The organism is Tropicimonas sp. IMCC6043 (genome assembly GCF_004146235.1).
Lineage (GTDB): Bacteria > Pseudomonadota > Alphaproteobacteria > Rhodobacterales > Rhodobacteraceae > Tropicimonas.
In genome coordinates this window covers 56,162-168,920 of record NZ_SELO01000006.1, presented here as the reverse complement: position 1 = coordinate 168,920, position 112,759 = coordinate 56,162, and the positions used below count along the sequence as shown (strand labels likewise).

At 66.7% G+C, this 112,759-nt stretch carries 106 protein-coding genes and 1 tRNA gene (1 of these 107 only partly in view); 63 read left to right on the top strand and 44 right to left on the bottom strand.

Translation table 11 applies throughout. From position 1 onward, the window contains the following. The first annotated feature begins 56 nt into the window (after positions 1–56). Positions 57–1,229 carry an FAD-dependent oxidoreductase gene (locus tag EU800_RS08985; RefSeq protein WP_129630730.1) on the top strand — a complete coding sequence of 391 codons (1,173 nt, stop codon included), beginning with the start codon at positions 57–59 and terminating at the stop codon, positions 1,227–1,229. Between the two features lie 18 nt (positions 1,230–1,247). Here EU800_RS08985 and EU800_RS08980 read toward each other — a convergent pair whose 3' ends face one another. The 3 genes from EU800_RS08980 to EU800_RS27920 are packed head-to-tail and all read right to left on the bottom strand — an operon-like array spanning position 1,248 to position 3,851. Continuing rightward, a complete protein-coding gene (locus EU800_RS08980) occupies positions 1,248–2,186 on the bottom strand; it encodes a site-specific tyrosine recombinase XerD (protein ID WP_129630728.1) in 939 nt (312 codons plus the stop codon). Next, positions 2,183–3,712, bottom strand: a complete 1,530-nt coding sequence (locus EU800_RS08975; RefSeq protein WP_129630726.1) for a hypothetical protein — start codon at positions 3,710–3,712, stop codon at positions 2,183–2,185. Before EU800_RS08975 ends, EU800_RS08980 begins: the two co-directional genes overlap by 4 nt. 4 nt (positions 3,713–3,716) lie before the next feature. Next, a complete protein-coding gene (locus tag EU800_RS27920) occupies positions 3,717–3,851 on the bottom strand; it encodes a hypothetical protein (protein WP_256369763.1) in 135 nt (44 codons plus the stop codon). Positions 3,852–4,026: 175 nt separating this feature from the next. On the opposite strand from EU800_RS27920, the gene EU800_RS08970 reads away from it, so the two are divergent. The 15 genes from EU800_RS08970 (at position 4,027) to EU800_RS08900 (ending at position 21,312) form a co-directional block, all read left to right on the top strand. Continuing rightward, positions 4,027–4,539, top strand: coding sequence for a shikimate kinase (locus EU800_RS08970; RefSeq protein ID WP_371685606.1), 513 nt, complete (start codon positions 4,027–4,029; stop codon positions 4,537–4,539). Positions 4,540–4,542: 3 nt separating this feature from the next. Further along, positions 4,543–5,658, top strand: coding sequence for a 3-dehydroquinate synthase (gene aroB / locus EU800_RS08965; RefSeq protein WP_129630722.1), 1,116 nt, complete (start codon positions 4,543–4,545; stop codon positions 5,656–5,658). Positions 5,659–6,223: 565 nt separating this feature from the next. After that, a complete protein-coding gene (gene chvE, locus EU800_RS08960) occupies positions 6,224–7,309 on the top strand; it encodes a multiple monosaccharide ABC transporter substrate-binding protein (protein ID WP_129630720.1) in 1,086 nt (361 codons plus the stop codon). Between the two features lie 91 nt (positions 7,310–7,400). Beyond that, positions 7,401–8,927: a multiple monosaccharide ABC transporter ATP-binding protein gene (gene mmsA, locus EU800_RS08955; RefSeq protein WP_129630718.1), complete on the top strand. Its 1,527-nt coding sequence runs from the start codon at positions 7,401–7,403 to the stop codon at positions 8,925–8,927. A 31-nt stretch (positions 8,928–8,958) separates the two neighbouring features. Further along, the gene (gene mmsB / locus EU800_RS08950) at positions 8,959–10,140 is read left to right on the top strand and encodes a multiple monosaccharide ABC transporter permease (RefSeq protein WP_165354603.1); all 1,182 of its coding nucleotides are present in this window, start codon (positions 8,959–8,961) and stop codon (positions 10,138–10,140) included. A 148-nt stretch (positions 10,141–10,288) separates the two neighbouring features. Further along, positions 10,289–10,978 carry an L-ribulose-5-phosphate 4-epimerase gene (locus tag EU800_RS08945; protein ID WP_129630714.1) on the top strand — a complete coding sequence of 230 codons (690 nt, stop codon included), beginning with the start codon at positions 10,289–10,291 and terminating at the stop codon, positions 10,976–10,978. A gap of 49 nt (positions 10,979–11,027) precedes the next feature. Further along, a complete protein-coding gene (araA, locus tag EU800_RS08940) occupies positions 11,028–12,536 on the top strand; it encodes an L-arabinose isomerase (protein ID WP_129630712.1) in 1,509 nt (502 codons plus the stop codon). 235 nt (positions 12,537–12,771) lie between these two features. Continuing rightward, complete coding sequence (locus tag EU800_RS08935) at positions 12,772–13,482, top strand: outer membrane beta-barrel protein (protein WP_129630710.1); 711 nt, start codon at positions 12,772–12,774, stop codon at positions 13,480–13,482. A gap of 4 nt (positions 13,483–13,486) precedes the next feature. Continuing rightward, entirely contained in the window at positions 13,487–14,392 is a 906-nt protein-coding gene (locus EU800_RS08930) for a cytochrome c (RefSeq protein WP_129630708.1), read from the top strand. A gap of 465 nt (positions 14,393–14,857) precedes the next feature. Continuing rightward, positions 14,858–16,228, top strand: coding sequence for a cysteine--tRNA ligase (cysS, locus tag EU800_RS08925; protein WP_129630706.1), 1,371 nt, complete (start codon positions 14,858–14,860; stop codon positions 16,226–16,228). Continuing rightward, complete coding sequence (locus EU800_RS08920; protein WP_129630704.1) at positions 16,225–16,800, top strand: DUF6680 family protein; 576 nt, start codon at positions 16,225–16,227, stop codon at positions 16,798–16,800. The genes cysS and EU800_RS08920 overlap by 4 nt, the downstream gene beginning before the upstream one ends. Further along, positions 16,797–18,428, top strand: a complete 1,632-nt coding sequence (cimA, locus tag EU800_RS08915; RefSeq protein WP_129630702.1) for a citramalate synthase — start codon at positions 16,797–16,799, stop codon at positions 18,426–18,428. The genes EU800_RS08920 and cimA overlap by 4 nt, the downstream gene beginning before the upstream one ends. 3 nt (positions 18,429–18,431) lie before the next feature. Next, positions 18,432–19,151 (top strand): trans-aconitate 2-methyltransferase, encoded by a 720-nt coding sequence (locus EU800_RS08910; protein ID WP_129630700.1) that lies wholly within the window; start codon positions 18,432–18,434, stop codon positions 19,149–19,151. 7 nt (positions 19,152–19,158) lie between these two features. After that, a complete protein-coding gene (locus tag EU800_RS08905; protein ID WP_129630698.1) occupies positions 19,159–19,929 on the top strand; it encodes a squalene/phytoene synthase family protein in 771 nt (256 codons plus the stop codon). An 81-nt stretch (positions 19,930–20,010) separates the two neighbouring features. Further along, positions 20,011–21,312: a DUF3422 family protein gene (locus EU800_RS08900; protein WP_371685603.1), complete on the top strand. Its 1,302-nt coding sequence runs from the start codon at positions 20,011–20,013 to the stop codon at positions 21,310–21,312. Between the two features lie 57 nt (positions 21,313–21,369). On the opposite strand, the gene EU800_RS08895 is transcribed toward EU800_RS08900, so the two are convergent. From EU800_RS08895 to EU800_RS08885, 3 genes are all read right to left on the bottom strand, one after another. Then, entirely contained in the window at positions 21,370–22,074 is a 705-nt protein-coding gene (locus tag EU800_RS08895; protein ID WP_129630696.1) for an outer membrane protein, read from the bottom strand. A gap of 217 nt (positions 22,075–22,291) precedes the next feature. Continuing rightward, positions 22,292–26,011, bottom strand: coding sequence for an efflux RND transporter permease subunit (locus EU800_RS08890; protein ID WP_129630694.1), 3,720 nt, complete (start codon positions 26,009–26,011; stop codon positions 22,292–22,294). 22 nt (positions 26,012–26,033) lie between these two features. Next, positions 26,034–27,290 carry an efflux RND transporter periplasmic adaptor subunit gene (locus EU800_RS08885; protein ID WP_129630692.1) on the bottom strand — a complete coding sequence of 419 codons (1,257 nt, stop codon included), beginning with the start codon at positions 27,288–27,290 and terminating at the stop codon, positions 26,034–26,036. Positions 27,291–27,554: 264 nt separating this feature from the next. Here EU800_RS08885 and EU800_RS08880 point away from each other — a divergent pair, with 264 nt between their 5' ends. The 3 genes from EU800_RS08880 (at position 27,555) to EU800_RS08870 (ending at position 31,140) form a co-directional block, all read left to right on the top strand. Then, entirely contained in the window at positions 27,555–28,220 is a 666-nt protein-coding gene (locus tag EU800_RS08880; protein ID WP_129630690.1) for a hypothetical protein, read from the top strand. A gap of 45 nt (positions 28,221–28,265) precedes the next feature. Continuing rightward, the gene (locus EU800_RS08875; protein WP_242500448.1) at positions 28,266–29,615 is read left to right on the top strand and encodes a PQQ-like beta-propeller repeat protein; all 1,350 of its coding nucleotides are present in this window, start codon (positions 28,266–28,268) and stop codon (positions 29,613–29,615) included. Between the two features lie 103 nt (positions 29,616–29,718). Further along, positions 29,719–31,140, top strand: coding sequence for a homospermidine synthase (locus EU800_RS08870; RefSeq protein ID WP_129630688.1), 1,422 nt, complete (start codon positions 29,719–29,721; stop codon positions 31,138–31,140). A 230-nt stretch (positions 31,141–31,370) separates the two neighbouring features. Here the strand turns inward: EU800_RS08870 and araC are convergent, their stop codons facing one another. Further along, a complete protein-coding gene (araC, locus tag EU800_RS08865) occupies positions 31,371–32,375 on the bottom strand; it encodes an arabinose operon transcriptional regulator AraC (protein WP_129630686.1) in 1,005 nt (334 codons plus the stop codon). A gap of 183 nt (positions 32,376–32,558) precedes the next feature. Here araC and EU800_RS08860 point away from each other — a divergent pair, with 183 nt between their 5' ends. Beyond that, entirely contained in the window at positions 32,559–34,187 is a 1,629-nt protein-coding gene (locus EU800_RS08860) for a ribulokinase (protein WP_129630684.1), read from the top strand. Between the two features lie 261 nt (positions 34,188–34,448). Here the strand turns inward: EU800_RS08860 and EU800_RS08855 are convergent. Beyond that, positions 34,449–34,525 (bottom strand) — tRNA-Ile (locus EU800_RS08855). A gap of 112 nt (positions 34,526–34,637) precedes the next feature. Between EU800_RS08855 and purM the strand changes: the two genes are divergently transcribed. The 3 genes from purM (at position 34,638) to rnd (ending at position 37,515) form a co-directional block, all read left to right on the top strand. Beyond that, entirely contained in the window at positions 34,638–35,684 is a 1,047-nt protein-coding gene (gene purM / locus EU800_RS08850; protein WP_129630682.1) for a phosphoribosylformylglycinamidine cyclo-ligase, read from the top strand. Then, a complete protein-coding gene (purN, locus tag EU800_RS08845) occupies positions 35,681–36,274 on the top strand; it encodes a phosphoribosylglycinamide formyltransferase (protein ID WP_129630680.1) in 594 nt (197 codons plus the stop codon). The genes purM and purN overlap by 4 nt, the downstream gene beginning before the upstream one ends. An 83-nt stretch (positions 36,275–36,357) precedes the next feature. Then, complete coding sequence (rnd, locus tag EU800_RS08840; RefSeq protein ID WP_129630678.1) at positions 36,358–37,515, top strand: ribonuclease D; 1,158 nt, start codon at positions 36,358–36,360, stop codon at positions 37,513–37,515. A 19-nt stretch (positions 37,516–37,534) separates the two neighbouring features. Here the strand turns inward: rnd and EU800_RS08835 are convergent, their stop codons facing one another. After that, positions 37,535–38,014: a hypothetical protein gene (locus EU800_RS08835; RefSeq protein WP_129630676.1), complete on the bottom strand. Its 480-nt coding sequence runs from the start codon at positions 38,012–38,014 to the stop codon at positions 37,535–37,537. Positions 38,015–38,160: 146 nt separating this feature from the next. On the opposite strand from EU800_RS08835, the gene EU800_RS08830 reads away from it, so the two are divergent. Then, the gene (locus EU800_RS08830; protein WP_129630674.1) at positions 38,161–38,586 is read left to right on the top strand and encodes a SufE family protein; all 426 of its coding nucleotides are present in this window, start codon (positions 38,161–38,163) and stop codon (positions 38,584–38,586) included. 57 nt (positions 38,587–38,643) lie between these two features. Here EU800_RS08830 and EU800_RS08825 read toward each other — a convergent pair whose 3' ends face one another. From EU800_RS08825 to EU800_RS08810, 4 genes are all read right to left on the bottom strand, one after another. Continuing rightward, positions 38,644–40,116, bottom strand: coding sequence for a TadE/TadG family type IV pilus assembly protein (locus tag EU800_RS08825; RefSeq protein ID WP_129630671.1), 1,473 nt, complete (start codon positions 40,114–40,116; stop codon positions 38,644–38,646). Then, on the bottom strand, positions 40,116–40,505 hold the full coding sequence (locus tag EU800_RS08820; RefSeq protein WP_129630669.1) for a TadE/TadG family type IV pilus assembly protein: 390 nt from the start codon (positions 40,503–40,505) through the stop codon (positions 40,116–40,118). The genes EU800_RS08825 and EU800_RS08820 overlap by 1 nt, the downstream gene beginning before the upstream one ends. A 183-nt stretch (positions 40,506–40,688) precedes the next feature. Beyond that, positions 40,689–41,291, bottom strand: a complete 603-nt coding sequence (locus EU800_RS08815; protein WP_129630667.1) for a lysozyme inhibitor LprI family protein — start codon at positions 41,289–41,291, stop codon at positions 40,689–40,691. 63 nt (positions 41,292–41,354) lie between these two features. Next, entirely contained in the window at positions 41,355–41,999 is a 645-nt protein-coding gene (locus EU800_RS08810; protein WP_129630826.1) for a DUF1638 domain-containing protein, read from the bottom strand. A 259-nt stretch (positions 42,000–42,258) separates the two neighbouring features. On the opposite strand from EU800_RS08810, the gene yajC reads away from it, so the two are divergent. The 9 genes from yajC to EU800_RS08765 all read left to right on the top strand — a co-directional run bounded on the left by yajC (position 42,259) and on the right by EU800_RS08765 (position 48,824). Further along, positions 42,259–42,588, top strand: a complete 330-nt coding sequence (gene yajC / locus EU800_RS08805; RefSeq protein ID WP_129630665.1) for a preprotein translocase subunit YajC — start codon at positions 42,259–42,261, stop codon at positions 42,586–42,588. A gap of 32 nt (positions 42,589–42,620) precedes the next feature. Next, on the top strand, positions 42,621–44,282 hold the full coding sequence (secD, locus tag EU800_RS08800) for a protein translocase subunit SecD (RefSeq protein WP_129630663.1): 1,662 nt from the start codon (positions 42,621–42,623) through the stop codon (positions 44,280–44,282). Position 44,283: 1 nt separating this feature from the next. After that, entirely contained in the window at positions 44,284–45,252 is a 969-nt protein-coding gene (gene secF, locus EU800_RS08795) for a protein translocase subunit SecF (protein ID WP_129630661.1), read from the top strand. 25 nt (positions 45,253–45,277) lie between these two features. Next, a complete protein-coding gene (locus tag EU800_RS08790; protein ID WP_129630659.1) occupies positions 45,278–45,667 on the top strand; it encodes an Mth938-like domain-containing protein in 390 nt (129 codons plus the stop codon). A gap of 348 nt (positions 45,668–46,015) precedes the next feature. After that, positions 46,016–46,636, top strand: a complete 621-nt coding sequence (gene ccmA, locus EU800_RS08785; RefSeq protein ID WP_129630657.1) for a heme ABC exporter ATP-binding protein CcmA — start codon at positions 46,016–46,018, stop codon at positions 46,634–46,636. Next, the gene (gene ccmB / locus EU800_RS08780; protein ID WP_129630655.1) at positions 46,633–47,289 is read left to right on the top strand and encodes a heme exporter protein CcmB; all 657 of its coding nucleotides are present in this window, start codon (positions 46,633–46,635) and stop codon (positions 47,287–47,289) included. Before ccmA ends, ccmB begins: the two co-directional genes overlap by 4 nt. A 56-nt stretch (positions 47,290–47,345) precedes the next feature. After that, positions 47,346–48,098: a heme ABC transporter permease gene (locus EU800_RS08775; RefSeq protein ID WP_129630824.1), complete on the top strand. Its 753-nt coding sequence runs from the start codon at positions 47,346–47,348 to the stop codon at positions 48,096–48,098. Continuing rightward, a complete protein-coding gene (gene ccmD, locus EU800_RS08770; RefSeq protein ID WP_165354600.1) occupies positions 48,095–48,277 on the top strand; it encodes a heme exporter protein CcmD in 183 nt (60 codons plus the stop codon). The genes EU800_RS08775 and ccmD overlap by 4 nt, the downstream gene beginning before the upstream one ends. Next, the gene (locus tag EU800_RS08765; RefSeq protein ID WP_129630653.1) at positions 48,270–48,824 is read left to right on the top strand and encodes a DsbE family thiol:disulfide interchange protein; all 555 of its coding nucleotides are present in this window, start codon (positions 48,270–48,272) and stop codon (positions 48,822–48,824) included. The genes ccmD and EU800_RS08765 overlap by 8 nt, the downstream gene beginning before the upstream one ends. Before the next feature lie 62 nt (positions 48,825–48,886). Here the strand turns inward: EU800_RS08765 and ilvN are convergent, their stop codons facing one another. The 4 genes from ilvN to EU800_RS08745 all read right to left on the bottom strand — a co-directional run bounded on the left by ilvN (position 48,887) and on the right by EU800_RS08745 (position 53,657). Further along, positions 48,887–49,450 (bottom strand): acetolactate synthase small subunit, encoded by a 564-nt coding sequence (ilvN, locus tag EU800_RS08760; RefSeq protein ID WP_129630651.1) that lies wholly within the window; start codon positions 49,448–49,450, stop codon positions 48,887–48,889. Between the two features lie 264 nt (positions 49,451–49,714). Continuing rightward, the gene (locus tag EU800_RS08755) at positions 49,715–50,644 is read right to left on the bottom strand and encodes a class I fructose-bisphosphate aldolase (RefSeq protein WP_129630649.1); all 930 of its coding nucleotides are present in this window, start codon (positions 50,642–50,644) and stop codon (positions 49,715–49,717) included. 518 nt (positions 50,645–51,162) lie between these two features. After that, positions 51,163–52,902, bottom strand: coding sequence for a hypothetical protein (locus EU800_RS26755; RefSeq protein ID WP_165354599.1), 1,740 nt, complete (start codon positions 52,900–52,902; stop codon positions 51,163–51,165). 200 nt (positions 52,903–53,102) lie between these two features. Further along, positions 53,103–53,657 (bottom strand): YSC84-related protein, encoded by a 555-nt coding sequence (locus tag EU800_RS08745; protein ID WP_165354602.1) that lies wholly within the window; start codon positions 53,655–53,657, stop codon positions 53,103–53,105. A 269-nt stretch (positions 53,658–53,926) separates the two neighbouring features. On the opposite strand from EU800_RS08745, the gene EU800_RS08740 reads away from it, so the two are divergent. Continuing rightward, the gene (locus EU800_RS08740) at positions 53,927–55,102 is read left to right on the top strand and encodes a glycosyltransferase (protein ID WP_129630645.1); all 1,176 of its coding nucleotides are present in this window, start codon (positions 53,927–53,929) and stop codon (positions 55,100–55,102) included. A gap of 98 nt (positions 55,103–55,200) precedes the next feature. Here the strand turns inward: EU800_RS08740 and EU800_RS08735 are convergent, their stop codons facing one another. Then, positions 55,201–55,998: a peptidoglycan recognition family protein gene (locus EU800_RS08735; RefSeq protein ID WP_129630643.1), complete on the bottom strand. Its 798-nt coding sequence runs from the start codon at positions 55,996–55,998 to the stop codon at positions 55,201–55,203. Positions 55,999–56,106: 108 nt separating this feature from the next. Then, complete coding sequence (gene hemB / locus EU800_RS08730) at positions 56,107–57,108, bottom strand: porphobilinogen synthase (RefSeq protein WP_129630641.1); 1,002 nt, start codon at positions 57,106–57,108, stop codon at positions 56,107–56,109. A 219-nt stretch (positions 57,109–57,327) separates the two neighbouring features. On the opposite strand from hemB, the gene EU800_RS08725 reads away from it, so the two are divergent. Then, positions 57,328–57,807 carry a component of SufBCD complex gene (locus EU800_RS08725; RefSeq protein ID WP_129630820.1) on the top strand — a complete coding sequence of 160 codons (480 nt, stop codon included), beginning with the start codon at positions 57,328–57,330 and terminating at the stop codon, positions 57,805–57,807. Positions 57,808–57,891: 84 nt separating this feature from the next. Then, the gene (locus tag EU800_RS08720) at positions 57,892–58,290 is read left to right on the top strand and encodes a PaaI family thioesterase (RefSeq protein ID WP_371685605.1); all 399 of its coding nucleotides are present in this window, start codon (positions 57,892–57,894) and stop codon (positions 58,288–58,290) included. A gap of 69 nt (positions 58,291–58,359) precedes the next feature. On the opposite strand, the gene EU800_RS08715 is transcribed toward EU800_RS08720, so the two are convergent. Then, positions 58,360–59,400, bottom strand: a complete 1,041-nt coding sequence (locus EU800_RS08715; RefSeq protein ID WP_129630637.1) for a YcjF family protein — start codon at positions 59,398–59,400, stop codon at positions 58,360–58,362. A gap of 100 nt (positions 59,401–59,500) precedes the next feature. Beyond that, the gene (locus EU800_RS08710; protein WP_129630635.1) at positions 59,501–60,919 is read right to left on the bottom strand and encodes a YcjX family protein; all 1,419 of its coding nucleotides are present in this window, start codon (positions 60,917–60,919) and stop codon (positions 59,501–59,503) included. Positions 60,920–61,163: 244 nt separating this feature from the next. On the opposite strand from EU800_RS08710, the gene EU800_RS08705 reads away from it, so the two are divergent. Together EU800_RS08705 and EU800_RS08700 are read left to right on the top strand one after the other, a co-directional pair. Beyond that, positions 61,164–62,282 (top strand): NAD(P)/FAD-dependent oxidoreductase, encoded by a 1,119-nt coding sequence (locus EU800_RS08705; protein ID WP_129630633.1) that lies wholly within the window; start codon positions 61,164–61,166, stop codon positions 62,280–62,282. Positions 62,283–62,461: 179 nt separating this feature from the next. Then, positions 62,462–62,884 carry a c-type cytochrome gene (locus EU800_RS08700; protein WP_242500447.1) on the top strand — a complete coding sequence of 141 codons (423 nt, stop codon included), beginning with the start codon at positions 62,462–62,464 and terminating at the stop codon, positions 62,882–62,884. Between the two features lie 122 nt (positions 62,885–63,006). On the opposite strand, the gene EU800_RS08695 is transcribed toward EU800_RS08700, so the two are convergent. Together EU800_RS08695 and EU800_RS08690 are read right to left on the bottom strand one after the other, a co-directional pair. Continuing rightward, a complete protein-coding gene (locus EU800_RS08695; protein ID WP_129630631.1) occupies positions 63,007–64,071 on the bottom strand; it encodes a YeeE/YedE family protein in 1,065 nt (354 codons plus the stop codon). 121 nt (positions 64,072–64,192) lie between these two features. Next, positions 64,193–64,909, bottom strand: a complete 717-nt coding sequence (locus EU800_RS08690) for a dimethylsulfonioproprionate lyase family protein (RefSeq protein WP_129630629.1) — start codon at positions 64,907–64,909, stop codon at positions 64,193–64,195. Positions 64,910–65,288: 379 nt separating this feature from the next. Between EU800_RS08690 and EU800_RS08685 the strand changes: the two genes are divergently transcribed. The 6 genes from EU800_RS08685 (at position 65,289) to fabG (ending at position 70,176) form a co-directional block, all read left to right on the top strand. Next, positions 65,289–66,521: an MFS transporter gene (locus tag EU800_RS08685; protein WP_129630627.1), complete on the top strand. Its 1,233-nt coding sequence runs from the start codon at positions 65,289–65,291 to the stop codon at positions 66,519–66,521. Between the two features lie 148 nt (positions 66,522–66,669). Next, on the top strand, positions 66,670–67,332 hold the full coding sequence (gene msrA / locus EU800_RS08680) for a peptide-methionine (S)-S-oxide reductase MsrA (protein ID WP_129630625.1): 663 nt from the start codon (positions 66,670–66,672) through the stop codon (positions 67,330–67,332). Positions 67,333–67,346: 14 nt separating this feature from the next. Continuing rightward, a complete protein-coding gene (locus EU800_RS08675; RefSeq protein WP_129630623.1) occupies positions 67,347–67,892 on the top strand; it encodes an AAA family ATPase in 546 nt (181 codons plus the stop codon). Between the two features lie 48 nt (positions 67,893–67,940). Next, the gene (locus EU800_RS08670; protein WP_129630621.1) at positions 67,941–68,810 is read left to right on the top strand and encodes a 50S ribosomal protein L11 methyltransferase; all 870 of its coding nucleotides are present in this window, start codon (positions 67,941–67,943) and stop codon (positions 68,808–68,810) included. Between the two features lie 80 nt (positions 68,811–68,890). Beyond that, positions 68,891–69,238: a hypothetical protein gene (locus EU800_RS08665; RefSeq protein ID WP_129630619.1), complete on the top strand. Its 348-nt coding sequence runs from the start codon at positions 68,891–68,893 to the stop codon at positions 69,236–69,238. Positions 69,239–69,438: 200 nt separating this feature from the next. Then, positions 69,439–70,176: a 3-oxoacyl-[acyl-carrier-protein] reductase gene (gene fabG / locus EU800_RS08660; RefSeq protein ID WP_129630617.1), complete on the top strand. Its 738-nt coding sequence runs from the start codon at positions 69,439–69,441 to the stop codon at positions 70,174–70,176. A gap of 153 nt (positions 70,177–70,329) precedes the next feature. Here the strand turns inward: fabG and EU800_RS08655 are convergent, their stop codons facing one another. Continuing rightward, positions 70,330–71,136, bottom strand: coding sequence for an AraC family transcriptional regulator (locus EU800_RS08655; protein WP_129630615.1), 807 nt, complete (start codon positions 71,134–71,136; stop codon positions 70,330–70,332). A 144-nt stretch (positions 71,137–71,280) separates the two neighbouring features. Then, the gene (gene miaA / locus EU800_RS08650; RefSeq protein ID WP_129630613.1) at positions 71,281–72,150 is read right to left on the bottom strand and encodes a tRNA (adenosine(37)-N6)-dimethylallyltransferase MiaA; all 870 of its coding nucleotides are present in this window, start codon (positions 72,148–72,150) and stop codon (positions 71,281–71,283) included. A 73-nt stretch (positions 72,151–72,223) separates the two neighbouring features. On the opposite strand from miaA, the gene pyrH reads away from it, so the two are divergent. The 12 genes from pyrH (at position 72,224) to EU800_RS08595 (ending at position 82,872) form a co-directional block, all read left to right on the top strand. Then, positions 72,224–72,961, top strand: coding sequence for a UMP kinase (gene pyrH / locus EU800_RS08645; RefSeq protein WP_129630816.1), 738 nt, complete (start codon positions 72,224–72,226; stop codon positions 72,959–72,961). A gap of 171 nt (positions 72,962–73,132) precedes the next feature. Next, on the top strand, positions 73,133–73,495 hold the full coding sequence (locus EU800_RS08640; RefSeq protein WP_129630611.1) for a hypothetical protein: 363 nt from the start codon (positions 73,133–73,135) through the stop codon (positions 73,493–73,495). An 81-nt stretch (positions 73,496–73,576) separates the two neighbouring features. Beyond that, complete coding sequence (locus tag EU800_RS08635) at positions 73,577–73,969, top strand: hypothetical protein (protein ID WP_129630609.1); 393 nt, start codon at positions 73,577–73,579, stop codon at positions 73,967–73,969. Between the two features lie 26 nt (positions 73,970–73,995). Next, positions 73,996–74,724 carry a hypothetical protein gene (locus EU800_RS08630; protein ID WP_129630607.1) on the top strand — a complete coding sequence of 243 codons (729 nt, stop codon included), beginning with the start codon at positions 73,996–73,998 and terminating at the stop codon, positions 74,722–74,724. 159 nt (positions 74,725–74,883) lie between these two features. After that, complete coding sequence (gene frr, locus EU800_RS08625) at positions 74,884–75,450, top strand: ribosome recycling factor (protein WP_129630605.1); 567 nt, start codon at positions 74,884–74,886, stop codon at positions 75,448–75,450. A 39-nt stretch (positions 75,451–75,489) separates the two neighbouring features. Continuing rightward, positions 75,490–76,215, top strand: a complete 726-nt coding sequence (uppS, locus tag EU800_RS08620; RefSeq protein ID WP_129630603.1) for a polyprenyl diphosphate synthase — start codon at positions 75,490–75,492, stop codon at positions 76,213–76,215. Between the two features lie 10 nt (positions 76,216–76,225). Next, on the top strand, positions 76,226–77,017 hold the full coding sequence (locus EU800_RS08615; protein WP_129630814.1) for a phosphatidate cytidylyltransferase: 792 nt from the start codon (positions 76,226–76,228) through the stop codon (positions 77,015–77,017). Then, positions 77,014–78,192: a 1-deoxy-D-xylulose-5-phosphate reductoisomerase gene (dxr, locus tag EU800_RS08610; protein ID WP_129630601.1), complete on the top strand. Its 1,179-nt coding sequence runs from the start codon at positions 77,014–77,016 to the stop codon at positions 78,190–78,192. The genes EU800_RS08615 and dxr overlap by 4 nt, the downstream gene beginning before the upstream one ends. 6 nt (positions 78,193–78,198) lie before the next feature. Further along, the gene (rseP, locus tag EU800_RS08605) at positions 78,199–79,536 is read left to right on the top strand and encodes an RIP metalloprotease RseP (protein WP_129630600.1); all 1,338 of its coding nucleotides are present in this window, start codon (positions 78,199–78,201) and stop codon (positions 79,534–79,536) included. 81 nt (positions 79,537–79,617) lie between these two features. Beyond that, complete coding sequence (locus EU800_RS27915) at positions 79,618–79,752, top strand: hypothetical protein (protein WP_256369762.1); 135 nt, start codon at positions 79,618–79,620, stop codon at positions 79,750–79,752. Positions 79,753–79,912: 160 nt separating this feature from the next. Continuing rightward, positions 79,913–82,276 (top strand): outer membrane protein assembly factor BamA, encoded by a 2,364-nt coding sequence (gene bamA, locus EU800_RS08600; protein ID WP_129630599.1) that lies wholly within the window; start codon positions 79,913–79,915, stop codon positions 82,274–82,276. Then, a complete protein-coding gene (locus EU800_RS08595; RefSeq protein WP_129630598.1) occupies positions 82,276–82,872 on the top strand; it encodes an OmpH family outer membrane protein in 597 nt (198 codons plus the stop codon). Before bamA ends, EU800_RS08595 begins: the two co-directional genes overlap by 1 nt. A gap of 72 nt (positions 82,873–82,944) precedes the next feature. On the opposite strand, the gene cobS is transcribed toward EU800_RS08595, so the two are convergent. Beyond that, positions 82,945–83,931, bottom strand: a complete 987-nt coding sequence (gene cobS, locus EU800_RS08590) for a cobaltochelatase subunit CobS (RefSeq protein WP_129630597.1) — start codon at positions 83,929–83,931, stop codon at positions 82,945–82,947. 254 nt (positions 83,932–84,185) lie between these two features. Here cobS and EU800_RS08585 point away from each other — a divergent pair, with 254 nt between their 5' ends. Beyond that, complete coding sequence (locus tag EU800_RS08585; protein WP_129630596.1) at positions 84,186–84,668, top strand: hypothetical protein; 483 nt, start codon at positions 84,186–84,188, stop codon at positions 84,666–84,668. A 26-nt stretch (positions 84,669–84,694) separates the two neighbouring features. Here the strand turns inward: EU800_RS08585 and EU800_RS08580 are convergent, their stop codons facing one another. Next, on the bottom strand, positions 84,695–85,774 hold the full coding sequence (locus EU800_RS08580) for an NAD(P)/FAD-dependent oxidoreductase (RefSeq protein ID WP_129630595.1): 1,080 nt from the start codon (positions 85,772–85,774) through the stop codon (positions 84,695–84,697). A gap of 65 nt (positions 85,775–85,839) precedes the next feature. Further along, positions 85,840–86,973, bottom strand: a complete 1,134-nt coding sequence (gene mnmA / locus EU800_RS08575) for a tRNA 2-thiouridine(34) synthase MnmA (RefSeq protein ID WP_129630594.1) — start codon at positions 86,971–86,973, stop codon at positions 85,840–85,842. Between the two features lie 305 nt (positions 86,974–87,278). Between mnmA and EU800_RS08570 the strand changes: the two genes are divergently transcribed. The 5 genes from EU800_RS08570 to EU800_RS27910 all read left to right on the top strand — a co-directional run bounded on the left by EU800_RS08570 (position 87,279) and on the right by EU800_RS27910 (position 93,120). Continuing rightward, a complete protein-coding gene (locus tag EU800_RS08570) occupies positions 87,279–87,563 on the top strand; it encodes a DUF1153 domain-containing protein (RefSeq protein ID WP_129630593.1) in 285 nt (94 codons plus the stop codon). Positions 87,564–87,689: 126 nt separating this feature from the next. Continuing rightward, a complete protein-coding gene (ctrA, locus tag EU800_RS08565) occupies positions 87,690–88,403 on the top strand; it encodes a response regulator transcription factor CtrA (RefSeq protein WP_129630592.1) in 714 nt (237 codons plus the stop codon). A gap of 207 nt (positions 88,404–88,610) precedes the next feature. Continuing rightward, the gene (ligA, locus tag EU800_RS08560) at positions 88,611–90,797 is read left to right on the top strand and encodes an NAD-dependent DNA ligase LigA (protein ID WP_129630590.1); all 2,187 of its coding nucleotides are present in this window, start codon (positions 88,611–88,613) and stop codon (positions 90,795–90,797) included. After that, positions 90,794–92,884, top strand: a complete 2,091-nt coding sequence (recG, locus tag EU800_RS08555) for an ATP-dependent DNA helicase RecG (protein ID WP_129630588.1) — start codon at positions 90,794–90,796, stop codon at positions 92,882–92,884. Before ligA ends, recG begins: the two co-directional genes overlap by 4 nt. Positions 92,885–92,997: 113 nt before the next feature. Beyond that, the gene (locus tag EU800_RS27910; protein ID WP_256369761.1) at positions 92,998–93,120 is read left to right on the top strand and encodes a hypothetical protein; all 123 of its coding nucleotides are present in this window, start codon (positions 92,998–93,000) and stop codon (positions 93,118–93,120) included. A gap of 249 nt (positions 93,121–93,369) precedes the next feature. Here EU800_RS27910 and EU800_RS08550 read toward each other — a convergent pair whose 3' ends face one another. From EU800_RS08550 to EU800_RS08495, 12 genes are all read right to left on the bottom strand, one after another. After that, a complete protein-coding gene (locus tag EU800_RS08550; RefSeq protein ID WP_129630586.1) occupies positions 93,370–94,212 on the bottom strand; it encodes an SDR family NAD(P)-dependent oxidoreductase in 843 nt (280 codons plus the stop codon). A gap of 69 nt (positions 94,213–94,281) precedes the next feature. Then, the gene (gene galK, locus EU800_RS08545) at positions 94,282–95,388 is read right to left on the bottom strand and encodes a galactokinase (RefSeq protein WP_129630584.1); all 1,107 of its coding nucleotides are present in this window, start codon (positions 95,386–95,388) and stop codon (positions 94,282–94,284) included. Next, on the bottom strand, positions 95,385–96,440 hold the full coding sequence (locus tag EU800_RS08540; protein ID WP_129630582.1) for a UDP-glucose--hexose-1-phosphate uridylyltransferase: 1,056 nt from the start codon (positions 96,438–96,440) through the stop codon (positions 95,385–95,387). Before EU800_RS08540 ends, galK begins: the two co-directional genes overlap by 4 nt. Positions 96,441–96,616: 176 nt before the next feature. After that, positions 96,617–98,830, bottom strand: a complete 2,214-nt coding sequence (locus EU800_RS08535; protein WP_129630580.1) for an NADP-dependent isocitrate dehydrogenase — start codon at positions 98,828–98,830, stop codon at positions 96,617–96,619. Between the two features lie 317 nt (positions 98,831–99,147). Continuing rightward, positions 99,148–101,904, bottom strand: a complete 2,757-nt coding sequence (fdhF, locus tag EU800_RS08530; protein WP_129630578.1) for a formate dehydrogenase subunit alpha — start codon at positions 101,902–101,904, stop codon at positions 99,148–99,150. Next, on the bottom strand, positions 101,904–103,598 hold the full coding sequence (locus EU800_RS08525) for an NAD(P)H-dependent oxidoreductase subunit E (RefSeq protein ID WP_129630576.1): 1,695 nt from the start codon (positions 103,596–103,598) through the stop codon (positions 101,904–101,906). The genes fdhF and EU800_RS08525 overlap by 1 nt, the downstream gene beginning before the upstream one ends. Positions 103,599–103,781: 183 nt before the next feature. Then, positions 103,782–104,033, bottom strand: coding sequence for a DUF1289 domain-containing protein (locus EU800_RS08520; protein WP_129630812.1), 252 nt, complete (start codon positions 104,031–104,033; stop codon positions 103,782–103,784). 70 nt (positions 104,034–104,103) lie between these two features. Beyond that, the gene (gene hemP / locus EU800_RS08515) at positions 104,104–104,271 is read right to left on the bottom strand and encodes a hemin uptake protein HemP (protein WP_129630574.1); all 168 of its coding nucleotides are present in this window, start codon (positions 104,269–104,271) and stop codon (positions 104,104–104,106) included. A gap of 202 nt (positions 104,272–104,473) precedes the next feature. Continuing rightward, the gene (gene dtd, locus EU800_RS08510; protein ID WP_129630572.1) at positions 104,474–104,941 is read right to left on the bottom strand and encodes a D-aminoacyl-tRNA deacylase; all 468 of its coding nucleotides are present in this window, start codon (positions 104,939–104,941) and stop codon (positions 104,474–104,476) included. After that, positions 104,938–105,870 (bottom strand): carbohydrate kinase, encoded by a 933-nt coding sequence (locus tag EU800_RS08505; RefSeq protein ID WP_129630570.1) that lies wholly within the window; start codon positions 105,868–105,870, stop codon positions 104,938–104,940. Before EU800_RS08505 ends, dtd begins: the two co-directional genes overlap by 4 nt. A 109-nt stretch (positions 105,871–105,979) precedes the next feature. Then, positions 105,980–107,239 (bottom strand): DUF2254 domain-containing protein, encoded by a 1,260-nt coding sequence (locus EU800_RS08500; protein WP_165354598.1) that lies wholly within the window; start codon positions 107,237–107,239, stop codon positions 105,980–105,982. Between the two features lie 35 nt (positions 107,240–107,274). Beyond that, complete coding sequence (locus EU800_RS08495; protein WP_371685600.1) at positions 107,275–108,465, bottom strand: TFIIB-type zinc finger domain-containing protein; 1,191 nt, start codon at positions 108,463–108,465, stop codon at positions 107,275–107,277. 258 nt (positions 108,466–108,723) lie between these two features. Here EU800_RS08495 and EU800_RS08490 point away from each other — a divergent pair, with 258 nt between their 5' ends. Then, positions 108,724–109,179, top strand: coding sequence for a nuclear transport factor 2 family protein (locus EU800_RS08490; RefSeq protein WP_242500452.1), 456 nt, complete (start codon positions 108,724–108,726; stop codon positions 109,177–109,179). A 111-nt stretch (positions 109,180–109,290) separates the two neighbouring features. Here the strand turns inward: EU800_RS08490 and EU800_RS08485 are convergent, their stop codons facing one another. The 4 genes from EU800_RS08485 to EU800_RS08470 all read right to left on the bottom strand — a co-directional run. Then, entirely contained in the window at positions 109,291–110,451 is a 1,161-nt protein-coding gene (locus EU800_RS08485) for an SPFH domain-containing protein (RefSeq protein ID WP_129630564.1), read from the bottom strand. Positions 110,452–110,529: 78 nt separating this feature from the next. Next, positions 110,530–111,480, bottom strand: coding sequence for a DUF2927 domain-containing protein (locus EU800_RS08480; protein WP_129630562.1), 951 nt, complete (start codon positions 111,478–111,480; stop codon positions 110,530–110,532). A 2-nt stretch (positions 111,481–111,482) separates the two neighbouring features. Continuing rightward, positions 111,483–112,682: a toxic anion resistance protein gene (locus EU800_RS08475; RefSeq protein ID WP_129630560.1), complete on the bottom strand. Its 1,200-nt coding sequence runs from the start codon at positions 112,680–112,682 to the stop codon at positions 111,483–111,485. 28 nt (positions 112,683–112,710) lie between these two features. Continuing rightward, positions 112,711–112,759, bottom strand: partial view of a 5-bromo-4-chloroindolyl phosphate hydrolysis family protein gene (locus EU800_RS08470; RefSeq protein ID WP_129630558.1) — the 3' end only. 842 nt of this gene lie beyond the right edge of the window; only the last 49 of its 891 coding nucleotides appear in the window; its start codon lies beyond the right edge, outside the window — the gene reads right to left on this strand; its stop codon occupies positions 112,711–112,713.

The following is a 112,759-nucleotide window of genomic DNA, read 5'->3' as shown; positions in this document are numbered from 1 at the left end:
GCGCCGGGATGTTCTCCCGGCGCCTTTCGTTTTGAAGCGTCCATCCGGAGGCTGGCATGAATCTGATCGGTCAGGAAATCACCGTTCTCGGCGCGGGAATCGCCGGGCTCGCCACGGCTCGGGCGCTGGCGATGCGCGGCGCGCAGGTCACCGTCCTCGAACAGGCGCCGGAGATCACCGAGGTGGGGGCGGGGCTCCAGATCTCGCCCAATGCCGGCGTGGTGCTGGAAGCGCTCGGGCTCGGCCGTGCCTTCGAGGCGATCTCGCTGGCCTCGCGGGGTGCGGTGCTGCGGGACTACGCTCGCGGCGCCGAAGTGCTGCGGCTCGACCTTTCTCGATTCGGCCGGTTTGGCCTGGTCCACCGGGCCGACCTTGTAGCGCTGCTCGCCGACGGGGCGCGCGAGCTGGGCGTCGCGATCGAGACCGGTCAGCGGGTCGAGAAGCTGTGCCTCGAAGGCGCGCATCCGGTGCTGGAGATCGCCGGCGGTGGCCGGCGCGAGGTGCCGTTCCTGGTGGCCGCCGACGGGGTTCGCTCGCGGGTGCGCGCGGCGCTGCTGGGAGACGAGGCGCCGGCCTTCACCGGTCACCTGGCTTGGCGCGCGCTGGTGCCTGTCACGCCCGGCGAGGTGCCGCAGGAGGCGCAGGTCTTCATGGGCCCGGGCCGGCATCTCGTGGCCTATCCGCTGCGGGACGGGCGGCTGTTGAACCTCGTCGGCGTCGAGGAAACCGGACACTGGGCCGCCGAGGGCTGGAACCATGCCGGCGATCCGGTGGCGTTTCGCCGGGTCTTCGGCGGTTTCGGCGCGCCGGTGCGCGGCTGGCTCGAACGGGTTGAGGAGGTAATGGTCTGGGGACTCTTCGCCCATGCGGTCGCGCCGCGCTGGAGTGGCGACGGGGTGGTGCTGACGGGCGATGCTGCGCATCCGACATTGCCCTTCCTGGCCCAAGGGGCCTGTATGGCGCTCGAGGATGCCTGGGTGCTGGCCGAAAGCCTTGCCGGGGCGGACAGCCGCGCGGCAGCACTGGCCGAATACGAGCGGCGCCGCGCCCCGCGCTGCCGAAGGATCGTCGACGCCGCGACGGCCAATGCCCGGAACTATCACCTGAGCAGCGCGCCGGTGCGTGGCATTGCGCATCTCGGGCTCCGGATGATCGGACGGGCCGCGCCGGGCCTCATGCCGGACCGGTTCGGCTGGCTCTATGCACATGACGTGACCCGCGCAGGCTGAGCCGGCGCGGCGCTCCCGTCAGGATTTCGCCAGCGGATGATGCTTCAGCACGAGGTCCCGAAGCCGCTCCTCGAGCACATGGGTATAGATCTCGGTGGTCGAGATATCGGCGTGGCCGAGCAGCATCTGGATCGACCTAAGATCCGCTCCGCCGGCCAGCAGATGCGTTGCAAAGGCATGGCGCAGCCGGTGCGGCGTCACCTTTGCCGGGCTGATCCCGGCCGACACGGCGATCTCCTTGATCAGCGCGTGGAAGCGGTGCCGGGTCAGGTGGCCAGCCTTTCCGGTGGAGGGAAAGAGAAAACGGGAGGGCGCCGCGCCCTCGGCACGGGCCGCGTCCTCGCGCGCGTCGCGCTCCGCGAGCCAGTCTGCCAGCGCAAGCCGGGCGGGCGGCGAGAGCGGGACGAGGCGCTCCTTGTCGCCCTTGCCGCGCACCAGCAGCATGCGCGGGTCGCCGCGGGCGGCGGAGACCGGCAACGAGACCAGTTCGCTCACTCGCATTCCGGTGGCGTAGAGGAGCTGCATCAAGCAGCGGTTGCGCAGCCGGTCGGCGGGGTTGCGGCCCTGATCCTCGGCGGCGGCGAGCAGGGCGGTGACGTCCTCCTGGCTCAGCGTCTTTGGCAGCCGGGCCTCCCGCCCCGGACTGCGGATTCGGATCGCCGGGTTGTCACCCCGCCACCCTTCTTCATAGGCGAAGCGGTAGAATTGCCGGATCGAGGAGAGCCGCCGGGCGCGGGTGGTGCGCGCGAGCCCCTGCGCATCGCAGAAGACCAGGTAGCGCTCGATATCCTCGCGGCTGGCCTCGGCGGGGCTTGAGCCTGCACGCGCCAGCCAATCGAGGAAATCCTTCAGGTCGCGACCATAGGCAAGCTGGGTGTTGCGCGCCGCGCCGAGCTCGGCGGCGTGGGCGTCGAGGAAGCCGGAGATCCACATTCCCGGGCTGGCAGGCCCGCTCATGAAGGGCGCTCGAGCAGCAGGATCTGAAGCGCGGCGCGACGGGCGATGTCCTCGAGCCCGAAGGCGCGCAGAAAGGCGATCGCGCCGCCAATATCGGAGGGATCGGCCGCGGCACCCGGCGCGAGCGCGCCGAGCGCCAGCAGCAGCGCCTCGCCGGCGCGGCCCTCCGCCAGCGGGCGGGCGAGCCCGTCGGGCAGGGCAGGGGCGGGGCTGACGAAACCTGCGGAGACCGCCTCCGCGAGCGGCGACGCCGGTGGCGCACCGGGTTCGCCGCGGGCGATGGCGGCGAGAAACGCGGCTTCCGGATCGTCCGGATCGGCGTCGAGCGCGACCGACTCATAGGCATCCGACAGCAAGCCGATCCGGAAGACGAGATCGGCGGGCTCGGCCTCGAGCGTCACCAGCGCGGGGCCGAAGGCACGGGCGAAGGGCAGGGCGAGCCCGGCCGCCCGCATCTGGTCCCAGGCATCAGGCAGATCCTCCGAGATCACCTCGCGATCGCCGATTTCGAGCGCGCGCCCGAGCGCCTGCACCGAAGCGACCCGGTCCCAGACCCCGCCGGAGGCAGCCGGTGCGCGCTCGCCATAGATCGCCACCAGCACGCCGGGCGGGATCGCGCCTGCGCGTGCGAGCCGTTCGGCCGCCTCGACGCGCGGCTTCCAGCCGGCGGTGGGGCGCAGGTCGGAATGCGCGAAGGCGAGCGGCAGCGTCGCCGTGGGCATCGGTGCGCCGATCGCCTCGAGCATCCGGAAGGTGAGCGGGCTCGGCCGCGTCGGGCGGGCGGTGGGCGGCAGGAGTTCCGAGAGTTCGGGGTCGAGAAACTGCGCCAGCAGCGCGTCTTCCTCGGGCGAAAGCTGTCCGAGCGCCTTGGCCGATTCCAGCGTCAGTGCCGCTGCGTTCCAGTCGCCGGTCCTTGCCAGGCAGAAGATGCGCACCGGGAAGGACGGCGCGAGGCCCGGCACCGCGCGCATGTGGGCGCAGGCGGATTGTTCGCGGCCCGTCAGAAGGCCCACGTCGAAGGCGCGGCGGAACAGTTCGGGCGCGTCCGAGGCGGCGCGCTGGAGCAGCGCTTCGGCCTCCTCTACCGCGCCGCGGGCCAGCAGGGCGTCGATCCGCGCCTGAAGCAGCGGCGCGCGCAGGGTCGAGCCCAGGGGCGGGTCGAGTTCGGCCAGCATCACCCGGCGGAACTGGTCCTGCACAGCCGGCAGCGGCTCTGCCGGAAAACCGGCGATGAGCCGGACCAGCGTGTCGAGATCGGAACTGCCCCAGAGATCGGCCGGCAGCCCCGTCACCGAGCGCGCGAGCAAGCCGACGCCATCCGGTGAGGGCATGTCGAGCGGTTGCACCGAGATCGGCTCTGTGACGATTCCCTGCGTCACCGGCGCCTCGCCCGGCGCCAGGGCGGCGGGTTGTGCGAGGCTGTGCGAGAGCCAGTCGATGGCCGAAATCGGGGCCGCCTGCTCGGTCTGGGCAACTGCGCCTGTCGCCGGCAGGACGAGGGCGATGGCGGCGATCAGGGCACGCATCGGCTCACTCCGGGTTGAGGGTGACCGGCTCGACCACGCGACGCTGGTCCGGCGTGAGGTCCGCCAGATAGGCGTATCCCACCAGCCCGATGCCCCCGAGCACCGCGAGATACAGCAGAAGTTTGATAAGTCGCCACATGGCCTGCCCGCCTTCCGTGTCGGCCGGTTTTCCCGAACCTTCTGCAGATTTTATACATGGCATCCCGGGCGAATTCACGCCATTGAGGGACAAATTTTTTTGTCTCGGCGGCGGGCTGCCGGCGACGGCGCGCGTGGAGGGGCGTTTGGCGGGCAGGCTGAAGAAGACGGTGGTGATGGTGGGGATGATGGGCTCCGGCAAGACCGCGGTCGGCACCGCGCTCGCCGGCCGGCTCGGCGTGCCGTTTCGCGACAGCGATGCCGAGATCGAACTCGCTGCGCAGATGACCATCGCCGAGATCTTCGAGCGCGATGGCGAGACCTTCTTCCGGGCCCGCGAGTCCGAGGTGATCTCCCGCCTGATGGACGGTCGCCCTGCGGTTCTGTCGACCGGCGGCGGTGCGTTTCTGGCGGAGCGCAACCGGCAGATGATCCGCGAGCGCGGCGTCTCGGTGCTGCTCGACGCCGATCTCGAGCTGTTGTGGAATCGCGTGCGTCACAAGGACTCGCGACCGCTGTTGCGCACGTCCGATCCGCGTGCGACGCTTGAACGGATCTATGCGGCCCGGGCGCCGATCTATGCCAAGGCCGAGCTCGCCGTGAAGGTGCGCCCCGACTACGCCGTCGCCGATACGGTCGGCAAGGTGATCGAGGCGCTCCGCACCCGGCCCGACGTTCTGGAGGCATGACGCATCATGGAAATCGTGCAGGTTCCGCTGGGCGCGCGCAGCTACGAGATTGGCATCGGCTCAGGGATCCTGACGCGCGCCGGCTACCGGCTGGCGCCGCTGCTGAAGCGTCCGCTGGTGGCGGTGGTGACCGACGAGAAGGTCGCCGCGCTGCATCTGCCGAAACTGCGCGAGGCGCTGGCCGCCGAGGGCATCGAGATGGCCGCGCTGGTTCTGCCGTCGGGCGAGGCGACGAAATCCTGGCCGCATTTCGAGCGCTGCGTGGAATGGCTTCTGGAGCACCGGATCGAACGCTCCGACCTGATCGTCGCCTTCGGCGGCGGGGTGATCGGTGACCTCGTGGGCTTCGCGGCCGCGGTGGTGCGCCGCGGCGTGCGCTTCGTGCAAATCCCGACGACGCTTCTGGCACAGGTCGACAGTTCGGTCGGCGGCAAGACGGCGATCAACTCGACCGCCGGCAAGAACCTGATCGGCGCCTTCTATCAGCCGAGCCTCGTGCTGGCCGATGTCGATCTGCTCGAGACGCTCGACAGGCGCGACTTCCTCGCCGGCTATGGCGAGGTGGTCAAATATGGGCTGCTCGGCGATCTTTCCTTCTTCGAATGGCTCGAGAAGACCGGTCCGGCGCTTGCTGAGGGCAATACCGGGGCGCGGATCGCGGCGGTGAAACTGTCCTGCCGGATGAAGGCCGACATCGTCACCCGCGACGAGACCGAGCAGGGCGACCGCGCGCTTCTGAACCTCGGGCACACCTTCGCGCATGCGCTGGAGGCGGCCACCGGCTATTCCGACCGGCTGCTCCACGGCGAGGCGGTTGCGATCGGCTGTGCGCTGGCGGTCGAGCTCTCGGCCCGGCTGGGCTATTGCTCGCAGGAGGATCCGAGCCGGGTCCGGGCGCATCTGCGGCACATGGGGATGAAGGTCGATCTCGGCGACATCCCGGGCGAGTTGCCCGATGCCGGGGCGCTGCTCCGCCTGATGGAGCAGGACAAGAAGGTCGTCGCCGGTCGGATGCACTACGTTCTGACCCGCGGTATCGGCCGCGCCTTTGTCACGAGCGAGGTGCCGGCCCAGGAGGTGCTTGGGCTTCTGCGCCGGGAACTGGAGCAGACCGGCTGATTCGTCTGCGTGCCGGTCGCGTGGGATGACAGACGCTCCCGCGCTGCGGATCGCACTGATTCCATGTCTTCGACATCCCGGTTCCGGCGACGCGTGAGCTCAACGGCAGGTCAGGCGCGTGCATCGCAGTGCCGCTCGAAGGCCCGTGAAGCGAGGAATCACTGCCGGAAACGGTGCCTTCGTAGCGGTGTGGCACTGGGGCGCGGCAGTCCGGCACGCAGAGAAATGCTTCGAAACCAGGCGCGGCATGAACGAAATGGCAGCGCGATAGTCCATGTATTTGACCGGATGCCGCCTTCCATTTTGCGCGTCCTGTGCGAGAATACCCTTGGAGGACGGAACATATCTGTTTCGGACCCTGCGGTGCAGGGCGCGCGACGGAGGAGGATCAGTCAGGTAATCCGCAAGCTTTTCTCTGCTGGCCCGCTGGGCCGGCCGAGGGTGATGTGCTGCCGACCGCAGCGACGTCGAGGCTCAACGAAGACCTGACTCCAAGCCCGGAGCAATCCCGCATCGCGTCTCATCAATCTTGGCGCAATCCCGCGCCATTACGGGAGGTTACACCATGGGAATCGGAAACTGGGCCTCGACTGTCGCGTCCGGCGCGCTGGCCCTCGCTCTCGGCCTCGGCCTGGCGGCCACGCCGAGCTTTGCGCAGGACAAGGGCTTTGTAGGCATCGCCATGCCGACGAAATCGTCGTCGCGCTGGATCTCGGACGGCGAGAGCATGGTCGAGCAGTTCCAGGCGGCCGGCTACGAGACCGACCTGCAATATGCCGAGGACGACATCGCCAACCAGCTTCAGCAGATCGAGACGATGATGCTGAAGGGCGTGAACGTGCTGGTCATCGCCGCGATCGACGGCACCACGCTTTCGGCCGCGCTCGAGAATGCCGCAGCGTCGGGCATCAAGGTCATCGCCTATGACCGGCTGATCCGCGATTCCGGCAATGTCGACTACTACTCGACCTTCGACAACTTCCAGGTCGGCGTGCTTCAGGCAACCTCGCTGGTCGACGGGCTCCAGGAACGGTTCCCCGACGCGGAGTCGTGGAATGTTGAACTCTTCGGCGGCAGCCCGGACGACAACAACGCCTATTTCTTCTACAACGGCGCGATGTCGGTCCTCCAGCCGCTGATCGACGAAGGCAAGATCAACGTCGTTTCCGGCCAGTTCGGCATGGACACCGTCGGCACCCTCCGCTGGGACGGCGCCGTGGCCCAGGCCCGCATGGACAACCTGCTGTCGGCCAACTACACCGACGCGCAGCTGCACGGCGTTCTCTCGCCCTATGATGGCCTCTCCATCGGCATCCTCTCCTCGGTCAAAGGCGTGGGCTACGGCTCGGGCGATCTGCCGATGCCCATCGTCACCGGCCAGGACGCCGAGATCCAGTCGATCAAGTCGATCATCGCCGGCGAGCAGTATTCCACCGTCTACAAGGACACCCGCGAGCTTGCCCGCGTGACCGTCGGCATGGTGGACGCGCTGCTTCAGGGCAGCGAGCCGGAGATCAACGACACCGAGACCTATGACAACGGCGTCAAGGTCGTGCCCTCCTATCTCCTGAAGCCGGTCCCGGTCGATGCGTCGAACTGGGAAGAGCTGCTGATCGGCTCGGGCTACTACACCATGGACCAGATCAAGTAAGGTCCTCCCCCCCGGGGCGGCGCGCAGGCCGCGCTGCCCCACCCAATCGGGCAATACCAATCAGGACCTCCGCTGGCCGGAGAAGAGAAAAATGAACGCCATCCTGGAAATGCGCAATATCACCAAGACGTTCCCGGGCGTGAAGGCGCTCGACGACGTCAACCTCCGGGTGGAGGAAGGTGAGATTCACGCGCTCGTCGGCGAGAACGGTGCCGGCAAGTCGACGCTGATGAAGGTGTTGAGCGGCGTCTACACCCACAACGAATACGAAGGCGAAATCCTCTATCGCGGAGAGCCGCAGAAATTCTCGCGTATCGCGGACAGCGAGGAGAAGGGGATCATCATCATCCACCAGGAGCTGGCGCTGGTGCCGCTTCTGTCGATCGCCGAGAATATCTTCCTCGGCAACGAGACAGCCAAGAATGGCGTGATCGACTGGCACGAGGCGCATCGCCGGGCCAAAGAGGTACTTGCCAAGGTTGGCCTCTCCGAGCCGACCACGACCAAGATCACCAACCTTGGCACCGGCAAGCAGCAACTGGTCGAGATTGCCAAGGCGCTCTCCAAGCGGGTGGAGCTGCTGATCCTCGACGAACCGACCTCGTCTCTCAACGAGAACGACTCCACGGCGCTGCTGGAACTGCTCCGCGAGTTCAAGAACCAGGGGATCACCTCGATCATCATCTCGCACAAGCTCAACGAGGTCGCCTATGTCGCCGACACGATCACCGTGCTGCGCGACGGCCAGACGGTGAGCAGCTTCCCCTGCGAGCATGGGCCCGAGATCGAGAACCGGATCATCAAGGAGATGGTCGGGCGCGAGCTCACCAACCGCTTCCCGCCACGCACGGCGCATATCGGCGACATGCTGATGGAGGTGAAGGACTGGACCGTCTACCACCCCCTCCATTCCGACCGGAAGGTGATCGACCATGTCGACATCAACGTGCGCGCCGGCGAGATCGTCGGCATCGCCGGGCTGATGGGCGCCGGGCGCACCGAGCTCGCCATGTCGGTCTTCGGTCGCTCCTACGGCCAGAAGATCTCGGGCGAGGTCAGGCTGCGCGGCCAGCCGGTCGATGTCTCCGACATCAACAAGGCCGTGGCGCTCGGCATCGCCTATGTCACCGAGGACCGGAAGGAATACGGCCTCGTTCTCGAGAACACGATCAAGAACAACATCACGCTGGCCAATCTCGAGGGCGTGGCCAAGGGCAACGTGCTCGACGAGAATGCCGAGCGGCGCGTGGGTCGGGAATATATCGAGAAGCTCAACATCCGCTGCTCCTCGATGCTCCAGCAGGTGGTGAACCTGTCGGGCGGCAACCAGCAGAAGGTGGTGCTCGGCAAGTGGCTCTTCGCCAACCCGGACGTGCTGATCCTCGACGAGCCCACCCGCGGCATCGACGTCAACGCCAAGTTCGAGATCTATTCGATCATCAACGAACTGGCGGCGCAGGGAAAGGCGATTGTCTTCATCTCCTCCGAGATGCCGGAGCTCCTGGGCATGTGCGACCGCATCTATGTCATGAACGAGGGCCGTATCGCCGGTGAACTGCCGGGGTCCGAGGCCACACAGGAAAAGATCATGCGAATGATCGTCAAGAACGATGGGTGATACCATGCAACAGGTCACGACCGCCGCCACGATGGACAGCGGCGAGAACAAGAACTCGATCGGCAGCTACATCAAGTCGAACATGCGCGAATACGGCCTGCTGCTAGCGCTGATCGTGGTCATGGTTTCCTTCCAGATCATGACCGACGGCATCCTGATGAAGCCGCTCAACATCACCAATCTGGTGCTGCAGAACAGCTATATCGTGATCATGGCCATCGGCATGCTGCTGGTCATCGTCGCCGGTCATATCGACCTGTCGGTCGGGTCGGTCGTCGGTTTCATCGGCGCGCTCGCCGCCGTGCTCATGGTGACCTATGAGCTGCCGGTTCTCGTCTCCGTCATCATCTGTCTCGTCGCCGGCGTGGTCATCGGTGCGGTCCAGGGCTACTGGGTCGCCTATCACAAGATCCCGGCCTTTATCGTGACGCTGGCCGGCATGCTCGTCTTCCGTGGCCTGACGCTGGCGCTGCTCGCCGGCCAGTCGATCGGCCCCTTCCCGGTGACCTTCCAGCGGCTCTCCTCGGGGTTCATCCCCGACCTTCTGGGCTCCGGCAAGCCGCACATGCTGACACTGGCGCTCGGTGCCGCGATCAGCCTCTTCCTCGTCTACACCAATTTCAGTGCCCGCATGGCGCAGCAGCGGATTGCCAAGGCAGAAGAGCCGGTCTCCGTCTTCGTCCTGCGCAACGGCCTGATCCTCTTCGCGATCAACTACTTCACCTGGCTGATGGCCGGCTACCGGGGGCTCCCCAACGTGCTCATCGTCATGGCCATCCTGATCGCGCTCTATGGCTTCTTCACCTCGAGGACCACGACGGGCCGGCGCATCTACGCGCTTGGCGGCAACGAGAAGGCCGCGCGGCTCTCGGGCGTCAACACGCAGAAGCTGGTGTTCCTTGCCTTCGCCAATATGGGGTTCCTCGCCGCGCTGGCCGGTCTCGTCTTTGCCGCGCGCCTCAACTCCGCGTCGCCGAAAGCCGGCGTCGCCTTCGAGCTTGACGTCATCGCCGCGGTCTTCATTGGCGGCGCCTCGATGTCGGGCGGCGTGGGCACCGTGGTCGGCGCGGTGATCGGCGCCTTCCTGATGGGGGTGATGAACAACGGCATGTCCATCATGTCGGTCGGCATCGACTACCAGCAGGTCATCAAGGGCCTGGTGCTGCTCGCCGCCGTCATCTTCGATGTCTACAACAAGAAGAAGGCCGGCTGACCCTCTTCTTCGAATGCCGCGGGTCCCGACCTCCTCCTTGCCCGCGGACACCCAGGAGCCGGCGACCCTCCCCCTCTCCGGTCGCCGGCTCCGATCCGCCCCGAACCACTGCGGCGACAGCGCCGCCACCGGACAAGGAAATGCAGACATGCTTCCGGAGCTTCGCAAACGGGTCCTCGACGCCAATCTCGAACTCAACCGTCGCGGCGTGGTGATCTATACCTGGGGCAATGTAAGCGGCATCGACCGCGAGAGCGGTCTGGTGGTCATCAAGCCCTCGGGCGTTTCCTATGACGAGATGACCGTCGACGACATGGTCGTCGTCAACCTCGAGAACGAGACCGTCTGGGGCTCGAAAAAGCCCTCCTCCGACACCAGGACCCATACCTGCCTCTACCGCAACTTCCCCGACATCGGCGGCGTGGTGCACACCCACTCGCCCCATGCCGTGGGCTGGGCGCAGGCGCGGATGGAGATCCCCTGCCTCGGCACCACCCAGGCCGATTACTGTTCGGGCCCGATCCCCTGCACCGCGCCACTGACGCCGGAGCAGGTGGCGCGCGATTACGAGGGCGAGACAGGCGAGACCATTGTCCGCACCTTCGAGGGCAGGGACCCGATGGCGCAGCCGATGGTGCTGCTCGCCGGCCACGGCCCCTTTGCCTGGGGCAGGACGCCCGACGATGCGGTGCACAACGCGGTTGTGCTCGAGAAATGCGCCGAGATGGCGACGATCACCCGGATCGCCTGCGGCGGGCTGCCGCCGCTGGAAGACTACGTGCTCGACTACCACTACCAGCGCAAGCACGGCGCGAACGCCTGGTATGGCCAGAAGTGATTGACGGACAGGGCCGTGAACGGGCCCGGGATACGGAAAGGCAAGAAACATGATCGGACTGAAACCGCTGAAGATCTGGTTCATCTGCGGCTCGCAACATCTCTACGGCCCCGAAGCGCTGGCACAGGTCGAGGAGAACGCCCGCAAGGTCGTCGCGGGGCTCGACGGCAGCGGCAAGCTCGTCCTCCCTGTGGAATATGCGGGTCTCGCTAAAACCTCCGACGAGGTCGCCGATCTCTGCCGTCGCGCCTCTGCCGATCCGGAATGCGGCGGTGTCATCCTCTGGATGCACACCTTCTCGCCGGCCAAGATGTGGATCCGCGGCCTGAGCCAGCTCACCAAGCCGGTGCTGCACCTGCACACCCAGTTCTTCGCCGAGCTGCCCTGGGACAGCATCGACATGGACTACATGAACCTGCACCAGGCCGCACATGGAGACCGCGAGGCGGGCTTCATGCAGACGCGCCTGCGGCTCGGCCGCAAGGTGGTGGTCGGCCACTGGTCCGACGAGGAAGTGCAGGCACGGATCGACAGCTGGATGCGCGCCGCCCGCGCCTGGGACGACTGGCAGGGCGCCCGCTTCTGTCGCTTCGGCGACAACATGCGCGACGTGGCGGTGACCGAGGGTGACAAGGTCGGCGCCGAGATGGCCTTTGGTTTCGCGGTGGACGGCTGGGGCGTGGGCGATCTCGTGGCCCGCATGTCGGAATTCTCCGAAGGGGAGGTGGCCGCGCTGGCCGCCGAATACGACGAGCTCTACGAGGTGGTGCCCGCGCTCGGCCCCGGCGGAGAGCGCCGCGCCTCGCTGCTCGACGCCGCGCGCCAGGAACTCGGCATCCGGGCCTTCCTTGAGGCGGGCGGCTACAAGGGCTTCACCCACACCTTCCAAGACCTGCACGGGCTCAACCAGTTGCCCGGCCTCGCGCCGCAGCGGCTGATGGGAATGGGCTACGGCTTCGCCGGCGAGGGCGACTGGAAGACCCCGGCGCTTCTCCGGGCGATGAAGGTGATGGGCGAGGGGCTCTCGGGTGCCTGCTCCTTCATGGAGGATTACACCTACGACCTGGTCCCCGGCGCCGAGCGCGTCCTCGGCGCCCATATGCTCGAGATCTGCCCGACCATCGCGTCCGGAAAGCCACGGCTGGAGATCCACCCGCTCGGCATCGGCGGCAAGGCGGACCCGGTGCGAATGGTGTTCAACGCGGTGAAGGGCCCGGCGGTCAACGCCAGCCTCGTCGATCTCGGCAACCGTTTCCGGCTTGTCGCCAACGCGGTCACCGCGATCGACCATCCCGACCTGCCGAAACTGCCGGTCGCCCGCGCCGTCTGGTCCTGCGCGCCGGACTTCAAGACCGCGGCCCGCGCCTGGATCCTTGCCGGCGGTGCCCACCACACGGCCTACAGCTACGACGTCACGCGCGAGATGCTGGACGACTTCGCCACCATCGCCGGTATCGAGCTGGCCTATATCGGCGCCGGCACGACGATCGACCGCTTCCGTCAGGATCTCAGGATGAACGAGGTCTACTGGCACATCGCCGGCGGGTTCCGGGCCTGAGGCGGGTCTGTCGTCTGACATCTGGGCCGGGCGGCGACGCCCGGCCCTTTTCCGTTCTAGGGTGCGGCCTGGCCGGCCATGCGGAAACTGCATCTCGAATATGTCCATTTGACCGAGGCAATTGATCGCGTGGACGACGGTTGCGTCTGCCGGCGATCTGCTGAGAATCGAAACCGGGAAATCACCGGGACTCAGAGCGGGCCGGCTCGCGTTCGAAAAGGAGCAGGGCAGAAACATGATTGACCGTTCCACAGCCAACCCTCACCGGATGGCCAGGTTCCGCCTTTCGGGCGCCCTTGCCGCCGCCATCCTCGCCGCGTCGCCGGCCTCGGCGGAGCTGGTCCTCTCCTTCTATCTCGGTGCGAACCAGTCGCCGGATTCGACTGTCGACTACAATTTCAACCGCGGCGCGGGCGACCAGTCGACCGATGTGAGCTGGGACGGCGAGGCGTTCAAGATGCCGCCCTATTTCGGCCTCCGGGCGATCTGGTGGCTGGAGGAGCATCCCAACTGGGGCTTCGGCATCGACAACGTCCATGCAAAGGTCGCCGCCGACCCGATGCCCGACGATTTCAAGGTGCTGGAATTCACCGACGGGGTGAACATGATCTCCGGCAACGTCCAGTATCGCTGGCTCAACGAGAGCCGCTTCACCCCCTATGCCGGGCTCGGCCTCGGCATCACCACGCCGCATGTCGAGGTGACGAACAAGGCCGGCGACAGCGAGACCTTCTGGTACCAGTTCGGAGGCGCCTCGGCGCAGGCGCTGCTCGGTCTGGACTACAAGATCAACGAGCACTGGAGCGTCTTCACCGAACTCAAGCTGGCGAAGTTCTGGATCGACGTCGACCTGCAATATGGTGGCGAGCTGCAATCGGGGATTCTGAGCAAGCAGGTCGCGGTCGGCGTGAGCTATTCGTTCGACAAGCTGCCCTGGAAGCGCTGAGCGGATGGGCGCGCGAGAGATCCCGGCGATGCTCTGCCTGCTCGTGCTCGCAGCCTGTGCGCCGACTGTTCCGGGGACGGGGACGGATACCGGGCCGGCGCTTGCGGCGGAGGTGTCGCGCGCCAATGGCCGCGACCTCTTCTGGGCCGGCGGCTGCGCTTCCTGCCATGCCGGCGAGGGTCGGCTCTCGACGGCGGCGCCGCGTCTCGGCGGTGGCAGGCCGATCGTCACCGGCCACGGCATCGTTCACGCGACGAATATCTCGTCCGACCCGGTGGCGGGCATCGGCGCCTGGAGCCTCGAGGATTTCGACCGGGCGATGCGGCAGGGGCTCGCACCGGACGGTCGCGCCTATCTGCCCGCCTTTCCCTATCCCTCCTACGCGCGCATGTCCGAGGCCGACATCGCCGATCTTTACGCCTATCTCTCGACGTTGCCCGGCGTCCCGGATGCCAACATCGCGGACCGGCTGCCCTTTCCGGTGAACCTTCCCGGCGCGGCAGAGGCCTGGCGGGGTCTCTACCTGCGCCCCGGCCCGGTGGTCGACCTGCCCGGTGCGGATGCCGAGGTCGCGCGCGGGCAGTATCTCGTCGAGGGGCCGGGCCATTGCGGTGCCTGCCACACCGCGCGCACGCCGCTCGGCGGTCCGCGCCTCGGCCAGTGGCTGGCGGGGGCGGAGGTTCCCGACGGGTCCGGTTTCGCGGCCAACCTCACGCCGCACGAAGAGGGGCTTGCCGGCTGGAGCGCCGAGGAGATCGTTGACGCCCTGCGGCCCACCCGCGGGTCGTACGAGGGGATGGAGGCGGCGCGCTACGATCTTGCGCAGCTCCCGGAGAGCGACCTTTACGCCATCGCCGCTTATCTCCAGGCGCTGCCGGCGAGGCCGATCCCCGAGTCTGAACTCGAGTGATCCGGACTCTGGTTGACCGGACTGGGCGATGCTTGACGTTGATCCGGATCAGGGCTCCGAGCAAGGAACCGTGGCGCTGTGCAAAACCCGAAGGCCGCCGCGCAATCGACGAGCCGCCCCCACGGCCCGGCGATACGTTGACGCCAGCGCATCGTGCCGTTCATTTTGGGACTCCTCACCATAAAGCGCTCCGACCATCTGTCGGATCACCGCGCCGCGGCCCGTCGATGGCGCAGCTCCGCACCCGGCCCCGGCGGACAAGTGAACAAGCGACCGTCTGGCACAGCGATCAGAAAACGCTTGGCGCGGCGCGGCCGAGGCGCTAGGACGGCGTCATGAAGACCCGCAGCGTCATCATCTGCATCTGCATTATCCGCTGACATCGTCAGGCGGGCAGGTTCCTTCATTCCCTTTCCAGATCGAAGTTGCTAGACCCGCCGGGCGCCGCACCCGAGAGGATTTCTCATGGCCGATATCAGGCTCTGGAACACCAAGACCCGCCGCAAGGAGCGGCTGGATCCGATCGATTCGGGGAACGTGCGGATGTATGTCTGCGGGCCCACGGTCTATGACCGCGCGCATATGGGCAACGCCCGCCCGGTGATCGTCTTCGACACGCTGTTCCGCCTCCTGCGCCATGTCTACGGGGCGGACCACGTCACCTATGTGCGCAACTTCACCGATGTGGACGACAAGATCATCCGCCGCGCCGAGGAGAGCGGGCGGCCGATCGGGGCGATCACCGAGGAGACGATCCGCTGGTATCACGAGGACATGGGCGCGCTGGGGGTGCTGACGCCGACGCATGAACCGCGCGCGACCGCCTTTATCGGCGAGATGATCGCGATGATCGCGGGGCTGGTGGCCGACGGTTTCGCCTACGAAGCCGAGGGCCATGTGCTCTTCGCGGTGGAGAAATACGCCGAATACGGAGCGCTCTCCGGCCGCTCGGTCGAGGACATGATCGCCGGCGCCCGCGTGGAGGTCGCCCCGTACAAGCGCAACCCGATGGACTTCGTGCTCTGGAAGCCGTCGACGGACGACCTTCCTGGCTGGGACAGCCCCTGGGGCCGCGGCCGTCCGGGCTGGCATATCGAGTGCTCGGCGATGTCTCTGGCGCTGCTCGGCGAGAGCTTCGACATCCATGGCGGCGGCAACGACCTGATGTTCCCGCACCACGAGAACGAGATCGCGCAAAGCCGGTGCGCGCATCCGGAGGGCGAGTTTGCCCGGATCTGGATGCACAACGAGATGCTGCAGGTCGAGGGGAAGAAGATGTCGAAAAGCCTCGGCAACTTCTTCACCGTGCATGACGTGCTGGAACAGGGCGTGCCGGGCGAGGTGATCCGGTTCGTGTATCTCTCGACGCATTATCGGAAGCCGATGGACTGGACGGCGGAGAAGGCGCGGCAGGCAGAAAAGACGCTCAGGAAATGGTACGCCCAAGCGGCGCAGGGAGCTGCCGAGGGGAAGCCCTATGTTGGAGTAGTCAACGCCCTGTCAGACGACCTGAACACGGCGAAAGCGATTGCCGAATGCCACCAACTCTCATTGGCCGACGACGTTTCGACACTGCGCTATACTCTTCAACTTCTCGGGTTGATGGAAGACGAAGTGCCTGAATGGGCAAAATCGCCGGACGTGGATCTCTCCGAGCATGAGGCACGGCTAGCTGCAGCGCGCGCTGCGGCGATGGAGAACAAGGATTTCTCCGAGGTCGACCGGCTTAAGGCAGCTTATCTTGCGGCCGGTGTCGAGGTGCGCATGAGCAAGGGGGGGGTTGAGCTTGTTCCCGGCGACGATTTTGACGCGGCGAAGCTGGAGGCGTCAATATGAGCAGCGAGTTCTGGATTACTACTGTTGCGATAGTGTTGGGGCCAATTCTCGCGGTTCTTATATCCCGCCAACTTCAAGTAAGGGACCGTGAACGCGAACGGAAATTATATGTTCTGCGATCACTCTTAAGCACGAGAAAAGCCCAGCTTAGCCAAGACAGAGTAATGGCATTGAATCTGATTGAGATCGAGTTTGCCGGAAAGAAAAAGATCTTGGAAAAGTTCAACGATTTAATGCAGACTTACTCGGATCGGCAGAAGTGGGAAAGTGGGAATGCGAATGTTCTGAATGCGGTGAACGAGGAAGTTGACAGGAAGAGCGTACTCCTTATCGACGAGATAGCACGGGATCTTGGGTATAAGTTCGATCAGATAAAAATCCTTTCGGGCGGCTACTACCCAAAGGGACTTGGAGTCGCGGAAGAGCAACAGCAGATAATCCGCGAGTTTCTTGTTGGGTTGCGTCAAGGGAAGCTCCTTCTTCCTGTTGGCGTTGTTGATTTCGTTCAGACCTCCGGAACGGGGGACAGCAACGGACAAGAAGCCTCCGAAAACGAAGGACCTTCGGCATGAGCAAGGAACGGCTCTACCTGTTCGACACCACCCTGCGCGACGGACAGCAGTCGCAGGGCGTGCAGTTCAGCCTCGAGGACAAGCGGGAGATCGCGGCAGCGCTCGACGGGCTCGGCATCGACTACATCGAGGGCGGCTGGCCCGGCGCCAACCCGACCGACAGCGAGTTCTTCGACAGCCGGCCCGAGTTCCGGCACGCGACCTTCCTCGCCTTCGGGATGACCAAGCGCGTCGGGCGCTCGGCGGCCAATGACGAGGTGCTCGCGGCGGTGATGAATGCCGGCACGGAAGCGGTCTGCCTCGTCGGCAAGAGCCACGATTTCCAAGTCACGACCGCGCTCGGCGTGACGCTCGAGGAGAATGTCGCGGCGATCGCGGATTCGGTGAGCCACATCGTCGGCGAGGGCCGCGAGGCGCTCTATGACGCCGAGCATTTCTTCGATGGCTACAAGGCCAACCCGGACTACGCCATCGCCTGCCTACGGGCCGCGCTCGAGGCTGGCGCGCGCTGGGTGGTGCTCTGCGACACCAATGGCGGCACGCTGCCGGCGGAGATCTACGACATCACCAGCGCGGTGATCGCGGCCGGCATCCCGGGCGAGAAGCTCGGCATCCACACCCATAACGACACCGAGAACGCCGTCGCCGGCTCTCTGGCGGCGGTGGATGCCGGGGCGCGGCAGATCCAGGGGACATTGAACGGGCTCGGCGAGCGTTGCGGCAACGCCAACCTGATCTCGCTGATCCCGACATTGTCGTTGAAGGAGCCCTACCGGAGCCGGTTCGAGACCGGCGTCACGGAGGAGGGTCTGGAGAGCCTGACCCGGCTCAGCCGGATGATGGACGACATCCTCAACCGCGTGCCTGCGCGCGCCGCCCCCTATGTCGGCGCCTCGGCCTTCGCGCACAAGGCGGGTCTGCACGCCTCGGCAATGCTCAAGGACCCGTCGACATACGAACATATCGACCCCGCCCTTGTCGGCAACGAGCGGATCATCCCGATGTCGAACCAGGCCGGCCAGTCGAACCTGCGCCGGCGCCTGACCGAGGCCGGGCTCATGGTCGAGAAGGGTGATCCGGCGCTCGGGCGCATCCTCGACCTCGTCAAGGCGCGGGAGGCGGCGGGATACACCTACGACACCGCGCAGGCGAGCTTCGAACTTCTCGCGCGGCGCGAGCTGGGCCTCCTGCCGAGTTTCTTCAAGATCGACCGCTACCGGGTCACGGTCGAGCGCCGCAAGAACCGGCTCGGCGAGACGATATCGCTCTCCGAGGCGGTCGTCGTGCTTCATATCGACGGCGAGAAGCGGCTCTCGGTCTCGGAATCGCTCGACCCCGACGGCTCCGACCGCGGCCCGGTCAACGCGCTGTCGCGGGCGCTGGCCAAGGATCTCGGACCGCTCCAGCCCTATATCGCCGACATGAAGCTCGTGGACTTCAAGGTTCGCATCACCAATGGCGGCGTCGAGGCGGTGACCCGCGTCATCATCGACAGCGAGGACGAAGCCGGGCGGCGCTGGTCGACGATGGGGGTGTCGCCCAATATCGTCGACGCGTCCTTCGAGGCGCTGCTGGAGGCGATCCAGTGGAAGCTCCTGCGCGACGGGGCACCGGCGATTGGAGCGTGATCGATGGATTGGGACGCCTTCTTCACCCTTCACCGGGACCTGCCGCGGGAAGGGCCGGGGGGGCCGGAAGATGTGGCCTGGGCGCTCGCGACGGCCGGGACGCGCGGCGCGGTGCGGGTCTGCGACGCGGGCTGCGGGCCCGGCGCGGATACCGAGACACTGGCCGAGGCGCTGCCGGAGGCGGAGATCGAGGCGATCGAGCTGCACGCGCCCTTTGCCGCGGCCGCCGCTGCGCGCTGTGCGCGGTTCGGGCCGCGGGTGACCGCGCGGGCGGGCTCGATGGCGGAGCTCGAAGGGCCCTATGACCTCATCTGGTGTGCCGGCGCGCTCTATTTCCTCGGCGTGACCGAGGGGCTCACGGCCTGGCGGCCGGCCCTGGCGCCGGGCGGGCGGGTGGCCTTTTCCGAACCGGTTCTGCTCGGCGGGCCCGAGCCACAAGCGGTGCGTGATTTCTGGGAAGAGTATCCCGCGATCACAGACGAGGCCGGCATCCGGGAGCGGATTGCTGCGGCGGGCTACCGAATCCTTGGCACGCGGGTCATCACCGGCGCGGCCTGGGAGGCCTATTACGCGCCGATGGAGGCGCGGATCGCGGATCTGCGCGGCGGCGAGGTGACGCCGGCGCCGGAGGCGGCCTTGCGGGACGGCGAGCGGGAGATCGCCGCATGGCGCGCGGCGCCGGACAGGATCGCCTATCTGCTGGCGGTCGTGGCGCCGGAATGAGCCGCCGATGAGCATCGCGGATTGCGCAGCGATCACCGAAAAGGGGGATCCGGACCGTTTCCTGGCGACGATGACGGCGCCGGTGCCCGCCCGCGCTGCGCTCTTTCCGCTCTATGCCTTCAATGTCGAAGTCACCCGCGCGCCCTGGGTGAGCGCCGAGCCGATGATCTGCGAGATGCGGCTGCAATGGTGGCACGACGTTCTGGGCGAGATCGCGGCGGGCGCGCCGCTGCGGGCGCATGAGGTCGCCATTCCGCTGACCGAGCTGCTGCGGGACCGGGGATTGCCGGTCGAGCCGTTGCAGGCGCTGGTTGCCGCGCGGCGGTGGGACATCTACCGCGCGCCCTTCGAGACCACAGGGCAGTTCGACGCGTATATCGAGGCGACGTCGGCGGGGCTGATGTGGCTGGCGGCGCAGGCGCTCGGCGCGCCGGAGGAGTGCGAGGCGGCGATCCGCGCCGTCGGCTGGGCCGGCGGACTTGCCGGTTTCCTGCGCGCGGTTCCGGAACTCCGGGCGCGCGGGCGGCAGCCGCTTGTCGATGCCGAGCCTGCGGCGATCGGGGCGCTGGCGCAGGATGGGCTGGAGCGGCTTGCCCGGGCGCGTCGCGCCGGACTGCCGGCGAATCTGACCCCGGCGCTGCGCGCGGCCTGGCGGGCCGAACCGACGCTCCGGCGCGCTGCGACGGCGCCGGAACGCGTGCTCGCGGGTGAGTTGGAGGAGAGCGGCGTCGCGCGGCGGCTGAGGCTTCTGCGGATCAGCGTTACCGGGAGTTGGTAGCCGGGGCACGCTGCGCGCGCGATTTCCCGCACCGCGCGGATTTCCTTTTGCGACGATACCGATGACGGCGTATCTGGCCTCATGAACACCGATATCCCGAACGCCCTGGCCGACCACCCGCGCCGCTACGAGACCGCCAACGAACTGCATGCGCGGCCTTTCCCGTCGCTGACGGTGCCGTCGCATGCGCTGTTTCTGGCGCTGAAGGTGCCGAAGGACGCCGCCGCGCGCGACCGCGACCGCGACCGGGCGCACCTGATTTCCATGCTCGACCGGTTCGGCGCGCCGCATCCGAAGCCCGGCGCGACGCATTGGTTCGGCGAGATCGGCCTGCACAAGCTGAAATGGGAATGCCACACCGAGTTCACGACCTACACGCTGTTCATCGACGGGCTCGAGAAACGCCCGTTCGACCCGGCCGAATACGAGCTTCTGCCGCAGGACTGGCTTGCGGAGGCGCCGGGCATGCGGATGACCTCGGCGCTGATCCGGATCGAGACCCTGTCGGAGGGCGAAGATGCGCCGATGACGGAAAAGATCTCCGACTGGTTCGTGGCCGAAAGCATCGCCGCGTCCTGGGTTCTCGAGGAAGCGGCGATCGTGTCGGGAGATTTCCGGATCGACACGTCGGGGCATATCCGGATGGCAGTCTTCGTGCGGCCGGGAACCAGCAACCGCCGGATCGGGCGGATCGTCCAGCGCCTGACGGAGATCGAGATCTACAAGACGATGTCGCTGCTCGGCCTGCCGAGGGCGCGCGAGCTGAGTGAGCGGATGGGCGAGATCGACGGGCGGCTCACGCATCTGATGGGCGATCTCACCGGCGAGCGGCGTCCGTCCGAGGAAGCGCTTGATCAGCTTCTGGCGATCTCGGCCGAGCTTGAGACGCTGCTGGCGACCTCCGCTTTCCGGCTGAGCGCGACAGCAGCATACGAAGCGATCCTGCATGACCGGATCAGGGTTCTGCGCGAGGCGCGGTTCGGCGAGCGGCAGACCTTCGAAGAGTTCATGAGCCGGCGCTACGACCCGGCGATGCGGACGATCCGGTCGACGGAGGCGAGGCTGAAGGCGATGGCCGACCGGGCCGCGCGGGCAGGCGACCTCCTGCGGACACGGGTCGATGTCGAGCGGCAGGCGCAGAACCAGCGGCTGCTGGCAAGCATGGACCGGCGCGCCGATCTGGCGCTGCGCTTGCAGGAGACGGTCGAGGGGCTCTCGGTGGTCGCGATCAGCTACTACGCGGTGAGCCTTGCGGGCTACGCGGTCTACCCGGTGCTGGAGCCACTGGGGGTCTCCAAGGGGCTGGCGCTGTCGCTGCTCACGCCGGTCGTGGTGCTCCTTGTGTTCCTGATGGTCCGGCAGATCCGCAAGCGGATGCACTGAGCGCGCTCCGCAGACGCCCCTCGCGGAGGCTGCGCGCAGGCGCGATGTCTCAGGGTGTCAACGCCCGAAGCTGTAGTTCAGCCCGAGCGAGAAACTGTGGAAATCCGGTGTGACCTTGGTGGAGTACCCGCCGGCCCCCTCGAGTTCCTCGCTGCCAAAGTTCGAATACTGATACTCGCCGCGCAACGACCAGGTCTCGTTCAGCGCACGCTCGACGCCGACCCCGCCGATATAGCCGGTCCGGCTGAAGCTGTCGTCGATCTCGCCGCCGCCGGTGCGCGACAGCTCGTAGTCGAAACTGCCGAGCGTCGCACCGGCGAACCCGTAGAACAGCGTGTCGCTGCGCGCCTCCCAGCCGAGCTCGCCGCGCAGCGAGAGCGCGCCCGTGAGCTCGTTCGAGCCTTCGCCGGCATCGGTGTCGAAATCGGCCGAGATATTGCCCAGGCGCGCCGATGCCTCCACCCCGAGGAGCACCGTGTCGAGATCCCAGCGGTAGCCCACCTGGAGCGCGAACCCGGCGCCGCCAAGGCCGAGCTCGCCGATATCCTCGGTGCCCGCGATGCCGGGGCCCGAGATGCCGACCTCGTCGTTGCCTGGAGCGGCGAAACCGAGCGAGACACCGGCATGGGCGCCGATGAAACGGTCCACCATCAGCGGCGGTTCGCGGAAGGGGGCCACCGAGGCCGGGATGAGTTCGTCGGCCACCGCCTGGCCACAGAGAAGGGTAAGCACGCACGCGGTTGCGAAATGCGTCTGTGTCATGAGGGTGCCTGTCGTTTCGTCCTGCTCGGGCCCCGTTGTTTTTTTCTCGGGTGCCTCTCTCCGATCTAGGCCCTGCGAATCAACTCCCGCAAGCGTCCCGGAGGCGGCGGGGTGCGGGTGGGGCGGAGTGTTGCCGAAACCCCGCAGCACCGGACGAACCGCCCGCCGGGCGGAAATTTGGTTGGATTCTTCTGCCTTTGTGTCCGGCGCGACGCGCCTATTCGGCAGCACGGAGCGGCGAATGCGGCGGGGGAACGTCCTTCCCGGTCGGCTCCGGCCTGTCCGCGGCAGGCGGCGCTTCGATGCCTGCGGGCGCGGCCGCTTGCGCCGCAGGGGCGGCCGCCTGTTCGACCTCGGGATCGGGCACCCAGATCAGTTCCGGGTTGCGGGCGTGCCGGGCCGCGCGGTTGAGCGCGACGTCGCGCGCGACGCGCGAATTGCGGCCGAAGGTCAGCGCGCCCAGGGTGCGGACAGAGCGATAGGCGCCTTCCCAGAACCACACCCGCGCGGCAAGCATCGCCGGCGTCAGCACCAGGGTCAGGACGGTCGCGATGCCGAGGCCGAAGACGACGGCGGTGGCGAGCTGCTTCCACCAGAGCGCGGTCGGGCTGTCGAGCGTGTAGCCGCCGTTGAAGAAATCGAGACTGATCCCGAGCATCATCGGCGCGAGGCCGGCGATGGTGGTCGAGGTGGTGAGCAGCACAGGGCGCAGCCGCTGTTCCGCGGTGCGGATGATCGCCTCGATCTTCGGCATGTAGCCGGAGAATTCCTGATAGGTGTCGATCAGAACGATGTTGTTGTTCACCACGATGCCGGCGAGCGCGACGATGCCGGTGCCGGTCATGATGATCGAGAAGGTCTGGTCCATCACCAGCATGCCGATCAGCACGCCCGAGGTGGACAGCACCACGGCGAGCAGAACCAGGACGGAATTGTAGATCGAGTTAAACTGCGTCAGCAGGATGATGAACATCAGGCCCAGGGCGGCGCCGAAAGCCTTGGCGAGGAAGGCCTGGCTGTCCTGCTGCTCTTCTTCGTCGCCGGTCCATTGCCAGCCGATATCGGGGCCGAAGGGTTCTTCAGTCTCCATCCAGTCGGTCAGCAGCGCGATGCGTTCTGAGGCGGTGACTGGCACCTTGGTCAGGCCTTCGGCGCGGATGCGCTCCGCCGCGGGCCCCTCGGCCGCCGCGGCGGTGACGGTCTCGACGGCGTCGCCATCGGCATTGACGAGGGCGACGAGACCCGAGGCAACGTCGGCCTTCAGGTCGTAATAGCGCGCGCTGTCGACCCGGTCGATCCGCGCGACCTTGGGAACCGGCTTGCGGGTGACAAAGTTGGAGAGCGGCACCAACCCGTCGGCGGTGCGCACCTTGAGGCTGTCGAGGGTGGACAGCAGCCGATCCTCCTCGGGCAGCCGCACGCGGATGTCGATTTCCTCGTCGGAACTGTCGACCCGCATCGTGTCGAGCAGGATCCCGCGGGTGACGAGTTGCACCATGGCGCCGACGGTGGACACATTGGCGCCGTAGCGGCCGGCCTTCTCCACGTCGACGTTGATCTGCCAGTCGATGCCGGGCAGGGGCAGCGTGTCCTCGATATCGGTCAGCCCCGGAACCGAGGCGAATTTGGCCCGCGCCGTTTCGACCGCGGCGCGCAGGCTCTCCCAGTCGTCGCCGGTGAGCCGCAGATGCACCGGCTTGCCCGAACCCGGGCCCATCGCGAGGTCGAGCGTCTCGACATAGATGCCGGGAATATTCGCGGTCTTCTCCTGCAGCCGTTCCAGCACGAGATCGCCGTCGAGCTCGGGTCGGTCCTTGCGGTTCTCCCAGCGGATCAGTTCGATCTGCACCTGGCCGATGGTGTCGCGCGGGCTCTGTGCGCCACCGGTATTGGCGTTGAGCCCTCCCTCACCGGCAAAGGAGAACACCGACTCGACGCCCGGTTCGGCACGTGCGACCTCCTCGACCTGGCGGACGAGCGCGTCCTTCTCCTCGACCGAGAGGTTGCCGCGGGCGCGGACATACATGATCGCCTGTTCCGGCTCGTTCTCGACGAAGAATTCGGTACCGTTGTTGTGTTCGCCGAAATAGCCGAAGGTCGCGACGACGAAAAAGCCGACCGCGCCGATCGTCACCAGCGGCATGATCGGGTTGGCGACCAGGAACTTGATGAAATGGCCGAAAGCTGTCCTCTGGTAGCCCGCCTTCACGCGCTTCCTGCGCCAGTGCGGCTTGGCGGCGTCGGCGGTGATCGAAGTGGCGAAGGCGCCGAAGAAGAGCACGAAGACGCCGAAGCCACGGCCGGCCATCGTCGGGGTGCCGGGGGGCAGGATGTAGCTCGGGTTCAGAACCTGCATGGCGCCGAGGAAGATCAGGTAGAGCGACGGCAGCACGAGGGCCGCCTTGACCACCCAGGGCAGGCGGTTCAGCGCCTCTGCGATATGGTGGAAATGCCGCGCGAGGCGGCCCGTAATTCCGCCGATGACCGGCAGGAAAACCAGCGCCACGACCAGCGAGGCCGAGAGTACGAAGATCAGCGTGATCGGCAGCATCTTCATGAACTCGCCGGAGACCCCCGGCCAGAACAGCATCGGAAGGAAGGCGCAGAGCGTGGTCGCGGTCGAGGAGACGATCGGCCAGAACATCCGCTTGGCCGCCTCGACATAGGCATGCATCGGCCCGGTGCCCTGCTGGATGCGCTTGTCGGCATATTCGACCACGACGATGGCGCCGTCGACCAGCATGCCGACGGCGAGGATCAGGCCGAACATGACCATGTTGGAGATCGTCACCTCCATCGCCGCGAGGAAGCCGAAGCAGAGCAGGAAGGAGGTCGGGATGGCGAAGCCGACGAGCAGTGACGGGCGCGGGCCGAGCGCTGCGAGGACGACGATCATCACGAGGCCGATCGCGGTCAGCACCGAGCCCTCGAGCTGGCGCACCATGCTCTCGACCTGAACCGACTGGTCGTTCGAGGTGCCGACGACGATGGCGTCCTGCAGCTCGGGCGGCCATTTGGCGCGCTCCACCTGGATCGTTTCACGCACCAGCGCGGCGGTGTCGATGATGTTGTAGCCCTTGCGCTTCACCACCTGAAGCGCCACCGTCGTCTCGCCGTTGAACCGCGCCGTGCCGACCTGATCCTCGAAGGTGAGAGAAATACTTGCGAGATCGCCCAGCGTGATGACGGAATCCCCGTTCACCTTCACCGGCAGCCCGTAGATGTCGGAAGTGGATTCGAAGGAGGAGGGGATCTTGACCGAGAAGGCCCCGGACGCGCGATCGATCTCGCCCGCGGCGATCAGCTGGTTGTTGTTGACCACGGCGCTGATGAGTTCGCTGGCGGTGACGTTGTAGGCTTCGAGCTTCAACGGGTCGATGACCACCTCGACCATCTCGTCACGATGGCCGGTCAGCGCGGCCTCCAGCACCGGCTCGAGCGATTCAAGCTTGTCCTGGAGGTCCTTGGCGACGCGCAGCAGGGTCCGTTCGGGCAGCGCGCCGGTCAGGTTGACGATGATGATCGGGAATTCGGAGAAGTTGAACTCCTCCACCGTGTAGTTCTCGGCCCCTTCGGGGAAACTCGCCTCGGCCTTGTTCATCGCTGCGCGCACATCGGCGAGCGTGGCCGACTTGTCCCAGCCGAAATCGAACTCCATCACCAGGTTGGCATAACCCTCGACGGCGGTTCCGGTCATCCGGTCCAGCCCGTCGAGATCGGCCATCTCGGTTTCCATCGGCTTCACGAGCAGCTTCTCGGCATCCTCGGCCGAGATGCCGGGGAAGGGGACCGAGATGAAGACGGCCGGGATCTCGATATCCGGCTCGCCCTCCTTGGGCAGGCCGATATAGGTCTGCGCGCCGACGACCAGCGCCAGCAGGATGATGCCCACTGCCATGCGGGTGTGGTGGGAGGCCCAGTCGACGATGCCCGTCATGGGCCCTCTCCCCCGGCGCGTGTCATTGACCGAGCTCCGTTCCGCGGAAGGTGAGATCGATGGGCACGCCTTCGGTCACGTATTCCTGCCCCACGACGATCACGTCCGCCGTCGCCGGCAGGCCGGCGACATAGACGCCGTCGGGCGTATCGCGCAGGAACTGCACCGGCCGGAAGGCCGCGACGGGGCCGTCATCGCCCGGGACGGCCACGCGCACGCCGAGTGCGCCGTGATCGTCGAGCGTCAGGGACGAGCCGGGCAGCAGATGCGCCATCTGGCCCGCCGCCTCGATGGCGATTTCCACGGTCTGGCCGTCGCGGATCGAGAGATCCCGGTTGGGTACCTCGACCTCGACGCGGAAGGTGCGGGTCAGCGGGTCGGCCGACCGGGCGAGAAAGGTGACCTCGCCGAGCAGTTCCCGGCCGCTCACCAGCCTTGCGCCGGCCCGCGCGCCGAGCCGGACCTTCTCGACCTGGGTCTCCGGCACGAAGCCCACGAGCTTCATCGGGTCGAGCTGGATCACCGTGGCGCAGACCGATCCCGGCTGCATCAACGCGCCGAGTTCGGCTGTATCGGTCTCCAGGATTCCAGCGAATGGCGCCTCCATGGTGATCCGGTCGAGTTCCTTCTGCGCCAGCGCCACGGCCGCCTCGGCGGCCTCGACGGCGGAGCGCGCGGATTCCAGGCCCGACCGGGCCGATTCGACATTGGCGAGCGCCGAGGAGACGCCGGCCCTGGTCGAGGCAAGCTTGGTCTCGGAGGCAAAGCCCCGCTCGATCAGCTTGGCGGAGGCGCGGTTGTTGATCTCCGCTTCGTCCAGAAGGGCCTCGGCCTCGCGCACCCGCGCCTCGGACACCGGAAGCCCGGCCTTCGCCGAGGCCAGCTTCGCCCGCGCTTCGGCAAGTGAGGCCTCGCGTGTGCCGGTGTCGATGGCGCAGAGCAGCTGGCCGGTCTCGACCATGGTTCCCTTGCGCAGCGGCGCGGAGGTGATGGGCCCCGAGGTCTCGGCCTTCACCGTCACCTGCCGCGCGGCCTCGGTCCGGCCGCGGAGAACCACCGCACTGTCGATCTCATGCGCCACCGAGCTTTCGACCACGACGGAGACGCGCTTCGTCGCGTCCTCCGCCACCGCGCTGGCCATGTCCTCGATCGCTTCGGTCTCCTGTGCTGCCGGCCCGTCCGTCACACCCGCAAAGCGGAACACCGCTTCCCGTTCCATGATGAACATGTACACGATTGCCGCCACGATCGCGGCAATCAGGAAGGAAAACCACTTCATTTGCCCGGGCCTTTCGGGAACCTGTGCGCAGGCGCGTTCGGGGGAACACATGTATCCAAAGCGCTACGATGGCAAGAGCGGAGGCTCGGAATCGGGCCGGGATGCCCCGATATGGTGGATTTCCCTACCCGTAACGACGCGCCTGGCGGAAACCGCAGCGGGTCTTGGCATTTGCAAGGCCTTCGGGGTAAGAGGGGGCGGTTTCGGCAGGGTTCCCGGCATTGCGGGGGTGGCCGATGGAATTTAAGGCACGGGCGGGGACCTATGAGCGAGTCCGACAGTTTTATCGACGAGGTGAACGAGGAGGTTCGCCGCGAGAGGCTTTTCCGGACCTTCCGCAAATACGGCTGGATCGCGATCCTGGCGGTGGTGCTGATCGTCGCCGGGGCGAGCTGGAACGAATACCGCAAGGCGCGGGAAACGGCCGCGGCGCAGGCGCTCGGCGACGATATCATGTCGGCGCTGCAGCTCCCCGGGCCGCTGGTCCGGGTCGATGCGCTGAAGGAGCTTCCTGTCTCGGGCGACATGGCCGGCGTGATCGCGCTGCTTGCATCGGCCGAGCAGCTCGCCGCCGAAGAGCCCGAGGCCGCTGTGGCGACGCTCGAGCCGCTGGCCGCGCGCACCGACCTGCCCGCCGCCTACACCGATCTTGCCGCGTTCAAGATGGTCCTGATCGGCGGCGACGCGGTCTCGCCCGACCTGCGCGCGCAGCTTCTCGAACGGCTGGCCACGCCCGGCGCGCCCTACCGGCCGCTGGCGCTGGAACAGCAGGTACTGGACCTCGCCGCGGCGGGTGACACCGAGGCTGCGATCGCGGCGGCGCAGGCGCTGCTGCAGGAACCGCAACTGACCCAGGGCCTGCTTCAGCGTGTCTCTCAATTGCTGTTGGCGCTCGGCGCCGATATCGGGGATGCTGCGGGTCAGGGCTGAGGCCAGGGCACTGGGCGCATTTGCAAGGTGACGGGAGAACATGCGGTGAAGGCACGGGTATCTGCGGCGGGATGGGCGATGATCGCCCTGATGCTGGCCGGCTGCGGCGGTGATCCGCCGCTTCCCGGCGAACGCTTTGATGTGCGCACGCCGCTGGAAGTGATCGAGGCCGGAGACGTCAGCCCGGTAGAAGTCGGGATACCGCCAGTCGGAGCGCCGGTGGCGGGCGACGTCGCCTTTGGCGCCTCGGCCCAGGTCAACCATTCCGAATGGACCCATCGCGGCGGCAGCGCCACGCACCGTATCCAGCACCCGGCGCTCGGCGCCAATCTGACGCCGGTCTGGTCGACCTCGATCGGCAGCGGCGACAGCCGCAAGGCGCATATCACGGCCGACCCGGTGGTGGGCGCCGGGCGCATCTTCACGCTCGATTCCCGCAGCCAGGTCATGGCCCATTCGCTGGGCGGCGCGACGCAGTGGTCGCGCGACCTGACGCCGGCCTCCGACAATAACAGCGACGGTTCGGGCGGCGGTCTGGCATATGGCGATGGCCGGCTCTTCGTCACCACCGGGTTCGGCCGTCTCCATGCGCTCGACCCGGCAACCGGACAGACGCTCTGGGTCCAGGGCTTCGACGCGCCGGTCGCCGGCGCGCCGACGGTGCGGGACGGCATGGTCTATGTCGCCAGCCGCGACAACCGCGCCTTCGCCGTGCGGGCCGATAACGGCCGGCTGGCCTGGGATCTTCCCGCCGTACCGTCGCCCACGGCGACTGTGAATGGCGCCGGGCCGGCAGTCGATTCCCGCCTCGCGATCTTCCCCTTCGGCTCGGCCGAACTCGTCGGCGCCCAGAGGGATGGCCAGCGCAGCTGGGCGACCACGCTCGCCGGGCGTCGCCGCGGCCGCGCCTATTCGCTGATCTCCGACATCTCCTCTGATCCGGTGATCGTCGGCGACAGGGTCTATGTCGGCTCGCCCTCCGGCCGGATCGCCGCGCTCGACCTGGCAACCGGCGGGCGCATCTGGACCGCCACCGAGGGCGCGATGAGCCCGGTCTGGGTCGATGGCGGATCGGTTTTCGCGGTGACCGACCTGGAGCAGCTGGTCCGGCTCAACGCCTCGACCGGCGAGGTGATCTGGGCGGTGGACCTGCCGGGCTTCAAGTCGCAGCGGCCGCGCCGTTATCGCGACGTCTACGCCCATTACGGCCCCGTCCTTGCCGGCAACCGGCTGATCGTGGCCTCGGATGACGGCTATATCCGCAGCTTCAATCCGCGCGATGGAAGCCTGATTTCGGCCGTGGAGATCCCCGGAGGCGCGACGACCAACCCCGTGGTGGTGAATCGCACGCTCTATCTGGTGACGACGAAGGGCCAACTGGTCGCCTATCGCTGAGCGGGGACGACCGCGCCCCGGCAAGGGGGAAGGGCCGCCTCCGGTGCCCCGGCAGAGGCGCGTCCAATGCCAGCAGGCGCAGACAAACCAATAGGAGACGCAGATGGAACGGGAATACCCGAATTACGGCCGCATTGACGGGCCGATCGTCCTCATCGGCTTCGGCTCCATCGGCAAGGGCACGCTGCCGCTGATCGAGCGCCATTTCGACTATGACGCCGCGAAGCTCACGATCATCGAGCCCGACCCGACGAAGGCCGGCTTCCTGCGTCAGCACAATCTCAACCACCTGCAGGTGGAGCTGACGAAGGAGACCTACCGCGAGGTCCTGGGCACGCTCTTTGCCGAGGGGCGCGGCTTTTGCGTCAACCTCTCTGTCGACACGTCCTCGCTCGACATCATGAAATTCATGCGCGAGCTCGGCGTGCTCTATATCGACACCGTGGTCGAGCCCTGGGCGGGGTATTACTTCGGCACCACCGACAACGCCGCCCGCACCAACTATGCGTTGCGCCAGGTGGTGCGGGACGAGAAGGCGCGAAACCCGGGCGGGACGACGGCCGTCAGCTGCTGCGGCGCGAACCCTGGCATGGTCAGCTGGTTCGTCAAGGAGGCGCTGATGACGCTTGCGGGCGATCTCGGGCGCGATGTTCCGATGCCCACCGATCGCGCGGGCTGGGCCGGGCTCATGCAGTCCCTTGGCGTCAAGGGCGTGCATATCGCCGAGCGGGACACGCAGGCACGCCGGGTGCCGCGGGCGCGTGGCCTTTTCGTCAATACCTGGTCGGTCGAGGGCTTCATCTCGGAGGGGTTCCAGCCGGCCGAGCTTGGCTGGGGCACGCATGAGACCTGGTTTCCGGAGAACGGCCACAGGCACGAGACGGGCTGCCAGGCGGCGATCTGGCTCGAACGGCCGGGCGCGATCACCCGGGTGCACAGCTGGTGCCCGACGCCGGGGCCGCAATTCGGCTTCCTCGTGACCCATAACGAGGCGATCTCGATCGCTGACTATTATACGGTCGGCGACGCCGCCGCGCCGGAGTTCCGCCCGACCTGCCACTATGCCTATCACCCCTGCGACGATGCGGTGCTGAGCCTGCACGAGATGTTCGGCTCGGGCCGCCAGCAGGAGCGGCACCACATCCTCGCCGAGGACGAGATCGTCGAGGGCATCGACGAGTTGGGCGTGCTTCTCTACGGCCACGCGAAGAATGCGCTCTGGTACGGCTCGCGGCTTTCCAACGAGGAGGCGCGCGAACTTGCGCCCTACCAGAACGCGACCGGGCTACAGGTTACCTCGGCGGTGCTGGCGGGGATGGTCTGGGCGCTGGAGAACCCCGAGGCCGGGATCGTCGAGACCGACGAGATGGACCATGTCCGCTGCCTCGAGGTGCAGCGCCCCTATCTCGGCCCGGTGGAGGCGCATTACACCGACTGGACACCGCTCCAGGACCGCTGGGCGCAGTTTCCCGAAGACATCGACGAGAGCGATCCCTGGCTGTTCCGGAACGTGCTGGCGAGCTGAGGCCGATACGAGCTTCGGTAGTCGAAGACCTTCTTGCCGAGAGCAGGTGCGAAGCAGCGGCCGTCAGGCCGCCGCGCCATCGTCGGGCCGCCCCCACGACCCCGCGATACCTCGCCGTCAGCGCATCGCGACGAGCTTTTTCGGAGTCCTCACCATAAACCGCCCCGACCCACCGCCGGATCGCCGCGCCGCGGCCCGTCGATGGCGCGGCTCCGCACTCGGAAGCCGCCTCACTCCCCCGGCAGGTCCAGTGACCGGACCACGGCCGCGCGGGTCTTCTCGCCGTCGGGTAGAACGTCGCCGTGCCGGTCCCGGAACCGCCGCGGGCTCATGTCCGTGTGCCGGCGGAAGACGCGCGAGAAATAGAGCGCGTCGTCATAGCCCACCATCTGCGAGATCGACTTGATCGGCATGTTGGTGATCCTGAGGAGCTGCATGGCAAACTGCACCCGCTGCGCGTCGCGCCATTGCACCACGCCGGTGCCCATGTATTTCCGGAAGAGATGCGACAGCCGCGACGGCGAGAGGCAGACATGCTCGGCCACTTCCTGCACGCCCATCGGCTTGGCGAGGTTCTGCGAGATCAGCGTGCAGGCCGCCAGCACCCGCTCGTCCACCACCACCGGCGAGTTCCGCGCGTCCCTGTCCTGCCGGGCGCAGGAGAGCAGGATGTGCTCGAGCCGGTTGAAGGCGAGGTCGAGCGACAGCGCGTCGGCCCGCTGCGACCAGGTGTCGACCTCGACGAAGAGCCGGAACAGCTCGCTGAACTTGGCCTCGTCACGGTGGCGCAGCACATGCACCCCGTCGATCTTCTGGTTCCAGTCCAGCCAGGGTTTCCAGAAAGCCCGCGGCTGGAAGTAGATCCAGCGGTGCCACCATTTCGAGGCTTCTTCGGCACGGCCGTAGTAATGCGGCACGCCGGGCGGGAAGAGCAGCAAGTCGCCGGGCGAGACGGTGAAGCCATGCGCCCCCTCGAAGACCTGGCCCGTGCCCTCGACCGTCAGGTTGACGATCCAGCCGCGCATACCGTTCGGCCGGTCGATGAAAAAGTCCAGCGGCCCGTCCTTCTCGATCGGCGTGATCCCGGCAACGAGGCGCACGTCGAACCGGAAGCCCGGGAACAGCGAGGCCATCCGGGTATCGTCCGGCGAGGGCGTCTCGCCGTGGTTGAGCCTGGAAATGAGACGCTGGACCTGCGGGTCCTGTGAGGGATCGAGCGAAGTGGAATTGTCCATGTCTGTAGCGGGATGAGATATTGAGGTCGCGCGGTACGATTTTTAATCTACACCCTGACGACGGGGATTGGAAGGAAACCCCGTCCGGGAGGTCAAGTAGAATTGTCCATGCAAATGGGGTCCGTCGGCGACGACCGGCTCCGTTGGAGTGGGGCATTCTCGCGCAGCGGAGGAGATTCAGCGATGCAGGCGACCAGCAACACCCACGTGCTCGGTCTCGATTTCGGTTCCGATTCGGTGCGCGCCGTCGTCGTGCGCGCTACCGACGGTGCGGAGATTGCTTCGGGCGTGGCCGAGTATCCCCGCTGGATGGAAGGGCGCTTCTGCAACCCGGCGCGTCAGCAGTATCGCCAGCACCCCGCCGACTACATGGAGGCGATGGTCGCCGCCGTGCGCGACGCGATCGCCGGTTGTGACGGCACGCCCGAGATCGTCGGGATCGGCGTCGACACGACCGGCTCCTCGCCGCTTCCGGTGGCCGATGACGGCGCCGCCCTGGCGCTGAAGGAGGGGTTCACCACCGATCCGGACGCGATGTGCATCCTCTGGAAGGACCACACCTCGACCCGCGAGGCCGAGGAGATCAACGCGCTCTGCGCCGAGGAAGGGGTCACCGACTATATCCGCTATGTCGGCGGGATCTATTCCTCCGAATGGTACTGGGCAAAGATCCTGAATGTCGGCCGGAGCAACTCCAAGGTCTTCCGTGCCGCCGCCAACTGGGTCGAGCTCTGCGACTACATCCCCGCGCTGCTGACCGGTGTCGACAGCGCCTCGAAGGTCGTCCGCTCCCGCTGCGCGGCCGGTCACAAGGCGCTCTGGCATCCAGATTGGGGCGGCTTGCCCGATCGCGACTGGCTCACACGGCTCGACCCTGTGCTCGGCAACTTGACGACGCCGCTCTTCACCGAGACCCGCACCTCAGACCAGGTCGCAGGCATGCTGACACCGGAATGGGCCGGCCGTTTCGGCATCCCGAGCGGCATCCCCGTCGCCGTCGGCGCCTTCGACTGCCACATGGGCGCGGTCGGCGCCGGCATCGAGCCCTATTCGCTGGTGCGCGTCATGGGCACCTCGACCTGCGACATCCTCGTGGCGCCACCCGAGGAGGTCGGCGACACGCTGGTCCACGGCATCTGCGGCCAGGTGCCGGGCAGCGTCATGCCGGGCCAGATCGGGTTCGAGGCCGGGCAGTCCTCCTTCGGCGACGTCTTCGCCTGGTTCGAGAGCCTGCTCTCCTGGGGCCGCTCCGAGCGCGGCAGCAAGGGCTCGCTCTTGCCGGCGCTCGAGAAGGAGGCTGCCGCGCTGCCGCCGGGTGCGTTCGGCGAGCGCGCGCTCGACTGGCTCAACGGCCGGCGCACGCCGGATGCCGACCAGACGGTGCGGGCGATGATCGGCGGGCTGCACCTCGGCTCCACCGCGCCCTCGGTCTATCGGGCGCTGGTCGAGGCCACGGCCTTCGGCTCCCGCGCCATTGTCGAGCGTTTCGAGAGCGAGGGCATCCCGGTCAAGAAGATCGTCGCCATCGGCGGCATCGCCCGCAAGTCGGACCTCATCAGCCAAGTCTGCGCCGACGTGATGAATCGCGAGATCCATGTCGTGGAATCCGACCAGGCCTGCGCCCGCGGCGCGGCGATCTTCGCGGCGACGGCGGCCGGCGCGCATGACGGCATCGAGGCGGCCAAGGCGGCGATGCTGAGCCCGATCGAGAAGACCTTCACGCCGAACGCCGAGGCCCATGCGGCCTACGAGGCGATCTATGCCGACTACCAGGCGCTCGGCGCGTTCGCGAATGCGAATCTGAAGGGGTAGGCGAGTCAACGAGCTCGGTGCCACGGCGCGAAGCTGCGGCCGCAGGCCGCCGCGCCGTCGCCGGGCCGCCCCCACGGCCCGGCGATACGGTGGAACCAGCGCATCGTCCTAATCTTATTCGGAATCCTCGCAATAAAGCGCGTCGGCCCACCGTCGGACCGCCACGCCGCGGCCCGGCAACGGCGCGGCTCCGCACCCAGTCGAGGCCGATTTCCCGCCATTCAGCGAACGGAACAACCGGTGATTGTCTGAGCAGGGGATTGGTAGGCCCGGCAGGACTTGAACCCGCAACCAAAGCGTTATGAGCGCTCTGCTCTAACCAATTGAGCTACAGGCCCCTCGGCCCATGTGAATAGGAGCGCGGCGGGGCGGGGTCAAGCGCCGGTCGGCACCTGCGTGGACCTTCCCCGCGGCTTGCGCTATGCGGGGCCAAAATCAGCGGGAGTCGCCATGGCGGAGCGGAAGAACGGCCTCACCTATGCCCAGGCGGGCGTGGATATCGATGCGGGCAACGCGCTCGTCGAGCGGATCAAGCCGGCGGCGAAATCAACCGACCGGGCGGGCGTCATGGCCGGGCTCGGCGGCTTCGGAGGGCTCTTCGACCTGAAGGCGGCGGGCTATGTGGATCCGGTGCTGGTGGCCGCGACCGACGGCGTCGGCACCAAGCTCAAGATTGCCATCGACACAGGCTTCGTCTCCGGCGTCGGCATCGACCTCGTCGCCATGTGCGTCAACGACCTCGTCTGCCAGGGCGCCGAACCTCTCTTCTTCCTCGACTATTTCGCCTGCGGCGCGCTCGACGTGGAGCGCGCGGCGCAGGTGGTCGAGGGCATCGCCGAAGGCTGTCGGCAGTCCGGTTCGGCGCTGATCGGCGGCGAGACGGCGGAGATGCCGGGCATGTATGCGGCGGAGGATTTCGACCTCGCGGGCTTCTCGGTCGGCGCGATGGAGCGCGGCGCGGCGCTTCCGGCAGGAGTGGCCGAGGGCGACGTGCTGCTGGGGCTCGCCTCGAGCGGCGTCCATTCCAACGGCTATTCGCTGGTCCGCAGGATCGTCGAACGCGAAGGGCTCGCCTGGGACGCGCCCGCGCCCTTCGCCGACGGTCCGCTCGGCGCGGCGCTTCTCGCGCCGACCCGGATCTATGTCCGCCCGGCGCTTGCCGCGATCCGGGCCGGCGGGGTGCACGGGCTGGCGCATATCACCGGCGGCGGGCTGACCGAGAACCTGCCGAGGGTTCTGCCCGAGGGGCTGGGCACCGCGGTCGACCTCTCGTCCTGGACGCTGCCGCCGGTCTTCCGCTGGCTGGCGGAGGCGGGCGGGCTGGAGCGTGCCGAGCTACTCAAGACCTTCAATGCCGGCATCGGCATGGTGCTCGTCGTGGAGCCCTCTCGCGCCGATGCGCTGGCGGCGCTTCTGGCGGAGGAAGGCGAGACGGTGCACCGGATCGGGACAGTGGTGCCCGGCGCGGGCGTCTCCTATAGCGGGGCGCTCTCTTGAGGCGCGTCGCCATTCTTATTTCCGGCAGCGGTTCCAACATGCTGGCGCTGCTCGACTCGATGGAAGAGCCGGGCCACCCGGCCATGCCCTGCCTTGTTGCCTCGAATGACCCGGAGGCCGTCGGTCTGGCCAAGGCGGCGGCCCGCGGCGTGCCCACGGCCGCGCTGAGCCATCGCCCCTTCGGCAAGGACCGCCCGGCCTTCGAGGCAGCGCTGCAGGACATCATCCTGGGCCACGGCGCCGACATGATCTGCCTCGCCGGTTTCATGCGGGTGCTGACCGCGGGCTTCGTCGGCCAATGGCAGGGGCGGATGCTCAACATCCACCCCTCGCTGCTGCCGAAATATCGCGGCCTGCACACCCATGCCCGGGCGCTCGAGGCGGGCGATACCGAGCATGGCTGCACCGTCCACGAGGTCACGCCCGAACTCGACGACGGCCCGATCCTCGGCCAGGCCCGTGTGCCCGTCGAGCCCGGCGACACGCCCGAGAGCCTCGCCGCCCGCGTGCTCACCATGGAGCACAGGCTCTACCCGGCGGTTCTGCGGCGATACGCGGCGGGAGACCGGCGGCCGGTCTGGTTGCCCTGAGCTTTCAAACCGCGCTCGAAGCGGCTATGAGACCGGAACGGGCAGTCAGGCCATCCGGGCCAAGCAGAACAAGAGACGATTGCATGCGGACATTGACGACGACCGAGGATCTCGCGGCCTTCTGCGAGGCGGCGATGGCCGGATCCTACGTGACGCTGGACACCGAGTTTCTCCGCGAGCGGACCTATTACAGCAAGCTCTGCCTGATCCAGGCCGCGCTGCCGGGCGACGGCGAGGCGGTGCTGATCGACCCGATCGAGGCGGGCGAGGCGCTGTCACTGGAACCGCTCTATGCGCTCTTCCGCGATACCTCCGTGGTCAAGGTCTTCCACGCCGCCCGGCAGGATCTGGAGATCTTCTTCCATGATGCCGGCGTCTTCCCCGAGCCGCTCTTCGACACCCAGGTCGCGGCGATGGTCTGCGGCTTCGGCGAGCAGGTCGGATACGAGACACTGGTGCGCAAGATCGCGCGCGGCACGGTCGACAAGACCTCGCGCTTCACCGACTGGTCGCGCCGGCCGCTCTCTGACGCTCAGAAGAGCTATGCGCTGGCCGATGTCACCCATCTTCGGGTGATCTACGAATATCTTGCGGCGGAGCTCGAAAAGACCGGCAGAACCCACTGGCTGGCCGAGGAGCTGTCGGTCCTGACCCACCCGGAGACTTACATCGTTTCGCCCGACGAGGCCTGGCGTCGGGTCAAGACGCGCACCAACTCTGGCCGCTTCCTCGCCATCGTGCGGGAACTGGCGCGGTTCCGCGAGGTCCATGCGCAGGAGCGCAATATCCCGCGCAACCGGGTGTTCAAGGACGACGCGATGCTCGAACTCGCCTCGACCAAGCCGAAGAGCGTCCAGGATCTCGGCAAGTCGCGGCTCTTGCTGCGCGAGGCGCGCAAGGGGCCGGTTGCCGATGGCATCCTGGCGGCGATCGAAGCCGGGTTGGAGACCGATCCGGCCGATTTCCCGGAGCCCGACATGTCGCGCGACGCCATGCAGGTGAACCCGGCACTGGCGGATTTGTTGCGGGTGCTTCTGAAGGCCAAGTCCGAGACGTCCTCGGTGGCGCAGAAGCTGATCGCGACCTCGGCCGATCTCGACATGATCGCTGCGGGGCGTCGAGACGTGCCGGCGCTGAAGGGCTGGCGTCAGGAAGTCTTCGGGGCGGACGCGCTGCGGCTCTGCGAGGGCAAGGTGGCGCTGGCGGCACAGGGATCGAGCGTGCGGGTGATCGAGCTCTGAGGCCCGGAAACCCGTCGGCTCAGCGGTTCGATGTCCGCTGGTTGTTCTGGCCGATGACGGTGATCCGGCGCACCCCGGCCAGCGTCTGGTTGGACAGGTAGATGCCCGCACTGACCTCGCGCGACGCCTCGTTGATGACATTCTGCGGCTTGGCGGGGGGCAGGATGCGGAATTCCAGCTCGATCACCCCGTCCTTCGCGGCGATCCTTCCCGCCTCCGACTCGTAGCGCGAGACCAGGCCGGCGGCCCACCAGCCCTGCGTGGGCGGCAGCCCCACAGCGGTCACCACCGCACCCTCGGGCACCCGGTCGACCTGCATCGAGACGACCTGGCTCACCAGCGGGCGCGGGTCGACATCGGACGGGAAGCCGCCGCGCGGCGCCAGGCTCGCCTCCGAGCGGCTGCCGCCGAACCAACTCCAGTTGACCGGATTGTAGCGGGACGAGCAGCCGGCCAGGACCAGGACCGCCAGGCTGATGGCAACGATTTGTGTTTTCATGGTTTGTCCTCGCCAACCCGCTGTCTCGGCCTACGGCTTAGCGAAAAGCAAGAGGCTTGAAAAGCCTGCGCGGGGCCGGCCGGGAGCAGGCTGGACGAATGGCCGGCCCCGCCCTAGAACGAGGGGCCAGCAAGGGAGTGACCGCCATGGCGCAGGATGCCTTCGAGGAAATCGTCGAAACCTTCGACTTCCTGGACGACTGGGAGGAGCGCTACCGGCATGTGATCGACCTCGGCAAGGCGATGCAGCCGCTGGAGGAGTCGCTGCGGGTTCCGGCGACCCGGGTCGAGGGCTGCGCCAGCCAGGTCTGGCTGGTGCCGGAGATCGACGGGCAGGGGGCCGACGCGCTCTTCACCTTCCGCGGCGACAGCGACGCGATGATCGTCCGCGGGTTAATCGCGATCCTGAGGGCGCTCTATTCGGGATTGTCGGTGGCCGATGTCCTGAAGGTCGATGCCCCGGCCGAACTCGCGCGGCTGGGGCTCGACGAACATCTGTCCTCTCAGCGCTCCAACGGGCTCCGGGCGATGGTGGAACGGGTCCGGCTCCTGTCGGAAAAGGCTATAGGCTGAGAAAGCAGGTGCCGGCGCCGGGGTCGGTCCATACCCCGGCGCCGACGCCAGGGCGTCTCAACCGCCCATGGACACGACCTTGGTCACTTCGCTCGACTCGGGGTCGACGAGGCGCAGCAACTTTGCGACGGGAGTGAGGTAGTCGTCCTGGTTCGGGCAGGTCGAAAATCCGTGCTGCGAGGCGATCGACACCCGGCCGGTCGCCCAGATCGACAGGCCCATTGAGGTCGCCGAGGCCGAGGTGGCCGACGCGATGTCCACATTGCCATCGACGACCATCGTCAGGTTCGACATCACGAATTCGGCCGGTACGTTGACGTCGGAGAGCGCCATGACCCAGGTCCGCTCGCCTGCGCCGCAGGACAGAGAGGGGTCGGCCACGGTCACAGAAGAGCCGGATGTCACCGTCGCGGTGGCAAGCTCCCGCGTCGTCACGATGACCGACCCGATCAGCCGCGAGCCGTCCTGGAAGTCGAGGCTGCAATTGGTGACCAGGGCGACCTTCTCCATCTGCGCGGTCGTGCCGTTGAATGTCAGCCGGGTCTTCTCGCCGTTGCCGCCGGGCGAGCACTGCACGTTGTAGACCAGGCCATTGGGCAGGCGCTCCAGGCCGTGGAACTGGTCCGGGGTGAGGTTGATCACGGTGCCGACGGGAGGAGCGGTTTCGGTCGGGCCGATGATCCCGTCATCTCTCAACTCTTGCACATCTCCCAGGGCCACATCCTTGAAGAACTCGGTCTTCGCGGCCGAGCTCGCGCTGTTGAAATCGGCATAGGTGTCGAGGACCCACTGGCGAAGGTCAGGCAGGATCTGGTGGCTTTCGATCGGGTTGATGCCCGGGTTCGCCGATTCAACACATTTGTCTTCGCAAAGAGCGAGGTTGGGCATCGAGACCCAGGTGTTCTGTTCGAACTCGTTCTGCTGCGGCAGCCAGACATAGGACTCGGAGTGGAGGCAATAGCCCTCTCCGATCCTCGCCTGGGTCGTCAGCGTGACCTTGCCCCTGGCGTAGATGCCCTCGGTCGGCTTGCACTTGGCGTTGATGTCGAAGACCGCGACGCTGAGCGCTTCGGTCTCGAAAGCGCCGAGCCCGGCAAACTTGAGCAGGAAGGTATACATCGGGTTCTGGCGATCGCGCGATCGTTCGAGCCAGACCACGACAGCGTTGGGATCGACTGCGCTGTTATTGTCGAATTTCCGTGAGTAGGGGTCGTAATGGGCAAGCGCAACGTCGGTGCTGGTGTCGAGAACCTTGCCGAAGATGCCTCTGGGCAGATTGTCCTCGACTGCCTCCTGGACTGCGAGCTTCACCTCCGGCAGGCCGCCTCCCTTGGCAAGGGCGACCGCGCCCGCATGGGCGCCGATGTCGCTCGTGGCGGTGATCCGTGTCCGGTTCAGCCATGCATTGGTGGGGTCGAGCATGATCCCCAGAAGGGCGATGAAGGTCACGAGAGCGTAGATCGAGAAAATGGTTCCGCCGCCGAACTCGCTGCGGAGGAAGCGCCGAAGCAGAAGGCCGAAGCGGTGCATCAGATTGGCTCCATGGCATGGGTGACCGTGACGGTGATGTCATTGGACATGGCAAAGTCGAGCAGGCCGAACGGCGCCATTGCGGCAAGCGGCATGGTCATCTCGACCTGGACCTTGGCCGACGCGAAGGAAACGTCGACCGTGGGGACGGTCGCCTGCATGGTGGCGAGTTTCGCGGCATAGGCTTCGGCCGTGAGCTCGTCCATGCCGTAACGGGACACGATTCGCGCCGTCTCGCGGGACACCTGCCACATCCGGCTCTGGTTCATGAATGCCATCGTGGCATCGCCTGCAAGAACAAGCAGGAAAGCAAAGACAGGCAACCACATAACGAATTCGATGGAGAGAGACCCGGTCTCGTCTCTCCGGAACATCTGAAACCTGTTCATTTCTGTGACCTCGACTTGTGTTGAAGGAGGCAATTCCTTGTCTTCGCAGACAACCGAGGCGGGAAAGTGGCGGAGTTGCGTCACTTTTCAGGGAATCGCGCCAAACCGGGAAGGCGCGTCGCCATTGGCCAGGCTGCGCCGCCCGGTCACGCGCCCGCGGGCCGCTCGCCGGTAGACGGGCCGTTACTCTTCGGACGCGAGAACGCAGGTCACTTCGGTCCCGTCCGGATCAGGGCCGCGATAGCGCGCCGTGTCGCCCTTCATCCAGATCGAGCGGCCGAAGCTGCCCTCGTATTTCGCGCCCGACGCCGTGCGCACCAGCGTTCCGCTGTCGACGGACTCGCCGCTTTCGAAGCGCAGGCTCGGCAGCGTGGTGTCGAAGAACACCGTCACCACCTTCTCGGGTGGGGTGTCGCCGCAGGTCCAGACGGCCGTGCCGGTCGGCGCCTCGAGCATCCATTGCGTCACGAGCTCCGCCTCGCGGCGGAGATAGGAAGCCTCCACGCAGTCGCGCAGGTCCGTGGCCTGCCAGCAGGCGTCGCGGCCCTTGATCCAGCCACGCTGGACGGCGCGCAACTCGTCCGCCGCTGCCCCGTCGCCCGCCGCCGCTCGCGCGGCGGCATAGCGCCCGGCGACGCGCCGGTCCAGCGCGGCCAGGCCGTCATCGGAACAAATGAGTGTCTCGGTGGAGCTTCCGGCCTTCGTGCAGTCAAAGGAGGGTCCCTCCTGGGCCGCAGCGGCAGAGGCCGTCAGGAGAGCGAGAGCGATCGTCAGGGGCAGATGCATGGCGGACCTCGAAAATATTTTCTTTTCAGTATGATAACGACAGGATTTCTGCGCCGGTCCGGTTCATCCGGCCACTCCGGCCAGCGCCGGTTCGAGATCGCCATAGCCGGTCAGCCGGCGCTCATAGGCGAGCCCCAGCCGGTCGGCACAGGCCCGCGCCGTCGCGTCGAGCGCCGGGTCGTCTGTCTGCGCGAGATAGACCAGCCGGCGGTAATGCTTGAAATAGGTGTCGCGCAGTTCGGGGTAACGGTCGAGGCCGAGCGGCCGCCAGACGAAAGCGTCGAACTGCCGTGCGAGAAAATCGGTGAGATAGAAGCAGTCGATCTCGTCGCCGGTGCGGGCGGCAAAGGCGTCATTGCCCTCGAAGAAGGAATAGCAATGCGGGCCGGCGATCATCTCCACGCCATGGCGCGCGCAGGTCTCCGCAAGCTGCCCGCCGGTGCCGCAATCGGCATAGGCGACGAAGATCGTGCCATACTCGGCGCGCTTCGCCTCGATCAGCGCCGCGACCGCCGGGGCGATCTTCTCGGGGTGGTTGTGGTAGATCGCAGGCAGGCAGGTGAGGTCGAGATGGTCCCAGCCATTCGCATGCCGCAGCGCGAGGATCTCGCGCGCGATGGCGCCGCACCCGATGACGAGCACGCGGCCGGCCTGCCGCGTGGCAAGCGTCATGCCCTGATGGGTGAGTGTCGAATCGTCGGGTGTCACCGGGCGAGGATGCCGGTCGGCGCGGTCCGGCTCAAGGGGCGGTGCCACGGCGCACCGTGCCGCAGGAGCGCTGTCCCCGAGTTGGCCAGGTGAAGACCGGCGCCTTCCGGCTGCACTCACCGGCCGTCCCGGGGCGCGGCGCGGCACGATGCGCCGATCCCGCCCGGTCTCTCCTTGTCATTGCCGGCCCGCGCACATAGGTTCCGCGCAATTCCGAGGGCCCGCACGGGCCTGCATCCGACTCGAGGGGTATCTTTCCATGTTCGCAACGCCTGCCTACGCACAGGCCGCCGGAGGCGGCGCTGGTGGCGCCATCATGCAGTTCCTGCCGCTGATCCTGATCTTCGCGATCATGTATCTGCTGCTGATCCGTCCGCAGCAGAAAAAGGTGAAGGAGCACCAGAAGATGGTCTCCGAACTGCGCCGGGGCGACCAGATCGTGACCCAGGGTGGCATCATCGCCAAGGTCTCGAAGGTCAAGGACGATGGCGAACTGGAAGTCGAGATCGCCGACGGCACCAAGGTGCGCATCGTGCGCAACACCGTCGCCCAGGTGCTGAGCAAGACCGAGCCCGCCTCCGAGGGCTGAGGCCCGCTTCACGCTGAAGGGTCTTCCCTCACATGCTTCAGATTTCCACCTGGAAACGCGTCGTGATCTGGGGGTTCACCGCCCTCATCCTATTCATGGCGGTTCCGAACCTCTTCTACGGCCGGGTCGAGAGCCACAACGACGCGATCAAGCAGATCGACGCTGCAGGCGAGACGCCGGAGCTCGCGGCAGCCGCCGCCGGCTGGCCCTCCTGGATGCCGTCTGGTCTCGTCAATCTCGGTCTCGACCTGCGCGGCGGCGCCTATCTGCTCGCTGACGTCCAGGTCGCGGATGTCTATGCAGACCGGATGAACGGCTACTGGCCGGAGGTCCGCGACGTGCTGCGCGAGAAGCGCGACACGGTGGGCTCGATCCGCCGCGTCGATGGCCCGGCCGACGAGCTGCATGTGCGCATTGCCAATCCCGAGGCGATGGCCGAGGCGATCGCGGCGGTCCGCGAGATCTCCCGCCCGATCGTGAGCATCGCCGGCGCGGGGTCGAACGACATCGAGGTCCGGGGGCAGGGGGACGTCCTCATCGTCTCCCTTTCGGACGCGGAAAAGACCGCAACCGACGACCGCACCCTGCGCCAGTCGCTTGAGATCGTCCGCCGCCGGGTCGACGAGGCGGGCACCCGCGAGCCCTCGATCCAGCGCCAGGGCGAGACGCGGATCATCATCCAGGTGCCCGGCCTCGGCTCGGCGCAGGAGCTCAAGGACCTGATCGGCCAGACCGCGAAGCTCACCTTCCACGGCGTCGTGTCTCGCACGTCCGATGCCACGGCCGAGCCCGGCCCGCGCAACTTCATCGCCCCGTCGATGAACGAGGCGGGCACCTACTACATTCTCGAGTCGGACTACGTCGTCTCCGGCGAGGACCTGACCGACGCCCAGCCGAGCTTCGACCAGAACGGCCGGCCGGCGGTGAGTTTCCGCTTCGACCCAACCGGCGCGCGCAAGTTCGGCGACTATACCGCCGAGAATATCGGCTCGCCCTTCGCCATCGTGCTCGACAACGAGGTGATCTCGGCGCCGACGATCCAGGACCACATCGCCGGCGGCTCGGGCATCATCACCGGCAATTTCACCATCGAGGAATCGACACAGCTTGCCGTGCTGCTGCGCGCCGGCGCGCTGCCCGCCGAGATGACCTTCCTTCAGGAACGGACCATCGGGCCGGAACTCGGCCAGGACAGCATCGAGGCCGGGCGCGTCGCCACCCTCGTCGCCTTCGTCGCGGTGCTGGTCTTCATGGCGCTCTCCTACGGGCTCTTCGGCCTCTTCGCCAATATCGCGCTGATCATCAACGTTGGGCTGATCTTCGGCCTCCTGTCGATCATCGGCGCCACGCTGACCCTGCCCGGCATCGCCGGCATCGTGCTCACCATCGGTATGGCCGTCGACGCCAACGTGCTGGTCTTCGAGCGCATCCGCGAGGAGCTCAAGACCGCCCGCGGTCCGTCGCGGGCGATCGAGCTCGGCTACGAGAAGGCGCTCTCGGCGATCCTCGACGCCAACATCACCACCTTCATCACCGCCGCGATCCTGTTCGCGCTCGGCTCGGGTCCCGTCCGCGGATTCGCCGTCACCCTCGGCCTCGGCATCCTCACCTCGGTCTTCTGCGCGATCTACATCACGCGGCTCCTGATCGTGAGCTGGTTCGAGCGCCGGCGCCCGAAAACCATCGAGGTCTGAGATGCGACTGAAACTCGTCCCCAGCGAAACCAACTGGGATTTCTTCAAGCGCTGGCACCTCACCTTCGGCGCCTCGGCGCTGGCGATGGTCGCCTCGGTGGTGCTGTTCTTCGCCGTCGGGCTCAATTTCGGCATCGACTTTCTCGGCGGCACGACGATCCGGACCGAGTCGACCCAGGCTGTCGATGTCGGCGCCTACCGGCAGGCGATCGCGCCGCTCGATCTCGGCGACGTCTCGATCACCGAGGTGTTCGACGCGTCGTTCGACGCCGACCAGCACGTGGCACAGATCCGCATCCAGCAGCAGGAAGGCCACGAGGCGATCACCGAGGAGACGATTTCGGCGCTCGAATCCGCCCTTAAGGCGATCGACCCGGCAATCACCTTTCCCTCGGTCGAAAGCGTCGGCCCGAAGGTCTCCGGCGAGCTGATCCGGACCGCCATAGAGGCGGTAGTGCTCGCCATCGCGGCGGTGCTCTTCTACATCTGGCTCCGCTTCGAGTGGCAGTTCTCGATCGGCGCGGTGGCGGCCCTCATCCATGACGTGACCCTGACGATCGGCATCTTCTGCCTGCTTCAGATCCGCTTCGACCTGACGATCATCGCCGCGCTGCTGACCATCGTCGGCTATTCGATCAACGACACCGTGATCGTCTTCGACCGGGTGCGGGAGAACCTGCGGCGCTACAAGCAGAAAGCTTTGACGGACGTGCTCAACATCTCGATCAACGAGACCATGAGCCGGACGGTCATGACCTCGGGCACCACGCTCCTGGCGCTCGTCGCGCTCTACGTGCTCGGCGGCGACGTGATCCGCGGCTTCGTCTTCGCGATGATCTGGGGCATCGTGGTCGGCACCTATTCCTCGATCTTCGTCGCCTCGCCGATCCTGCTCTGGCTCGGCGTCAAGCGCGACTGGTCCAAGCCCAGCCAGGGTGGCGGCACGCAATACGCAAATATCGATGCTTGATCGCGGCTGAGCTCCGGGAGGGGCCATGGATCTCGAACAGGTCACCTATGAGGACGGCACGCCGTTCGACAGCTACGGCCCCGGCTTCTTCCGCCTCGGTGGCGAAGTCCATTCGGGCAGCCTCGTCGTCTCGCGCTCCGGCATCCATGCCTGGGGCGGGTTCGCGGATGTCGATGCGATCATGGCGCTGGCCGGCGAGATCGATTTCGTCCTGATCGGCACCGGCCCGGAAATGGTCCCGATCCCGACTGCGATGCGGACGGCGCTCGAAAGCGCCGGGATCGGCGTCGAGCTGATGTCCACCGCCTCCGCCTGCCGCACCTACAACGTGCTGCTCGCGGAGAGCCGGCGTCTCGCCGCGGCGGTGCTGGCGCTGCCGGTGGAGGGAGCGGGGCCCGATACGGGCTCCGGTTGATCTGTCCCGAAGAAGGTTGCCATTGGCCCGGAGCAAGTGTTCGAGCCTCTCACCTGGGCGCGAAGAAGTGGCCGTAGGCCGCCGCGCCATCGTCGCGCCGCGGCCCGGCGATGGCGCGGCTCCGCACTCTGCCGCGGACCTCGGTCGGCTGAAGGGACAAGGTCGAAAAGACCGCAGTTTCGTGGGTAAAGGAGAAAGCGCATGCGCCTTCCGGATCATCCATCCGCCTCGTCCGGGGAATGGGCTGCGGTGGACGCCTATTTCACGGACGTCCTGGCGCGCGTGACCGTCGCTTGAGAACGCCCTTTCGGCTTTCCCGCCCCCGGTGCCTGCGCTAGACCGGCCGTCATGGAAATGAATGTGACCGATCTGGCCTGCACCCGCGGCGGCATGCGCGTCCTCGAAGGGGTGAGTTTCGACGTCCCCTCCGGCCGGGCTCTGGTACTGCGCGGCCCCAACGGGATCGGCAAGACGACGCTCCTGAGGACGCTCGCCGGGTTGCAGCCGGCCGATGCGGGAAGCGTCACGCCCGGGCCGGAGGCGATAGCCTATGCCAGCCATGCCGACGGCAACAAGGCGGTACTGACGGTGGCCGAGAACCTTACCTTCTGGGCGCGGCTGCACGGGACGTCCGACATCCGGCCGGCGCTCCGCGACTTCAACCTCGAGGCGCTGGAGACCCGCCCCGCGGGCAGCCTCTCGGCCGGGCAGAAGCGGCGGCTGGGCCTGGCGCGGATGGCGGTGACCGGGCGGCCGATCTGGCTGTTCGACGAACCGACCGTGTCGCTCGACACCGACTCGGTGGCGCTTTTCGCCGCCGCCGTCGACCGTCATCTCGGGGCCGGGGGCAGCGCCATCGTCGCCACCCATATCGACCTCGGGCTGGAAGGCGAGACCCTCGAACTTGCGCCCTTCCGGGCCGAGGCGCCAGAGGATCACCACGACGCCTTCCACGAGGCTTTCCTGTGATCGCGCTGCTGAAGCGTGACCTCGCGCTGTCGGTGCGCGCCGGCGGCGGCTTCGGCCTGGCGCTCGCCTTCTTCCTGATCGTGGTGACACTGACACCCTTCGCCGTCGGCCCCGATTCCGGCACGCTGTCGCCCATCGCCGCCGGCATCCTCTGGCTCGGCGCGCTGCTCTCCTGCCTCCTCTCCCTCGACCGGATCCTCGCGCTCGATTTCGAGGACGGTGCGCTGGAACTGCTCGCCACCGCCCCGATCCCGCTCGAAGGCGTGGCGACCGTGAAGGCGCTGGCGCACTGGCTGACCACCGGTCTGCCGCTCACCCTCGCCGCGCCAGCGCTCGGTGTCCTGCTGAACCTGCCCGAGCCGGGTTTCAAATGGCTGACGCTGTCGCTGGCCATCGGCACGCCGGCGCTCTCGGTCATCGGCACGTTCGGCGCGGCGCTGACGGTCGGGCTCAAGCGCGGCGGGCTGCTCCTGTCGCTGATCGTTCTGCCGCTCTATGTGCCGACGCTGATCTTCGGCGCGGAAGTCGCCCGCCGCGGCGCGCAGGGAATGCCGCTCGAAACGCCGCTGGCGCTGCTCGGCGGCATCACGCTGGCCACGCTGGCGCTGCTGCCTTTCGCCTCGGCTGCGGCAATCCGCATCAACCTGCGCTGACATTCGGCAACCGAGATACGTTGAGCGCGCCGCAAGGAACGATTACCTTCCCCGCCATGTCTGAAAAGCTGCCTCGCCCCAGCTCGCTCTGGGAATATGCCAATCCCCGCCGTTTCATGGCGCTCTCGGGCGCCACGCTGCCCTTCGTGGCGGCCGGCACCACCGTGGCGTTGATCGTCGGGCTGGCCTGGGGATTCTTCTTCACGCCGGACGACTACCGCCAGGGCTCGACGGTGAAGATCATCTATCTCCACGTCCCCTCGGCGATGGTCGCGATCAATGCCTGGTTGATGATGCTTGTGGCCTCGCTGATCTGGCTTATCCGGCGGCACCACGTCTCGGCGCTCGCCGCCAAGGCCGCCGCGCCCGTGGGGGCGACGATGACGATGATCGCGCTGGCCACCGGCGCGATCTGGGGCCAACCGATGTGGGGCGCCTGGTGGGCCTGGGATCCGCGGCTCACCTCCTTCCTCGTCCTCTTCCTGTTCTATCTCGGCTACATGGCGCTCTGGGCGGCGATCGAGAACGACGACACCGCGGCGGATCTCACCGCCGTTCTCTGCATCGTCGGGTCTGTCTTCGCGGTGCTCTCGCGCTACGCGCTGGTGTTCTGGAACCAGGGGCTGCACCAGGGGGCGTCGCTCTCGCTCGACAAGGAAGAGAACGTGTCGGACGTGTTCTACTGGCCGCTCCTGATCTGCCTCGCCGGCTTCGTCGGCTTCTTCGTGCTGCTGATCCTGATCCGCACCCGGACGGAGGTGCGCGCGCGCCGGATGAAGGCGCTGCAGGCGCGGGAGCGGATGACATGATGCCCGATCTCGGCAAATACGCCGTCGAGGTGCTCTCGGCCTATGCGGTCACGATCGCGTTGATGCTCGCGCTTCTGCTTCTCTCGCTGCGTCAGTCTGCTAAAACCCGTTCTGCCCTGCGTGAGGTCGAGGCGGCCCGGCAGGCGAAAGCGACCGCGAAAGGCAAGGCCGATGGCTGAGGCGAAAAAGAAGATCTCCTTCATGTTGATCCTGCCGCCGCTGATATTTCTCAGCGTGGCGGCGCTGTTCTTCCTCGGAATGCAACGGGACGATCCGAACGCGCTTCCCTCCGAGTTCATCGGCAAGCCGGCGCCTGCGCTGGATCTGGTGGAATTCGCGGGCAGGCCGATGCTGACCGACGAAGCGCTGCGCACGGGCGAGGTCACCCTGGTGAATTTCTGGGCGAGCTGGTGCGCGCCCTGCCGGGCCGAGCACCCGCAGTTGATGAAGCTCGCCGAGGAGGGAATCGCGCTCCACGGCGTGAACTACAAGGATACCGAAGAGAAAGGGCGCGCCTTCCTCGACGGTCTCGGCGATCCCTTCACGCTCTCGGGTGCGGACCCGACGGGCCGGACGGGGATCGACTGGGGAGTCTATGGCAGCCCCGAAACCTTCGTGATCGACGGGCAGGGGCGGATCGTGCTGCGCTTCGCCGGCCCGATCACGACATCGGTTCTGGAAAGCAAGATCCGACCGGCAATCGCGAAAGCGGCCGCGGGCAGCTGAGGCAGGGGGCCGCGAAGGCGATCGCGGCGGCGTTCCCCGCCGCGCCGCCTCCCTGATCCGGCTTAGTCCGACCCGCGGGTCAGCGCGGCGACGCCGGTCCGGGCGATCTCGACGAGACCCAGCGGGCGCATCAGCTCGGCAAAGGCGTCGATCTTCTCCGGCGCCCCGGCAATCGAGAAGATGAAACTCTCCAGCGTCGAATCCACCGCATTGGCCCGGAAGATATCCGCAAGCCGCAGCGCCTCGACCCGCTTCTCGCCCGAGCCCGCGACCTTCAGCAGCGCCAGCTCGCGCTCGACCGAGGGCCCCTCGATCGTCAGGTCGTGGACCTCGTAGACCGGCACCATCCGTCCAAGCTGCGCCTTGATCTGCTCGATCACCTCGGGCGTGCCGGTGGTGACGATGGTGATCCGCGAGCGGTGACCGGTATGGTCGACCTCGGCCACGGTGAGGCTCTCGATATTGTAGCCGCGCCCCGAGAAAAGCCCGATCACGCGCGCCAATACACCGGCCTCGTTGTCCACCACCACGGCAAGCGTGTGGGTCTCGATGACCTCCGCATTCGGGTTGCGCAGATCATAGGCCGAATGTTTCGACGAGCCTTGCTCGATCTTGAGGGCGGACATGGGCATTCCTCGTTCTTGGCGCGCGAATTCGCGATTGCGCCGCCTTGCATACAACACCCCGCCGGGCCGGGAAAGGATAATTCCGCCGCAGGCGGCAGGGCCACACCGGCCCCCTGTCCGCGCCGCTTCCGCCCGCCGGGGCCTCATGCAAGTGATGCCTTCCCTCGCCCGGCAACACCGCGCGCCACATCCGGCACGAAAAGGGGCCCCGCACAGTCCTGCGGGGCCCCGTGTACGTCGTCCCGGGATCCGGGCGGGAAAGGATCAGGCCTTGCCCTTGTAGATGTCGATCAGGTTGGAGAAGAGCTTCAGGGCGTCTTCGCGCGAGCGCTGGAAGGCGTTCCGGCCGAGGATCGAACCGTTGCCGCCGCCGTCGCGGATCGCGCGGGCGTCGTCATAGACGGCGTCGGAGCCCTTGGCGGCACCGCCGGAGAAGATCACGATGCGCTTGCCGGCAAAGCAGGCGTCGACGCAATGCTTGACGCGGGCGGCCTGGGTCGAGATGTCGACACCGGTCTGCTCGATCACCTTGCGCGCCTCGTCCTGCATGATGTGGTCGGTCGGCAGCTTGATCTTGACGATATGGGCGCCGAGCAGGCAGGCCATGTGGGCGGCGTAGCTGTCCACGTCGATCGCGGTTTCGCCCTCCTTCGTGATGCCTTCGCCGCGCGGGTAGGACCAGATCACGGTCGGCAGGCCCTTGGAGGCGGCTTCCTTGCGCATCTCCACGATCTCTTCGAACATGTCGAACATCGCGTCCGAGCCCGGGTAGATCGTGAAGCCGATGGCCGATGCGCCAATGCGCAGCGCGTCGTCCACGGAGGCGGTCACGGCCTGGTCCTTGGCGGCGGTGCCGGACATCAGCGAGTTGGCGGAGTTCATCTTGCAGATCGTCGGGATCTGGCCGGCAAAGGTGTCCGATCCGGCTTCGAGCGAGGCGAGCGGCGCGGCATAGGCGTTCAGCCCGGCGTCGATGGCGAGCTGGTAGTGGTAATGCGGGTCATAGCCGGCGGGGTTCGGGCCGAACGAGCGCAGAGCGCCATGCTCGAAGCCCTGGTCGACGGGCAGGACGATCATCTTGCCGGTTCCGCCGAGCTTGCCGGTCATCAGCATGCGGCAGAGGTTGGCCTTCACGCCGGGAGTCTCGCCTTCGTAATTGGCGAGGATCTTTTGAACGGCACGTGTGGCTTTCATGGAATCGATCCCTGTGATTGTGGATTGTGCCTGCGGGTTAGGAAAGCACGCCCCTCCACGCAAGCGGGATTGCCGAAAAAGGACGCCAAGTCGCAGTGTGAGCGCTTTGAAACGGCGTTTGAGAGCGATATTTCGCTGTTTTGGGCGGATGACGCGGCTCGGGTATTCCGCAAGCGCATGGCCGTGGCATGTGGGGGGCCGATACGGAGTCCGGTTGATCCGTTCCGATATCGGACAAGTCGTTGCCGTCCGGCTGAACTCCACCAACGCCGGGTGCGGAGCCGCGCCATCGACGGGCCGCGGCGCGGCGATCCGGCGGTGGGATGAAGCGGTTTATCGTGCGGTTTCCGAAAAAGCTCGGAATGATGCGCTGGCTGCACCGTATCGCCGGGCCGTGGGGGCGGCCCGGCGATGGCGCGGCGGCCTTGCGGCCGCTGCCCCGCGCCATGGAGCCAGGCTCGAACCCCTGCCTAGAGCCGATGCCGGCCTGTTTTGGAACCGATCAGCCGGAGTCTGTGTCACTCGTCGCCGTCGCGCGCCGCCAGTGCCGCGATGATCTCCTGCCGCAGCCGGGTCGCCTTTTCGTGCCGGTAAGCCATATGCGCCGGATCATAGACCCGCAGCGCCGCCTCGACATGCCCGAGCGCCGCCTGCAAATGTGCGCGCGGTGCCGCCACCGTCTCGTTCTCGGCCAGCGCCTTTTCTGCGATCGCCATGTTCTCCTGTGTCATCGCCCAACTCACCGGATGCGCCGCCTCGGTGAAGACGCGCAATGCCGCGCGATAAGTCGCAACTGCCTCGGCGATCCACTGTGCGCCGTCCTCACCGCGGATCCGGTTTCCGTGAGCAGCGAGGGCGTTGGCGAGGTTGTTCTGCGTCATCGCCCAGTCCACCGAATGCGCCGCTTCGGTGCGGACGCGCAACGCCGCGCGATAGGTCGCGATCGCTTCAGCGAGCAAACGCAAGCCCGTCTCCCCGCCGGTGCGGCTTCCCTGTTGGCGGAGAGCGTTGGCGAGGTTGTTCTTCGTCGTCGCCGAGAGCACCGGATGCGAAGCCTCGGTGTGGACGCGCAGCGCTGCGCGAATGGCCGCGACCGCCTCGTCGAGCAGCCGCGCGCTGTCCTCCCCGCCCGTACGGTTGCCCAGATCTTGCAGTGAAATGGCCAGTGCGTTTTGAGCATGAGCACAAAGCTCCCGCTCCTCCGCTTCTGGGCAGGCCGCGATCACCCAACGGGCCATTCGTGCCGCGAACGCCATCCCCGGCCCGCCATAGCGCAGCCCGTGATCATAGAGCACCTTCACGTAAAGCAGCCGCCGCCGCGCCGGTTCCAGTGGATCGACCGGTCGGAATGAGTCCGCCGCCGCCGAGAGCAGCTCGAACGCCTGTTCCACCCGCCCACGCAGCAGCGCGTTGTCGGCCCGAAGCTCGGCCGAGCGTGCCGCCTCGTCCAGCTCGATCGCATGCGCCGCCGAAAGCAGTTCCTCGACCTCGTCGAACCGCAACGCCTCCGCCGCTGCTTGCGCCGCCGCCTTGATATTGGAGAGCCGCTGATACTGCCCCGGTAGCGCGTCGATCTCCGCCTTCAGTCGCCGATGCTCCTCCGCCTTCAACGTCAGCAGCTCACGCAGTTCGGCGTCCTTCAGCGCATGCGGACGCTCGATCTCGAAGACCAGCGCGAGGGTCACCAGATCGCTCCGCCGCAGCTCCCGCAGTTCGTCCAGCGACTTTGCGAGAGAGCCATAGGTTTCCGACAGATGCGCGAGGCTTTCCGCCGTCTCCCTTAGCTGCGCCAGCACCGCCCGCTGAAAGGCCGGGGCCAGTTGCCCGCTCAGCGCCGGGTCGTCCAGCAACTCGTCGAGGATCGGAGTGACGATGTCGCGGAAGGCGTCCCGGTTGGCGGGCAGCCGGTGTTCCCGGTCCGTGAGCCGCCCGAGCATGGCCTCGACCAGGTCCCCGGCCTCCATCCCTCTGTCGATGATCTCCCTCGGCGCGGGCATGCTGGCCTCGATCATCTGCGGCAGCAGTGCGCGAACGTCGTCGCTCAGCTCAGGCGATTCCAAAGCTTCCTTCAGCCGTGTCTCGACGCGCGCTGCGATAGGCCGCGCTTCCTTCGGCAATTGCCGGATCAGTTCGCGCAGCGACAGGTAGCCGGTTGCCGCGGCGCCAACTCCCGCCAACACGCCGGTCGGCATTGCCAGCGTTCTGAGGCTGACCAGCACAGTCGCCGCATGTGCAATCTTGTCGGAACCGGCCAGCATCGCGCCTCACCCCTTAACCCACGGCAAGGGTAGTCGCAAAATCGGTCGAAACCATAGGCCGAACCGACCGGAAAAGCGGTCGAGACTGCCGTTTCAGCCGACAGGCGGCCTCCAGAACATGTGAAACGACCGGATTTCCGGTCGTTTCATACGCATTTTGGGTCGATGCCGACCCCGGTTTCGGTCAATAGGACCGGAAATCAGGGGATGATCCGGCGATATTTCGTCCCGCCCAGCGTCGCGCCCGCGATCAGCCCCGCCTGGGCAAAGACCAGCGCAATCACCGGCTCGAGCGTCGTGAGCGTCTCGGCCGAGAGGTTGCCGCCCTGGTCCACCAGCGCGTATTCCGCGTCCGCCCCGACCGACCAGCCATGCGAGGTCCGGAAGCTCTCCAGCGCCTCGGGGGTCATGAAAAACAGGGCGTGGGCGTATTGCTGCGCGCCGATCTGCAACCCGACATTGGCCTGCAGGGCCTCGTAATAGTCCACCGTCGTGTTGTTGATCCGGAGCGCCCCGGTGCCGTAGCTGCCGCCGACCCAGAACCCTGCCTTGGTGATCAGCGGCATGTAGAGCACGCCCGCGGCCTTCTGCTCAAGCTCGGCGGTTCCCGGATAAGTCGAGAAAAGGAAGCTGCGCGTCGCGTCGACCCGCTGGTCGATCCTGTAGCCGCCGCTGGAATTGACCCCGTTGGCGCAGCCCGCGAGCGCGGCCGTGCCGGCGGTGACGAGAAAACCGCGGCGGGTGAAGTTGGAAATCTGGTCCATGAGTCTGCCCCTGGAATTGCCTGTAACGCCTCGTGCCCGGCGCTCTTCGGCCGGTTGCGACACAACATACGCTGTTCTTCGGAAGGTGTCACGCAATCGCTTGCCCTGTTCGGTCCGACCGGCGGGGCGCCGCCACAGTCCGGACCGGCCCGCATCGCGCAGGCCGCGGTTGCCAAGACCGGGGAAATTTGCGCAGGTTGCCTCACGTTGGGTTTATGGAATTTGAAACGAATGAATCGCGCAGGACGAGGCAGGACCAGATGTCAGCGGACCCGGTGAAGGCACTTCTGCGGCAGGTTTCGGCGCATCGCGGCCGAAGGGTCGTGCGCGAGCTTCATGACCGTTTCTTTGGGCGTCCGTTCGGGCCCGGAGCCGGCCGGCGGCTGCTGATCCTGTTCGAACAGAGCCGGATCGCCTATGCCTCGGTCTATCCCTTCCTGTCGTATTCCCGCCTGTTCCGGGAGCGTCACGGCGTCGAAATCCGGCTTCTAAGCACCGACCAAGCCATCGCCTCCGGCCCGCCCGCTGGCTTGTCCGACTGCACCCATGTTCTCGCACAATCCTGGCTGACAGATCCGCCGGAACGGCATGCCAGCCTCGCGCAGCTGCTCGCCGGGCTGCCGGCAGAGACCGTTACCGCCTATCTCGACAGCTCGGCCAATATCGACATCCGGCTTGCCGCGACCTTTCCCGATGTCGATTTCTACTTCAAGAAATCGCTGCTAGCCGATCCGGCCGAGCACCTGCGCGCGACCTACGGCCACACCAACCTCACCGAGTACTACGGCCGGCTCCACGACTGCCCGCAGGAGCCGACCGACTGGTACATCCCGGACGCGATCCTGCCGCGGCTGCGTCTCGCTCCGAATTTCCTGACCGCGCCATATCTGGAGGCGTTGCTGCTCGATACACAGCCACCGGGGCAGGGCAAACGGGACATCGACATCCACGCAAGGCTCGGCGGCGTGCAGAAGAAGGGCTGGTACGGAGAGATGCGCCGGCATGGTATGGCGGCGGTGGAACGGCTCGGGCCTCTCGCCGTCGCCAGTGGGACGGGGATCTCCTCACGGGCTTTCATGTCCGAGCTGCGGCGCTCGAAGATCTGTTTCAGCCCGTTCGGCTACGGAGAGATCGCGTGGCGGGACATCGAGGCGATTGCCGCCGGCGCGGTGCTGCTGAAGCCCGACATGTCGCATCTGCGAACCGCCCCCGACCTGTTCCGGGACGACGAGAGCTATGTCGCCTGCCGCTGGGATTTCTCGGATCTTCCCGAGGTCGTGGGCGCCCTTCTCGACGATGCGCCGCGGCGCGACCGGATAGCGCGGCGTGCCTGGCAGATCGCGCATGATTATCTCGCCAGCGGCGGACCGGTGGACACCTATGGCGAGATTTTCTCGCCGCGTCCCGCTAAGGAGCAAGGTTCCCGTTCCGGCTAGCCGTGGCGAATTGGTGCGGGCGTGATGCCATTGGCGTTTTGCACGTCGTTCTGATCGGCGGCCGGATCCGTCCCGTCTGAGATGTCCCGTTGCCCTGGTCAGCCCGGGAAAGCGACGTGCTGATCCCATCGCGCATTGGTCTGAGCCGGGTCGACATCGGTGGCATTGGGGTAGAGCGAGGTGTCCGCGGCCGCGCTGAGGCCGAGATTTGCAGTGCACCAGAGGCCGACATTGACCCAGATATCCGGGCCCGGGCAGGATTGCGCCTTGCCACGCCGGCCGTTCTGGTCAGGCGCCTGTATCTGGCCGTGCGGATAGATGTGGCCGAGATTGGGCAGGATTCCTCCCGCCAGCCACTTGATCAGCATCCGCGCGGAATTGATCGCCTGCGGCTCAAGCCGCAACCCGGCGGACGATGTCCCGTGGTTCCAGCGCCCGCAGAACTCGATGTCGATGCCGTTGCTGCCGCCAGCGCTGTTTATGATGTATCGCATGTCGTGGGTGTGGATGACCTGGCCGCTTTGCAGGACAAGGAAATGGCAGGAGATCCGGTCTACACGCAGGTCGTGGGCGGGGTCGCTGTCGCGCGACGTGTCGGCGAGACGCCTCGCCTGGCGACCGGTGTCGAACGTGGCGCCGGCGGTCTGATGAAGAACCACCGCCCGGATACGGCTCAAGTCCCGGTCGAAGCGCGGCGCCCTCGATGCGCCGTGGGACCGGGCCGCGGACCCCCTGCCGTAGATCGGGGAATAGTCGAGGTCGGCGGGTCGCGGGCTCCCCGCCTGCCGTGCCGCCACCACGCGCGCCTGAGATTCGCCCGTCAACTGGACGGAATCGACTTCCTCCGACGCCGCGCGCCGCCGGTCGCGGATCCAAGTCGGTAAAATATAGGTCATCGCGGACCTCCGAAAGTTCCGCTACCCCAATATTTTATCAGAAATCCGTCGATTCGGCGAGCGGGTCGCCGCGCGGGCGACCGATGGTGCGCTTCCCGGGAGAGCGGTTCAGCCCGCCTGGAGCCTTCCGGCCACGCGCGGCGCGAAATAGGTCAGGATGCCGTCGCAGCCCGCCCGCTTGAAGGCTGTCAGGCTTTCCAGCATCGCCGCCTCGCCGTCGATCCAGCCATTGCGCGCGGCCGCCTCGATCATCGCGTATTCTCCCGAGACCTGATAGGCGAAGGTCGGCGCGCCGAAGGTCTCCTTCACACGGGTGCAGATGTCGAGATAGGGCAGGCCGGGCTTGACCATCACCATGTCGGCGCCCTCGGCGAGATCGCGCGCGACCAGCCGGATCGCCTCGTCGCTGTTGGCCGGGTTCATCTGATAGGTCTTCTTGTCGCCCTTGAGCGCGCCGCTCGCGCCGACCGCGTCACGGAAGGGGCCATAGAAGGCCGAGGCGTATTTCGCGGCATAGGACATGATCGTCACGTCCTTCTTCCCGGCCGCTTCGAGCGCGGTCCGGATGGCGCCGATGCGTCCGTCCATCATGTCCGACGGGCCGAGAATGTCGGCGCCCGCTTCGGCCTGCGCCAGGGCCATTTTCACGAGCGCCTCGACGGTCTCGTCATTGACGATCTCGCCATCGACCACATAGCCGTCATGGCCGTTGATGTTGTAGGGGTCGAGCGCGATGTCGGTCATGACCGCGATCCCCGTAACTTCTGCCTTGATCGCGCGGATGGCGCGGTTGGAGAGGTTCTCCGGGTTCCAGGCCTCTTCGCAGCGCTCGGTCTTGAACGCGGGATCGGTATAGGGAAAGAGGCAGATCGCCGGGATGCCGAGATCCGCCGCCTCCGCCGCCGCCTCTACGATCAGGTCCACCGACCGCCGCTCGACGCCGGGCATCGAGGGCACCTCTTCGCGCAGCCCCACGCCGTCACGGACGAAGACAGGCCAGATCAGGTCGTCCACAGTGAGCGTGGTTTCCCGCACCAGCGCGCGCAGCGGCGCGGTTCGGCGCAGGCGGCGTGGGCGCGCGGCGGGGAATGAGGCTTGGGTCGGCAGCATCTGTCGGGTCTTCCATTGTGGTTTTTCGGTCGCAATCGCGGCCAGCTTGCACGGATCGGCCCGCATCTCAAGGGCGACAAAAGGCGCGCTGGCCGAGCGGCTTGCACAGTCCGAAAAGGACGGCTAGGTCAGGCGGTGCCGCGGGATGAGCCCGGGCAACGCGGAGCAGGAGCAAGCCGGGTGCAGGACTGGTATCTGACAGCGTTCGAACTGATCGATATGAGATCGTTCTCGAACCTGTGGTATTGGATCGCGCTGGCGGTGGTCTGGTCCAGTTCGAGCCACTGGGTGCTCGGTGTGCCTTTCGACATGGTCACCCGAGCCCGCCGCCATGGCGGCGAGGCGGAGATGGACCTGCACGACATCGTGCGGGTCAATGTGAACCGGATCCTCTTCATCACCGACTTTACCGGGATCTGGATCATCGGCTTCGGCAGCTTCGGACTGACTGCTCTGGTCCTGCTGGGGTTTGTGTACGAGGTGGAATTCGCCCAGGCGGTGTTCCTGCTGGCAGCGCCGATGTCGCTGGTGTTCTGGCTCTCGGTGCGCACCGCGCACGGTATTCGCGAGGCCGACGGCGCCGACCTCTATCGCCGGCTGCACCGCCACCGCTTCATCACCCAGGTGATCGGCATGATCTCGATCTTCATCACCGCGTTCTGGGGCATGTGGCAGAACATGTCGCACGGGGTTCTCTGACCGATGGATGGCGACCGATCCGGCTGCGCGCCGCATGAGGAACGATTGGACATCGTTCTGGACGCTGCGGCGCTCGAGGCGCTGATGGCGGACGTCTTTCCGCAGGTGGCGGAGGATTTCGCGGTCGATGCGCTCACCGGGGACGGCCTCCGGCTCCGTCTCAAGGTGGCCGAGAAGCATCTCCGGCCGGGAGGCACGGTGTCCGGCCCGTCGATCTTCGCGCTGGCCGATTGCGCGATGTATCTCGCCGTGCTGAGCCGGATCGGTCCGGTGCCGCTCGCGGTCACGACGAACTGCTCAATCGATTTTCTGCGCAAGCCGACCGCGGGCCGCGACCTGCTCTGCGAGTTGCGCCTGCTGAAGCTCGGCCGCAGGCTGGCCGTGGGTGATGCGTTGATCTTCTCAGATGGCACTGCGGCACCTGTCGCCCGCGCCACGGCCACCTATTCCATCCCGCCGGACCGGCCGTCGCCGACCTGTTGAGCGGCGGCTGTCCGACCGGCCGGACGCGGGCATCCGTTCCTCATTGCGACGGAAGTGCAATCTATTCGGTCATTTGGACTGGTCGGCGGCCGATGCTTCCCCGGAGCTGCCGAAGAGTCCGGTCAGGGCGCGTTTGACGATCCGTGAGACCGAGGGGCGCGCGAGCCGCACGAAGGGCAGGGGGCGGCAGACCTCGATGGCCGCGACCCCGACCCGCGCTGTGAGCGCGCCGTTCACCACGCCCTCGCCGAAGCGGCGCGAGAGACGGCTGAGCAGGCCGCCACCTGCCACCGACTGGATCATGTCGTCGCCGACGGCCACCGCGCCGGTTGCCACCAGATGGGTCAGGACGGCGCGGGTGAGACGCAGCGAGCCGAGCGTGCCGGCCCGCCCGCCATAGATCTCGCCGATCCGGCGGATCATCCGCATCGTCGAGAGCGCCGCCGTGGCGACGTCGGCAAGCGCCAGCGGCACGATGGCGGTGACGGTGGCCACCTGCCGTGCCGCCCGTTCGACCTCGGCCCGCGCGGCGGCGTCGAGCGGCGCCATCAGTTCCGCCTCGGCGAGGCCGAGCAACGCGTCGGCATCGAACTGTTCGCCGGCGCGCGCGGCGACGCGGCCGCGCGGCAGTTCCAGCTCCTTGCGCGCGGAATAAAGGCTCTCGAGTCGGTCGACGACGTTCCGGGCGGCGGCAAGTTCTGCCGTGGCGGTCGCGGCGACGGCGTCGCGGTGGATCCGGTCGAGCCGGGACAGGCGGAAATAGCCCGCGGCCTCGCGGAGCACGAAGAGCAGGACGGCCAACAGCACCGCGCCTAGAAGGCCGAGCGCGAGGAACCCGAGGAAGGAGTTCCGCGCGAACATGGAGGTCACGAAGTCCCAGGCCGCGACGGTGGCGGCAAAGGTAACGAAACCGCCGAAGGCGCTCCAGAAGAACCGCCCGATCCGCGCGCCGCGCCCTGCGCCGAAGACGACGACCGACTGCATCGCCCGTCCCTGCGGCAGGTCGGACGCGGCCTCGGGGATCGGCGGGGCGTCGGCGGGGCCGGGGACAGGGGCGCCGTCGGTCTCGTCGATTTCGATCAGGACCGGGCCCCTCGGTGTCTCGCTCATGGGTGGCTCCATTCCAGTCGGTTGTACAGCGGATTGCGGTCCGTGCCCGAGCCGAAGCCGGCGGGGGAGCGGTTAAGGCGCGCTCTACCGTGCCGGGCACTCATCTCAACCGGTCTCCGAAGAGGAACTCCGCCGCCCGGTCGAGCCGGATATGCGGCGGGCCCTCGCCGGGCTTGAGCGTGCCGGCGGCCGGGGCGAATTTCATTACCGAGTAGTCGCCGTCGAGCCAGCGCTCGGCACCCTCGCGGGCAGGCACCAGGAGGCGCGACGGGTCCTCGGGCAGGGTGCCGGGGTAGAGCACTGCCTGCTTGCCCGAGTCCAGCCTGCCGCGGACCATGCCGAGTTCGCGGCCGTCGACCTCGCGCATCTCCTCGGTCGTGGCGCGCAGGGAGGCGATGGCCATGGCGCGAGTCTCGGCACCGGCGAAGTCGGCACGGTCGCGGGCCTGGCGCAGCATTGCCTCCATAATCGCTGTCATCGCCGGATGCTGGCTGTGGTGGATATGGTCCGCCTTGGTCGCGGCAAACAGGATGCGCTCGACGCGTCGCTGGCCGAGCAGCCGGGACAGCCAAGCGTTTCGGCCCGGGCGAAAGGCTCCGAGGATGTCGTTCATCGCTCGGCCGAGATCCTCGACGGCCCCAGGGCCGGCATGGATCGCGCCCAGCAAGTCGGTGAGCACGATCTGTCGGTCGATACGGGAGAAGTGGTCCCGGAAGAAAGGGGCGGCGACGCGGGCCTTGTAGGCGTCGTAGCGCCGCTCCATCTCGCGGCGGAGTGACCCGCGCGGCGCGCGTTCGGCAAGCTTCGGCATCGGCGCGAAGGTAAGCGCGGGGGAGCCCGCCATCTCGCCGGGCATCAGGAAGCGGCCCGGCGTGCAGTCGGAATAGCCGGCGGCGCGGGCAGCGGAGAGATAGGCGGAGTAGGCTGCTGCGAGCGCCTGCGCCGCGGGTTCGGTGAGCTCGGCCAGCGGATCGGCAGCGGCGAGCGTGGCAAGGAACCCGGCCGCCGAGGGGCGGGTCTCGGCCCGCGCAAGTGTCTCGGTGGACCAGTCGTCATATGAGCGGTCCATCAGCTCGAGATCGAGCAGCCACTCTCCCGGATAGTCGATGATGTCGAGATGGACATTGCGCGGCCCGCCGAGGCTGCCGAGAAAGCCGCGCGGCTGGACGCGGAGCGACAGGCGCAGCTCGGAGATCGCGGCTGTGGGCTCGGGCCAGCGCGGCGCCGGGCCGGTGAGCGCCGCGAGATGGGTCTCGTAGGCAAAGCGCGGTATCGTGTCGTCCGGCTGCGGCTGAAGCCAGGCGCCGGTGATGGCGCCCTCTGCCGCCGCCGCGAGTCCGGGCATGCGGCCGCGGTCCATCAGGTTGGCGACCAGCGAGGTGATGAAGACGGTCTTGCCGGCGCGGGCGAAGCCGGTCACGCCGAGCCGGATGACCGGTTCGAACAGGGTCTCCGATAGCGCGGCGCCGGCCTCCTCGACCCCCTGCGCGATGCCGTCCACGATCCGCCCGATGACCACTCGAACCCCATTCCCTCTGCCTGCGGCTACACATATGGGCCGCGGGTGCGAATGCCTAGGGGCCCGGTGGCCAGTGGCCGTGCGGCGGCGTGCCGCGAGAACAAGGGGGAATGGTGCGGCGGGCCACCAGTGTCCCCAGACCCCGGTGCGGATGCCACACTCCGGGCAGCCTCTTTCCCGTTTCGGGCGTTGCCGCTTGCCATGCGCCGGGGGCGCCGGCAAATGTGACCCGGGGAGGATGTAGATGCGCGCCATCGTGATCGGGGCGGGTCCGGCCGGGTTGGCCTCGGCCGCCTGCCTCAAGCGCCGAGGTTTTGAGGTCGAAATGCTGGAACGCGCGGGCGCAATCGGCGCGCGCTGGCGGCAGCATTACGAGTCGTTGCGTCTGCACACGTCCCGCGCCCGCTCCAGCCTGCCGGGCCTCAAGATGCCGCGGCAATGGCCGCGCTATGTCAGCCGCGCCCAGCTTGTCGACTATCTCGACGACTACGCCGCGCATTTCGACCTCCATCCGACCTTCGGCGCGGAGGTTCGCCGTGTGAGCCGCGAGCTGGGGGGCTGGTGCGTCGCAGGCTCGATGGGCGAGCGGGAGGCCGAAGTCGTGGTCTTCGCCTCCGGCGTCAATGACCGGCCACGGCGGCCCGAGATCGCCGGACTCGAGAGCTTCCCCGGTACTGTGCTGCATTCCTCTGACTATCGCCGGCCCGCGGATCTGCCGGGCCAGCGCGTGCTGATCCTCGGCTTCGGCAATTCGGCGGGCGATATCGCGCTCGACATGCTGGGCGACGGGCGCGACGTCGCCATGGTGGTCCGCTCTCCGGTGAATATCGCGCCGCGAGAACTGCTCGGCATTCCCATCACCTCCTTCGAACTCCTGACCCGGCTGCTACCCTATCGCCTGGCGGACCGCCTCACCGCGCCGATCCTGCGCGCCGCGATCGGCAGTCCGGAAGAGTACGGGCTCGTGTCGCGCGACAAGGGGCCGGCGGCGCAGGTGATCGAGGACGGGCGGATCCCGCTCATCGACATGGGGATCCTGGCCGAGATCCGCGCCGGCCGCGTGACGTTACGCCCGGCGCTGCGAGAACTGGAGGGCAGCGTCGCACGCTTCGCCGACGGGACAGGATACGAGATCGACGCGCTGCTGCTTGCAACCGGCTATCAGCTCGACCTGCGCCCGCTCCTGCCTGGTATTGGCGACGTGCTCGACGCAGTCGGCCGGCCGCTGGTGAGTGGCGGCCGGACCGCGGCAACCGGGCTCTATTTCTGCTCCTACGTGGTCAGCGCCAATGGCCAGCTTCGGCAGATGAGCCGCGAGGCGGAGGCGATCGCAAGGGACGCTGCGCAGGTCTTCCGACCCTGACCTGGCCGAGCATGGCCTATGGATTCAGCCGGTCGCGCCGCGACGCCTAGCAAGCGGTCCAGCCCAACCCAGTCGAGGGCCAACTGCGCGCGGACTCGCAAAAGCCTTGACCTGACGCAACGACAGGAAGCCGCTCAGCGAGATAATGTAACATGTGCGAATTTTGAGGGGGGGAGACGATGATTCGAGCACTCATTTTTGCGAGCGCGGCACTTTCACTGAGCGCAAGTACTGGTTTGGCCCAGGACAGGATCATCGACACCGGCAGGCAGGAATACATGATCGCCTGCGCCGGATGTCACGGAGAGAGCGGCATGGGAACGGGTCCGATTGCCGAGCTTTTGTCCATCGAGACGCCGAATCTGACGACGATCACGCAACGTACGGGTGGCGGAGACTTCCCGTACCGGAACACTGCGCTGGTGATCGATGGCAGGAACAACATCCGGGCGCATGGCGGGGCGATGCCCGTCTGGGGCGATCGGTTTGTGGCTGCCGTTCGGTCGAATGACGCTGGTTGGGTGTCGCCCGAAGCGGCCGAACTCCAGGCAAGCGGGCGCATCCTTGCCCTCGTGCGCTATCTCGAGTCGATTCAGGAGTGAGATCGGGTTGGCGCAACGCGATGGCGACAGCCTGCGCGCCGGCAGTGGCAGATGAGTAAGGGTCCGGACGCCAGCGAGGCCGGTTTCGACCGTAGGAAACGCTTTCCGCGGCGCGTTCAGGCTCAGGCCGGCACGGGCGATCCGCGCCGCTGGTCGACGAGGAAATCGGTCGCGACCGCGCCGATCCACATGCAGGTGAGCGCCAGCCAGGCGGTGCCGACGAAGATCGAGGTGCCGGTGACGCCGGCGCCGATCGCGCAGCCGCCGGCCAACATGCCGCCGAACCCCATCGCCGCCGCGCCGATCATCGCGCGCTGCATGTTGCCCGCGCCCTCGAAGCCCTGGAACTTCAACTCGCGCTTGAGCGCGGCGGAGAGGAAGGCGCCGAGGAAGACACCGGGCACCAGGCCGATGTCGAATTTCAGCACCGTTTCGGGCACGAGGAAGAACATAAGCGTGTTGGCCGAGGGGCCGGTGAAGGTGGCGCTCTCGATCTGGACTGGCTCGAAGGCGACCTGGGAGAGGCCATAGGTCAGAACCCAGCCGACCGCGACCGCGAAGCCGACACCGGAGGCCATGAAGAGCTTGGTCACGCCGAGTTCGTTGCGGACCGAAAGGACGATCGCGAGCGCCGCAAGCGCGAGCCCGAGCACCAGCCCCGACGCCTCCGGCAGATGCAGCGCGGCGAGCAGGTCGAGATTGCGTCCGCCCGCGGTGACCCAGATCCCTGAGAGCGCGTCGCGCAGCGGCGAGAGCGCGCCATGCAGCGACATCTGCGCGACGACGGCGAAGACCAGCCCGGAAATCACCGAGCGCAGGTTGCCCGTCGCCGCCAGCACCAAGAGCCGGCCGGAACAGCCACGCGCCAGTACCATCCCCATGCCGAAGAGCAGCCCGCCGATCACCGCGCCGGACCATGTGCCCGGCACCGCCATCATTCGCGCATCCTCGCTGCGCATCAGTCCCAGCAACTGCGCGCCCTGCACCCAGACCATTGCCGTGGAAAAGGTCAGCAGCCAGATCGACATCCGCGGACCGAGCCGGCCGCGTGCGAATTCCACCGTCGCAGCGCGCAGGCAGAAATCGGATCTCTGCGCCGCGATGCCAAAGAGCATGCCGGTGATCAGCCCGAAGAGGGCTGCCGTCGGTGCTTCGCCGATCCGCTCGACAATAGCCAGGATGTCCATGTCCGTTCCCTGTGCGAATGACTACTCAGAACTGGACGGCAAACTGCCGCAAGGAAAGCGCGGCCGCCTTGATTCAGATCAGGCAGGGTCGCGCGCCTTCCGCCGGGCGCCGACCGGCGGCTCAGATCCCCATTTCCATGCGCTTGCGAGTCTTGCTGAATTTCATGCCGGGTTCCGTCAGCTTATCGCCCGGACCCACCCATGCATAGGCCAGCAGGCAGGGGTCGTCCGTGCCCGTGGTGATCCGGTGCTCGTGCCCGGGCTTGTTCAGTATCAGTGACCCCGGCGCAAAGACCGCGAACTCGTTCTCGGACCAGGCGCCCGATACCGAGATGTAGCTCTCCTCGATCTCGGCATGGCTGTGCTGCGGATAGGTCGTGCGGGGCGCGAAGAGCACGAAACCGAGGGTCAGACGCTCCGAAAGGACCGGTCCACGCGGCCCGAGGATCTCGCAATAGGCATATTTCTCGGCAAGATGCGGCGGCACGCGCGTGTAGCCGTATTCCCAGCTCAGCTCGGCCGCGGCACGTTCCAGCGCCCGGCCCAGGCCGGCCATCGATCCGCGGGCGGCCAAGTCGAAGGCGCGCGGAAGATGCCGTGTTACCGGTTTGTCCGTCGGTGGCCGCGGGATCACGGCCGGGTTGGCATTGATGACGACGGAGAGCGAGGCGCGCACCTTGCGGCGGTGCGACCGGATTGCCTTGCTTCCACCGGCCGATCCCCGGCTGTAGATCTCCTGGAATTCCCGGAGCAGATAGATCCATGTCGGATGCGCCCGCAGCCGCGCTTGTTCGCTGTCCGGCCCGCCGACCTCGTCTGGGCGCGTCGTCTCACTCATGGCCAGCCTCCGAGAGGCGCCGGATCTGCCGGTCGCGGAGGGCCGGCGCGAGGGGAAATGTCAGGGATCCTTGACCATCGGACGGACGCGACCCATCCTCGATGCTGCCCGCCTCTAGGCGTGCACGGGCGGCGCGTCCTGATCTGCTGCATGCGTGACCGATCCATCCTGTTCACTCCGCGTCCTGTCAAGCCTAGGCCGAAGCAGGCTCGACTGACCAGCCCCGACACCGGTCAACACCGCGCGCGGCTCGCTCGCGCGATCGGGAGAACCGCCTTCTACCACGCCGCACCTGCGCGGGCCGGTCCGAACGGCGCCCCTGCATCGCTGCACATGCAAGGCTCTTTCCAATCCGACGCGCGGCGTCTATGGGCGTCGCATGCGCAGTCTTTCCCTTTCCGAGGCGCGGGAACTGCCTTTCTGGAGGCAACCTGTCACGCTGCTGTTCGTCATGGCCGCGGCCATGCCGATCTCCTTTGCCACCTGGTCGGCGCTGCTGAACAACTTCGTCATCGAGGTCGCGCATTTCGACGGCTCCGACATTGGCCTGCTGCATTCTGTGCGCGAGATCCCGGGCTTCCTGGCGATTGGCGTGATCGCGCTGATCATGGTGATCCGCGAACAGGTGCTCGGCCTGATGTCGTTGCTGCTCCTGGGCGTCGCCACGGCCTTCACCGCCTGGTTTCCGTCGCTCGGCGGCATCCTGACCATCACCATGCTGAGCTCGATCGGCTTTCACTATTACGAGACGGTCAACCAGTCCCTGCAGCTCCAGTGGCTGCCCCGCGACCGCGCACCGAAGGTGCTTGGCTGGCTGCTCGCCACTGGCTCGGCGGCCACCTTCGTCGCCTACGGGCTGATCGTGACGACATGGAAGGTCTTCGATCTCGACTACAACACCGTCTACATGGCCGCGGGCTTCACGACGGCGGTGATCGCGTTGCTCTGCCTTGTGGTCTACCCGCAATTCGAGAGCCCGACGCCGCAGGTGAAGAGCTTCGTGCTGCGCCGCCGCTACTGGCTCTACTACGCGCTCCAGTTCATGGCCGGCGCGCGGCGGCAGATTTTCGTCGTCTTCGCCGGGTTCATGATGGTCGAACGCTTCGGTTTCGAGGTTCATCAGGTCACCGGCGTCTTCATGTTCACGCTGGTCGCCAACATGGTGGCCGCGCCGCTCATCGGCTGGGCTGTGAGCCGCTTTGGCGAGAGGCGGGCGCTGAACTTCGAGTATTCCGGGCTGGTCCTGATCTTCTCGCTCTATGGCGGCATCTACCTGTTCGGCTGGGGCGTGACGCTTGCGGTCGCGCTCTACGTGCTCGACCACATCTTCTTCGGCCTCGCGCTGGCGCTGAAGACCTACTTCCAGAAGATCGGCGATCCCGGCGACATGGCGCCCACCGCCGCCGTCGCCTTCACGATCAACCATATCGCCGCGGTCTTTCTCCCGGTGGTGCTGGGCCTGCTCTGGCTCTCATCTCCGGCGGCCGTCTTCGTGCTGGCAGCGACGATGGCGGCGACTTCCCTGGCTCTGTCTCTCCTGATCCCGCGCCACCCGGCGCCGGGGAACGAGACGATCTTTGCGCGGCTACGTCGACCGGCAGTCGCCGAATAGGCATGGCGGCGCCCGGCTGTCCGGCCCTGGCGCGTATCTGACGGATGTCGCGGGGTCGTGACCACCGGCGCCATCGCCGGGCGGCATCAGACGTGGACGCCGCGCCCGGGCGTCCCCATATTGACCCAATCCCATCAGGAGACGCGCGATGTTTACGTTCAGCCAAGCCAAGACCCGCATGATCCGCCCCGAGGCCGCGTTGCCCGGTCGCTCCGAGCCGATCCCGACCGCCGCGACGCATTTCGTCTCCGGCCGACTGCTCACCAGCGATGTTCCCGAGGGCATGGAGGCCGTGCTCTTCGGCATGGGGTGTTTCTGGGGCGCCGAGCGGCTGTTCTGGCAACTGCCGGGCGTCTGGCTCACCATGGTGGGCTATTCGGGAGGCGTGACACCCAACCCGACCTATGAGGAGACCTGCACGGGCAAGACCGGCCATGCCGAGATCGTCCGCGTCGTGTTCGACCCGAAGGAGCTTTCCTTCGAGACCCTTCTCAAGACCTTCTGGGAGAGCCACGACCCGACCCAGGGCATGCGGCAGGGCAACGATATCGGCACGCAATACCGCTCGGCAATCTACGCCACCACGCCGGCGCAACTCGAATCGGCGCGCGCCAGTCGGGCGGCCTATGCCGGAGCGCTTTCCGCCGCCGGACGGGGCCAGATCACGACCGAGATCGATAATGCACAAGATTTCTACTTCGCAGAGGCATATCATCAGCAATATCTGGCAAAGAACCCATCGGGCTATTGCGGAATCGGCGGAACCGGGGTCAGTTGTCCGGTGGGGAGGTCAGACGGGACAACGATCTGACTGACGGGAGTGCAATGGCGGGAAACCGCATCCACATCTTCGGCGCCAGCGGGGTCGGGACCACCACCCTCGGCCGCGCGCTGGCGTCTGCGCTCGAAACCCAGCATTTCGACACGGATGACTTCTACTGGTATCCGACGGACCCGCCATTCCGGAACAAGCGCCCTGTGGGGGAACGCCGCCGGCTTATGGAGCAGGTCTTCCTTCCGCGGCGCGACTGGGTACTGTCCGGCTCGATCGACAGCTGGTCCGAAGGGATCGACCACCGGTTTACCTTCGCAGTCTACCTCACGCTCGACACCCGACGCCGCATCCGGCGGCTGCGCGCCCGCGAGGGCTGGCGCCTGCAGGACCCGGCGGAACGTCCGAAGATGGAGGCCTTTCTCGAATGGGCGGCCGCCTATGACGACGGGCTGCTGCCGGGGCGCAACCGCGCCCGCCACCTCGCCTGGGCCGACACGCTCGACTGCCCGGTGATGACGCTGAACTCCGGCCGCCCGGTTTCGATCCTCGTGCATGACGTGATCGACACCCTTGACCAGGCCCGCGCGCTGGCCTAGCGCGGCACGACGGCCGCGCCCGCGGCATGCCCGCAGAGGAGCCCGCTCATGCCCACCTTCACCGCCCTGACGACGCTTCGCGGCAAGGAGCCGGCCGAGGCCCTTGGCGAGGCCATGGAACAGCTTGACCCGGCGCCCACCGGTGTCGGAACCTTCGAGATCGAGGATGGCTCCGGCCTCTGGGAGGTCGGCGGTTACTTTACCGAAGAGCCCGACGCGGTGGCGCTGGCGCTGCTCGCGGCGGCGCATGGGGCGCGGGATTTCGCGATCTCGGAACTTCCCGAGACCGACTGGGTCGCGAAGGTCAAACGGGAACTCGCGCCGATCCGCGCCGGCCGGTTCTTTCTCTATGGCAGCCATGATGCGGACAGCGTGCCGGCGGATGTCGAGCCGCTGTTGATCGAGGCCGCGATGGCCTTCGGCACCGGCCATCACGGCACCACGCTTGGCTGCCTGCGTGCGCTCGACCGGCTCGCGGAGGCCGGAGAGGTGCTCGTTCCGGTCGCCGATATCGGATGTGGTACCGCCGTGCTCGCCATGGCCGCCGCCCGGCTCTGGCCTGGCAGCGTGATCGCGTCCGACATCGACCCGGTGGCGGTCGAGGTGGCTCAGGCCAATGCGCGGGCCAACGGCCTTGCCGACCGGCTGCACTGCATCGAGGCCGCCGGCTTCGATCATCCCGATCTCGCGGCCGCCGCGCCCTACGGCCTCATTTTCGCCAATATCCTTAAAGCGCCGTTGGTCGCGCTCGCGCCGGAGATCGCGGCCAATCTCCGCCCTCAGGGCGTTGCGATTCTCAGCGGAATCCTCAACGAGCAATCCGACGAAGTCGCCGCCGCTTATGTCTCGCACGGGATGATTGTCCACGACCGGGAAGAAATCGGCGATTGGACGACGCTCTGTCTCCGCAAAGCCTGACGAAGCCATCCAATTTCGGCCACATTTCCGCCGTAAACTCGAAACCTGATCGGGGGCGCGAACAGGACGAGGAATGATCTATGTTGGATCCGAACAGACATGAATTCTCCGGCCGTTTGCGCCGGATCGAGAAAATCCATCGCCGCGGTGGCGGGTTCGAAGCGGTCGGCACGCTCGGCCAATCCCATTACACGCGCATGCGAATGCGCAGCGGGCGCCGCCCGCTTCTGCGGTCCGCGATCATCCTGGTGGTGTCGATCGTGCTTCTCAAGGGGCTGCTGCTCGCCGGGCTCGGCGAGGCGGCTTATGCCGAGAAGCTCGCGCAGCTCTCGACCGGCGGCGTGATCGACCGGGTCGGCGGCTACATAATGGCGCTCGATCCGTTCTCCTCGATCGTCGCGAAGCTCTTGGCACCGATTTTCGGCTGAAGCTCTAGCCGGCTTGTGACGGAGGGCGGGAAGCGTTCCCCCACCACGCTTTATCCCGCTTGCAAGAGGCCCGGCCACGCGCCGGGCCGTTTGCTCTTTCACCACGCGCGGCTGGTCCGCCGCCAGATCATCGTTGCGGCGGTGGCCCCGGGCATGGCATGGCTGCGCCTGACCAGAACAATATGCGAAGGAGTGGGCCGATGTTCGATCTCACGGGGAAGACTGCACTTGTGACCGGGGCCTCGGGCGGAATCGGCGGCGCTATCGCCAGAGCGCTCCATGGCGCGGGTGCGACGGTCGGCCTCTCGGGCACGCGGGTCGAGCCGCTTGAGGCGCTCGCCGCGGACCTCGGCGAGCGCGCCCATGTCCTGCCCTGCAATCTTGGTGACCCGGAGGCTGTCGATGCGCTGCCGAAACAGGCCATCGAGGCGATGGGCGGACTGGACATCCTCGTCAACAATGCCGGCATCACTCGCGACCAGATCTTCATGCGGATGTCGGACGAAGACTGGGCGAAGGTGATCGAGGTCAACCTCACCTCGACCATGCGCCTCTGTCGCGCCGTCATGCGGCCGATGATGAAGAAGCGCTGGGGGCGGATCATAAACATCTCCTCCATCGTCGGCGCAACCGGCAACCCCGGCCAGGCGAACTATGCCGCCTCCAAGGCCGGTATGATCGGGCTCACGAAATCCATCGCCTATGAGGTCGCGAGCCGCGGCATCACGGCCAATGCGGTCGCGCCGGGGTTCATCGCCACGCCGATGACCGACTCGCTCACCGACGACCAGAAGGCCGCGATCGACGCCAAGATCCCGGCCGCCCGCATGGGCACCCCGGAGGAAATCGCTGCGGCGGTGCTCTATCTCGCCAGCCCCGAGGCGGGCTATGTCACGGGCGCGACGCTACATGTGAATGGCGGCATGGCGATGCTCTGAGCGGGGAGCTCAGAGCGATACGGAATCAGGAACGAGAGCCGCCCCGTCCCCACGGGGCGGCGCTGTGCCATCCGCGCGCAACATCCCGAGCGTTCTCGGATCTGGCTGGCATCGAGCGCGACGTTCGGCTGTTGCTGCGCGGCGTCCCGGCCTTCAGCCCCGCCGCGCTTCGCGGAACTCGCTTGGTGTCTGGCCGGTGCGGTGATGGAAGGCGCGGGTGAAATAGGCCGCCGAGTTGTAGCCCAGCATTTCCGCCACACGCTTGACCGGTAAGGCCGTATCGAGCAGCAGGCGGCGGGCCTCGAAGGTCAGCCGGTCGGCGAGGATATCGGAGGCGGGCCGGCCGCAGGTCTGGTTGCAGACCCGGCTGAGATGTGTCGGGGTGACGCCGAGCGCCTCGGCATAGTCGCCCACCGACTGCCCGGTATAGAGCTGCTCCTCGATTGCCTCGGTATAGCGGCGCACCAGCGCCCGGGCCGAACTGTCCTCGGGGCGATCCGAGGCGGCGATCCGTTGGCGGTCGAGCCAGACCGAGAGCAGGCCGCCGAGATGGGCGATGGCGCGATCCTTGAGCGGCCGCTCGCCGTCGAGCTCGCGCTGCATGCTCTCCAGGAGGCCGGTGATCTCGCCTTGGGACCGGGCGTCGCGCACGCGCAGATGGAAGGGCTCCGAGGCAAGGTCCAGCCCCGCGGACTGGTTGAAGAAGGCCGCCGTTCCGAAGACCTGGCCGGTGACCTCGAACCCATGCATCACGCCGGCAGGGATGAAGACGGCATTATGGGCACCGTAGCCCCGGGTGAGTCCGGCGACGGTGATCCGTCCCTGGCCGCGGGTGAACCAGAGGAGCAGCGGCATCCGGTAGGAGCGCATCGCCTCGGTGCGCCAGCGTCCGCCGATTGTGAGCCGTTGTATGGGCACGAGCCGAAGCGCACCAATCGGCGCGGCGGGAATGACGGACATGGGACCCTCTGGCAGCTGGGGTTCGATTATTCGCTTTCTGCCGCGTTAACGAAAGTGAATCAAGGGACGCAGGGTTCGGAAAGTGCTCGTCGGCGGGAACGCCTGCCGATTATAGCGCCGCCTCAGCGGATCGCCGCCGACGAGTCATCCGGCCGGGCTGAGTGTCGTCCACCCCTTCATCCGGGCACGGAACCAGGTCCGCTGCCGCTTGGCATATTGGCGGGTGGCGATGCAGGCAGCGTCACGCGCGGCCTCGAGCGGCATCTCTCCCCTGAGATATGCGATCAGTTCCGCTGCGCCGATGGCGCGGGAGGAGGGCAGGGACGGGTCCCAGCCGGCGAGGTTGACCCGCGCCTCCTCGAGCGCCCCGCCGTCCAGCATCTGGTCGAAACGGCGCTCGATCCGAGGGGTGAGCCAGTCCTTTGGCGCCTCGACCACGAAAGCTTGCGCCCGTGCCAGCGGCAGCAGCGGCGGCGGCGTTTCCGCCTGCCATTGGCTAAGCCCGCGGCCGGTCGCCGCCTGCACTTCCCAGGCGCGCTGCACCCGCGCGCGGTTGGCGCAATCGATCTGCGCCGCTGTCGCCGCGTCGATCTCCGCCAGCATCTCTTCCCGGTCCATACGATCGGCGCGCGCTCGAATTCCCGCCGGGACCGGCGGGATCTGCGCCAGCCCTTCGGTCAGGGCCGAGAAATATAGCCCGGTCCCGCCGACGATGATCGGGCGCATCCCGCCGGCCAGCAGCGGTGCCACCTCGCGCAGCCAATGGCCGACGGAGTAGTCCTGATCCCGGCTCACATGGCCGTAGAGCCGGTGTTCCGCCTGCGCAAGTTCCTCCGGACCGGGCCGCGCCGTCAGCACTTGCCAGTTGCTGAAGACCTGCAGCGCATCGGCATTGACGATTGCGCCACCCTGCGCCGCTGCAATCTCGAGCGCCAGCGCCGACTTGCCGCAGGCTGTCGGACCGGCAATGAGAACGGGGCGGTCGGGATCGATTTCGCGGAGAGAGGCAAGCATGAGTGCCTTGACGGTTGAAGCCGGCGCGGATTTCGGACAGAAGGCGCCAGAGCCTGATCAGGGGGACTTTGATATGCGCGACGAGAGCCAGGATCAACCGACACCGGCCTACAAGCGGGTCCTCCTGAAAATCTCCGGCGAGGCCCTGATGGGCGACCAGGGCTTCGGCCTCCATCCGCCCACCGTTCAGCGCATCGCCGAAGAGGTCAAGTCGGTCCATGACCTGGGGGTCGAGATCTGCATGGTGATCGGCGGTGGCAACATCTTCCGCGGGCTCCAGGGCTCGGCGCAGGGGATGGAGCGGACCACGGCCGATTACATGGGGATGCTGGCCACGGTGATGAACGCGCTGGCCATGCAGTCGGCGCTGGAGGGGATCGGCGTCTTCACCCGGGTCATCTCGGCGATCCGGATGGACGAGGTTTGCGAGCCCTATATCCGCCGCCGCGCTGTGCGCCACCTCGAGAAGAAGCGGGTCTGCATCTTCGCCGCTGGCACCGGAAACCCCTATTTCACCACCGACACCGCCGCCACGCTGCGCGCCAACGAGATGGCCTGCGAGGCGATCTTCAAGGGCACGAAGGTCGACGGCGTCTATGACAAGGACCCGGTGAAATTCCCCGATGCCACCCGTTTCGACGCGATCAGCTACGATGATGTGCTGACCAAACACCTGAAGGTGATGGACGCCTCGGCAATCGCGCTGGCGCGCGATAACAATCTGCCGATCATCGTCTTCTCGCTCGATGAGCCGGGCGGATTCCGCGGCATCCTTGCGGGCGAAGGGACCTATACGCGGGTGCATGGCTGAGCTCACCCCGGCCCGCGCAGTTTCGCTGAGACATGAGCCGTTAGGCCGTTGCTTCCGCGTCGGTCAGCCCGTTCTATTGACAGCTTAGGCAGTATAGGCATTGTCCAGAGGTGGCATTGGGGCGTTTGAGCGTCGGCGCGCAGCGTTCAAAGAGCTTTTTTCGGGGACGAGATGCATTTCAGAGCAGCGATGGGCGTGATCGCCCTGTCTTTCGTATTTGCCTTGGTCTATCGGGTCTTCCCGCTCTTTTCCGGGCCCGATGCGATCTCGGAATTCTTCGTGACCGAAGACGGGTACCTGATGCTGACGGTTTCCCGCAACTTCGCCATCGGGAACGGACTTTCGGTTTCCGATGGCCTGATTGCGACCAACGGCGTGCAGCCGCTCGCAACTTTCCTGTATTCGATTCCCTTCGTATTGTCGGCCGGAGTCAAGCTTGCCGCCCTGAAAGGGTTCCTTGCCATCATGACCGCGGTCTCGGTTGTCGCGGCGCTGGTCATCGGCGGCTACGCGCGGCACGTCCTGCGACACTAGACGCAGGAACCGGTCTGGCCGTGGCTTGTCGCCGCGCTCTGGTTCGTCGGTCCGCTGCTGCTCTTTCACAGCATGAACGCGTTGGAGACGGGGCTCTATACTGCTTTCGAGGTTTCGACTTTCTGGTATTTCGGGCACCTGACTTCCCGGACGGAGCCGCCCTCGACCGCGGAGCAACTTCTGCTCGGGCTCCTCTGCGGCCTGACATTTCTTGCCCGAAACGACGCGGTCTTTGTCATCGCGGCCCTCTTTGTGGTGCGCTTTCTCCACGTGCAGATCGTCGGACGGGCGAGCCTTCCCGTCGCACTGCGCGAGGCACTCACGACGGGCGTCGCCTGTCTGGCCGTCGCGCTTCCCTGGCTTGCCTACAACAAGATCTGCTTCGGTTCCTTCATGCCGATCAGCGGCAAGTCGCAATCCGTTTCCGCGGCACTCGGAAGCAATCTCGAGTTCATACCGGCGCGTCTCTTCTAGACGATGTTTCCGATGCTTCGTTTCCGATGCTTCCGGTCCCCGGCAGTCTCGAGACGATGGCCCCGGTCATGGTCGTGTCCGTCATCGTCGTCATAGCGGTGCTCGCGCGTTTCCTCTGGCTGGTCTTCCGGGCCAGGAATCCGTATCGCCTGTCGATCCTCGCTTATACGATCTTCGGTTGTCTCGTGGTCTTCTACTACGGGCTCTTATTCGGTGCGGCCCACTTCATCAGCCGGTACCTGGCCCCGCTGACCCCGCTCCTGATCCTTGCCGCGGTTACGGTGTTGATCGACCTAGCCCGGAGGCTCGGACACCGTGGTCCCGCGGTTGCAAGCTATCTTGGCTCGAGCGCATTGGTGCTCTCCATGCTGCTGCTGCTGCGCTTCGTCATTCCCGATCTGCACCCCCATTTGCATTTCCAGGTGGTCGATTGGGTCGAGGAGAACCTGGACAAGGAAACTTGGGTCGGCGCGATTCAGACCGGCACCGTCGGTTTCTGGCACGACCGCACGATCAATCTTGACGGAAAGACCAACCCGGAAGCGCTTCGGACGCGCTTGGAGGACGGGGATGTGCTGGATTACGTCGTCGATAGCGACATCGTTTATCTCGCGGATTGGGTCGTGATCGTTGGCTGGACCGACATGGGCAACCAGCGGTTCTCCTCGAATTTCGAGGTGCTGGTGGAGGATCGGGACAACAATCTCGGGGTGCTGCGCCGTATCGGGAGCGGCCGTCCACCTGCCGCCGAGTAATCCGTTCGCGTCGGGAGCTCCAAGAGTAGAAGAATGCGACCGCAAGGATCCGTGCGACCGGTCCCGCGGGGCCGGTCCGAAGGCAATGTCGCCTATACATTGCGGCATCGCGGCGCTAGAACCGTCTCGACAACGAGATGCTTGGGAGGGAACAGGCACATGTCCGCAGACTACGAAGAGCCGGATGTCGACGACCTGAAACATCGAATGGATGGCGCGCTCAAGGCGCTGAAGAGCGAGTTCCTGACGCTGCGCACCGGGCGGGCCTCGGCCTCGATGCTGGACCCGATCCAGGTCGACGCCTATGGCGCGATGACGCCGCTGAACCAGATCGGCACGGTGAACGTGCCCGAGCCACGGATGATTACGATCAACATCTGGGACAAGTCCCTGGTTTCCAAGGCCGAGAAGGCGCTGCGCGAGAGCGGGCTGGGGATCAACCCGGTGGTCGACGGTACGATCATCCGCCTGCCGATTCCCGAACTTAATGAGGAGCGGCGCCGTGAGTTGACTAAGGTCGCCGCCTCCTATGCCGAGAACGCTCGTATCGCCATCCGCAATGTCCGGCAGGACGGGATGCACCAGCTCAAGCGCGCGAAGAACGACGGCATGCCGGAAGACGAGGAAAAGATCTGGCACGACGATATCCAGGAGATGACCGACACGCACATCAAGCAGGTCGATGCCGCACTGGAGCACAAGCAGGAGGAGATCATGCAGGTCTGACCTGCTGCTCTCCGCGAACCGAATCGGAAAGGGGGCCGCATGCCCGCCGCAGACATGGGACCGCAGGCCCCCGAACATGTTGCCATAATAATGGACGGCAACGGTCGCTGGGCCACCGCCCGCGGCCGTCCACGGCTCTTCGGCCACCAGGCCGGGGCGCGGCGGGTGAGCGAGATCGTCGCTGCCTGCCCGGAGCTCGGCGTGCGCTATCTCACGATCTTCGCCTTTTCGACCGAGAACTGGAAACGCACCCAGGCAGAGGTCTCCGGACTGATGACGCTGTTTCGCCGCTACATCATCAAGGAGGCGCAGCGGCTGCTGGCCAATGGTGTGCGCGTGCGCTTCATCGGGGACCGCGACCGGCTCGATCCCAAGCTGGTCAGGATGATGGACGATCTCGAGGAACTGACGCGCGTCAATGACCTCGTGCACCTGACCATCGCGATCAACTACGGCGGGCGCGACGAGGTGACTCGGGCCACCCGACGGCTGGCGCGCGAGGTGGCGGCCGGGCGGATCGACGCCGAGTCCGTCGATGCCGAGACGCTGAGCCGCTTCCTCGACACGCATACGCTGCCCGATCCGGACCTGGTGATCCGTACCAGCGGAGAGGCGCGGATCTCCAACTTCCTGCTCTGGCAGTCGGCCTATTCGGAGTATGAATTCGTCGACACGCTCTGGCCCGATTTCACCGCCGAGGATTTCGCTCGGGTGCTCGCCGGCTTTGGCAAGCGGGAGCGGCGCTTCGGAGCGGTTCTTGCCTGACACACCCCAGATGCAATCACCCCGGCGGTGGGAGGACCTGAACGCCCGCACCTGGACCGGGCTCGCGATGGTTGTCATCGGCATTGTGGCGATCCGCCTCGGCGGGGTCTGGTTCCAGATGCTGGTGGTCTTTGCCTGTTCGGTGATGATCTGGGAGCTGGCGCGGATGATCCGCCCCGGTTGGGACGTGGGCGCGATGCTCCTGGCAGCCTTCTCGGCCTCGGTGATCTCCGGCCTGATGACGCAATCGCCCGACTGGCACTTGCTGCTGCTGCTTGTTCCGGCCACTGTCGGAACCTCCGCCATGCCGAGGGAAAGGCTTACCTTCTTCCTCTTCGCCTTTGGCATCACGGTGGCCGGCTGGGGCCTCGTCGAGGCGCGGGAAACCTATGGCGGCACCTGGCTCTTCTGGATGGTGATCTGTGTCGTGGTGACCGACGTGGCGGGCTATTTCGCCGGGCGGCGCATCGGCGGTCCGAAATTCTGGCCCGCGGTCAGCCCCAAGAAGACCTGGTCCGGCACGGTGGCCGGCTGGATCGGGGCCGGGCTTGTCGGCGCACTCTTTCTCACCTTCACCAATGCCGGGCGCGACACCGTCTGGCTCTCGATGTTGCTGTCGCTGGCCGCGCAGATGGGCGACATCGCCGAGAGTGCGCTCAAGCGGCGCATGGGCGTCAAGGATTCCTCGTCGCTGATCCCCGGCCATGGCGGACTCTTCGACCGGTTCGACGGGTTGCTCGGCGCGTCGCTCTTCATGTTGCTGCTGGCGCTCATCGTCGACGTGCCGGAGGTGCGGATATGAGGCGGGTCTCGATCTTCGGGGCGACCGGATCCGTTGGCGTGAGTACGATCGACCTGATCGCGCGAGATCCAGAGAAATACAAGGTCGTGGCGCTGACCGGCGGGCGCAACGTGGCGCGGCTGGCAGAGCAGGCCAGGGCGCTCGACGCAGAACTCGCCGTGACCTGTTTTCCGGAGTTGAAAGAGGAGCTTGCGGACCGGCTCTCAGGCTCCGGGATCGCGGTCGAGGCGGGGCCGGAGGCTGTCGTGGAGGCCGCGAACCGGCCGGCGGACTGGGTCATGTCGGCCATCGTCGGCGCCGCCGGGTTGCTGCCGGGGCTCAAGGCGCTGGAACAGGGCGCGACGCTGGCGCTGGCCAACAAGGAATCGCTTGTTTGCGCCGGCGAGATCCTGATGCGCACGGCGCATCGCCACGGCGCGGATGTCCTGCCCGTCGACAGCGAACACAGCGCCGTCTGGCAAGCCCTTGTCGGCGAGGACATTTCCGACGTCGAAAGGGTCATCATCACGGCCTCGGGCGGGGCCTTCCGGGACTGGCCGCTTGAGGACCTGCCGAAGGCGACGCCGGAGCAGGCCTGCACGCATCCGAACTGGTCCATGGGGCAGCGGATCACGGTCGATTCCGCGTCGATGTTCAACAAGGGGCTGGAACTCATTGAGACGCGGGAGTTCTTCGGGTTTCAGCCGGCCCAGATCGAGGTCGTCGTGCATCCGCAGTCGCTGGTCCACGCGCTTGTCGGCTTCCGTGACGGCGCGTTGATGGCACATGTCGGCCCGCCGGACATGCGCCACGCCATCGGCTATGCGCTCAACTATCCGCAGCGGCGGTCTCTGCCGGTCGAACGGCTGGATCTCGTAGAGATCGGTGCCCTGGAATTCCGCGCGCCTTGCGAGATCCGTTGGCCGGCCCTCCGGCTGGCCCGGGAGGTGATGGAAATCCGCGGTCTCGCCGGGGCAGCGTTCAACGGCGCCAAGGAGCGCGCGCTCGACCTGTTCCTCGCCGGTCGCATCGGCTTCACCGACATGGCGGCGGTGGTCGAATCCGTCCTGGAGGCGATGCAGGCGGAAGACGCCCTGAAATGTGACCGCATGCGCCTTGAAGATGTCATCGAGACCGATCATTTCGCCCGAAAGCGCGCGGATGAGGCCGCCCGACGGATCAACAAGGATAGCTGACCCCCCATGGATATCGCTTCGCTGATCCCCCAATTCGGGGGAATACTCTGGACCGTTGCCGCCTTCGTTGTCGCGCTGAGCGTGATCGTTTTCGTGCATGAATACGGCCATTACATCATCGGGCGTCTGTCGGGCATCCGGGCGGAAGTGTTCTCCATCGGCTTCGGCCCGGTGCTGCTGAAACGCCGCGACCGGCATGGCACGCAATGGCAGGTGGCGGCGTTGCCATTCGGCGGCTACGTGAAGTTCCTTGGCGATGCCAGCGCAGCCTCCGACAAGGCCTCCGAAGAGTTCGAGGCGTTCGACGAGGAGACGAAGCGGCACACCATGCATGGCGCGCCGCTCTGGGCGCGGGCGGCGACCGTGGCGGCGGGGCCGGTGTTCAATTTCATCCTGTCGATTCTGGTGTTTGCCGCCGTGATTCTGGCGCAGGGCACCGCCAAGGACCCGGTGGAGATCGCGGTGCTTCGGGACATGCCGGAGGCGGATCTGGTGCTGGCGCCCGGCGACCGCATCCTCGCGGTGAACGGTGCGGCGACGCCCGACTACGTGGGCTTCTTCGACGTGGTTCGCGATCTCGATGTCGGCGAGAGCGTCCGCTACGATCTCGAGCGCGGCGGCCTTGCGGTGAGCGTCGAAGGGCCGTTTCCCTTCCCGCCGCTGGTCGAGGGGCTGCAGGCCGGATCGGCCGCGATGGAGGCCGGACTCAAAGTGGGCGACCTGATCACTGCCATCGACGGCGTCCCGATCACCGCCTTCAGCGAACTCCAGGACACGGTCAGCAACTCCGATGGGCGGGCGCTGGCGCTTGATGTCTGGCGCGATGGAGCAACCTTCCAGGTGACCCTGTCACCGAAGCGGATGGACATTCCACTCGGCGACGGCGGATTCGAGACGCGCTGGTTGATCGGCGTCACCGGCGGGCTGCTCTTCACGCCGGCGACGGAGACGCCGGGGCTGTTTGAGGCGATCGGCTACGGCGCAGAGCAGACCTGGTTCATCGTCCAGAGCTCGCTCTCGGGCCTCTGGCACATGGTCACTGGGGCGATCTCGTCGTGCAACCTTCGCGGACCCATCGGCATCGCGGAGACCTCCGGTGCCGCGGCCAGCCAGGGAGCGGGGAGCTTCATATGGTTTATCGCCGTGCTTTCGACCGCCGTGGGACTGCTGAATCTCTTCCCGATTCCGGTGCTCGACGGCGGTCACCTGGCGTTTCACGCCTGGGAGGCGATGACCGGCCGGCCGCCAAGCGACCGCGCCTTGCGCGTCCTGATGGGCGTGGGCCTGACGCTGATGCTGACCCTGATGGCTTTCGCGCTGACCAACGACCTCTTCTGCCCATGAACGCCGCAGAGACGCCAAAATCTGACCACAATCCTTCTCTAGCCTGATTTTGAACCAGGATTTTCAGTCAGGGGGCGACTCATGCAGACCATGACAGCCGGATACAACAGCTTGGGCCTGCTTCTGCGGCTCAACTGGGACAGGTTCTTCTATATCGGGGCCATCGGGGCCGCGCTATTGGCGGGCGCCGCGATCGGGACGCTCGTGACCGGCTGAAACCCGCGCATCGGGTGAGGCGGTCCGACCCTCGTGAGTCATGTGAAAGAGACAGGTAAAGGGCGACGCGACAGCGACGCCCTTTGTCGTTTTGACAAGACATGCGAAGGTCGCTAGCAAAGGCATGAAATAACAGAACCTCGCGCCGGGGGGCAACGGCATGAAGAAACGAACAACGGGCGGCAGCACATTGAACGCCCGGAAGCGCGGTAAACGATCCGGATTGACTCAGGTCTCTGCCTTGGCCCTCTCGGGGCTCCTTCTGGTGTCGAATGGTGCGCTGGACGGCCTGGCCGAGGCGCAGAGCTACCAGTTCAGCAGTATCGACGTTCAGGGCAACCAGCGCGTCGATGCCAGCACGATCGCCAGCTATGCCGGAATCGGCCGTGGCGAAACGATCAGCGCGGCGCAGCTCAACGACGCCTACCAGGGAATCGCAGGCTCGGGCCTCTTCCAATCGGTGGAGCTGATTCCGCGCGGCAACACGCTTGTCATCCAGGTCGAGGAATTCCCGACGATCAACGTCATCGCCTTCGAGGGGAACCGGCGGATCAACGACGAGAACCTCGACGAGATCATCGATTCGCGTTCGCGTCGCGTCTATTCGCCCGCCCAGGCGGAGGCCGACGCCGCGATGATCGCCGAAGCATACCGGCAGGGCGGTCGAGTCGCCGCGACCGTGAGCCCCAAGATCATCCCGCGCTCGGACAATCGCGTCGATCTCGTCTTCGAGATCCAGGAAGGACGAGTCAGCGAGATCGAGCGGCTCTCCTTCGTCGGCAACCGCAATTTCTCGGACCGCCGCCTGCGGCGAGTGCTGGAGACAAAGCAGGCGGGCCTTTTCCGCACCTTCGTCACCCGCGATACGCTGGTCGAGGACCGGCTTGAATTCGACAAGCAACTGCTGCGCGACTTCTACAACAACCGCGGTTTCATCGACATGCAGGTGTTGAGCACCAGCGCCGAGATCGACCGCAACCGCCGCGGGTTCATCCTCACTTTCAACGTCGCCGAAGGCCAGCAGTTCCGGATCGGCAACGTGTCGGTCTCCTCCGAGGTCGCCGGTGTCGACATCGACGCGTTCCGCAGGGCGGCGCGGCTGCGTTCGGGCCGGACCTATTCGCCCGTTCCGGTGGACACCGACATCGCCCGCATGGAGAAACTCGCCACGCGGATGGGGCTCGACTTCATCCGTGTCGAGCCGCGTGTGACGCGCAACGACCGCGACCTGACGCTGGATATCGAATATGTCATCAGCCGCGGACCGCGGATCTTCATCGAGCGGATCGACATCGAGGGCAACACGACCACGCTCGACCGCGTGGTGCGTCGCCAGTTCGACTCGGTGGAGGGCGACCCGTTCAACCCGCGCGAAATCCGCGCTGGCGCGGACCGGATCCGGGCGCTCGGCTTCTTCAGGGACACCGAGGTCGAAGCGATCGCCGGGTCGAGATCCGATCTCGTCGTGGTCGACGTCAACGTCGAGGAAGCGCCCACCGGCTCGCTCGGATTCGGGGCGAGCTACGGCACGAATACCGGCCTCGGCTTCAACCTGTCCTTCTCGGAGCGTAACTTCCTCGGCCGTGGCCAGGCACTGAGTGCGAGCCTCGGCCTGACCAACTCCTCGCAGGTGTTCAGCTTCAATTTCGTCGAGCCGGCCTTCCTCGGGCGCGATGTTGCCTTTGGCCTGTCCGCCTTCTACCGCACGACGGAGCAGGACTACGCCTATTACAACACCGATCTCGGCGGGTTCGAACCGTCCTTCACCTTCCCGCTGGCCGACTATTCCCGGTTCGGACTGCGCTTCACCTACGATTACGGCAAGGTGTATGACGTCAACGAAGACTCTTCCTACATTCTCGTGACCGAAGAAGAGATGGGCGGGCTGAGTTCCTTCTCGGCGGGCTACTCCTTCTTCTACGACACGCTCAACGACGGACCGGATCCGCGCGGAGGCATCCTGCTGCGCTTCCGGCAGGACTTCGGCGGTCGCGAGGACGGCGCGAGCTTCGTCCGGACCGAGGCCCTCGTCCGCGCCAAGCGACTGGTCTTCAACGAGGACGTGACACTCCGGGCGGAACTCGAGGGCGGCGCCGTTATGTTCTCGGGCGGTAACAGCCGGATCATCGAACGCTACCAGCTTTCCAACAAGATCCGCGGATTTGAGCCCAACGGCGTCGGCCCGCGCGACCTGAACGTGGAGAACGAGGACGTTCTTGGCGGCAACTACTTCGCAGTTGCGCGCTTCGAGGCCGATTTCCCGATCGGTCTGCCGGAAGAATACGGCATCAAGGGCGGCCTCTTCTGGGATATCGGCTCCGTCTGGGACCTCAACGACATCAACGGCGGCCCGACCGGGAACGATCCGGTGGACGATGGATTCCATCTGCGCTCGGCGGCCGGCGTCTCGGTCTTCTGGGAATCCCCGCTCGGGCCGCTGCGCCTGAACTTCTCGCAGCCGCTTATCATGGAAGACTACGACCAGGAGCAGAATTTCGAGTTCACCGTCGCGACGACCTTCTGATGGCGTGGCGCAGGCGGCTCGGCTCGGCGATCTTCATTGCCGCCGTCGCGCTGCCGACGGCGCCGGTTCCGGCGCAGGTGTTTTCTCCCACGGCGTCTTTGGTGCTGACCCTCGATCAGGACAAGCTCTATGCCGAGACGCTATTCGGAAAGCGGATTCAGGCCGAGATTGCCGATGCCTCTCAGGAGCTGGCCGAACGCAACCGGGTGCTGAGCGAACAGCTCACAACCGAGGAGAAGGCACTGACCGAGAAGCGCAAGGAGGTCGCGCCGGAAGAGTTCCGGGCGCTCGCGGATGCCTTTGACGAGAAGGTCGTGAAGCTCCGCGAGGAGCAGGACGCGAAGATCGAGGCGTTGCAGCGGCGGCGCGATCTCGAGCGCCGCGTCTTTACCGGTCGGATCCTGCCGATCCTGTCGGAGATTGTGCAGTCGAGCGGCGCGGTGGCCATTCTCGACGACCGCGCGGTGATCCTGTCGGCGGATTCCATCGACATCACGGACCGGGCGATTCGAAGGATCGACGAGGTTCTGGGCGACGGCTCGGCATTGGAAGACCAAGGCAGCGACGCGCCGGCATCGGATCAGAGCGCGGATTAGCGCGTTTCGACCTTTCCCATTTCAACGCAGTTTATGGAAGCGCACTTCACTCGCGGCGGCGCGCGCCCGCGATCAGATCAGCGCCGCGCTCACCGCGCTCTCGGGCAGTTCCTCGTCGAAGCAGCGCTGGTAGAACTCGGCCACGGTTTGCCGCTCCAACTCGTCGCATTTGTTGAGGAAGGTCAGCCGGAAGGCGTAGCCCACCGAGTGGAAGATCCGCGCATTCTGCGCCCAGTTGATGACGGTCCGCGGCGACATGACGGTCGACAGCTCGCCGTTCATGAAGGCGGTGCGCGTGAGGTCGGCCACCGTCACCATCTGGCTGACGATCTTGCGGCCCTTCTCGTTGTTGTAATGCGGCGCCTTGGAGAGGACGATGGTCGTCTCGGCGTCGTGGCTGAGATAGTTCAGCGTGGCCACGAGAGACCAACGGTCCATCTGCGCCTGGTTGATCTGCTGCACGCCGTGATAGAGGCCCGTCGTATCGCCGAGGCCGACCGTGTTGGCGGTCGCGAAGAGGCGGAAACTCGGGTGCGGTGTGATGATCTCGTTCTGGTCGAGCAGCGTCAGCTTGCCGTCATGCTCGAGCACCCGCTGGATGACAAACATCACGTCGGCGCGGCCGGCATCGTATTCGTCAAAGCAGATGGCGACCGGGTTGCGCAACGCCCAGGGCAGGATGCCCTCGTGGAACTCGGTCACCTGCTTGCCGTCGCGCAGCTTGATCGCATCCTTGCCGATGAGGTCGATCCGGCTGATGTGGCTGTCGAGGTTGACCCGGGCGGCCGGCCAGTTCAGCCGCGCCGCGACCTGTTCGATATGGGTCGACTTGCCGGTGCCGTGATAGCCCTGGATCATCACCCGGCGGTTGTGGCTGAAGCCAGCGAGGATGGCGAGCGTGGTATCGGGGTCGAACTTGTAGGTCGTGTCGAGCTCCGGGACCCGGTCCGTCTTCTCGGCGAACCCCTTGACCACCATGTCGGTGTCGATCCCGAAGACGTCGCGGACCTGGATGTCCTCGGTGGGCTTGGCGTTCGGGTCGGTGCTGGTGGTGACCATGGTTCGGATCCTCGCGTAGTCGTGGCCCCACATCGGGCGGAGCCGCCGACGGGGATGCACCATTCTGGGAAGGGGTGCAAGCGAAAGGACGGCGGCGCGGGCGTCGGTGTCCGCGCCGATTTTGCGGCATGGCGACCACAGTTTCCGCGCCGGCTTTGCCGGCAGGCCCCGCGACGCTCAGCGGCCGCTTCCTTTGCCTTCGCATCCGCGCGATCCACGCTATGCTGTACCCGGCGCCAGACGAGGAGGAGTGGATGAACCACATGGACGAAACAGGGCACGCGCGCTCGGCGCGGCCGGCCGTCGCTTTGTGCATGGCTCTGCTCGGGGCGCTCTTCTTTGCTGCCATGCTGGTGCAGGATATGGGGGCGATGAGCCAGGTGGAGCTGAAGGACCTGCCCTCGGGCCTCGTATTCCGATATGTCGTCGCGATGGCGCTCGGCGGCGCGGCGGCGGGCTGGTCGTTGGCCGGGTTGTTCGGTCGACACGGCGCGGTGGGCTGGCTGCTGAGCTTCCTGGGCGGCGTGCTGGTCGCGCTCGTCGCCGGCATGGTTGGCGCGGCTGCGGGACTCGCGCCCGACCTGCTGGCTGATGGTTGGCAGAGCAAGGACATGGTGCCGATCCTGTTCGGTCTTGTCGTGATCCCTTCGGCGCTTGCCGGTCAGCCGATCCTCCTTCTGGTCTGGGCGGCGCTGATCGCGCTGGCGCATTGGCTGGCCCGCCGCGCGCGCGGCTGAGGCGCGGGTCTCGCACCGGATGGGCGTCACCCTGCGCGGAACATCTTGTGATATTTCGGCAGGAAGAGCTCGCGCCCCTTGAGAAGCCGCGTCGGCCCGGCGCCCACCAGCCCGGCGACAGGCAGGATCGACTGGCCCATGCGCGGCCCCAGCGGCACCAGGATCGGCGGACTGGGCCAGGGCGCATAGGCCGGTGTGCGGTCAAGCCTACGGCCGGCGAGCAGTCCGCCGAGAGCGCGGATCAGCCAGGAGACCTGACGCGTGGCACCGACGATTGTCATCGGATCGCCGATATCGGCCACGTCGCCGGCTGCGAAGAGATTGGGGAGGTCGGAGGGCCGCATCCAGCGGTCACAGAGCACCCGCCCATCCGGTCCCTTGCGGAGGCCCGGCAAGGGGTCGAGCAGCGCGGTGTCGGGCCGGGAGCCGAGCGCGGGGATCACGAGGTCGACATCGACACTGCTGCCGTCCTCGAGCCTGACCGGCCCGGAGAATGGCTCGTTGTGGCTGACCAGGTCCACCGCCTTCGGTCCGATGCGGAGCTGGACCCCGAGCGCGCCGAGCTGGCGTGCGAGGCCCTGACCGAGCTTGGGCGGATAGCCGTCGAGCAGCGGGCGGTCGGAGATCAGCGTGACCTGCGTGTCGGGGAGGGCGGCGCGGATCTCGCCCGCGAGTTCCACGCCGAGCGCGCCGCCGCCGAGGATCGCGATCCGTCTGGCCGCGGCGACCTCTGACTGAAGCGCGCGGTTCGCTTCCCTGAGCGCGCCGACCGCGCCGCCATTGGTCTTGAAGGCCGCGCCATGCTGCGATCCGGTGGCGACGACGACGGCGTCGGCCGGGCGCCGGCTGCCGTCGTCGAGCGTCACGCTTTCGCCATCGACGGCGATCGCGCGCGCGCGCACGACCTCGCCCCTCCGCAACAGGCCGTCATAGGGAATGAGCGCCTTGTCGACGAGGTCGGGCTGCACAAGGGCCCGGATCATCGCCGGGGAATGGCAGAACGCCTCGCGGGGCTCGACCAGCGTCACCTGCGCGCGGGTATCCATTGCCCGGGCCAGTTCGCTTCCGAGATAGCCGCCACCGACAATGACAAGTCGTCCGGTCATGAATGCGCGCCTCCGTTGCTCGGGAAGAGGTGGCGCGCCTGTCCGCCCCGGTCAAGGCGAAAGGGTCAGCCGCGCCAGATCCAGCCGCCGCCGAAGATCCGGCTGCCGCCGGTCTCGTAGAACACGCAGGCCTGCCCGGGCGACACGCCTTCCTCCTGCGAGAGCAGTTCGACCTCGCCGCTGTCCGGTCCGGTCGGCCTGAGGATCGCCTCGCGCGGCGGGCGGGTCGAGCGGACCTTGACCGAGAGCGGCCATTCGGGGCGCGAGTGAAGCGGCGCGTCGCCGAGCCAGTTGATCTCGCGCACCGGCACGATCCGGGTCGAGAGTGCCTCCTTGGGCCCGACCACGACCTGCCGCGCCTCGGGATCGAGCCGCACGACATAGAGCGGCTCCGAAAGGCCGCCGATACCGAGGCCGCGCCGCTGACCGATCGTGTAGTGGATCACTCCCTCGTGGCGCGCCAGCACCCGCCCGTCGAGATGCACGATCTCGCCCGGCTCGCCGGCACCCGGGCGGAGCTTCTCGATGACCGCGGCATAGTTGCCGTCCGGCACGAAGCAGATGTCCTGGCTGTCGGGCTTGTCGGCGACAACGAGCCCGTGCTTCGCCGCCAGCGCCCGCGTCTCGTCCTTGCTGGAGAGGTGTCCGAGCGGGAAGCGCAGGTATTCAAGCTGCTCCGGCGTCGTGGAGAACAGGAAGTAGGACTGGTCGCGGCGCGGGTCCGCGCCTGCGTGGAGCTCCGGGCCGCGCGGGCCCGACTTGCGCTGGATGTAATGCCCTGTGGCCATGCAATCGGCATCGAGGTCGCGCGCGGTTTCCAGCAGGTCCTTGAATTTCACCCGTTCGTTGCACCGGATGCAGGGAACCGGCGTGGCGCCCGCGAGATAACTGTCGGCGAATTCGTCGATGACCGTCTCGCGAAAGACGTTTTCGTAATCGAGCACGTAATGCGGAAACCGCATGGCCTCGGCCACGCGCCGTGCATCGTGAATATCTGCCCCGGCACAGCAGGCCCCCTTCTTCGCCAGCGCTGCACCGTGATCGTAGAGCTGTAGCGTCACACCGACCACGTCATAGCCTTCGGCGGCCAGCTCAGCCGCCACCACAGACGAGTCGACCCCGCCCGACATCGCGACGACCACACGGGTCTCGCCTGGAGGCTTCGGAAAGCCGAGAGAATTCAGTCTTGTATCGGTCATCTGTGGCATTCGGGGAAAGCTCGGATTTGGCGGCGCGTGGGGCCGTCGCGAGAGGCAGGATGTGGCGGTCCGGCGCGGATCTGTCAAGGCAGCCCAACCGATCAAGCAGTCTATCGGCCAAGAAAGCCTAGATTTGAAACCATTTTCTGTGGTCCGGAGGAGGTCGGCTTAACTCATTCTGTACGGCATGCTTTCAGCATTGGCACAAGGCGACGGCAAGGAGCAGCACGCTCCGGAAACCGGAGAACCGGTTTCCGTCGGGCTTCGAGAGACCCAAGATCAACTGTTTCCCGTAGGTGTCAGACATGTTCATCAAGAAAATCGACGGTCCCCGCGCGGTCACCCTGCCGGACGGAACGATCATGACGCGGGCAGACCCGCCGCCGCGTGACACCCGCCGTTGGGTGGCGAGCCGCAAGGCCGCCGTCGTCAGGGCGGTCCGCGGCGGGCTGATCACGATCGACGAGGCGCGGAAATGGTATGAGATTTCCAACGAGGAGTTCGAAAGCTGGGCCACCGCCGTTATGACCCATGGCGAGGCCGCTCTGAAGACGACCCGGCTTCAGCAGTTCCGTACTCCCCCAAAATAGCGAGGTTAACACTTTCTCCGTTTGTGCAACCTTTAATTGAATTCAGCCGGACCCGCCCTCGGTAATCGCGGATTAACCAAATGGGGTCATGGTTGTGTCAACGAGGGATTGAAGCGGAGAGAGAGAATGCGCGTCCTGCTCGTCGAAGACGACCCGGCAACATCGAAAAGCATCGAAATGATGCTGACCCATGCCAATCTCAACGTCTACTCGACCGACCTTGGCGAAGAAGCGATCGATCTGGCGAAGCTCTACGACTACGACCTGATCCTGCTGGATCTGGGCTTGCCGGACATGACCGGCCACGAAGTACTGCGCCAGTTGCGCCTCGCCAGAATCGAGACGCCGACGCTGATCCTCTCGGGCGCGGACGATACAGACAACAAGATCAAGGGGTTCGGCTTCGGCGCGGACGATTACCTGACCAAGCCGTTCCACCGCGAAGAACTCGTCGCGCGGATCCACGCGATCATCCGCCGCTCGAAGGGGCATTCGCAGTCGAAAATCCGCACCGGCAAGGTCACGGTCAATCTCGACGCCAAGACCGTCGAGGTGGACAGCAAGGGCGTGCATCTCACGGGCAAGGAATACCAAATGCTCGAGCTGCTGAGCCTGCGCAAGGGAACGACCCTGACCAAGGAAATGTTCCTCAACCACCTCTATGGCGGAATGGACGAGCCCGAACTGAAGATCATCGACGTGTTTATCTGCAAGCTCCGCAAGAAACTCAGCCAGGCGACCGGTGGCGAGAATTACATCGAAACCGTGTGGGGGCGCGGCTATGTCCTGCGCGACCCGGACGCTGAGGGCATGGACCGCCGCGTGGCGCTCGGCGCCTGATACTATCCACTCGCGAACGCTCCCGGCCGGCATCGCGTCGGCCGGGACCAACAATTCTCCCTGACGGTAGTGTATCTCGGGGCGGTTCATGGTGACATGGCCGCCCGCTTTTTTTGTACGGCGCCTAACCGGTTTCCGCCCCTGTGGTCTCTGGACCCGCCGGCACGGGCCTCCTATCAATCGGAAACCCGACGGTCGGAGGTGGCAATGGCGGAAACGAAACCGGTGGAGCATCTGAGCATCGAGGAGGCGACGGAGGAACTCGCGCAACTCGCCGGGCGCCTCGCGGCCGCCAACACGGCCTATCACCGGGACGACTCGCCGCTGATGAGCGATGCGGAATACGACGCGCTCCGCACCCGCAATGCTGCGATCGAGGCGCGTTTTCCGGAGCTCATCCGCGCTGACAGCCCGTCCGACCAGGTCGGTGCAGCGCCGGCCGAGGGGTTTTCAAAGATCACCCATCGCCTCCGGATGCTCTCGCTCGCCAACGCCTTCGATGCCGACGACATCCGGGAGTTCGACCGCGCGATTCGCAGCTTCCTCGGTCTCGCGGAAGCCGACCCGCTCGCCTATACGGCCGAACCAAAGATCGACGGACTCTCGCTCTCGCTGCGCTACGAGGCCGGCCGGCTGGTCCAGGCCGCCACGCGCGGCGACGGCACGACCGGCGAGAACGTGACCGCGAATGCCCGCACCATCGATGACATCCCGCAGCGCATCGACGACGCGCCGGAGATCCTCGAGGTCCGCGGCGAGGTCTACATGCGTCACGCGGAATTCGAGGCGCTTAATGAGCGCCTCCGCGACGAGGCCGTACGCGCCGACCGCCCCGCCCGAAGCTTCGCCAATCCCCGCAACGCCGCCGCCGGCTCGCTGCGCCAACTCGACCCGGAGATCACCCGCGCCCGCCCGCTGCATTTCTTCGCCTATGCCTGGGGCGAGACTTCCGAGCCGCTGGCTGCGACCCAGATGGCGGCGATCGAGCAGCTTGCGTTACTCGGGTTCAAGACCAATCCATTGACGCGGCTCTGTGACAGCGCGGAGGCGCTTCTCGAGCACTACCGAACCATCGAGGCGCAGCGGGCGACGCTCGGCTACGATATCGACGGGGTGGTCTACAAGGTGAACGACCTCGCACTTCAGGCGCGACTCGGCTTCCGTTCGACAACGCCGCGATGGGCGATCGCGCACAAGTTTCCCGCCGAACTGGCCTGGACCCGGCTCGAGGGCATCGACATCCAGGTCGGCCGCACCGGTGCGCTGAGCCCGGTGGCGCGGCTGGCGCCGGTGACGGTCGGCGGCGTGGTAGTCTCCAATGCCACGCTGCACAACGAGGACTACATTGCCGGGCGCGACAATGCCGGCGCCGAGATCCGGGGCGGGCGCGACATCCGCGTCGGCGACTGGGTTCAGGTCTACCGCGCCGGGGACGTTATCCCGAAGATCGCCGATGTCGACCTGTCGAAGCGGCCCGTCGAGGCGGAACCCTACGCATTCCCGCATCTCTGCCCGGTCTGCGGCTCGCAGGCGATCCGCGAGGAAGGCGATTCCGTCCGCCGCTGTTCGGGGGGCATGATCTGTGCTGCACAGGCGGTTGAAAAGCTGAAGCATTTCGTCTCGCGCGCCGCCTTCGACATCGAGGGCCTCGGGGCGAAGCAGGTCGAGCAGTTCTACGCCGACGGGTGGATCAATACCCCTGCGGACATATTCGATCTCAAAGAGAAATACGGCTCCGGCTTGCAGCAACTCCAGAACCGGGAGGGCTGGGGCGAGAAATCGGCCAACAACCTCTTCCGGGCCATCGATGAACGCCGCCGCATTCCACTCAACCGCTTCCTCTTCGCGCTCGGCATCCGGCACCTCGGCGAGGTTGCCGCGGCAACACTGGCACGGCATTTCGGCAGCTGGGAGCGTCTGCGCGCGGCTGTCGACAGCGCCGCGGAAGAGCCAGCGGCAAAGGCGAACGACGCGAAGGCCCGGAAGGCGGCCTTGGCGGAGAGCCCCAACTGGGAGGAACTGGTATCGGTCGACGGGATCGGCGACACGCTCGTGCAGTCGCTGGTGGCCGCCATGCACCAGCCGGCGGAGCGGGAGGTGATCGACGCGCTGGCCGAACGGTTGGAGATCGAGGACGTGGCGGCGCCCGACAGCTCCGGAAGCCCGGTCGCCGGAAAGACTGTGGTCTTCACCGGCACCCTGGAGAAGATGACCCGCGCCGAGGCCAAGGCACGGGCGGAGGCGCTCGGCGCCAAGGTGTCGGGATCGGTCTCGGCGAAAACCGACCTTGTCGTCGCCGGCCCGGGGGCAGGCTCCAAGGCGAAGAAGGCTGCCGAGCTTGGCATCGAGACGCTGGACGAGGACGGCTGGCTGTCGCTGATCGGGTCGGCATGAGCGGCCGTCCCCCGGTCCTCTTCCCGCTCTTCGCCGAGCTCGAGACGCTGGAGGGCGTCGGGCCGAAGACCGCGAAACACCTCGCTCAGATCGATATAACCCGGCCGCGCGACCTGCTCTTCACCCTGCCGCACGGCGTTGTCGACCGCCGCCGGGTGCCGACCGTGCAGGGACTGGACCTGCCGCGGACGGCAACGCTCGAGGTTCGCGTGGGCCGGCACCGGCCAGCGACCCGGCGTGGCGGACCCTATCGCGTTCAGGTGGAGGATGCGCAAACCAGCTTCGATCTTGTCTTCTTCCATTCCCACTCGGACTACCTTCAGAAGCAGTTGCCGACCGGGCAGACCCGGCTCGTCTCCGGTCGGATCGAGCTCTTCGATGGTGTGGCGCAGATGGTCCACCCCGACCATATCCTGCGTCCCGGGGAGGATGGCGATATCCCGGATTTCGAACCGGTCTACCCGCTGACGTCGGGGGTGACGCAAAAACTCATGGCCCGCGCCGCCCGCTCTGCGCTGGCGCGGATGCCGGAATTGCCGGAATGGAGCGATCCGGGGCTGGTCGACCGGGAGGGGTGGCCGGCCTGGCATTTGGCCGTCGCGGCGGCGCACGCGCCGGAAGGGGCGGCCGACGTCTCGCCCGATTCCGCGCAGCGCCGGCGTCTCGCCTATGACGAGTTTTTCGCGCACCAGGTCACGCTGGCACTGGCGCGCCGGATCGAGCGGCGCGGCAAGGGGCGGGCCTCGGTGGCGACGGGAAAGCTGCAATCACGGGTGCTCGACGCGCTGCCCTACCGTCCGACCGGGGCGCAGGAGCGGGCCATCCGCGAGATCTCGGAGGACATGGCGAGCCCGCGGCGGATGTCGCGTCTGCTCCAGGGCGATGTCGGCTCGGGCAAGACGCTGGTCGCGGTGATGGCGCTTCTGGTGGCCGTCGAGTCGGGTGGGCAGGGGGTGATGATGGCGCCGACCGAGATCCTGGCGCGCCAGCATCTCGAGTCCATCCGGCCACTCGCCGAGAGCGCCGGCGTGGTGATCGAGCTGCTGACCGGCCGCGACAAGGGCGCGGAGCGGCAGGCCAAGCTCGCCGCTCTGGCGAAGGGTGACATCCAGATCCTCGTCGGCACCCATGCCGTTTTCCAGAAAGACGTGCATTTCCATGATCTTCGCCTCGCCATCGTCGACGAGCAGCACCGGTTCGGTGTTGCTCAACGGATGGAGCTTGGGGCCAAGGGGCACGCGGTCGACGTGCTGGTGATGACCGCCACGCCAATCCCGCGCAGCCTGGCGTTGGCGCAATATGGCGACATGGACCTCTCGGTGCTGGACGAGAAACCGCCCGGGCGGACACCGGTGCAGACGGCGCTGGTCTCGGCGGGGCGGATCGACGAGGTGGTGGGGCGGCTCGGCCGAGCCATCGCCGAGGGGCGGCAGGCCTATTGGGTCTGCCCACTGGTCGAGGAGAGCGAGGTTGTGGAGATGACCGCCGCCGAGGAACGGTTCCGCGCCCTGCGCGCGGCGCTCGGCGAGGGTCGGGTCGGCCTCGTCCATGGCCAGATGCCGCCTGCAGAGAAGGACGCGGCGATGGCTCGGTTCGTCGCCGGCGAGACTTCGGTGCTGGTGGCGACAACAGTGATCGAAGTCGGCGTAAACGTGCCCAACGCCTCGATCATGGTGATCGAACAGGCAGAGAGCTTCGGTCTGGCGCAGCTTCACCAGCTGCGCGGCAGGGTCGGGCGCGGTGCGGCCGCCTCGACCTGTCTCCTGATGTATCAGCCGCCGCTCGGAGAGGCGGCGCGCAAGCGGCTGGAGATCCTCCGGGAGACCGAGGACGGGTTCCGCATTGCCGAGGAGGATCTCGTCCTGCGCGGGGCGGGGGACCTCATCGGTACTGCGCAATCCGGCCTGCCGAAATTCCGGATTGCCGACATGGAGCGGCAGGCCGGCCTCATGCAGGTCGCCCAGCAGGACGCGCGCCGGCTGCTCGACGCCGACCCGACTCTGGATAGCCCACGCGGTGCCGCCGTCCGGATGCTGCTCTGGCTCATGGAACAGGACAAGGCGATCCGCCTGATTTCAGTAGGTTAGGGGGGCAATCCCCGTTCGTTCACGAATGTTCTTAAAAAGTTCTTTACTTTCATCCCCGGAAGTGAGAACAAAGGTGCAACAAACACAGCGCGACAGCCGACAGGATTTGCACCATGTTTTCAGATCTGAAGCAGATCATCGACCGCTCCGAAGCCACGCTTCTTGCCGATGCGCTCGGCGCGGTGGCGCTGATGGTGATCCTAGTGGCCGGGCTGCACCTTCCCGCGCTCGTCTGACCCTTTGAGTTTCTGCCTGCGATCTGCCGTCCGGCGGCGTCCTGCCTCGTCCCCAACGAAGTGACGCCACTGCCTGTCCCCAACAGCCCCGGGGTGCCTTCCCCGATCAGCCGGCTTGCCAGATTCGCGACTTCCCGCCGCCATCCTGCCCGGATGTGCGGCGGTTTTTTTTGAGGAGGGCACCATTGCTCGGGGCCGTGCGATTTCATTAACGGCAATGGCACCCAGTGCCCGACCCGGTCGACAGTATCACGCGCCCTTGACGAAGGCCGCGAAGGCCTCGGCAAAGTCCGGATGCCAGCGCGACAGCGCCGGACGGTTCTCGATGATGTCGCCCGCCGCCCAGGCGATGCGCTTCTCGTCGAGTTCCCGTGGCACGTCATTGTCCGGGCAGAGGATATAGAAATCGCCGGCCCGGAGCGCCTCCATCGCGAAGGCGGCGGTCTGTTCCGGGGTCCAGGCGCCGGCAGGTTTTTCGGTCCGCCCGCGTGCCGTGAGCCCGGTATAGACGAAGCCGGGTATCAACAGATGCGCGCTCAGATGCGCGCCGTCACCGCTCCTGAGCTCATGCGCCAGCGCCTCCGTGTAGGCCTTCACGCCGGCCTTGGCGACGTTGTAGGCCGGGTCCCCCGGCGGCGTTGTGATGCCCTGTTTGGAGCCGGTGTTGACCACCATGCCCGGCCGGCCGCGTGCAATCATCCCCGGCACGAAGGCGCGGGTGCCATTGATGACGCCCCAGAGGTTGGTCGCCAGAACGTCGTGCCAGGCGCCGGCGTCGCCGAACAGCGCACTGCCAGGCTGGATCGCGGCGTTGTTGACGAGGATGTCGGTGCCACCGAACCGCTGCGTGACCTCCTGTTCCAGCCGTTCCAGCGCCGCGGCATCGGCAACGTTTGCGGCGGCCGTCATCACCTCGGCTGCGCCCGCGTCGCGCAGCACCGATTCCGCTGCCTCGAGCGCGCCGTCGCGGATGTCGACGGCGACGATCCGCATCCCGAGCGCGGCGAATTCCTGCGCCAGCGCAAGTCCGATTCCGCTCGCCGCCCCGGTGACGACGGCAACGGCGTCTGGTCTGAAAACAGTGTTAGTCATGTTGGCCTCCCGATCGACTCGCGGCAACGCTAGCGAGCGCAGAGCGGGCTCCGCAAGGGGGGCGCGACGTCACACCAGGGCGAGGCGCCGGACGCCGGGGAAATCGGCCAGCAGCGTGGCCGAGAGGTCTTCGGCCTCCGCCTCTGCGACGAGCGCCACGACTGCGCCGCCGAAACCACCGCCGGTTTGCCGCGCCCCGAGCGCGCCCGCCTCCAGCGCCGCGGCAACCAGCGCGTCCGTCTCCGGCACGGTGATCGCGTAGTCGTCGCGCTGCGAGGCGTGGCTCTCGGTCATCAGCCGTCCGAACGCGGCCGGGTCGCCGGCCTTCAGCGCCGCGAGCCCGTCCAGCACCCGCTGGTTGTCGGTCAGGACATGCCGGGTGCGGCGGGCAAGCAGTTCGGGAAGCTCGTCAAGCCGGTCGAGATCGCCGGAGCCGAGATCGCTCAGCATCTCCACGCCGAGCGCCTCGCAGGCGGCGGTGCATTCGGCAACGCGGTTGGCGTAGCCGTCCTGGGTCAACTGGTGGCTGACGCCGGAATGCAGGATCAGGAAACGGTGGCTCTCGGGCAGCGGCGCCGGCGCGTATTCGAGCGTGCGCGTGTTCAGGAACAGCGCATTGCCCGGTTTACCGACCGCCGAGGCAAACTGGTCCATGATTCCGCAGGGCATTCCGACAAAATCATTCTCCACCGCCCGTGCCGCAACGGCAATATCGACCGGTGACGTCTCCTTGCCGAAAAGCGTGGTTGCGGCGCGCAGGGTCGCCACCTCCAGCGCCGCGGAACTCGATAGCCCGGCGCCCATCGGCAGGGTGGTGATCAACGCGATGCGCAGGCCGGTTTCGCGGATCTCGGAGGTCGCGACGGCCTTGAGACAGCCCAGAACGTAGTCGGACCATCGGCCTTCGCGGCCCTGCTCGATATTGCGGCGCTCGGCTTCGTGGAACGTGTCGGAATAGGCTTCGATTGCGCCCGGCGCCGGACCGTGGCCTATCGCGATGGCAACCCCGAGGCCTTCGAGCGGCATCGGCAGCACGTAGCCGCCATTGTAGTCGGTGTGCTCACCCAGCAGGTTCACCCGGCCGGGGGCAAAGGTCGTCACCTCGGGCGGTCTGCCGAAATGCTGCGCATAGGCCGCGGCGACATCGGCGGCGATCTCGGTCGGCGGCAGGGTCATCTTTCCTGTCCCTTCGATTTGAAATGCAGCTCGGGCAGGCTGCGCAACCGCTCGGCGGCCTGTTCGGCGGTGAGGTCGCGCTGCGCCTCCGAAAGCATCTCGTAGCCGACCATGAACTTGCGCACCGTCGCCGAGCGCAGCAATGGCGGGTAGAAATGTGCGTGCAACTGCCAGTGGTCCCAGAGGCCGGCGCGGGTCGGCGCGCCGTGCCAGCCCATCGTGTAGGGGAACTCGGTCTCGAAGAGGTTGTCATACCGGGTGCAGAGCCGTTTGAGCAGGTCGGCAAGCCCGTCCCGCTCCGGCCCGGTCAGGTCTGGCAGGCGCAGGACGTGACGGCGCGGCAGCACCAATGTCTCGAAGGGCCAGACAGCCCACCAGGGCACGACGGCCAGCCAGTCGTCGTTCTCCACCACGATCCGCTCGCGCTTCGATGCCTCGGCCGCGGCATAGGACAGCAGCAGCACCTCGCCGGTCTCGGCGAGGTGGCGGGCCTGACAGGCGTCCTCGCGCGTGACTTCGTTGGGCAGGAAGTCAGAGGCCCAGATCTGGCCATGCGGATGCGGCTGCGAACAGCCCATCACCGCGCCCTTGTTCTCGAAGACCGCGACCCAGTCGTAGCGCGCGCCGAGATCCTCGATCTGCTCGGCCCAGACATCGACCACCTTGCGGATCTCGCTCACGGGCAGTTCCGGCAAGGTCAGGTCGTGGCGTTCCGAGAAGCACATGACACGGGCGGTGCCGCGGACATTCTCGGCGCGGAACAGCGGGTCGCCCGTGGTGCCGCCCTCGGGGCTGTCGGTCAGCAGCGCCGGGAAATCGTTGTCGAAGACCCAAGGGCCTTCGTAGTCGTCATTAGTGACACCGTTGTTGCGCGTGTTGCCGGGGCAGAGATAGCAGCCGGGATCGAAGCGCGGCTTCACCTCGGCCGAGGCCGCCTCCTGCTGGCCCGACCAGGGGCGCTTGTTGCGATGCGGGGAGACGAGTACCCACTCGCCCTTGAGCAGGTTGAAGCGCCGGTGCGGGGCGTCGCTGGAGACGCAGCTGGAGGACATGGGTCCATCCCTCTCTGAGCGTGGGGCATGGTCCATGGCTATCACGGCCAACCTCTGGCGGCAAGTAAATTGCGTGCCGGCGTGGTTCCAAGGCGTTGAATTGGCAGCTAATATTCCACTAATAGAAAACGCCCGCCGAAGCGGGCGCATTCCAATTCAAGAGCTTGCGAGCGGGATCAGCCGAAGATCCCGTTGAGCGTGGCAGAGGGCCGCATGACCGCGGCGGTCTTGGCCGGATCGGTGTGGTAATACCCGCCGAGATCCGCAGGCGCGCCCTGAACGGCGGCAAGCTCGGCGAGGATCGCCGCTTCGCCCTCGGCCAGCGCCTTTGCGATCGGCGCGAAATGCGCCGCAAGCTCCGCGTCGTCCTCTTGCGCGGCCAGCGCCTCGGCCCAATAGCGGGCGAACCAGTAGTGGCTGTCACGGTTGTCCGGCTCTCCGACCTTGCGCGAGGGCGAGCGGTCGTTGTCCAGGATGCCCTGGGTCGCGGCCTCGGCTGCGCGCCCCAGCACGCCGGCCCGGGCATTGCCGGTGCCGTCGGCAAGGAAGTTCAGGCTCTCACCGAGGGCGCAGAACTCGCCCATCGAGTCCCACCGCAGGTGGTTCTCGGCGACAAGCTGCTGGACGTGTTTCGGAGCCGACCCGCCCGCGCCGGTCTCGAACAGGCCACCGCCCTGCATCAGCTTGACGATGGAAAGCATCTTGGCCGACGTGCCGAGCTCGAGGATCGGGAAGAGGTCGGTCAGGTAGTCCCTGAGCACGTTGCCGGTGATGGCGATGCTGTCCTTGCCCGCGGTGATCGTCTCGAGCGATTGGCGGGTCGCTTCGCGCGGTGCCATGATCTTGAATTTGTCTGCGACGCCGGCCTCTTCGAGGGCAGGCTTCACGTATTTGATGAGCTCGGAGTCATGCGCGCGGTTCTCGTCCAGCCAGAAGATCGCTTCCGAGCCGGTGAGCCGCTGCCGGTCCAGTGCGAGTTGGATCCAGTTCTCGATCGGCAGCTTCTTGACGGTGCAGGCGCGCCAGATGTCGCCCGCCTCGACCTGATGCGCGTGCAGCACGTCGCCATTGGCCAGAACAACGCGGATCACGCCGTCGGCCGCAGCCTCGAAGGTCGTCGGGTGCGAGCCGTATTCCTCGGCCTTCTGCGCCATCAGCCCGACATTGGCGACCGCCCCTGCGGTTGCCGGGTCGAGCGCGCCGTTCTCCTTGAAGAAATTGATGGCCTCGTCGTAGACCGGCGCGTAGCAGCGGTCGGGGATGACGCAGTTGGTGTCGCCCTTGGCGCCCGTCTGGTCCCAGCCCTTGCCGCCGGCGCGGATCACCGCGGGCATCGACGCGTCGATGATGACGTCCGAGGGGACGTGCAGGTTGGTGATGCCACGGTCAGAATCGACCATGTAGATCGACGGGCGCAGCGCCGTGACGGTCTCGATCGCCTCCATGATCTCGGCATCGTCCTTGACCCGCTCCAGCAGGTCGCCCATCCCGGAATTCGGGTTCACGCCGAGGCTCTGCAGCCGGGGCTCGAACTTCTTGAACACCGGCGCCAGCCAGGCCCTGACCGCGTGGCCGAAGATGATCGGGTCGGAGACCTTCATCATCGTTGCCTTCAGGTGCAGCGAGAACATCGTGCCGTCGGCCTTGGTGTCCTCGATCGCCTCGGCGAGGAAGGCGTCGAGCGCCTTCGCGGACAGGAAAGTGGCGTCGACGATCGTGCCCGGCTCGAGCTGCCAGCCATCCTTCAGGATCTCGGTCGAGCCATCGGCGGTGGTGATTTCGATGCGCGCGGGGCCGGCCTGGTCCTCGGTGATGGTGGCGGATTTCTCGTTGGCGTAGAAATCGCCATCCGACATCGACGAGACCTTGGTCTTGCTCGAGGCGGACCAGGCGCCCATGGAATGGGGGTTCTGCTGCGCGTAGTTCTTCACCGCCTTCGCGGCACGGCGGTCGGAGTTGCCCTCGCGTAGGACCGGGTTCACGGCGGAGCCCTTGATTGCATCATATTTGGCGCGGACCGCCTTTTCCTCGTCGCTCGCCGGCTCCTCCGGGCAATTCGGAATTGCGAACCCCTGGGCTTGCAGCTCGGCGATAGCCGCGGTCAGCTGCGGCACCGAGGCAGAGATGTTGGGGAGCTTGATGACATTGGCGCCCGGCGTCTTCACCAGTTCGCCCAACTCGGCGAGGTGGTCAGGGACGCGCTGCTCTTCCTTCAGGTATTCCGGGAAGCTGGCCAGGATGCGTCCGGCGACCGAGATGTCTTTGGTCCCCACTTCGATACCGGCGGCCGCGGCGAAGCTGCGGATGATCGGCAGAAGCGAGGCCGAGGCGAGCTCGGGGGCTTCGTCGACCTTCGTGTAGATGATGTCGGGCGTGTTCGATTCGGCCATGTGTGCCTCCCTTTCGGAAAATGCGGTTGGTCCTGTCTGTGGCTGTGGCGGTGGGTTTGGTCAATGGCAAGATGGAGCATCGCGCGGGTTCTTCCCTTTCGGGACGGGCGAGAAGGTCCCCGCGAGATATCGTGGAGAAAGCCGCACAAGTCGCGTGGACCTCACGGATCTGCCGCTTTAGGGCCTCGGAAAACGTTTTCGTGGTCACGATCCGGCGTCGGACGAGACGCTGATACTGCTGCGCCGATCATCGAGCACTTTCGGTATGCGACAGTATGCAGCAGCCGCCTCGAAGGCGTTTGTGGCGGCTTCGCGGGTCAGGCGGGCTCGACCCGAACCGCTGAAAACTTGAACTCCGGAATCTTGCCATAGGGGTCGAGCGCGGGGTTGGTCAGAAGGTTCGCCGCTGCTTCGACATAGGCGAAGGGGACGAAGACCATGTCGGGAGAGACGTTGCGATCGGCCCGCGCCATGATCTCGATCGTGCCGCGGCGGGTCGTCAGGCGCACCATCCCGCCGGGTTCGACGCCCAGCCGGTGCAGCGTCGCCGGGTGGAGCGAGCAGTTGGCCTCCGGCTCCACGGCGTCGAGCACCGAGGCGCGCCGGGTCATCGAGCCGGTATGCCAGTGTTCGAGCTGCCGGCCGGTTGTCATGATCATCGGATACTCCGCATCGGGCGCCTCGTCCGGCGGGACAATGGCGGCCGGCGCGAAGCGGGCGCGGCCGCCCTCACGCGGGAAGCCCTCGCCAAAGACGACCGACTGGCCGGGATCATCCTCCGACAGCGACGGGTAGGTGACGCTTTCGCGTTCGAGCCGGTCCCAAGTAATGTTGTCGAGGCTCGCCATGCCGCGCTTCATCTCCACAAAGACGTCACTCGGATGGGAGAAGCGCCAGTCAAGCCCGAGACGCCGGGCGAGATCCTGCGTGATTTCCCAGTCAGGTCGCGCCGTGCCAGGCGGTGCGAGGGCAGGGCGGACCATCTGCACCTGCCGGTTGGTGTTGGAGACCGTTCCCGCCTTCTCGTAGAGCGCTGCGGCTGGCAGGATCACGTCGGCGAAACTCGCCGTTTCTGTGGGGAAGATGTCCTGCATCACGAGGTGATCGAGCTTGGCCAGCGCGGCGCGGGCATGCTCCACGTCGGGGTCCGACATCGCCGGGTTCTCGCCGAGGACATACATCCCGCGGATCTGCCCGGCATGGACCGCGTCGAGGATTTCGGTCACCGTCAGCCCCTTCTCGGCGCTGAAATCGCCGCTGCCCCAGATGTCGGAGAAATGATGCCGAATGCCGGCATCGGTCACGCTCTGGTAGTCGGGCAGGAACATCGGGATGAGCCCGGCGTCGGATGCGCCCTGCACGTTGTTCTGGCCCCGGAGCGGATGCAGCCCGGTGCCCGGCCGGCCGACATGGCCGCACATGAGGGCCAGTGAGATGAGGCAGCGCGAGTTGTCGGTACCGTGGACATGCTGGCTCACGCCCATGCCCCAGAAGATCATCGCTGCCTTGGCAGTGGCGAAGCTGAGGGCGACCTCGCGCAGCGTTGCGGCGTCGATGCCGCAGATATCGGCCATCTTGTCCGGCGGGAAATCCGCCAGATGCGCCTTCTCGGCCTCCCAGTTCTCGGTGAAACCGGCGACGTATTGCGCGTCGTAGAGCCCTTCCTCGACGATCACATGCATGATCGCGTTGAGCATCGCGACGTCGGTGCCCGGGCGGAATTGCAGCATGTGGGAGGCGAAGCGGGAAAGGCTCTGGCCGCGCGGGTCCATCACGATGAGCTTGCCGCCGCGGCGTACGAACTGCTTGAAGTAGGTGGCGGCGACCGGGTGGTTCTCGGCCGGGTTGGCGCCGATGACGATGGCGACATCGGCATTCTCGATCTCGTTGAAAGTTGCCGTCACCGCGCCGGAGCCGACGTTCTCAATGAGGGCCGCGACCGAGGAGGCGTGGCAGAGCCGGGTGCAATGGTCGACGTTGTTGTGCCCGAACCCCTCGCGGATCAGCCGCTGGAAGAGATACGCCTCCTCGTTGGTGCATTTGGCCGAGCCGAAGCCCGCGACCGCCGCGCCACCGTGGGTGTCGCGCAGCCGGGCCAGACCGGACGCGGCAGCCTCCAGAGCCTCCTCCCAGCTTGCCTCGCGGAAATGGGTCGAGAGGTCCGACGGATCGAGGTTTAGCCCCTTTTCCGGTGCGTCCGCGCGGCGGATGAGTGGCTTCGTCAGGCGGTGCCCATGGTGGACGTAATCGAAGCCGAAGCGGCCCTTGACGCAGAGCCGCCCCTCGTTGGCCGGCCCGTTCACCCCCTCGACATGGGCGATGCGGCCGTCCCGGACCTTGAGGTTGACGAGGCAGCCCACGCCGCAGAACGGGCAGACCGTCCGTGTCTCGCTGTCCGCCGCCGCGCTGTCCCCGTGCCCGGCATCGTCAAGCACCGAGGCCGGCATCAGCGCGCCGGTCGGGCAGGCCTGAACGCACTCGCCGCAGGCGACGCAGGTGGACTCGCCCATCGGGTCCGCCTGGTCGAAGACCGGAAAGGCGGCGTGGCCGCGGCCGGCCATGCCGATCACGTCATTGACCTGCACCTCGCGGCAGGCGCGCACGCACAGGCCGCACTGGATGCAGGCGTCGAGATTGACCCGCATGGCGATGTGGCTGGCATCCAGAATCGGGACGTGGTCGGGCGCCAGCGGCGGGAAGCGGCTGGTCGTGGTGCCATTTTCCGCGACGATCTGCCAGAAATGGCTCGAGCGGTCGTGCGCCGCCTCGCGCGGTGGCTGGTCGGCCACGAGCAGTTCCAGCACCATCTCGCGCGCCTTCCGCGCGCGGGCGGAGGCAGTGGTCACCACCATGCCATCACTTGGCTCGCGGATGCAGGAGGCGGCGAGGCTGCGCTCGCCCTCGATCTCCACCATGCAGGCACGGCAATTGCCGTCCGGCCTGTATCCCGGTGCCGGCTTGTGGCAGAGATGCGGGAGCGTCAGCCCCCGGCCGTGGGCAACCTCCCATATCGTCTGGCCCGGATGGGCTTCGACCGGAGCGCCATCGAGGGTGAATCGGGTGGTGTCGGTCATCACAGCTCCTCCGGGAAATGCTTTATTGCCAGCAGGAACGGGTTCGGCGCCGCCTGACCGAGACCGCAGATCGAGGCGTCGGTCATCACCTGGGCCAGTTCCTCGAGCAGTCCGCGGTCCCAATGCTCCGCCTGCATCAGCTTCACGGCCTTCTCGCAGCCCACCCGGCAGGGCGCGCATTGCCCGCAGCTTTCGTCCTCGAAGAAGCGGAGCATGGTAAGCGCCGCCTCGCGGATGCTGTCCTGATCGGAGAGGACGACGATGGCGGCGGAGCCGATGAAGCTGTCATGCTCCTGCAGCGTGTCGAAATCGAGCGGCACGTCGGAGAGCGTTGCCGGCAGGATACCGGAGGAGGGGCCGCCGGGCTGGAACGCCTTGAAGACATGCCCCTCTGCCATGCCGCCGGCGGCGGCAATGATCTCGGTGATGGTGGATCCCGCGGGCAGCAAGTACACGCCCGGTTGCCGCACGCGGCCGGAGACCGAATAGGTGCGAAGCCCGGTGCGGCCGTTCCGCTCGACCGTGTTCATGATCTCGGGGCCGAAGCGGGCGATGCGGGCGACCCAGTAGAGCGTTTCGACATTGTGGACCAGCGTCGGCCGGCCGAAGAGCCCGACCTGCGCGACATAGGGCGGCCGGTGGCGCGGCAGGCCGCGCTTGCCCTCGATCGACTCGATCATCGCGCTTTCCTCGCCGCAGATATAGGCGCCGGCGCCACGGCGGAGTTCGACGAAGCCTGGCGCGACAAGGCCCGCCGCCTCCAACGCGGCAATCTCCCGGCGCAGGATCTCCAGCACGGCGGGGTATTCGTCGCGCATGTAGATGTAGCAACGCGCTGCCTCGATCGCCCAGGCGGCGATCAGCATGCCCTCAAGGAACATGTGCGGCTCGCGTTCGAGATGGTGGCGGTCCTTGAAGGTGCCTGGCTCTCCCTCGTCGCCGTTGACGGCGAGATAGCGCGGCGCGGCGCCGGCGCGGACGAAGCTCCATTTCTTTCCGGATGGGAAGCCCGCCCCGCCGAGTCCGCGCAACCCCGCGGCGGCGATGTCGGCTTGCACCGCCTCCCAGTCGCCCGCCTCGCGCAAGCGTGCAAGTGTCCGATAGCCGCCCTGGGCGCGGTATTCGGGCAGGGTCTGCCAGTCGGGCAGGCGCGGCGTGAATTCGCCGGCCTCGAGCGCGGCGAGTACCTTTCCGGCGGTGGCGTTCTCGACATGGTTGTGACCGAGTTCGGCCGCGGGCGCGCGGTTGCAGCGGCCCATGCAGGGCGCGCGCAGCACGCGGACCTCCGCCGAGTCGGTGCCCGCCATGAGCGCCGCCTTCAGGGCCTCTGCGCCGGCAATCTCGCAAGAGAGCGAGTCGCAGACCCGGATGGTGACAGGTGGCGGCGGGGTCTCGCCCTCGCGGACCAGGTCGAAATGCGCATAGAAGCTCGCCACCTCGTAGATCTCCGCCTCGGCGAGGCGCATCTCTTCGGCAAGCGCGCGGATATGGGCGGCGGACAGGTGGCTGTGGCAATCCTGGATCAGGTGCAGGAACTCGATCAGCAGGTCACGGCGCCGTGGCCGGTCGCCGAGCAGCCCGCGGATCTCGGCCAGCGCCGCCTCGTCGAGCTGCCGCCCCTTGGGCGTGCGCCGCCCCTTACCGCGCCCCGATTTCCAGATGCCGGGCTCCTTGCCCGCCTGATTCCCGTCCATGGCTCCCCTCCCGGCGCAGTCCGCTCCGATACAAGCGCCATCGCGCCCTTGATGCCAGTATTGCCGAAAACCGCGCCGCCCTGAAAGCGACAGGCGATGACAGCTCCGCGACCGCAGGGGAACGGGACGATGGAGAAGAAGGGAATACGGCGCTGCGGGTATCGCAGGCACCGATGCAGGCGGTCAGGATCGGCCCCGCTCCGCCGCCCGGCGGCATTTCGCCTCGTAGGCCGCGGGCCAATGGTCGTAGCGGCCCATCCTCAGCTGCTGCTGGCGGATGACCTCGACGAATTCGACCCGCTGCACGGACTGTTTCAGTCCGTTAAAGAGCCGTTTCTGTGCCTGGGTCATGGAACAGCCCTGGCAGTGCCCGCGCCGAGAATACCGACAGATGTCGATACATGGAGACGGTATGAGGGCGGGGTCGGCACACATAGTCACTCGTACCTCTTCGGGTCATGGACCCGCCGTCCTCCCGGCGACGGGCTCCCCGCCCGTCATGCCATCATTTCGTGAGGATTAGCTTACCGGCCTTCGTTATCCTGAGCGTGTAGACCTTGTCGTCCAGGGTGATCTCCGCCAGCCCGTCCGCTCCGGTCATGCTGCGGGCGTCAAAGCTCGGGCGGGCGGCCGGAGTGGTGTCGGTGAGGGCGATCTCTCGCAAAAGGCTCATGGTTGTGTCTCGATCCTGTCCAGGAGGGTTTCAATTCCGAGAGGCAGCACCGGAAGCACGCCGAACGCCCAGACGACGCTCTGTGCCAGAGTGCGGGCCGGTGCCGGTTCGAGAGAACACGGGGTCGCGGGGTGCATGGGTCTCTCCATCGTTTCCGAGAGAAACCTTAGTAAAATACTTTCTGGAGTCAATTCCGATTGTTTTAATCGGAAATCTTTTCGCCTCCGTCGGGCGGGATTTCCAACCAGATCGTCACCGGCCCGTCATTGATCAGGCCAACCTTCATGTCGGCGCCAAAGCGTCCGGTCTCGACGCGCGGTCCGAGGCTGGCGAGATGGGCGGCGAAATGCTCGTAGAGTTGCGCGCCCAGGTCCGGTGCGGCGGCCGTCGAGAAACCGGGGCGGTTGCCGCGGGTCGTGTCGGCGGCCAGCGTGAACTGGCTGACCACCAGCGCTGCGCCGCCCGTGTCGAGCAGCGCCCGGTTCATCTTGCCCGCCGTGTCCCCGAAGATGCGCAGCTTGGCGAGTTTTTCGGCCAGCTTCTCAGCCTCGCGCGTGCTGTCGCCCTGCATCGCACAGACCAGCACCAGCACGCCCACGCCGATCTCGCCGATCACCGTGCCGTCCACGGTGACAGAGGCCTCGCTCACGCGCTGGACCAGTGCCCTCACAGGTCGAGTTCGGCGGCGGTGGGCGGGTTGGCGCCTGCGCGGCTGACGGTAATTGCGGCGGCGCGGGCACCGAGGTCGAGCGCCACAGCGATCTCTTCGTCCATGAGCCCGGGAACCGCGGATTTCGCCAACTTCCCGGCCCGCGCCAGCCCGGCCAGAACCCCGGCGTTGAAGGTGTCGCCGGCGCCGACCGTGTCGACCACTTCGACGGGCGTCGAGGCCACCTCGACCGGCGCGCCGTCGCGGAAGGCCGTCACCCCGTCCTTGCCGCGGGTAACGCAGACCAGCACTGGCCCCATCGCGCGGAGCTTCTCGGCTTGCGCGGCGAGTGTGCCGGGCCCGACGATCCACTCGAGGTCCTCGTCGGAGACCTTGACGATGTCGGCCACCGCCAGCATCCGCCCGATCCGGGCGCGGTAGGCGGCCTCGTCGCGGATGAAGGAGGGGCGGATATTCGGATCGAGCATCACCAGCTTGCCGGCCGCCTCGCGCAGCGCTAGCGCCTCGTAGGCCGAGGCACAGGGCTCGACCACCAGCGAGATTCCACCGAAGAACAGCGCCGCGACATCGTGCAGCGCCGCCGGCGCGGGCAGGTCGGCGGGCGCCAGCATCCGGCCGGCGGTGTTCTCGTCATAGAAGGCGTATTTGGCGTGGCCGTCGACCAGTTCGACGAAAGCCAACGTCGTCGGCCGGTCCGCGCGTGCCGCCAGCGCAGCATCGACGCCGCTTTCGGCCAGCGCGGCTTCGAGCCTCATGCCGAAAAGATCGGTCGAGAGCCCGGTGAAGAAACGCACCGGCGTACCGAGCCGGCCGAGCGCGATGGCAGTGTTGAACACGGAACCGCCCGCGACAGGCGCGAAAGCCGGTTCATTCGCCTGCGACAGACGCGGCAACATGTCGATCAGGGCTTCGCCGGCACAAAGGATCATCGTTTTGCTCCCATGGAAGATGCGCATCTTCGTTCCTATGCCGAGGGTGGTGAAAGGTCCATCTCTCCTCGTGTCGCGGCCCTTTGTCGGGGCGCGGGGGCGCGCGCGTTCAGGCGTCGGTTTTCTTTCCAACGGACCTGAGCCGCTCCTTCTCCGTCTCGAGCACGAGCGCGGCCTCGGCATGGTCGAGCGCGTGATCGGATAGCGCACGGGCCGCCTCGTTGATTGCCACGTTCGGCGACTGGGCCAGTGTCAGCAGCGCGCGGCGCAACTCCATGGCAACCTCGATCACGCCAGCGCCGTCGCGGGCGATGGCTCCGAAAGCCGCCTCGATGAGCCTGTCTGCGCCCGGCACCGGCAGGAAGACGCGGGTGGCGCGCGGTGGTTTGGCCGGCGCGTCGTCCCGCGCGTAATCCCAGAGCAGCGTTTGCAGCCGCTCGATCGCCTCGATCGCCGTGCCGGGATCGTTAACCCCGGGCGAGAGCGCGCGAGAGGCCGTCTCCGAAAGTGTCATGATGCCGAATTCGGGGTCCTGCTCACTGGTCCGGATCTGGCCGGTGACGAAGCAGTCGGCGATTCCCCGCAGCGCCGCGTCCCCAATCTGGCCCGAGACCAGCGCCAGCGGTTGTCCGGCCAGAACGTGGCGGCCGGGCGCGCGGGTCACATAGGCGCGCGAGACGCCGGGCAGGCAGGCTTCGATGGCCGCCACGTCGATGAACTGGACATAACCCGAATCGCGAGCCGGGACTGGCGTGACACTGCCGGGCAGGACAACGTCGTCGGTCAGCGGCACGGCCCGGAGCGCCGGCTGTCGTGCATGGTTGGCAAGGCTCGTGCGGGCGTCCTCGGTGGCGATGCGCATGCTCTCGTCGAGGCTTCCGAGCCAGCTCAGGTGCTCGATCCAGCGCAGCATTGCCACGACGACGAGAACGACCACCGCGATCGTCACGCCCATGACCAGCACCGCCACCTCGTCCGGGTAGAGACCGGTCCGGAACATCAGGATGGCGGTCAGCGCATAGACGAAGGCGCCGACGAAGGCGGCGAGAACCGATTGCGTGGTCCGGTCCGCCAGCATCAGCCGGTGGATTCGCGGAGTCGCCCGGTCGGATGCACCGTTCTGGGCAGAGACCATCACGCCCAGCGAAAAGGTCGAGACCGCCAGCATCGAGCTCGCGAGGATGTCGAGCACGGGCATCACCGCCTCGGGCTTGATTAGGCCGGTGAAAGCGGCGGGCATGACCGGTGCGATCAGCGCCCCGGCCAGCGCGACAGCGACGGCGAGCGCCGCGTAAAGCGCTACGCGGAGCCCGAGCCGGCGAAATTGGCGACGAAGCCCGACCAGGAGCCTGCGGAGTATCCCCATCATCACGCCTCTCCCGTCATCCTCCGGCCAACCGGCCGCTATTGCATCCCGCTCAGATAGAGCAGCCCGCCGACGACCACGAGCCCCGCGAGGACCGCCACCGCGATCTTCCATGCGGACCATGGCCGCTCGCCCTTCACCTCGCCGGTGCGGGCATTGACCACGAAACGGTAGGATGTTCCGCGGAACTTGTAGGCCGCCATCCAGACCGGCAGCAGGATATGCTTGAAGGTCACCGCGGATACATCGGTGTCGACGCTCGCGATCTTCTGCCGGTCGCCGCCGATGTCGCGCCGGATGTCGGCGGCGATGACCCGGTCCATCTTCTGCCGCGCGATGCCGAAACCGGGCTCGACCTCGACCGAATATCCTTCGGCGGCATAGCCGGCGAGGTAGCGCGGCTCGTAGGGAACGAGCTCGCCGAGATCCCAGGGCTCCAGCGCGTCGGTATAGCTACGCGGCAGGCTGTCGGAGGCCAGCACGAGCACGTCGTCGAATTTCCGCGCAACCCGCCCCGAAACCCGCCGCCACCGCGTCTTCTTCACTCGCCGGGTCTTGGTCTCGCCGTCAGAGCGATAGGTCTCGGTGGTCCAATAGTCGTCACCGCGCATGCCGGAATACCGGCTCCTGGTGTCGGCGTCATAGGTCCAGTAGGGAACATAGATGCCGGTCAGCTTCCGCCCCTTGCGGGCGTATTCCTTGAGCCCGTTCGGCGCGAACCAGAGTCGGCCGAGCCATGCGGTCATCTTTGCCCGCGCCGTCTTCTCGTCGAGTGCGAAGGGAAGCAGCGCCTGCGGTTTCAGCATCCGGTGGGCGCCGGTGTCGGTGACAATGGGCGAGGCGCAAAAGGGGCATTCCTTGGCTTGTTCGAGCTGGCTCATCTCGATCTCGGCGCCGCAGCTGTCGCAATGGACGGTGCGGACTTCGATGATCTCGGCTGCCGGCACCTCCTGGCGCAGCGCCGCCTCGTAGTCGAGCTCGCGCAGCGCCTGTTTCCACGCCGCGCGGCCGGTCGCGGCGACATGCTCGACATGGCCGCAATGGTCGCAGACGAGATCGCCCGCATCGGCCGAGAAACGCAGGTCCGAACCGCAGGCGGGGCAGGGAAAGCGGTGTTTCTCGGCCTCGGCTTCTGCTTCGGGTGGCAGTCCGGCGGCGTCATCGCCCATGGGAGGCGGCGTCGGGTCCGGGCGACCGGCCGATCGTGGCACTTTCGGGATGTCACTCATAACGTTCTCCCCGCTCAAGAGGCGCGACGGGCGTGGGCCGGTCTCGGGGGGAGTCATCGCGTGCCGGGCCGGTGCGGTCAAGCGTCGGCCTTCATAGCCCCAGCACGACCAGACCGGCCATCCGGGTCTGAATGACGTGGATCATGGCGCCTCTCGTAACGTCACCCTAGACTGACAGCGCGCCCCATCCGGCGTGGCCGCCCGGGGCGCCGACAGGAAGGGGAGGAAGTCATGTATGCAGGAAACCGGATCTTGTCCGTGCTGGCGCTCGCTTTTGTCGCGTCGCTGTCGGCGACGGCTTCGAGCGCGCAAAGCAGCGGTTTTGTCGTCGAGGATGCCTACGCGGCCGTGTCGGCCGGGGACATAGCGGCCGCGGTCGAATTCCTGACTGAGGACGCGATGTTCGCCGTCGTCCCCGCCTCGAGCCGAATGACGGCACCGGCCCTGGTTGGCAGGGAGGAGATCGGCGCCTGGTGGACCGGCACCCACGCCGATGGCGGCCGGGTTGAATTCGCCGATCTCAGGATGGACGGCGACCGCGCCACGTTCACCTGCCTCTACTACGGAAACAAGCTGGAGAGCCTCGGGGTCTCGCCGGCCGAGTTCGATGGCGTTGCCATCCTGCGCGACGGCAGGATTCGCGTGCTGGTCTGGAGCTATTCGGCCGAATACGAGCCGAGGCTGAAGGCGGCGCTCGCCAAGCTCAGCCAATGAGGTGGTGAGTCATGCCGGGGCAGGGTGCCGAGCCGTAATTTGGTGCCAATCGCTAACGCTTGCTCCGCCCGAGTGGCAACCGGGTTCGGACGCCACCAAACGGATCTCGCGTCAGACGCCCGGTGGCGGAGGAGGGGGCAGGATGGTGAAGAGTTGCGCCAGTTCCTGCACGTCTCCGGCAGTCTTCCAGCCGTCCTGACCCGGGGTCCAGACATGGGTGTCGCGCGTGAGCGCGCCCTCGGCCGCCATGCGGCCCATGTCGGCTTTGGAGAAGGGGCCGGTGGTCTGTCCGGCCTTGGCGATATGCCAGACATGTTCGACCGGCGGGGGCGGCGGTGCAGGCTGGGCCGCGGCCGGTGCCTGCATCGGTTGTTGCGGGCCGGCACCCCACGGCCCCTGTGCTGCGCCCCAGGGGCCTTGCGGCTGGGCCATCTGGTTGGCCATCGCCATGCCCATCCCCATGCCGAGACCGGCGCCCATCCCGCCGCCACCTGCGGGGTTCTGCGCTGCCGCCGTCATCGCCTCGGCGGCGGAATACTGGGTGAACTTGCCGAGGTCGCCTGCGAGGCCCATCGATGTCCGCTTGTCCAGCGCCGCTTCCACCGCGGGCGGCAGGGAAATGTTCTCGATGTAGAATTCGGGCATGATCAGCCCGTATGCCTTGAGAACCTCGGAGACCGTGGTCGCGATGAGCTTGCCCATGTCGCCTGTGTTGGCCGCCATGTCGAGCACCGGGATGCCCGAGCCCGCCATAACCCGGGAGCTTTCCTGCACGATGATGTTGCGGATCTGGAAAGTGATCTCGTCGGTGGTGAACTCGCCATCGGTGCCGACGATCTCGGTCATGAACGTCGCCGGGTCGGTAACGCGGATGGAGTAGGTTCCGAAGGCGCGGATGCGGGTCGGGCCGAATTCCGGGTCGCGCAGCATCACCGGGTTCTTGGTGCCCCATTTCAGGTCGGTGAAACGCGTGGTGTTGACGAAATAGATCTCGCTTTTGAACGGCGACTGGAAGCCGTGATCCCAGTGCTGGAGCGAGGTCATGATCGGCATGTTGTTGGTCTCGAGCATGTAGAGACCGGGTGTGAAGACATCGGCCATCTGGCCTTCGTGGATGAACACCGCCGCCTGGCCCTCGCGCACCGTGAGCTTGGCGCCATACTTGATCTCGTGGCCCTCGCGCTCGAAGCGCCAGACCAGCGTGTCCCGCGTGTCGTCGGTCCAGTGAATGACGTCGATGAACTGGCCAGAAAGGAAATCCAGAATACCCATGTGCCGATCCTCGCAAAAATGGTCGCCGCGACTATAGGCGAGGCGTCGCGTGCCTCCAACGGCGGAATTTGCCCGGTCTCAACTCTCCCCGCCAAGCAACTCACCGGCGATCACCTCGACGATCGGCTGTGCCTCCTCGACGGTCATCCCCGCCCTGAGGCGGCGGTCGTAGAGGATCCGAAGCATCAGTTCGTCCTGCGTCGTCAGCAGCGCGAACTCCTCATCGTCGTTGAAGATCGAGGGCCGCGCCATGGGGCTGTCATTGGCCAGTCCCAGCCCCTGTGCCACCTCCTCGTGGAAACAGGAGAGCCGCAGCAGGTCCGGGTGCTCGGCGCGGATAACCGCGATGGCGCGGGTATAGGCCGGATCGTTGCCGCGCGAGAAGGCGAAGACGAGGCAGAAGGTTGTGCGCGGCATGGTTTCGATTGTCCGCACCGCGGTATCGCCGATGCCGGGGACCAACTGGCGCAGCTCCTCTCCATAATTGCGGCGTTCGTCCTCGTTGAGGACCAGAACGTGAAAATTGCCGTCCGCACCCACCGTAGAGATCGGGTGGTTGCTGGCGCGGCGCAGGCGGCGGGCATAGCCGGTGAGCGCCTGGCTGTCGCGGGCACGCTGTTCCGGGTCGATCGAGTCGCCGAAATGGATCTGCAGCCGCACCGGCTGTTCCCAGCGGCGCAGCCGGCTCGCGGTCTGCTGTGCCACCAACTCGCCGCCGCGCGTGACATATTCGTCGTAGAGCGCGATCCGGATGAAGTTGTTGGCGAGCGTGTGCGCGGCGAAGGGCGTGTCCGGCCCTCCGCCGTCGGTTCGGAGCAGGCCCTGTTGCAGAAGGTCGACCTGCACGCGGGCATAGTGCTGCGCCAGCGCGCGCGATGTCGGTGACGGCGCCGCCGGCGCGGCGGCCGATGGCACGTCCGGGTCGATGGGAAGCGTGGGCGCCGGGCCGGACTGCATCGGCACATCGCAGGCCCCTAGCGTCAGAAGCGCGAGAGCCAGTGCCCCCGCCCGATGCCCCCGGTGACGCATGCTCAGCTGGCCGGAACCGACGTGCTCGTGGTGTCGCCCAGCCCGGTCTTTTTCGCCTTGGCCGAGGCCAGCGTATCGCGCAATTCGTGCTCCATCTTGGTGAGTTCGGCCTCGGCGGCGGCGCGCTTGGCCTTGCCCTCGTCGGCAATCGCAAGGCTTTCGTTGATCGTGGCGATCAGGTCCGCATTGGCCTTTTTCACCGCCTCGATGTCAAACACGCCGCGCTCCATCTCCTCGCGTACCATCTTGTTGGACTCGCGCAGGTTTGCGGCATTGGCGGTCAGCAGGTCGTTGGTCAGGTCGTTGGCCGCGCGCACAGCCTCGGCGGCGTCGGCCGAGCGCTGGATGGTGATCGCCTGCGCAAGCTGCGTCTCCCAGAGCGGCACTGTGTTGACCAGCGTCGAGTTGATCTTGGTGACGAGCGACTTGTCGTTCTCCTGCACCAGCCGGATCGAGGGCAGCGACTGCATCGTCACCTGTCGGGTGAGCTTCAGGTCATGCACCCGGCGCTCGAGATCGTCGCGGGCGGCGCGCAGGTCGCGCAGTTCCTGCGCCTTCATCACCTGCTCGCCCTCGGGCGCGGCCTGCACCTCGGCCTCCTTGGCCGGGATCGTCGTGCCGTCGAGCTCGGCGAGCTTCGCCTCGCCGGCGGAGATGTAGAGCGCCAGCTCGTCATAGAAGGCCAGGGTCTTGTCATAGAGCAGGTCGAGCGACTTGATGTCCTTCAGGAGCGTGTGCTCGTGGCCCAGAAGCTCGTCGGTGATCGAGTCGATCTGGCCCTGCACGTCCTCATATTTCGCCATGAACTTGGCGACGGGTTCGGCCTTGCCCATGAGCCGCTCCCACCAGCTCCGCTTGCGATTGGGATCGAGCTCGTCGACGGAGAATCCGCGGATCGTCGTGACGATGTCGCGCAGCGAATTGCCCGCGGGACCGACATCCTTGTTCTTCACGTCGGCCAGCATCGACTGCGAGATCTCCTGAAGCTCGGCCTGGGCTGCGGAACCGAAGGACACGATCGAGTTGGTATCGCCCATGTCGATCTGGTCCATCCGCTTGCGGATCTCGGCGCCGAGCGCCGCGTCGGCCTGCTCCAGCGGCACGATATTTGCAGCCGGCGCCGGTTCGGGCAGCTGGACTTCGGTGATCTCCTTCACTTGGGTCTCGACTTCGGTGGCTTTCGCCTGAATCTCCTGCGACATGTTCCCTTTTCCTCCTGAAATCGGGGGGTCAATTCATATTAACGCCTTCACGCTGAAGCCGGTCGCGCAGAACCTCG

Coding starts and splice junctions, on each gene's coding strand:
- EU800_RS08815 (WP_129630667.1), bottom strand. CDS start 41,291: ATGCATCTGCCCCTGACGATCGCTCTCGCTCTCCTGACGGCCTCTGCC.
- EU800_RS08715 (WP_129630637.1), bottom strand. CDS start 59,400: ATGAGCGAGACACCGAGGGGCCCGGTCCTGATCGAAATCGACGAGACC.
- galK (WP_129630584.1), bottom strand. CDS start 95,388: ATGACCCTGCCGCCGACCGAGATCGCCGCCGATGTCGCCGCGGCCTAT.
- EU800_RS08550 (WP_129630586.1), bottom strand. CDS start 94,212: ATGACTAACACTGTTTTCAGACCAGACGCCGTTGCCGTCGTCACCGGG.
- EU800_RS08835 (WP_129630676.1), bottom strand. CDS start 38,014: ATGAAAACACAAATCGTTGCCATCAGCCTGGCGGTCCTGGTCCTGGCC.
- EU800_RS08860 (WP_129630684.1), top strand. CDS start 32,559: ATGCAGGCGACCAGCAACACCCACGTGCTCGGTCTCGATTTCGGTTCC.
- EU800_RS08520 (WP_129630812.1), bottom strand. CDS start 104,033: ATGTGTGCCGACCCCGCCCTCATACCGTCTCCATGTATCGACATCTGT.
- hemP (WP_129630574.1), bottom strand. CDS start 104,271: ATGAGCCTTTTGCGAGAGATCGCCCTCACCGACACCACTCCGGCCGCC.
- EU800_RS08935 (WP_129630710.1), top strand. CDS start 12,772: ATGATTGACCGTTCCACAGCCAACCCTCACCGGATGGCCAGGTTCCGC.
- EU800_RS08670 (WP_129630621.1), top strand. CDS start 67,941: ATGCCCACCTTCACCGCCCTGACGACGCTTCGCGGCAAGGAGCCGGCC.
- yajC (WP_129630665.1), top strand. CDS start 42,259: ATGTTCGCAACGCCTGCCTACGCACAGGCCGCCGGAGGCGGCGCTGGT.
- mmsA (WP_129630718.1), top strand. CDS start 7,401: ATGAACGCCATCCTGGAAATGCGCAATATCACCAAGACGTTCCCGGGC.
- EU800_RS08820 (WP_129630669.1), bottom strand. CDS start 40,505: ATGAACAGGTTTCAGATGTTCCGGAGAGACGAGACCGGGTCTCTCTCC.
- hemB (WP_129630641.1), bottom strand. CDS start 57,108: ATGCTGCCGACCCAAGCCTCATTCCCCGCCGCGCGCCCACGCCGCCTG.
- EU800_RS08905 (WP_129630698.1), top strand. CDS start 19,159: ATGAGCATCGCGGATTGCGCAGCGATCACCGAAAAGGGGGATCCGGAC.
- EU800_RS08505 (WP_129630570.1), bottom strand. CDS start 105,870: ATGATCCTTTGTGCCGGCGAAGCCCTGATCGACATGTTGCCGCGTCTG.
- EU800_RS08480 (WP_129630562.1), bottom strand. CDS start 111,480: ATGCGTCACCGGGGGCATCGGGCGGGGGCACTGGCTCTCGCGCTTCTG.
- ctrA (WP_129630592.1), top strand. CDS start 87,690: ATGCGCGTCCTGCTCGTCGAAGACGACCCGGCAACATCGAAAAGCATC.
- EU800_RS08970 (WP_371685606.1), top strand. CDS start 4,027: ATGGTGGGGATGATGGGCTCCGGCAAGACCGCGGTCGGCACCGCGCTC.
- EU800_RS08585 (WP_129630596.1), top strand. CDS start 84,186: ATGAACCACATGGACGAAACAGGGCACGCGCGCTCGGCGCGGCCGGCC.
- EU800_RS27915 (WP_256369762.1), top strand. CDS start 79,618: ATGCAGACCATGACAGCCGGATACAACAGCTTGGGCCTGCTTCTGCGG.
- EU800_RS26755 (WP_165354599.1), bottom strand. CDS start 52,902: ATGCTGGCCGGTTCCGACAAGATTGCACATGCGGCGACTGTGCTGGTC.
- EU800_RS08695 (WP_129630631.1), bottom strand. CDS start 64,071: ATGGACATCCTGGCTATTGTCGAGCGGATCGGCGAAGCACCGACGGCA.
- mmsB (WP_165354603.1), top strand. CDS start 8,959: ATGGACAGCGGCGAGAACAAGAACTCGATCGGCAGCTACATCAAGTCG.
- EU800_RS08705 (WP_129630633.1), top strand. CDS start 61,164: ATGCGCGCCATCGTGATCGGGGCGGGTCCGGCCGGGTTGGCCTCGGCC.
- uppS (WP_129630603.1), top strand. CDS start 75,490: ATGCCCGCCGCAGACATGGGACCGCAGGCCCCCGAACATGTTGCCATA.
- EU800_RS08525 (WP_129630576.1), bottom strand. CDS start 103,598: ATGGACGGGAATCAGGCGGGCAAGGAGCCCGGCATCTGGAAATCGGGG.
- ligA (WP_129630590.1), top strand. CDS start 88,611: ATGGCGGAAACGAAACCGGTGGAGCATCTGAGCATCGAGGAGGCGACG.
- EU800_RS08495 (WP_371685600.1), bottom strand. CDS start 108,465: ATGAGTGACATCCCGAAAGTGCCACGATCGGCCGGTCGCCCGGACCCG.
- EU800_RS08890 (WP_129630694.1), bottom strand. CDS start 26,011: ATGACGGGCATCGTCGACTGGGCCTCCCACCACACCCGCATGGCAGTG.
- fdhF (WP_129630578.1), bottom strand. CDS start 101,904: ATGACCGACACCACCCGATTCACCCTCGATGGCGCTCCGGTCGAAGCC.
- EU800_RS08790 (WP_129630659.1), top strand. CDS start 45,278: ATGGATCTCGAACAGGTCACCTATGAGGACGGCACGCCGTTCGACAGC.
- msrA (WP_129630625.1), top strand. CDS start 66,670: ATGTTTACGTTCAGCCAAGCCAAGACCCGCATGATCCGCCCCGAGGCC.
- ccmA (WP_129630657.1), top strand. CDS start 46,016: ATGGAAATGAATGTGACCGATCTGGCCTGCACCCGCGGCGGCATGCGC.
- EU800_RS08825 (WP_129630671.1), bottom strand. CDS start 40,116: ATGCACCGCTTCGGCCTTCTGCTTCGGCGCTTCCTCCGCAGCGAGTTC.
- bamA (WP_129630599.1), top strand. CDS start 79,913: ATGAAGAAACGAACAACGGGCGGCAGCACATTGAACGCCCGGAAGCGC.
- ilvN (WP_129630651.1), bottom strand. CDS start 49,450: ATGTCCGCCCTCAAGATCGAGCAAGGCTCGTCGAAACATTCGGCCTAT.
- EU800_RS08830 (WP_129630674.1), top strand. CDS start 38,161: ATGGCGCAGGATGCCTTCGAGGAAATCGTCGAAACCTTCGACTTCCTG.
- chvE (WP_129630720.1), top strand. CDS start 6,224: ATGGGAATCGGAAACTGGGCCTCGACTGTCGCGTCCGGCGCGCTGGCC.
- EU800_RS08615 (WP_129630814.1), top strand. CDS start 76,226: ATGCAATCACCCCGGCGGTGGGAGGACCTGAACGCCCGCACCTGGACC.
- ccmD (WP_165354600.1), top strand. CDS start 48,095: ATGATGCCCGATCTCGGCAAATACGCCGTCGAGGTGCTCTCGGCCTAT.
- dxr (WP_129630601.1), top strand. CDS start 77,014: ATGAGGCGGGTCTCGATCTTCGGGGCGACCGGATCCGTTGGCGTGAGT.
- EU800_RS08595 (WP_129630598.1), top strand. CDS start 82,276: ATGGCGTGGCGCAGGCGGCTCGGCTCGGCGATCTTCATTGCCGCCGTC.
- secD (WP_129630663.1), top strand. CDS start 42,621: ATGCTTCAGATTTCCACCTGGAAACGCGTCGTGATCTGGGGGTTCACC.
- EU800_RS08975 (WP_129630726.1), bottom strand. CDS start 3,712: ATGCGTGCCCTGATCGCCGCCATCGCCCTCGTCCTGCCGGCGACAGGC.
- cysS (WP_129630706.1), top strand. CDS start 14,858: ATGGCCGATATCAGGCTCTGGAACACCAAGACCCGCCGCAAGGAGCGG.
- EU800_RS08880 (WP_129630690.1), top strand. CDS start 27,555: ATGAGCGAGTCCGACAGTTTTATCGACGAGGTGAACGAGGAGGTTCGC.
- EU800_RS08930 (WP_129630708.1), top strand. CDS start 13,487: ATGGGCGCGCGAGAGATCCCGGCGATGCTCTGCCTGCTCGTGCTCGCA.
- EU800_RS08500 (WP_165354598.1), bottom strand. CDS start 107,239: ATGATGGGGATACTCCGCAGGCTCCTGGTCGGGCTTCGTCGCCAATTT.
- pyrH (WP_129630816.1), top strand. CDS start 72,224: ATGCGCGACGAGAGCCAGGATCAACCGACACCGGCCTACAAGCGGGTC.
- EU800_RS08580 (WP_129630595.1), bottom strand. CDS start 85,774: ATGACCGGACGACTTGTCATTGTCGGTGGCGGCTATCTCGGAAGCGAA.
- EU800_RS08675 (WP_129630623.1), top strand. CDS start 67,347: ATGGCGGGAAACCGCATCCACATCTTCGGCGCCAGCGGGGTCGGGACC.
- purM (WP_129630682.1), top strand. CDS start 34,638: ATGGCGGAGCGGAAGAACGGCCTCACCTATGCCCAGGCGGGCGTGGAT.
- EU800_RS08740 (WP_129630645.1), top strand. CDS start 53,927: ATGTCAGCGGACCCGGTGAAGGCACTTCTGCGGCAGGTTTCGGCGCAT.
- EU800_RS08655 (WP_129630615.1), bottom strand. CDS start 71,136: ATGTCCGTCATTCCCGCCGCGCCGATTGGTGCGCTTCGGCTCGTGCCC.
- rnd (WP_129630678.1), top strand. CDS start 36,358: ATGCGGACATTGACGACGACCGAGGATCTCGCGGCCTTCTGCGAGGCG.
- mnmA (WP_129630594.1), bottom strand. CDS start 86,973: ATGACCGATACAAGACTGAATTCTCTCGGCTTTCCGAAGCCTCCAGGC.
- EU800_RS08735 (WP_129630643.1), bottom strand. CDS start 55,998: ATGACCTATATTTTACCGACTTGGATCCGCGACCGGCGGCGCGCGGCG.
- EU800_RS08910 (WP_129630700.1), top strand. CDS start 18,432: ATGGATTGGGACGCCTTCTTCACCCTTCACCGGGACCTGCCGCGGGAA.
- EU800_RS08690 (WP_129630629.1), bottom strand. CDS start 64,909: ATGAGTGAGACGACGCGCCCAGACGAGGTCGGCGGGCCGGACAGCGAA.
- EU800_RS08895 (WP_129630696.1), bottom strand. CDS start 22,074: ATGACACAGACGCATTTCGCAACCGCGTGCGTGCTTACCCTTCTCTGT.
- miaA (WP_129630613.1), bottom strand. CDS start 72,150: ATGCTTGCCTCTCTCCGCGAAATCGATCCCGACCGCCCCGTTCTCATT.
- EU800_RS08640 (WP_129630611.1), top strand. CDS start 73,133: ATGCATTTCAGAGCAGCGATGGGCGTGATCGCCCTGTCTTTCGTATTT.
- EU800_RS08985 (WP_129630730.1), top strand. CDS start 57: ATGAATCTGATCGGTCAGGAAATCACCGTTCTCGGCGCGGGAATCGCC.
- EU800_RS08685 (WP_129630627.1), top strand. CDS start 65,289: ATGCGCAGTCTTTCCCTTTCCGAGGCGCGGGAACTGCCTTTCTGGAGG.
- EU800_RS08700 (WP_242500447.1), top strand. CDS start 62,462: ATGATTCGAGCACTCATTTTTGCGAGCGCGGCACTTTCACTGAGCGCA.
- EU800_RS27910 (WP_256369761.1), top strand. CDS start 92,998: ATGTTTTCAGATCTGAAGCAGATCATCGACCGCTCCGAAGCCACGCTT.
- EU800_RS08765 (WP_129630653.1), top strand. CDS start 48,270: ATGGCTGAGGCGAAAAAGAAGATCTCCTTCATGTTGATCCTGCCGCCG.
- EU800_RS08980 (WP_129630728.1), bottom strand. CDS start 2,186: ATGAGCGGGCCTGCCAGCCCGGGAATGTGGATCTCCGGCTTCCTCGAC.
- EU800_RS08755 (WP_129630649.1), bottom strand. CDS start 50,644: ATGAAAGCCACACGTGCCGTTCAAAAGATCCTCGCCAATTACGAAGGC.
- cimA (WP_129630702.1), top strand. CDS start 16,797: ATGAGCAAGGAACGGCTCTACCTGTTCGACACCACCCTGCGCGACGGA.
- EU800_RS08945 (WP_129630714.1), top strand. CDS start 10,289: ATGCTTCCGGAGCTTCGCAAACGGGTCCTCGACGCCAATCTCGAACTC.
- EU800_RS08630 (WP_129630607.1), top strand. CDS start 73,996: ATGCTTCCGGTCCCCGGCAGTCTCGAGACGATGGCCCCGGTCATGGTC.
- EU800_RS08540 (WP_129630582.1), bottom strand. CDS start 96,440: ATGTCCTCCAGCTGCGTCTCCAGCGACGCCCCGCACCGGCGCTTCAAC.
- EU800_RS08870 (WP_129630688.1), top strand. CDS start 29,719: ATGGAACGGGAATACCCGAATTACGGCCGCATTGACGGGCCGATCGTC.
- EU800_RS08570 (WP_129630593.1), top strand. CDS start 87,279: ATGTTCATCAAGAAAATCGACGGTCCCCGCGCGGTCACCCTGCCGGAC.
- recG (WP_129630588.1), top strand. CDS start 90,794: ATGAGCGGCCGTCCCCCGGTCCTCTTCCCGCTCTTCGCCGAGCTCGAG.
- EU800_RS08920 (WP_129630704.1), top strand. CDS start 16,225: ATGAGCAGCGAGTTCTGGATTACTACTGTTGCGATAGTGTTGGGGCCA.
- EU800_RS08535 (WP_129630580.1), bottom strand. CDS start 98,830: ATGGCCGAATCGAACACGCCCGACATCATCTACACGAAGGTCGACGAA.
- EU800_RS08665 (WP_129630619.1), top strand. CDS start 68,891: ATGTTGGATCCGAACAGACATGAATTCTCCGGCCGTTTGCGCCGGATC.
- EU800_RS08775 (WP_129630824.1), top strand. CDS start 47,346: ATGTCTGAAAAGCTGCCTCGCCCCAGCTCGCTCTGGGAATATGCCAAT.
- EU800_RS08885 (WP_129630692.1), bottom strand. CDS start 27,290: ATGAAGTGGTTTTCCTTCCTGATTGCCGCGATCGTGGCGGCAATCGTG.
- EU800_RS08720 (WP_371685605.1), top strand. CDS start 57,892: ATGGCGGACGTCTTTCCGCAGGTGGCGGAGGATTTCGCGGTCGATGCG.
- EU800_RS27920 (WP_256369763.1), bottom strand. CDS start 3,851: ATGTGGCGACTTATCAAACTTCTGCTGTATCTCGCGGTGCTCGGGGGC.
- EU800_RS08900 (WP_371685603.1), top strand. CDS start 20,011: ATGAACACCGATATCCCGAACGCCCTGGCCGACCACCCGCGCCGCTAC.
- fabG (WP_129630617.1), top strand. CDS start 69,439: ATGTTCGATCTCACGGGGAAGACTGCACTTGTGACCGGGGCCTCGGGC.
- EU800_RS08475 (WP_129630560.1), bottom strand. CDS start 112,682: ATGTCGCAGGAGATTCAGGCGAAAGCCACCGAAGTCGAGACCCAAGTG.
- secF (WP_129630661.1), top strand. CDS start 44,284: ATGCGACTGAAACTCGTCCCCAGCGAAACCAACTGGGATTTCTTCAAG.
- frr (WP_129630605.1), top strand. CDS start 74,884: ATGTCCGCAGACTACGAAGAGCCGGATGTCGACGACCTGAAACATCGA.
- araC (WP_129630686.1), bottom strand. CDS start 32,375: ATGGACAATTCCACTTCGCTCGATCCCTCACAGGACCCGCAGGTCCAG.
- rseP (WP_129630600.1), top strand. CDS start 78,199: ATGGATATCGCTTCGCTGATCCCCCAATTCGGGGGAATACTCTGGACC.
- EU800_RS08725 (WP_129630820.1), top strand. CDS start 57,328: ATGAGATCGTTCTCGAACCTGTGGTATTGGATCGCGCTGGCGGTGGTC.
- cobS (WP_129630597.1), bottom strand. CDS start 83,931: ATGGTCACCACCAGCACCGACCCGAACGCCAAGCCCACCGAGGACATC.
- araA (WP_129630712.1), top strand. CDS start 11,028: ATGATCGGACTGAAACCGCTGAAGATCTGGTTCATCTGCGGCTCGCAA.
- EU800_RS08485 (WP_129630564.1), bottom strand. CDS start 110,451: ATGGGTATTCTGGATTTCCTTTCTGGCCAGTTCATCGACGTCATTCAC.